Annotated in this window: 70 protein-coding genes, 1 tRNA gene and 1 pseudogene; 25 read left to right on the top strand and 47 right to left on the bottom strand. The window is 66.8% G+C overall.

The features are described 5' to 3' along the window. From ABB30_RS01200 to pilG, 5 genes are all read right to left on the bottom strand, one after another. On the bottom strand, positions 1-4,610 hold a 4,610-nt coding region (locus ABB30_RS01200), incomplete at its 3' end, for an Hpt domain-containing protein (protein ID WP_152980484.1). A 114-nt stretch (positions 4,611-4,724) separates the two neighbouring features. Then, positions 4,725-6,761, bottom strand: a complete 2,037-nt coding sequence (locus ABB30_RS01195) for a methyl-accepting chemotaxis protein (RefSeq protein ID WP_057636415.1) — start codon at positions 6,759-6,761, stop codon at positions 4,725-4,727. A gap of 52 nt (positions 6,762-6,813) precedes the next feature. Further along, positions 6,814-7,344 (bottom strand): chemotaxis protein CheW, encoded by a 531-nt coding sequence (locus ABB30_RS01190; protein WP_057636414.1) that lies wholly within the window; start codon positions 7,342-7,344, stop codon positions 6,814-6,816. After that, on the bottom strand, positions 7,344-7,706 hold the full coding sequence (locus tag ABB30_RS01185) for a response regulator (protein WP_057636413.1): 363 nt from the start codon (positions 7,704-7,706) through the stop codon (positions 7,344-7,346). The genes ABB30_RS01190 and ABB30_RS01185 overlap by 1 nt, the downstream gene beginning before the upstream one ends. Positions 7,707-7,722: 16 nt before the next feature. After that, the gene (pilG, locus tag ABB30_RS01180) at positions 7,723-8,124 is read right to left on the bottom strand and encodes a twitching motility response regulator PilG (RefSeq protein WP_057636412.1); all 402 of its coding nucleotides are present in this window, start codon (positions 8,122-8,124) and stop codon (positions 7,723-7,725) included. Between the two features lie 265 nt (positions 8,125-8,389). On the opposite strand from pilG, the gene gshB reads away from it, so the two are divergent. After that, complete coding sequence (gene gshB, locus ABB30_RS01175; RefSeq protein WP_057636411.1) at positions 8,390-9,340, top strand: glutathione synthase; 951 nt, start codon at positions 8,390-8,392, stop codon at positions 9,338-9,340. After that, a complete protein-coding gene (locus ABB30_RS01170; RefSeq protein ID WP_057636410.1) occupies positions 9,337-10,221 on the top strand; it encodes an energy transducer TonB family protein in 885 nt (294 codons plus the stop codon). The genes gshB and ABB30_RS01170 overlap by 4 nt, the downstream gene beginning before the upstream one ends. A 25-nt stretch (positions 10,222-10,246) precedes the next feature. Here the strand turns inward: ABB30_RS01170 and ABB30_RS01165 are convergent, their stop codons facing one another. From ABB30_RS01165 to mrcB, 5 genes are read right to left on the bottom strand one after another with little or no spacing between them, the layout of a single operon-like run. After that, a complete protein-coding gene (locus tag ABB30_RS01165; RefSeq protein WP_057636422.1) occupies positions 10,247-11,119 on the bottom strand; it encodes an ADP-ribosylglycohydrolase family protein in 873 nt (290 codons plus the stop codon). 41 nt (positions 11,120-11,160) lie between these two features. Then, entirely contained in the window at positions 11,161-11,859 is a 699-nt protein-coding gene (gene tsaB / locus ABB30_RS01160; RefSeq protein ID WP_057636409.1) for a tRNA (adenosine(37)-N6)-threonylcarbamoyltransferase complex dimerization subunit type 1 TsaB, read from the bottom strand. Beyond that, entirely contained in the window at positions 11,859-13,889 is a 2,031-nt protein-coding gene (yoaA, locus tag ABB30_RS01155) for a DNA repair helicase YoaA (protein WP_057636408.1), read from the bottom strand. The genes tsaB and yoaA overlap by 1 nt, the downstream gene beginning before the upstream one ends. Positions 13,890-13,899: 10 nt before the next feature. After that, positions 13,900-14,418, bottom strand: a complete 519-nt coding sequence (locus ABB30_RS01150; protein ID WP_057636407.1) for a hypothetical protein — start codon at positions 14,416-14,418, stop codon at positions 13,900-13,902. An 11-nt stretch (positions 14,419-14,429) separates the two neighbouring features. Next, a complete protein-coding gene (gene mrcB, locus ABB30_RS01145) occupies positions 14,430-16,820 on the bottom strand; it encodes a penicillin-binding protein 1B (protein ID WP_057636406.1) in 2,391 nt (796 codons plus the stop codon). Between the two features lie 98 nt (positions 16,821-16,918). Between mrcB and ABB30_RS01140 the strand changes: the two genes are divergently transcribed. Further along, on the top strand, positions 16,919-19,018 hold the full coding sequence (locus ABB30_RS01140) for a glycosyltransferase (RefSeq protein ID WP_057636405.1): 2,100 nt from the start codon (positions 16,919-16,921) through the stop codon (positions 19,016-19,018). 24 nt (positions 19,019-19,042) lie between these two features. On the opposite strand, the gene ABB30_RS01135 is transcribed toward ABB30_RS01140, so the two are convergent. Continuing rightward, a complete protein-coding gene (locus ABB30_RS01135) occupies positions 19,043-21,070 on the bottom strand; it encodes a bifunctional (p)ppGpp synthetase/guanosine-3',5'-bis(diphosphate) 3'-pyrophosphohydrolase (protein WP_152980487.1) in 2,028 nt (675 codons plus the stop codon). 191 nt (positions 21,071-21,261) lie between these two features. On the opposite strand from ABB30_RS01135, the gene ABB30_RS01130 reads away from it, so the two are divergent. Both ABB30_RS01130 and ABB30_RS01125 read left to right on the top strand, forming a co-directional pair. Further along, a complete protein-coding gene (locus ABB30_RS01130; protein ID WP_057636403.1) occupies positions 21,262-21,774 on the top strand; it encodes a hypothetical protein in 513 nt (170 codons plus the stop codon). Between the two features lie 80 nt (positions 21,775-21,854). After that, positions 21,855-22,283 carry a DUF4124 domain-containing protein gene (locus tag ABB30_RS01125; RefSeq protein WP_083489604.1) on the top strand — a complete coding sequence of 143 codons (429 nt, stop codon included), beginning with the start codon at positions 21,855-21,857 and terminating at the stop codon, positions 22,281-22,283. Positions 22,284-22,304: 21 nt separating this feature from the next. Here ABB30_RS01125 and hrpA read toward each other — a convergent pair whose 3' ends face one another. Further along, a complete protein-coding gene (hrpA, locus tag ABB30_RS01120) occupies positions 22,305-26,399 on the bottom strand; it encodes an ATP-dependent RNA helicase HrpA (RefSeq protein WP_057636401.1) in 4,095 nt (1,364 codons plus the stop codon). Between the two features lie 85 nt (positions 26,400-26,484). Between hrpA and ABB30_RS01115 the strand changes: the two genes are divergently transcribed. Then, a complete protein-coding gene (locus ABB30_RS01115; RefSeq protein ID WP_083489606.1) occupies positions 26,485-27,087 on the top strand; it encodes a Dps family protein in 603 nt (200 codons plus the stop codon). A gap of 122 nt (positions 27,088-27,209) precedes the next feature. Continuing rightward, positions 27,210-29,009 carry a DNA helicase RecQ gene (gene recQ / locus ABB30_RS01110; RefSeq protein WP_057636400.1) on the top strand — a complete coding sequence of 600 codons (1,800 nt, stop codon included), beginning with the start codon at positions 27,210-27,212 and terminating at the stop codon, positions 29,007-29,009. A 15-nt stretch (positions 29,010-29,024) separates the two neighbouring features. On the opposite strand, the gene ABB30_RS01105 is transcribed toward recQ, so the two are convergent. The 20 genes from ABB30_RS01105 to aspS form a co-directional block, all read right to left on the bottom strand. Then, on the bottom strand, positions 29,025-29,612 hold the full coding sequence (locus tag ABB30_RS01105) for an ECF-type sigma factor (RefSeq protein ID WP_057636399.1): 588 nt from the start codon (positions 29,610-29,612) through the stop codon (positions 29,025-29,027). A 174-nt stretch (positions 29,613-29,786) separates the two neighbouring features. Continuing rightward, positions 29,787-29,862 (bottom strand) — tRNA-Lys (locus tag ABB30_RS01100). A gap of 66 nt (positions 29,863-29,928) precedes the next feature. Further along, positions 29,929-30,624 (bottom strand): 7-cyano-7-deazaguanine synthase QueC, encoded by a 696-nt coding sequence (gene queC, locus ABB30_RS01095; RefSeq protein WP_275452390.1) that lies wholly within the window; start codon positions 30,622-30,624, stop codon positions 29,929-29,931. 30 nt (positions 30,625-30,654) lie between these two features. Beyond that, entirely contained in the window at positions 30,655-31,347 is a 693-nt protein-coding gene (gene queE, locus ABB30_RS01090; RefSeq protein WP_057636397.1) for a 7-carboxy-7-deazaguanine synthase QueE, read from the bottom strand. A 72-nt stretch (positions 31,348-31,419) separates the two neighbouring features. Continuing rightward, positions 31,420-32,226, bottom strand: a complete 807-nt coding sequence (ybgF, locus tag ABB30_RS01085; protein ID WP_057636396.1) for a tol-pal system protein YbgF — start codon at positions 32,224-32,226, stop codon at positions 31,420-31,422. 3 nt (positions 32,227-32,229) lie between these two features. After that, positions 32,230-32,745 carry a peptidoglycan-associated lipoprotein Pal gene (pal, locus tag ABB30_RS01080; RefSeq protein ID WP_057636395.1) on the bottom strand — a complete coding sequence of 172 codons (516 nt, stop codon included), beginning with the start codon at positions 32,743-32,745 and terminating at the stop codon, positions 32,230-32,232. Between the two features lie 61 nt (positions 32,746-32,806). After that, positions 32,807-34,120 (bottom strand): Tol-Pal system beta propeller repeat protein TolB, encoded by a 1,314-nt coding sequence (gene tolB / locus ABB30_RS01075; RefSeq protein ID WP_057636394.1) that lies wholly within the window; start codon positions 34,118-34,120, stop codon positions 32,807-32,809. Between the two features lie 119 nt (positions 34,121-34,239). Then, positions 34,240-35,310 carry a cell envelope integrity protein TolA gene (gene tolA / locus ABB30_RS01070; RefSeq protein ID WP_057636393.1) on the bottom strand — a complete coding sequence of 357 codons (1,071 nt, stop codon included), beginning with the start codon at positions 35,308-35,310 and terminating at the stop codon, positions 34,240-34,242. Further along, a complete protein-coding gene (tolR, locus tag ABB30_RS01065; RefSeq protein WP_057636392.1) occupies positions 35,300-35,746 on the bottom strand; it encodes a protein TolR in 447 nt (148 codons plus the stop codon). The genes tolA and tolR overlap by 11 nt, the downstream gene beginning before the upstream one ends. Before the next feature lie 21 nt (positions 35,747-35,767). Continuing rightward, positions 35,768-36,544: a protein TolQ gene (gene tolQ / locus ABB30_RS01060; RefSeq protein ID WP_057636391.1), complete on the bottom strand. Its 777-nt coding sequence runs from the start codon at positions 36,542-36,544 to the stop codon at positions 35,768-35,770. After that, positions 36,541-36,984, bottom strand: a complete 444-nt coding sequence (ybgC, locus tag ABB30_RS01055) for a tol-pal system-associated acyl-CoA thioesterase (RefSeq protein WP_057636390.1) — start codon at positions 36,982-36,984, stop codon at positions 36,541-36,543. Before ybgC ends, tolQ begins: the two co-directional genes overlap by 4 nt. Further along, positions 36,974-38,023 carry a Holliday junction branch migration DNA helicase RuvB gene (gene ruvB / locus ABB30_RS01050; RefSeq protein ID WP_057636421.1) on the bottom strand — a complete coding sequence of 350 codons (1,050 nt, stop codon included), beginning with the start codon at positions 38,021-38,023 and terminating at the stop codon, positions 36,974-36,976. Before ruvB ends, ybgC begins: the two co-directional genes overlap by 11 nt. A gap of 42 nt (positions 38,024-38,065) precedes the next feature. Further along, the gene (locus ABB30_RS01045; protein WP_057636389.1) at positions 38,066-39,964 is read right to left on the bottom strand and encodes a potassium transporter Kup; all 1,899 of its coding nucleotides are present in this window, start codon (positions 39,962-39,964) and stop codon (positions 38,066-38,068) included. Positions 39,965-40,009: 45 nt separating this feature from the next. After that, the gene (ruvA, locus tag ABB30_RS01040; RefSeq protein WP_057636388.1) at positions 40,010-40,609 is read right to left on the bottom strand and encodes a Holliday junction branch migration protein RuvA; all 600 of its coding nucleotides are present in this window, start codon (positions 40,607-40,609) and stop codon (positions 40,010-40,012) included. Positions 40,610-40,620: 11 nt separating this feature from the next. After that, positions 40,621-41,139, bottom strand: coding sequence for a crossover junction endodeoxyribonuclease RuvC (gene ruvC, locus ABB30_RS01035; RefSeq protein WP_057636420.1), 519 nt, complete (start codon positions 41,137-41,139; stop codon positions 40,621-40,623). A gap of 46 nt (positions 41,140-41,185) precedes the next feature. Next, a complete protein-coding gene (locus ABB30_RS01030; protein ID WP_057636387.1) occupies positions 41,186-41,917 on the bottom strand; it encodes a YebC/PmpR family DNA-binding transcriptional regulator in 732 nt (243 codons plus the stop codon). Between the two features lie 89 nt (positions 41,918-42,006). After that, a complete protein-coding gene (locus ABB30_RS01025) occupies positions 42,007-42,621 on the bottom strand; it encodes an esterase/lipase family protein (RefSeq protein ID WP_057636386.1) in 615 nt (204 codons plus the stop codon). Positions 42,622-42,657: 36 nt separating this feature from the next. Next, complete coding sequence (locus ABB30_RS01020) at positions 42,658-42,900, bottom strand: DUF6289 family protein (protein WP_057636385.1); 243 nt, start codon at positions 42,898-42,900, stop codon at positions 42,658-42,660. Between the two features lie 155 nt (positions 42,901-43,055). Next, positions 43,056-43,559: a GNAT family N-acetyltransferase gene (locus tag ABB30_RS01015; RefSeq protein ID WP_057636384.1), complete on the bottom strand. Its 504-nt coding sequence runs from the start codon at positions 43,557-43,559 to the stop codon at positions 43,056-43,058. 163 nt (positions 43,560-43,722) lie between these two features. Beyond that, entirely contained in the window at positions 43,723-45,489 is a 1,767-nt protein-coding gene (gene aspS / locus ABB30_RS01010) for an aspartate--tRNA ligase (RefSeq protein ID WP_057636383.1), read from the bottom strand. 308 nt (positions 45,490-45,797) lie between these two features. Here aspS and ABB30_RS01005 point away from each other — a divergent pair, with 308 nt between their 5' ends. Beyond that, a complete protein-coding gene (locus ABB30_RS01005; RefSeq protein WP_057636419.1) occupies positions 45,798-46,538 on the top strand; it encodes a DUF3011 domain-containing protein in 741 nt (246 codons plus the stop codon). Between the two features lie 80 nt (positions 46,539-46,618). Here the strand turns inward: ABB30_RS01005 and ABB30_RS01000 are convergent, their stop codons facing one another. The 3 genes from ABB30_RS01000 to ABB30_RS00990 form a co-directional block, all read right to left on the bottom strand. Continuing rightward, positions 46,619-47,284: a hypothetical protein gene (locus ABB30_RS01000; protein WP_057636382.1), complete on the bottom strand. Its 666-nt coding sequence runs from the start codon at positions 47,282-47,284 to the stop codon at positions 46,619-46,621. Positions 47,285-47,311: 27 nt separating this feature from the next. Then, a complete protein-coding gene (locus ABB30_RS00995; protein WP_161808809.1) occupies positions 47,312-50,104 on the bottom strand; it encodes a serine/threonine-protein kinase in 2,793 nt (930 codons plus the stop codon). A gap of 72 nt (positions 50,105-50,176) precedes the next feature. Beyond that, positions 50,177-52,078 (bottom strand): ABC-F family ATP-binding cassette domain-containing protein, encoded by a 1,902-nt coding sequence (locus tag ABB30_RS00990; protein WP_057636380.1) that lies wholly within the window; start codon positions 52,076-52,078, stop codon positions 50,177-50,179. A 244-nt stretch (positions 52,079-52,322) separates the two neighbouring features. Between ABB30_RS00990 and ABB30_RS00985 the strand changes: the two genes are divergently transcribed. Both ABB30_RS00985 and ybaL read left to right on the top strand, forming a co-directional pair. After that, positions 52,323-54,761, top strand: a complete 2,439-nt coding sequence (locus tag ABB30_RS00985) for a TonB-dependent receptor plug domain-containing protein (protein WP_057636379.1) — start codon at positions 52,323-52,325, stop codon at positions 54,759-54,761. A 248-nt stretch (positions 54,762-55,009) separates the two neighbouring features. Then, entirely contained in the window at positions 55,010-56,740 is a 1,731-nt protein-coding gene (gene ybaL / locus ABB30_RS16710) for a YbaL family putative K(+) efflux transporter (RefSeq protein ID WP_057636378.1), read from the top strand. Between the two features lie 143 nt (positions 56,741-56,883). Here the strand turns inward: ybaL and ABB30_RS16905 are convergent. Beyond that, positions 56,884-57,675 (bottom strand): annotated as a pseudogene (locus ABB30_RS16905) (LysR family transcriptional regulator); the annotation flags it as partial. Positions 57,676-57,811: 136 nt separating this feature from the next. Here ABB30_RS16905 and ABB30_RS00975 point away from each other — a divergent pair. Further along, entirely contained in the window at positions 57,812-58,462 is a 651-nt protein-coding gene (locus tag ABB30_RS00975) for an NAD(P)-dependent oxidoreductase (protein WP_057636418.1), read from the top strand. A gap of 45 nt (positions 58,463-58,507) precedes the next feature. Here the strand turns inward: ABB30_RS00975 and ABB30_RS00970 are convergent, their stop codons facing one another. Next, on the bottom strand, positions 58,508-59,803 hold the full coding sequence (locus tag ABB30_RS00970) for an O-acetylhomoserine aminocarboxypropyltransferase/cysteine synthase family protein (RefSeq protein WP_057636377.1): 1,296 nt from the start codon (positions 59,801-59,803) through the stop codon (positions 58,508-58,510). Between the two features lie 353 nt (positions 59,804-60,156). Between ABB30_RS00970 and ABB30_RS00965 the strand changes: the two genes are divergently transcribed. The 11 genes from ABB30_RS00965 to ABB30_RS00935 all read left to right on the top strand — a co-directional run bounded on the left by ABB30_RS00965 (position 60,157) and on the right by ABB30_RS00935 (position 67,084). Further along, entirely contained in the window at positions 60,157-60,849 is a 693-nt protein-coding gene (locus ABB30_RS00965) for a hypothetical protein (RefSeq protein ID WP_152980483.1), read from the top strand. Then, positions 60,846-61,010 (top strand): hypothetical protein, encoded by a 165-nt coding sequence (locus ABB30_RS16435; RefSeq protein WP_161808808.1) that lies wholly within the window; start codon positions 60,846-60,848, stop codon positions 61,008-61,010. Before ABB30_RS00965 ends, ABB30_RS16435 begins: the two co-directional genes overlap by 4 nt. A 96-nt stretch (positions 61,011-61,106) precedes the next feature. Then, complete coding sequence (locus ABB30_RS00960) at positions 61,107-61,772, top strand: hypothetical protein (protein WP_152980482.1); 666 nt, start codon at positions 61,107-61,109, stop codon at positions 61,770-61,772. Further along, positions 61,769-61,933 carry a hypothetical protein gene (locus tag ABB30_RS16430; protein ID WP_161808807.1) on the top strand — a complete coding sequence of 55 codons (165 nt, stop codon included), beginning with the start codon at positions 61,769-61,771 and terminating at the stop codon, positions 61,931-61,933. Before ABB30_RS00960 ends, ABB30_RS16430 begins: the two co-directional genes overlap by 4 nt. 66 nt (positions 61,934-61,999) lie before the next feature. Then, entirely contained in the window at positions 62,000-62,695 is a 696-nt protein-coding gene (locus tag ABB30_RS00955) for a hypothetical protein (RefSeq protein ID WP_057636374.1), read from the top strand. Next, positions 62,692-62,856, top strand: coding sequence for a hypothetical protein (locus ABB30_RS16425; protein WP_161808806.1), 165 nt, complete (start codon positions 62,692-62,694; stop codon positions 62,854-62,856). Before ABB30_RS00955 ends, ABB30_RS16425 begins: the two co-directional genes overlap by 4 nt. Before the next feature lie 96 nt (positions 62,857-62,952). Then, entirely contained in the window at positions 62,953-63,630 is a 678-nt protein-coding gene (locus ABB30_RS00950) for a hypothetical protein (protein ID WP_161808805.1), read from the top strand. After that, positions 63,627-63,791 (top strand): hypothetical protein, encoded by a 165-nt coding sequence (locus tag ABB30_RS16420; protein WP_161808804.1) that lies wholly within the window; start codon positions 63,627-63,629, stop codon positions 63,789-63,791. Before ABB30_RS00950 ends, ABB30_RS16420 begins: the two co-directional genes overlap by 4 nt. A gap of 66 nt (positions 63,792-63,857) precedes the next feature. After that, positions 63,858-64,550, top strand: coding sequence for a hypothetical protein (locus ABB30_RS00945; protein ID WP_152980480.1), 693 nt, complete (start codon positions 63,858-63,860; stop codon positions 64,548-64,550). A 249-nt stretch (positions 64,551-64,799) separates the two neighbouring features. Further along, the gene (locus ABB30_RS16415; protein ID WP_161808803.1) at positions 64,800-65,519 is read left to right on the top strand and encodes a hypothetical protein; all 720 of its coding nucleotides are present in this window, start codon (positions 64,800-64,802) and stop codon (positions 65,517-65,519) included. Continuing rightward, positions 65,516-67,084 (top strand): XVIPCD domain-containing protein, encoded by a 1,569-nt coding sequence (locus ABB30_RS00935; protein ID WP_057636370.1) that lies wholly within the window; start codon positions 65,516-65,518, stop codon positions 67,082-67,084. Before ABB30_RS16415 ends, ABB30_RS00935 begins: the two co-directional genes overlap by 4 nt. 205 nt (positions 67,085-67,289) lie before the next feature. Here ABB30_RS00935 and clpB read toward each other — a convergent pair whose 3' ends face one another. Then, positions 67,290-69,875, bottom strand: a complete 2,586-nt coding sequence (gene clpB / locus ABB30_RS00930) for an ATP-dependent chaperone ClpB (RefSeq protein ID WP_057636369.1) — start codon at positions 69,873-69,875, stop codon at positions 67,290-67,292. 359 nt (positions 69,876-70,234) lie between these two features. Here clpB and ABB30_RS00925 point away from each other — a divergent pair, with 359 nt between their 5' ends. Then, positions 70,235-72,790: a TonB-dependent receptor gene (locus tag ABB30_RS00925; RefSeq protein ID WP_057636368.1), complete on the top strand. Its 2,556-nt coding sequence runs from the start codon at positions 70,235-70,237 to the stop codon at positions 72,788-72,790. 46 nt (positions 72,791-72,836) lie between these two features. Beyond that, complete coding sequence (locus ABB30_RS00920) at positions 72,837-74,027, top strand: cytochrome-c peroxidase (protein WP_211263427.1); 1,191 nt, start codon at positions 72,837-72,839, stop codon at positions 74,025-74,027. Between the two features lie 220 nt (positions 74,028-74,247). On the opposite strand, the gene ABB30_RS00915 is transcribed toward ABB30_RS00920, so the two are convergent. From ABB30_RS00915 to rluD, 8 genes are all read right to left on the bottom strand, one after another. Then, entirely contained in the window at positions 74,248-74,988 is a 741-nt protein-coding gene (locus tag ABB30_RS00915; protein WP_152980479.1) for a hypothetical protein, read from the bottom strand. 255 nt (positions 74,989-75,243) lie between these two features. Continuing rightward, positions 75,244-76,149 carry an energy transducer TonB family protein gene (locus ABB30_RS00910; protein ID WP_057636366.1) on the bottom strand — a complete coding sequence of 302 codons (906 nt, stop codon included), beginning with the start codon at positions 76,147-76,149 and terminating at the stop codon, positions 75,244-75,246. Positions 76,150-76,244: 95 nt separating this feature from the next. Beyond that, positions 76,245-76,781: a DUF4166 domain-containing protein gene (locus ABB30_RS00905; RefSeq protein WP_057636365.1), complete on the bottom strand. Its 537-nt coding sequence runs from the start codon at positions 76,779-76,781 to the stop codon at positions 76,245-76,247. A 3-nt stretch (positions 76,782-76,784) separates the two neighbouring features. Further along, a complete protein-coding gene (locus ABB30_RS00900; RefSeq protein WP_057636364.1) occupies positions 76,785-78,392 on the bottom strand; it encodes a SulP family inorganic anion transporter in 1,608 nt (535 codons plus the stop codon). 99 nt (positions 78,393-78,491) lie between these two features. Next, positions 78,492-81,539 (bottom strand): ligand-binding sensor domain-containing diguanylate cyclase, encoded by a 3,048-nt coding sequence (locus ABB30_RS00895; protein ID WP_057636363.1) that lies wholly within the window; start codon positions 81,537-81,539, stop codon positions 78,492-78,494. Between the two features lie 91 nt (positions 81,540-81,630). Then, the gene (locus ABB30_RS00890; RefSeq protein ID WP_152980478.1) at positions 81,631-84,708 is read right to left on the bottom strand and encodes a ligand-binding sensor domain-containing diguanylate cyclase; all 3,078 of its coding nucleotides are present in this window, start codon (positions 84,706-84,708) and stop codon (positions 81,631-81,633) included. A 1-nt stretch (position 84,709) separates the two neighbouring features. Next, the gene (gene pgeF, locus ABB30_RS00885) at positions 84,710-85,501 is read right to left on the bottom strand and encodes a peptidoglycan editing factor PgeF (RefSeq protein WP_057636361.1); all 792 of its coding nucleotides are present in this window, start codon (positions 85,499-85,501) and stop codon (positions 84,710-84,712) included. 5 nt (positions 85,502-85,506) lie between these two features. Then, positions 85,507-86,490, bottom strand: a complete 984-nt coding sequence (gene rluD / locus ABB30_RS00880) for a 23S rRNA pseudouridine(1911/1915/1917) synthase RluD (RefSeq protein WP_057636360.1) — start codon at positions 86,488-86,490, stop codon at positions 85,507-85,509. 100 nt (positions 86,491-86,590) lie between these two features. Here rluD and ABB30_RS00875 point away from each other — a divergent pair, with 100 nt between their 5' ends. Continuing rightward, entirely contained in the window at positions 86,591-87,472 is an 882-nt protein-coding gene (locus ABB30_RS00875; protein WP_057636359.1) for an outer membrane protein assembly factor BamD, read from the top strand. 94 nt (positions 87,473-87,566) lie between these two features. Here the strand turns inward: ABB30_RS00875 and ABB30_RS00870 are convergent, their stop codons facing one another. After that, positions 87,567-89,204 carry an NAD+ synthase gene (locus ABB30_RS00870; RefSeq protein ID WP_057636358.1) on the bottom strand — a complete coding sequence of 546 codons (1,638 nt, stop codon included), beginning with the start codon at positions 89,202-89,204 and terminating at the stop codon, positions 87,567-87,569. Positions 89,205-89,518 lie beyond the last annotated feature (314 nt).

Below are 89,518 nucleotides of genomic sequence, written 5' to 3'. Positions count from 1 at the left end.
CCGGTTACGGGGTCGTGTTCGGCTTCGGCTTCGGCTTCGGCTTCGGCTTCGGCTTCGGCTTCGGCTTCGGCTTCGGCTTCGGCAACAGGCTGCGTCAGCACATCGGCAGCGGCAATGTCCGCCTGCGCCTGCGCCTGTACCTCGTCCTGGGCCGGATTGAGCGTCTGCTCGTAGGCGGGAACATCCCCATCCTCGACCTGCAGCTGCATGCCCTGGGTACGGGCCTCAAAGGCATCGACCACGGCCTGCGGCAGGCTCACCGAGCGGTGTTCACCGGTGCGGGTGACCATCCGGTGCAGGTGGTCAAAGCCGCTCTCCAGCAGACGCACTTCGGCGCTGCCCAGCTGCAGGCGCTCAGCGGCCACGGCCTCGAGCAGGGATTCAACGGTGTGGGCCAGATCGCCGATCGGATTGATGCCGGCCATGCGCGCACCACCCTTGAGGGTGTGCAGGTCACGCTGCAGCCCGGCGATGGCATCGCCATCCTGTGCATCGTTGCGCAGCTGGGCAATCAGGTCATCGCAATGGTCCAGCAGATCCTTGCCTTCCTCGACAAAGATATCCACCAGCTCCAGATCCAGCAGGTCGAAGTCCAGGCTGTCGACAGCCTCGACCTCGGCAGCCTGCGGCTGTTCAACCAGCAACTGCGGCTCGACCGATGCCTGCTGCAGGTCATCAGCGGTTTCCAGCTCGAAGTGCGGCGCGGCAACAGCGGCGTCGATCGACTCAAGCACCGGCTCTACGGCCAGTTCGGCTTCGACCGCTTCGACCGCTTCGACCGCTTCGACCGCTTCGACTGCTTCGACTGCTTCGACTGCTTCGACTGCTTCGACTGCTTCGACTGCTTCGACATCAGCAGCCTGCTCGGCCACCGGCTCCACGGCCAGTTCGACCGGAGCCTCGGCCAGTTCCAGCGCCGGCACGTCAACGGCCAGTTCGGCCTCGACCGCTTCGATCTCGGCAGTCAGTTCGGTCACCGGCTCCACGGCCAGCTCGACCGGAGCATCAGCCAGTTCCAGCGCCGGCACGTCAATGGCCGGTTCGGCCTCGACCGCTTCGATCTCGGCAGCCTGTTCGGCCACCGGCTCTACGGCCAGCTCGAGCGCAGCATCGGCCAGTTCCAGCGCCGATACGTCAACGGCCGGTTCGGCCTCGACCGCTTCGACCTCGGCAGCCTGTTCGGCCACCGGCTCCACGGCCTGTTCGACCGGGGCCTCGACCAGTTCCAGCGCCGGCACGTCAATGGCCAGCTCGGCTTCGGTTGCGTCGATCTCGGCAGCCTGTTCGGCCACCGGCTCCACGGCCAGCTCCACCGGAGCCTCGGCCAGTTCCAGCATCGGAGCGTCAACGGTCAATTCGCTCTCGACCGTATCAGCATCGGCAGCCTGTTCGACGACTGCATCTGCGGCCGGCACTACCGGCGTTTCAACAGCCAGGCTCAAGCCTGCCGCCGAGATCAGCGCATCAATTTCGCTGGCTTCCGGCAGTTCCAGACTGTTGCCCAGGTAGGCGCTCAGGTCATCGGCGACCACCTGGGCGGCATCGGCCTGGGGCAACTGGCTGGCGATTTCTTCTGCCAGCAGGTCCACCGGCGCCTGCTCCGGCTCCTGCACGTCCATATCCCAGTTTTCGTCGTTGCCGACCAGCGGATTGCCGGCTTCCGGCAGCAACGCCACCTGCTCCCGCAGCTGGGCATTCAACTGCTGGAAGCTGGGAATCATCGGGCGCTCGGCCTGCAAGGCTTCCAGGGTCTGGGCAATGGCCTGGGCCGAAGCGGACAGGACCGAGATCACCGCCACACCCGGAACCACCGCAGCCGCCAGCAAGCGCTTGACCAAAGCTTCGGCCGGACCGGTGACATCGGTGATTTCCGGCACCTCGGTCATGGCGAAGGCGCCGCTCATGGTGTGCACGGCACGCAGCAGCGGCTCGTCCACCGGCTGCGGTTCCAGCTCGCTGGCTGCCAGCCAGCCACGCAAGGTGGCCAGGTGGGTGGTGACTTCGGCCTGCAGGATATCCAGCAGCACGCTGTCCACCGCCGCCGGGGTACCGGCCGGCTCGTCGTCCACGGCCGCTTCCTGCACCACGGCATCGGCCGGGTCGTTCACCGAGATGACCTGTTCCGGCACGATCGCCGGCGCCGCCACGGCAGCACGCGCGGCCGGCACGTAATAGGTTTCCTCACCGGAGGCCACACGCTCGGCCACCCCTTGGATGGCCATCAGGTCAGCACTGACCGCGCTGCCGGCATGCAGTGCGCCGTACAGCTGCGGCAGGACCTCGTCCACGGCCAGCTGGACCATGGCGACCACGGCCGGGCTGGCCGGGCGCAGGCCATCGCGCACGCGGTTGAGCATGCTTTCGATCGACCAGCTGAACTCACCCAGGGTGCGTGCGCCGACCAGGCGACCACTGCCCTTGAGGGTATGGAACACGCGACGCACAGGCAGCAGCAGCTCGTTCTGGCCCGGGTTGGCCGACCAGGCCGGCAACATCTGCTTCAGGTTGCCCAGTTCCTCGTCGAACTCCTCCAGGAACACCTCGCGAATTTCCTGGGTATCGGCATCGACCAGGCTGCCGCTGTCCTGGAAACCGGCATCGTTGATCACTGCCGCAGCAGCCGGCACGTCGGCCAGCGGTGCGTCGACCAGCGGCTCCCCGGACACCGGCTGCAGGGCACCGGCGCTGTCGCTGAGCTGGGAGAAGAAGGCCGCTTCTTCGGCACTCCATTCCAACGCCTGCGGCTCGATCAGGGTCGCACCGGCCACATCCAGGGCGTCATCCAGCACGATCGGGGCCACATCGCTGGCCACCGGCAGGCCGGCGTCGCGCAATTCGTTTTCCACCGCCTCGCCACGACCGCTGTAGGCCGGCTGTGCGTCGGCCTCCAGGCCCTCGACGGCATCATCGACCAGCAGTGCCGGATCAAACGGAACAATGTCCAGCGCAGCCGTATCCACCGGCTGTACGTCCTCGGCCACCACCGGGTCAAAGCTGTTGAAACCGGCACCATCGCCGGCGTCGGCGAGCGAAGCCAGATCGGACAGGCTGTCGGCGGTGTCTTCCAGCACCAGCGGCTGCAGGGTATGGGTGTCGACCAGCTCAGGGCCGGCATCCTCGGCACGTACCGGATCAAACGGGCTGCTGCCCTGCCCCGGCACCTGGTGCGAGGCGGCAAACACGTACGGGTAATCATCCACCGCCGGGCGGGCCGGCGTCGGCATCTCGGCCGGCGCGTCAGCCGGCACGGCGGCCAGCGGGGCCACACTGGCCGCTGGCGACAGGCGCTCCAGTTCCGGCACCGGGCTCAGCAGCGAAGCGATATCCGGCACCTCGGCGGCCTGCGACGGCTCGGCCACAGCCACGTCGCGCGGCAGCGGCCAGTAGCGCAGGGTCTGCAGCGAGGTACGGCTGATTTCCAGGATTTCGATACCGCCCGGACGGCGCTCGCGCACCCCTTCCAGGTAGTACTCCAGCGAGGCCATCGCATCGGCCAGGGTATCCAGCTGGCGGCCGCTGGGAATGCGCAGGCGGCCAATCAGTTCGTTCTGGATGTACAGCTGCACGCCGGTGACGTATTGCGCCGGCTCATCCATGGACAGGATCTGCAGCGCGCCGGCGACATCGCCGAGCAGGCGCGGCACGTCGGCCAGTCGGGCATGATCCCAGTTGGTTTCAATGAAGGCGACGAAGTGTTCGCGCGCCTGGGCGAAGTTGGTGATCGCCTCGGCGGCCAGCACCTCCACCGTGCGCTGGGTTTCCACCGCCACCGGGTCTTCATCGTGACGCCCGCCCGAGCCCAGGGTCGAGACCTGGTCATCCAGCGAGGCATCCACGTACAGCAGGGCACCGGCGATTTCCAGCAGCAGGTCTTCGTCGATGTTGGACTGGCTGTCCACCACATCCACCAGCGACTGGCGCTGGCCCAGGACCAGCTCACGGGCACTTTCCAGGCCCATCATGGCCAGGGTGTCGGCCACCGCCGACAGCTCGTTGACCTGGGTCTGCAGGGCCGAGGCCGGCGCGCTGGTGCGCAGGTGCAGGTCCAGCGCATCCTTGATGCGCAGCAGTTCTTCCTTGACCACGCCACCAACGGTGGCCAGCAGGTCACGGTTGCGCCCGGCCAGCGAGCCACGCGCGTGTTCCAGTTCCTCGGCGCTGACATCGGCCGCTTCCGGCCCGAAAGCCAGCAGCACGCTCTCGTTCAGGCCCTCGGCACCACGCGCGGCACGGATCTCGTTGAGCAAGGGCAGCAGCACGATCGGAATGTCGCGGTGACCGTTCTGCAGGCGCTCCAGATAGTCGGGCAGCAACACGGTGCCGCGCATCAGCAACGCGCACGCCTCCTCGCTGTCGGCCACCACGCCCTGCTGCACCGCCTTGGCCAGCAGCTCCAGCTCCTCGGCCACCATCGCCGGAGCGTACAGCTCGACCATCTGCAAGGTGCCGTGGACCTGGTGCAGGGCGTTGGCGGCCTGCAGCATCTGCTGGCCGTCGCCCGGGTTCTCGACATACTCCTCGATCTGCTGGCGCATCTGCAGCAAGGTCTGGTCAAGCTCGGGCTTGACCCAACCCAGCGCAGCGTGGCTCATCGCCTCACGCGTACTCATGGCGGTGCTCCATCGACAGGTTGGTGCCCGGCGCAATGGCAGCCAGGGGCAGGTTGAAAACAATACGGCAACGGCTCATTCGTGGTTTCCCTGATGCAACGGCCCGAGCCCGGCTCATGCCGGCAGCTTGAAGTCGGCCACCGAACGGCGCAGATCCGCCGCCAGCTGGGCCAGATGGCCGATCGACTCGGCGGTATGGCTGGCACCGGTGGAGGTCTGGCTGGTGATCTGACGGATCACGCCCATGGTCTGGGTGATGTCCGTTGCCGCTGCCGACTGCTGCTGTGCGGCCACCGAGATGTTCTTGATCAAGGTGTTCAGGGCGTTGGACACGCGTTCGATTTCGGTCAGGGCGGTACCGGCGTCTTCGGCCAGGCGCGCACCGGAGACCACTTCGGCGGTGGTCTGCTCCATCGAGGAGACCGCTTCGTTGGTATCGGCCTGAATGGCCTGCACCAGGCCTTCGATTCGACGGGTCGCACCGGAGGTACGTTCTGCCAGGCGCTGCACTTCGTCGGCCACCACGGCGAAACCGCGACCGGCCTCACCGGCGCTGGCTGCCTGCACCGCCGCGTTCAATGCCAGGATGTTGGTCTGCTCGGAAATGTCGTTGATCAGTTCCACGATCGAGCCGATTTCCTGCGAGGACTCACCCAGGCGCTTGATGCGCTTGGAGGTTTCCTGGATCTGGTCACGGATCTGGTCCATGCCCTGGATCGTCTCGCGCACCACGCCGGCGCCTTCGGCGGCGATCACCACCGAGCGCTGTGCCACGTCGGCCGACTCGGCCGAGTTGCGCGACACCTGCTCAATGGAGGTTGCCACTTCAGCGATACGCTCCGAAGCGCTGTTGATCTGGTCGGCCTGGTGGCCTGCCGCGTCGGCCAGCTGCAGTGCGGTGGCACGGCTGGATTCGGTTGCCTCGGCCACCTTGCCGGAGGTCGAGTTGATGGTGGTCACCATGTGGCGCATTTCATCAACGGCGTAGTTGATTGCGTCGGCGATGGCGCCGGTCATGTCCTCGGTCACCGAGGCCTTGACGGTCAGGTCACCCTCACCGAGCGAGGAGATTTCGTCCAGCAGACGCATGATTGCCTGCTGGTTGCGGCTGTTGAATTCCACCTGGGCCTGGTAACGCAGGTCCTGTTCGCGCGAACGGCTGCGCACGGTGGTGTAGAAGAAGCCGACGATGGACACCACCGACAGCGCACCGAAGATCACCGACCACCAGAAGTTGGGGAAGATGCGCTTGTCACGCACCGAACCGAAGGCAGTGAAGCTCTGCATCAGGGCACGGCTGTCAGCCAGCATCTTGTCCGAATCGGTGGCCAGCGCCGCCGATGCGGCCTGGGCAGCGAACAGGTGACGCGAGGAAGCCAGCATGGCGTCGGCGTCCTTCTTCATGCCCTGCCAGACGCTGGCCGACTTCTCCAGCGCGGCCAGGGCCGCCGGGCTGCGCACGGCAGCCACGTTCAATTCGGCATTGCCGTTGCGCAGGCCGTCCAGCATCTGGCTGAACACGACCATGTCGCGGGCCATGGCGTCGCCTGCGGCGCGCGCACCCGGGCCGCCGGCACGCATTTCAGTGACGCGGCGGGCCATGGTGCCGGCCACAACCACCTGCTGCAGTGCGTTGTAGATCTGGCTGGCCTGGGCGCCGGAGGCCGTCATCGCACGCACCACTTCGTTCAACTCGGCCTGCAGGGCCGGCACAGCCGCCACGAAGCTGTCGGCGTGGCCGGACAGCGCCAGCACGGCCGGTTCGGACTGCACGATCTGGCCGGCACGCTCGGCCAGCGGGCTCCAGGTGTTGACCAGTTCGCGCAGCGGGCCGGACACACCGGCCTCTTCGCCAAAACGGCCCTGCAGGCCGTTGACGGTGGTTTCAATCGCCGCGCGGGTGTCCTTGAACTCGTTGAAGGCCGGGGCGTTGCCCGCGACGGCCTCACGGCCCTGGATGGCCAGGCGCTGGGACAGCACCTGCAGGTCGGCAGCGCCGTCCTGGCCGCCGGCCAGACGACCACCCTGCCAGGTGGCTACACCGGTATTGGCACCAAAGACCAGCATCGACAACAGCAACAGGCCAAGCCAGAAGTTGGCGCCAAGGTTGCCGAGCTTGCTCGAAGTGGTGGCGTCGGACGCATTGCTCATCAGGTGAGACCTCAAGTCAGCGATTTTTTGGGCACACGCAAACGCTGCCGGATCAGGCGGCAGCGTGGCGGAATTCGGGAGTACGCGAGAGCAGGGCGAGCGAGAAGACGCCCCAGTCGTGGCCATCGTCGTGGTAGGCACGATCAACGAAGTAACGGTAGCGGCCCTGTGCCAGCACACCCGGATCCACACTCTGGTGCGGGTTGAAGCTGCGCTGGCCGTACAGTTCGTCGATGGTCAGGGCCACGTCACCGCCGGCCTGGCGCACGATCAGCACGCGCTGACCCTCGCTCAACGAGGTGAACTGCCCTTCCAGGAAGTACTTCAGGTCGATCACCGGGAACAGGTTGCCACGCAGGTTGCCCACGCCCAGCAGCCATGGCTGGGCCCCGGGAACCAGGGTGACCTGTGGCATCGGCACGATTTCCACCACCTCGCGGAAATCGGACACCAGCCGGCGCTTGCCGATCCGGTAGCCGACCCCGCGCCACAACTCGGCCGAGAACTCGCGCCCCGGCAGCTGTACCGCGTGCTGCAGGCTGCGCTGCTCGTAGGCTTCCAGGATGTCGAATGGCGAGCGCATCAGTTCACCAGCTCGTTGATGCGCGCAATCAGCTCATCTTCGCGAGGCGGCTTGACGATGTAGTCCACCGCGCCCTGGCGCAGGCCCCAGGCCTTATCGGTTTCCATGTTCTTGGTGGAAACGATCAACACCGGAATCTGCTTGGTCGACTCGTCGCGTGCCAACGCACGCGTGGCCTGGAAGCCACTCATGCCGGGCAACACCACGTCCATCAGCACCAGCCCGGGACGCTGTTCGCGGGCCAGCTGCAGACCGTCTTCAGCATTGTCGGCGGCCAGCACCTGATGCCCGGCACGCTCCAACCACTGGGTGAACACCGCCCGGTCCGTGGGTGAGTCTTCGATCAACAAAATCGTTGCCATGTACCTGTCCCCCTGGTCAGGCGTTTACGTAGGTGCGAATCGCCCCGAGCAGCTCATCGCGGGTGAACGGCTTGGTCAGGTACTGCTCCGAACCCACGATGCGACCGCGTGCCTTGTCAAACAGGCCGTCCTTGGAGGACAGCATGATCACCGGCGTCGACTTGAAACGCTGGTTGCTCTTGATCAGGGTGCACGTCTGGTACCCATCCAGGCGCGGCATCATGATGTCGACAAAGATGATGTGCGGCTGCTGGTCGGCAATCTTGGCCAGGGCCTCGAAACCATCAGTGGCCGTGACCACTTCACACCCCTCGCGTTTGAGCAAGGTTTCCGCCGTCCGTCGAATGGTCTTCGAATCATCGATGACCATGACCTTCAGCCCCGCGAGCTCCCCGCCCGCAGCCATGTTTTCAGCCATTGAGTTTTCCCCATGCATGGCGTGTTGAGCCAATACGCAACGCCATTGCGAAGACGCATCTATATCCCAATCCTGCCGGTCACTGTCAAGTTGCGTCCATTTCGCGATGCTGTTGGAGCACCCAATGAGACGCACGTCGCAGTTAGCTGCGCAGCAATTGCCCGCCCATTCTGCCACTTCCCTGCCCGCCATGGGGGTACGTGCCCGCAAGTGGCGCGCAACTCGCTAACATGGTCGCCTGAACCATTCTTGCAGGCTTGAGGACATGACCCTGGATGTCATCGTGGTGATGGACCCGATCGAAAAGATCAAGATCGCCAAAGACACCACCTTTGCAATGCTGCTGGAAGCCCAGCGCCGCGGCCACCGCCTGCACTACGTGCGGCCCGGTGCCCTGGCCATTGCCGATGGCGTGGCCATAGCCCACACCGCCCCGCTCCAGGTCAGCGATGATGCAGCCGGCTGGTACCAGCTGGGTGAGTGGACCACCACCACCTTCGGCCCCGGCCAGGTGGTGCTGATGCGCAAGGATCCGCCCTTTGACAGCCAGTTCCTGTATGACACCCAGGTGCTGTCGCTGGCCGAGGATGCCGGCGCCTGCGTGGTCAACAACCCCCAGGGCCTGCGCGACTACAACGAAAAACTGGCTGCCCTGCTGTTCCCGCAGTGCTGCCCGCCCACCCTGGTCAGCCGCGATGCCAAGGCCCTGAAGGCCTTCGTCCTGGAACACGGCCAGGCCGTGCTCAAGCCGCTGGACGGCATGGGCGGGCGCTCGATCTTCCGCTCCGGCACCGGCGATCCCAACCTCAACGTGATCCTGGAAACGCTGACCGACGGCGGCAGCCAGCTGGCCCTGGCGCAGAAGTTCATTCCCGACATCAGTGCCGGCGACAAGCGCATCCTGCTGATCGACGGCGAGCCGGTGGATTACTGTCTGGCACGCATCCCGCAGGGCGATGAATTCCGCGGCAACCTGGCCGCCGGCGGCCGCGGCGAAGGCCGCCCGCTGAGCGAGCGCGACCGCTGGATTGCCGCCCAGGTCGGCCCGCTGATGCGCCAGCGCGGCATGCGTTTTGTCGGCCTGGATGTGATTGGCGACTACCTGACCGAAGTCAACGTCACCAGCCCGACCTGTGCCCGCGAGCTGGATGCCCAGTTCGGCCTGAACATCTGCGGCCAGCTGTTTGACGCCATCGAAGCCGGCCTGGCGCAATGAATCCGGCGGTCCCTGCTCCGGCTCCGGCGGCCGAATCCGGCCGCCTGGGCGCCACCTTGACCCTGTCGGTACTGCTGCATGCGATGGTGATCGCCGGCATCGGCTTCACCGTCAGCGATCCGGCCGCACTGGTGCCGACCCTGGATGTGATCTTCAGCCAGACCAGCACCCCGCTCACCCCCAAGCAGGCCGACTTCCTGGCCCAGGCCAACCAGGTCGGCGGCGGCGAGCACGAGGCGGCGCAACGCCCGCGCGAACCGCAGGCCGGCTTCGTACCGCGCAGCCGCGAGGGTGTTGCCCCGCTGCCGCAACAGGCCAGCAGCGCCGCGGCCCAGCCGCCGCCCCAGGCCCGGGTGGTCAGCAGCCGCAACAGCGAACAGCAACAGGCCCTGGCCCAGCCGCGCACACCGCCGGAACAGCCGCAGCCGGATGCCCCGCTCAATGCGCGCGAACAGCGCGACGCCGAAATGGCGCGTCTGGCCGCTGAGGTCCACCTGCGCTCGGAGCAGTACGCCAAGCGCCCGACGCGCAAGTTTGTCTCCGCCTCGACCCGCGAATACGCCTACGCCAACTATCTGCGCGCCTGGGTGGACCGCGCCGAACGGGTCGGAAACCTGAATTATCCCGACCAGGCCCGCCAGCAACGCCTCGGCGGCCAGGTGGTAATCACTGTGGGCGTGCGCCGCGACGGCTCGCTGGAAAGTGCCCGCGTGCTGCGCAGCTCGGGCACGCCACTGCTCGATGACGCGGCCCTGCGCATCGTCCAGCTGGCCCAGCCCTACCCGCCCCTGCCCGATGCCCGCGACGGGGTGGATATCCTGCAGGTGACCCGCACCTGGAGCTTCCTGCCCGGCGGCACCCTGCGCGACGTGGACCGCTGAAGACGCGGCCCACGCAGCATGCGGCTCAGCCGAGCAGGGCAGCCTGGTAGAGCTGGTCGGACAGCGCGTTGATGGTATCGGCCATGGCGATCTTTTCGCGCCAGTGCTGCGGGATGCCCTGCACGCCGTAATAGGCACCGGCCAGCTGGCCACAGATGGCCGCCGTGGTGTCGGCGTCATCGCCCAGGTTGGCCGCCTTGAGCACGGCACTGGCGAAGTCCTCGGTGGTGGCAAAGCACCACAGCGCCGCGCGCAGCGAATCCACCACATAAGCGGTACCGGCAATCGTGGCCGGATCCCAGCCGGCGACATCGCCCTTGGCGATCTCCACGATGGCCGGCGCACTGATCCGGGCCCGGTGACCGACCAGGATGATGTGCTTGTCCTCACCGTTGAGGGCATGGCGCAGCTGGGTGGCAAACAGCCGGCTGGCGTCCAGCGCCTCCTCGGCCGCATGCGTGGTGCGGGTGGCCTCGGCGGCGAAATGGCTGGTTTCCGGCGCCTGCAGGGCCCAGGCCATGGCCACCGGAGCCAGCCGCATCAGGCCGCCGTTGCCCGCGCTGTGCGGGTCTGTCGAACCGGCCATCGGCTCGCCGCTGTGTTCGAAGCGCTCCAGCGCCGCACGCACGGTGTTGCCGATGTCAAAGCATTGCCCGGTGGCACTGAAGTAACCCTCGCGATACCAGCGCACATAGCGGCGCATCTGGTCATACGGATCAAACCCGCCGCGCTCGACCAGACTGGTGGCCAGGCACAGAGCCATGGCGGTGTCATCGGTCCATTGCCCGGGCTGCAGGTTGAACGGGCCACCACCGGTCATGTCGGTGATCGGGGCAAAGCTGCCCGGCGGCTGGAATTCCACGGTGGTGCCCAGCGCATCACCCACCGCCAGGCCCATCAGGCAGCCACGGAAACGGGCACGGGCAGAAGCACGGGCGGTCACTTCTTCGACTCCCGCAGCGCCTGCTGCTCGACCAGGGTCAGGGCCACGTTGTTGCGCAGGTAGGTCGGCTCGACCAATTCCGGGGCGATGGCTTCGCCACGCTGCCATGCCGCCACCGCCAGGGTGGCCAGGTCGGCCGCATGCGGCAGTGCGCAGGCATCCACACCGAGCAGCCCGTCCTGCAGGCGGCTGGCCAATACGCCATCCGCAGCGGCAAAACCGGTGCCCACGCCGAACCAGCCCTGCCCGTCCAGCACCACCGTTTCCGGTGCCTGCACCTGCTCGACGCCTTGCGCCAGCCACTGGCCATCGGCACGCACGAAACGCCCGGTGTAGACCTCGCCCATGCGCGCATCGATGGCCGCCAGCACCTTGTCCTGCCCGGCCGGGGCACGCTGGGCCAGCACCTGCAGGGTGGACAGGGCCAGCAACGGGCGGTCGATGGCCAGGGCAATGCCTTGGGCGATGGCAATGGCCAGACGCACCCCGCTGAACGCCCCCGGTCCACGGCTGATGGCCACCGCATCGAGCTGGTTGCGGCTGATGCCGGCCTCGGACAGCAACTGCCCGGCCCACGGCAGGGTCAACTCGGTATGCCGGCGCGGGGCGATTTCAAAGCGTTCAATCAGCGCGCCGTCCACATGGACGGCCACCGAACAGGCTTCGGTGGCGGTTTCGATGGCTAGCAGTTTCATCAATTCAACTCGTCAAACAGGTCATCAGTTTGCGCCGATCCGGCGGCCGGCGCATCCACGGCCGGCGCGTGGCCGAAAAAGGCCTGCACCTGGGCCAGCTCCCGGGTACAGCGCAGGGCCGGCAGCGAAGCGAAAAACACCTTGCCGTAGCTGCGGGTCTGCAGGCGGCGGTCGCACAGCACCAGCACGCCGCGATCGGTCTCGCTGCGCAGCAGACGGCCCACGCCCTGCTTCAGTGCAATCACCGCCTGCGGCAGCTGTTCGGCACGGAAGGCATTGCCGCCGGCACGCTCGATGGCCTCCAGGCGGGCGGCGAAGACCGGGTCGTCCGGGGCCGCAAAGGGCAGCTTGTCGATCACCACCACGCTGAGCGCATCGCCCACCACGTCCACCCCCTCGCGGAAGCTGGCCGTACCCAGCAGCACACCGTTGCCGGCCGCGCGGAACTGCTCCAGCAGCCGCGCGCGTGGCGCACTGCCCTGCACGAACAACGGCCACGGCGAGCCGGCCAGCGCCTGGGCGGCCTCGCGCAGGGCCCGGTGCGAGGCAAACAGCAAAAATGCCCGCCCGCCGGAGGCCTGCAGCACCGGCAGCACCGCCGCCAGCTGGGCCGCACCGAACTGGCTGGCGGCCGGATCGGGCAGGTCCGGCGGCAGGTAACACAGCGATTGCCCGGCCCAATCGAACGGGCTGGGCAGGCTCAAGGTGGCCGGATCATCCAGGCCCAGGCGGGCGGCGATATGCTCAAAACCCCCACCGACGGTGAGCGTGGCCGAGGTGAACACCCAGGCTGCCGCCGTGGCCTGGCGGTGCTGGCGCAACGGCCCGGACACATCCATCGGCGTGGTCTGGCAGCGGAAACCACGCGCGCTCAGCTCGTACCAGCGCACGCAGGCCGGCCCGGCCTCCGCCTCGGCGCCCGGCAGGTCGGCATCGTCGAACAGACCGGCCTCGGCCGGGGCATCCAGCCATTGCTGCAGGCCACGCAGGGCCAGCTGGGCGCGCGCATGGCAGGCCAACAGGCCGGCCGAGGCATCCTTGACCCCGGCCAGCGCCGCCAGCAGCAGGCCGATGGCCTGCTCCAGCAGCTCGAAGCCATCGGCCACCGCCGGTTGGATCATCGCCGCCCACTGGGTACCCCGCTGCGGCAGCTTGCCCATGGCCTGGCGCAACTGCTGCAGGGCCTGGGCCAGGGCAGCGGCCGGGGTGGCCACCACGCTGGCAGCCGCGGCCACCTGCCCCGCTTCGCGCTCGCAGTCCAGCGCCAGTTCCTGCAACGGACGCGAGCCAAAGCTCTGGCCGAAGAAATTGGCCGCCAGCTCCGGCAACTGGTGCGCCTCGTCGATGATGAAGGCCTGCGCGCCGGGCAGGATTTCGCCAAAGCCCTCCTGCTTGAGGGCCAGATCGGCCAGCAGCAGATGATGGTTGACCACCACCAGATCGGCCGCCTGGGCCCGCTGGCGCGCAGCGACCACGAAACAATCGCCCCAGAACGGGCAGTCATGGCCCAGGCAATTGTCCTGGGTGGAGGTGATCTGCGGCAGCAGCGGCGACTGCTCGCCCAGCCAGGCCAGGCCACTGATATCGCCGTCGCTGCTGCGCCCGGCCCAGGCCGCCACCCGCGCCAGCTCGGCCAGGTCGGCAGCGCCCTGCGGTGCGGTCAGCGCCTGCTCGGTGCGGTAACGGCACAGGTAATTGGCCCGCCCCTTGAGCAGGGCCGCACGCGGGCGCACACCCAGCGCCTGTTGCAGACGTGGCAGGTCGCGGTGGAACAGCTGGTCCTGCAAGGCGCGGGTGCCGGTGGAAATGATGCTGCGCTTGCCCGACAGCAACACCGGTACCAGGTAGGCAAAGGTCTTGCCGGTGCCGGTGCCGGCTTCGGCCAGCAGCACATCGACCTGTTCAATGGCCGTGGCAATGGCCCCAGCCAGCTGCTGCTGGGCCGGGCGCGGGGCAAAACCGTCGAGGATGTCGTCCAGCGCACCGCCCGGGGCCAGCGCCGCGGCGGTACGGGTTTCCAGCAATGACAAGAGCGGCGCCTCAGAAGCGCTGGATCGGCGGCACCGTGCAGCCTTCGATCTGGGCCTGGGCCGAGGCCGCGTTGGCCGCTTCATTGCGTGCCAGTTGCGACTGCCACACCGTGGCCCAGTGGCGCCGGCACAGCGGGCCGGTGCGCGAGCCCAGGGCCAGGGCCTGGCGGGCAAACTGTTCGGCAACGGCCGGCTCGGCCGCCAGCAGGGCAATCTCGGCCCGCTCCTGCAGGATCGCCGGGTCGTTGTCGACCAAGGCCAGGGCCTGCTCCAGCAGCTGCCGGGCCTGATCCAGGTTGCCCGCCGTGCGTGCGGCCAGGGCCTGCTCGCGCAGGTCCTGGACCTGTGCATCGCGCAGCGGCTGCACGTGCAGCTCGTCATCCTGGCTGCCCGCCACCGCCTCCACTTCGGCCATGCGCTGGGCCGGGCTCAAGGGGTCAACAAATACCGGCAACGGCGCCACCGGGGCACTGCCGCAACCGGCCAAGGCCAGGGCCAGCAGGCCCGGCCACACAATCGACTTGTTCATCACATTGTTGCTCACGGTTGTTCCTGCACGGCCGGCTCGGGCTCTGCCTCACGCGGCGGCAGGCCAAACCAGCTGCGCCAGCCACCGCCCTGCTCCTGGCCTTCAATCAGTTCCGGCTCCACCGGCGCGCAGGCCACGTAGGCCGGCGCGTAACCGGACACATAAGGCAGGCGCCGCGCACCGGCACAGCCTTCGTCGGTGGATTCGTTGCGCCCATCGGCCACCCAGGCCCACTCCAGGCCCTCGTTGGTGACCTCCAGCGCGCGGCTGGGAAGCTTCTTGAAGATGCCGGCCCAGACCCGCATCGCGCCGCTGGCGCCGTACAGGCCGGTCGGCTCGTTCTGGTCATTGCCCATCCACACCACGGCCAGGTGGTCGCCGGTGTAACCGGCATACCAGCTGTCGCGGCCATCGTTGGAGGTGCCGGTCTTGCCGGCGGCATCCAGCCGGCCCAAGCCCTCGCCGAGCAGGCCACGCGCGGTACCGGAGGTCACCACCTGCTGCAGGGCGACATTGACCAGGTTGGCCGCGACCCGGTCACCTGCCTGGGCCGGTTCGGGGGTGTTGTCGTAGCGCTTGAGCAGGGTGCCGTCGGCGGCAACCACACCACGCACGGCATGCAGCGGCTGGATCTGCCCACCCGAGGCCAGGAACTGGTAGAGCTGGGTCATCGCATACGGGCTCTGGTCGGTGGAGCCCAGGATCAGCGCCGGGTTGCCCTCGGCCTTGATCCCGGCCAGCACATTGAGCAGCTGGGCCAGCCGCTCCGGGCCGGCATCCATGCCGATGCGCACCGTGGCCTGGTTGTAGGAGTGGGCCAGCGCATCGATCATGCGCACATGGCCGTGGCTGCGGCCATCGGAATTGCCCGGCTTCCACTGCCGCCCGCGCGAAAGCTGCACGGTGACCGGGGAGTCATCCACATAGGTGCCCAGCGACCACTGTTGCGGCCGGGCCAGGCCCAACATGTAGACGAAGGGCTTGAGCAGCGAGCCGACCGGACGCTGCGCTTCCACCGCGCGGTTGAAGCCATGCTCGGCCGCATCACGCGAGCCAACCACCGCCAGCACGTCGCCGCTGTGCACATCGGTGAGCACCAGGCCGGCCTGCAGCTCCGGACGACGACGGTTTTCCAGGGTCTTGATGGTGTGCGCCACTGCGCCCTCGGCATAGGCCTGGGCCGACGGCGACATGCCGGTGAACACGCTCAGGCCGGCACCCTGCAGGTCACTTTCCGGGTAGTCATTACCCAGCTGGCGGCGCACCAGGTCGATATAGCCCGGGAAGCGGTTGGCCGCGGCCAGCCCCGGCTGTTCGGGCACGCCCAGCGGTGCTGCCGCGGCCCGGTCATGCTCGGCCTGGTCGATCAGGCCATTTTCCAGCAGCTTGCCGAGCACGAAGTTGCGCCGGTCCAGGGCACGCTCCGGCTGGCGTCGCGGATCGTAGTAGGACGGCCCCTTGACCAGGCCGATCAGCAGGGCCACCTGCTCGGTGGACAGCCCGTCCAGACGGCGGCCGAACCAGAATTCCGCGCCCGAGCCCATGCCATGGATGGCCTGGCTGCCACGCTGGCCCAGGTACACCTGGTTCATGTAGGCCTCCAGGATGGTGCGCTTGTCATAGCGCACCTCCATGATCAGGGCGTACAGGATTTCATTGAACTTGCGCCGCAGGGTGCGCTCCTTGCCGATCCCCAGCAGGCCGGAGCGGGCCAGCTGCTGGGTCAGGGTGGAGGCGCCCTGGCGGGTCTGGCCGCCCGAACGCACGGTCACCCACAGCGCGCGGATGATGCCGCTGACATCGATGCCGTGGTGGCGGCTGAAATCCCGGTCTTCCACCGCCTGCAGGCCGGTCACCAGCAGGTCGGGCACTTCTTCCATGCGCACCAGACGACGCTCTTCCTGCTTGGCGCCGTACAGGGTGGCAATACGGGCCGGGTCCAGGCGGGCCGCACGCAGGGCATCGCCGCCGGCCAGGGCCAGACGGTTGACCTGGCCACCGGACAGGCGCACTTCCACCCGCTGTGCCGGCACCCGGCCGTCCACGTCGATATAGCCGCGGCTGGAGATGACGAAGCGGTTGCCATCGCGCAGGTAGGTCGACGCGGCCTGGCCCTTGCCATCATCGATGTAGCCGGCCGCAGCCAGCTCCACGCGCAGGGTCGCCGCATCCATCGCCACGCCCGGGGCCAGCACCAGCGGCCGCGCATACACGCGGGTGGGCACCTGCCAGCGCAGCTGGCCGAAACGCTCGGTCACCTGGCTGTTGAGATGGACCACGTACGGGATCAAGAACCCCAGTGCCAGGGCCAGCAGGGCCAGCGCCGCGGTGATCAGGCGCCCGCGCAGGACCGGAGCGGGCGGCGACTTGCGTTTTGAGGTGCTTGGGTTACGTAGGGACACAGGGATGCGAGAATGGACTGTTCCGGGCGAGTCTAGCGCAGGCGGCGCGTCTGCCCAGCGTTTGTGTGAACCCGATGCCGCATCAGGAGTCCAAAGCTATGCCCTCAACCCTGGCCGACGCCCGTTACTGGCTGCAACGCCTGCTCGGCCTGGCCCACCGCAGCGCGGCCAGCCTGCGCACACGCGGCTGGCGCGCCACCTGGTCACGGGTCCTGGTGCATGCCCGGCCACCGGCCGCACAGAGCCGGCCGGCGCTGTATCTGCCCGCTGCCGTGCCGTTTGCACCCTTCACATTGCCAAACAGCAATGAACCACGGGTCAGCATCATCATTCCGGTCTACAACCAGGCCGCCCATACCCTGGCCTGCCTGCGCGCCATCGCCGCCCACCCACCGCAGGCCAGCATCGAGGTCATCGTCATCGACGATGGCAGCAGCGACCAGACCGTGCAGTGGCTGCCCCAGATCCACGGCCTGCGCTACGAGGTGCGCGGGTGCAACGGCGGCTTCATCCATGCCTGCAATGACGGCGTAGGCCGCAGCCGTGGCCAGTACGTGGTCCTGCTCAACAACGACACCATCCCGCAGCCCGGCTGGCTGGACCGGCTGCTGGAAACCATTGAGGGCGTCGCCAATGCCGGACTGGTCGGCAGCCAGCTGCTGTATCCGGACGGACGCCTGCAGGAATCCGGGGCGGTACTGTTCAGCGATGGCAGCGCCTGGAGCTACGGCCGCTTCGAATCAGCCACCGATCCGCGCTACAGCGCCCTGCGCGACAGTCATTACTGTTCGGGCGCTTCGGTCATGCTCAGCCGCCGACTGTGGGACGAACTGGGTGGTCTGGACACGCGCTACTGCCCCGCCTACTACGAGGATGCCGACCTGGCCATGCGTGTGCGCCAGCGCGGCCTGCGCGTGCTGGTGCAGCCGGCCAGCCAGGTCGTGCACGACGAAGGCACCAGCCACGGCACCGACGTGCGCAGCGGGCTGAAGGCACACCAACTGCGCAACCAGCACACCTTCGCCCGGCACTGGCAGGCGCAACTGGCCAGCCATCCGGCCCCGGGCAGCATTCCCGGCCCGGGATTGCTGCACCAGGGCCAGGCGCAGGTGCTGATCATCGATGAAACCCTGCCGCAGCCGGACCGTGATTCGGCCTCGCTGCGCCAGACCCACCTGCTGCAGCTGCTGTCCGGGCTGGGCGCCCATGTGGTCATGCTCTCCACCTCCGCTGCGGCCGGCGATGCCGGTGCGGCAGCCCTGCGCCGTGCCGGCGTGGAAACCTGGCCGGCGGCCAGCATCGGCAGCCTCGGGCGCTGGCTGGCCGAGCATGGCAAGCGTTTTGACAGCATCATGCTGGTCCGCCATCACCTGGCCCAGGCCAGCCTGCCCTTGGTACGCAAGTACGCACCGCAGGCGCGCATCCTGTTTGACACCGTCGACCTGCATTACCTGCGCGAGGCGCGCGGCGCGGAAGTGGCCAATGATCCGGCCCTGCGCAGCGAGGCCGCACGTACCCGCAAGCGCGAACTGGCGGTGATGGCCCAGGCCGACATCACCGTGCTGGTCAGCGCCGCCGAACAGGCCCAGCTGCGTACCGATGCGCCGCAGGTGCGCACCGCCCTGATTTCCAACCTGCACCAGCCGCAAACCCGGCCACCGGGCCGGGAACAGCGCAAGGACATCGTCTTCGTCGGCGGTTTCGGCCATCCGCCCAACACCGATGCGGTGTTGTGGCTGCTGCGCGAGATCTTCCCGCTGATCCAGCCACACCTGCCCCGGGTACAGCTGCACCTGATCGGACAGGATCCACCGGCGTCGGTGATGTCGCTGGCTGCCGGCATGCCACAGGTGACCGTGCATGGTTACGTGGCCGACATTGCCCCCTACATGGATGGCTGCCGGCTGGCCGTGGCACCACTGCGCTTCGGAGCCGGGGTCAAGGGCAAGGTCAACCTGAGCATGGCCCACGGGCAGCCGGTAGTGGCCACGTCCTGCGCGGCCGAGGGCATGCACCTGCAGCACGGCCATGACGTCCTGATCGCCGATGACGCGGCCGGCTTCGCAGCAGCGGTCATCGCGCTCTACAACGATCAGGTGCTGTGGCAGCAACTGGCACAAGGCGGGCTGGAAAACATCCGCCAGCATTTTTCGCTGGAAGCCGCCCGCCGCACCGTCGCCGAGGTATTCCTGCCCTGAGCGGCAACCGGGCAACCGGGTCGATCAACCGACCCGGCGCACCTCGTCCACTCCCGGCAGGGCATCGATCTTGCCCAGCAGGTTGGACAGCTGGTCGTAATCGGCAACCTTCAGGCGCAGGCGCAGCACGGCCCGGCCGGAGTCGCGCACGTTGTCCGAGTTGATGTCCAGCACATAGGCATCGGCCTGGGCGATCAGGTTGGTGATGTCCTTGAGCAGCCAGCGCCGGTCCACGGCCAGCACCTGGATGTCGGCCTCGTAGCCACCACCGGCCCGGCCCCATTCCACCGGCATCACCCGCTCCGGGTGCAGCGCCGACAGCCGGGCAAACGCACTGCAGTCACTGCGGTGCACGGTCACTCCGCGGCTCAGGGTCAGGTAGCCGGCAATCGGCTCGCCGGCTACCGGGCGGCAGCACCGGCCCAGCTGGACCAGCAGGTTGCCGACCCCATCGATGGTGAAACCACGGGTATCGGTACGCACCGGCTTGGCCGTGGGACGCGGCAGGGCCGGGCTGGGCTCGACCGGCTTTTCGGCCTCCAGCAGGGCCCGGCTGATCGCATTGGGGCCGATGTCACCCAGCGCCAGCGCGATCAGCAGCTCCTCGATGCTGTCGGCATGGAAGCGCGCCAGCACCTTGCCCAGGTCGGCCGAGAGCAGGCCCAGGCGGCGCAGTTCCTTGTCCAGCAGCTCGCGCCCGGCCTCGATGTTGCGCGCCCGGTCCAGCTTGTGGAACCAGCCACGCACCTTCTCGCGCGAGCGGTTGCTGGCCAGGTAACCGGCACTGGGCATGAGCCAGTCACGCCGCGGGTCCGGCTCCTTGCCGGTCATGATCTCGACCCGGTCGCCACTGCGCAGGTGGTAGGTCAGCGGCACGATGCGGCCGTTGACCTTGGCCCCGCGGCAACGGTGCCCGACCATGGTGTGCACGTGGTAGGCAAAATCCAGCGGGGTCGCGCCGGCCGGCAGGTCCATCACCTCGCCCTTGGGGCTCAGGGCATAGACCCGGTCTTCCAGCAGTTCGGCATCCAGGGCGCCGGCCAGCTCCTCGCCACTGCCCTCGCCGGCCTGCTCCAGCAGCTGGCGCATCCAGGTGATCTTGCGCTCGAAAGCACTCTCCGCGCCCTTGCCGCCCTCCTTGTACTTCCAGTGCGCGGCCACGCCCAGCTCGGCCTGCGCATGCATCTGGTGGGTGCGGATCTGCACCTCAATGGTGCGCCCTTCCGGGCCGATCACCGCCGTGTGCAGGGAGCGGTAGTCATTGGCCTTGGGCCGGGCGATGTAGTCATCGAACTCACTGGGCACCGGCACCCACAACGCATGCACCACGCCCAGCACGGCGTAGCAGCTGGCCACGTCATCGACCATCACCCGCACCGCACGCAGGTCGTAGAGCTGGTCAAAGGACAGGCGCTTTTTCTGCATCTTCCGCCAGATGCTGTAGATGTGCTTGGGCCGCCCGGTGACCTCGCCCTTGATCCCGTGCTCGGCCAGGCCGGCACTGAGCTGGGCCTTGACGTTTTCCACGTAGTGCTCGCGGGCCAGACGGGTCTGATCGACCTCCCGGGCGATATGCCGGTAGGTGTCAGGCTCCAGGAAACGGAAGGCCATGTCCTCCAGCTCCCACTTCAGCTGCCAGATGCCCAGGCGGTTGGCCAGCGGGCCATGGATGTCACGGGTCAGCTGGGCCAGGGCGCGCCGCTCATCCTCGCTGCGCCGTGGCGCGGCCTTGAGCAGGGCGAGCTGGCGCGCCAGCAGGATCGGCACCACCCGCAGGTCACGGATGATGGCCAGCAGCAGCCGACGCAAGCCTTCGCCGTTGCGCCCTGCCTCGCGCCCGGCATGCAGCGCCCAGACCTGGTCGGCGGCATCCTGGCTGTCGAGCAGGCCATCGACCACGGCCAGCAGCGCCGATGGCAACTCCAGCTGGGCGCGTCGCTCACGCAGCAGTGGCATGTCGGCCAGCAGCGCGGCCAGCACCACCGGCTCTTCGGCATTGAGCCGGGCCAGTGCGTCGCCCATGTCGGCCAGCGCAGTCCAATCCATGCGCATGCTGGAAACGGCCAGCTCCTGATGGCCAGCCCACACCCGCACCAACTGCGCGCGCAGCGGCGCGCCCAGCACATTGAATGCCGGGCGCAGCAACAGCGCCTCCAGCCCGTTCGGCAAAATCTCGTTCACAACCCTGCACCTGCCATGGATGCCCCTACACTAGGGGCAACTGCCACCGGGAACAATCTCCAATGAAGGCTGTATCACGCCTGTTCTGCATTTGTCTGCTGGCCTCCGCGCTGGCACCGGCTACTGCCCTGGCCCAACGTGTGATCAACACCGATCTGCAACAACAGATGAGTGCCGAGCAGTTCCGGGCAGCCGGCCTGGACAAGCTCAGCCCGGCCGAACTGGCCAGCCTCAATGCCTGGCTGCAGGGCACGGTGGAACAGGCCGCCGCCCAGGTCCGCGAACAGGCTCTGGAAGACGGCCGCCAGGAAGTGATCGTCAAGCATCGTGGCTTCCTGGATTTCGGCAGCAACGAGCCGATCAGTGCCACCCTGCCGGGCAGCTTCAACGGCTTCGGCAAGGGCCGTCAGTACACCCTGGACAATGGCCAGGTCTGGGAGCAGACCGACACAGCCACCCTCAGTGGTGCCCGTGGCGAGAACAAGAGCGTGCGTATCACCCCGGGGCTGATGGGCGTCTGGTACCTGCAGGTGGATGGCCACAACACCCGTGCAAAGGTGCGCCGGATCAAATAATCCGGCATCGCCATGCCGGTGCGATTGCCTGATCGCGCCGGCCATGGCAGTGTGCGCCTACTTCCACGAGCCGCTCGCCCATGATCCGTTCCGCTGTCTTGCTTTTGCTTTGCCTGCCGGGCATCGCCGCCGCCCAGGTCTACAAATGCAGCGGGAAATCCGGCGAGACCGTGTACTCCCAGCATCCCTGCACCGCCAGCGCCCAACCCCATGTGCTGCGCAACGGCCAGCTGGCCGGCAGCAACCTGCGTGTTGACCGCCAGTGCCTGGACCAGGCCCGCGCCGGCATCTATGCCGCCTCCAACGACCGTGTCGCAGCGCTGCAGCAACAGATCAAGCTGCTGCAGGAGTCGGGCAACAATACGCCGCGCATCACCCAGCTGCGCCAGGCCATCACTGCCGAAAACCGCAACGCCAACCGTCAGGCCAGCGAGGCGCGCGCCGACTGCATGCGCGAGCAGGAACAAGAGCAGGCGCCGGTCATCGAAAACAGCCAGTCCGACACCTGATCAATCCACACTGCAGCGCACTCAGCGCTGCAGTGCAGCCACCCGCTGCGCCAGCTTCTTGGCCGATACCGTGCCGCGCACGCCCAGCTCCTGGGCAAAGGTCTGGATGCGCAGCTCTTCCAGATCCCAGCGCAGCGCCTGCCATTGGGCGTCGCCGGCCCGCCCGGCCAGTCGTGCCGCGTGCAGGGCGTCGGCAAACGGGGTCAACTCCAGCATCCGCGCCTGGTCCTTGGCCGGATCGCGCTTGGCCCGCTCGGCACGTACCAGCATGCCCTTGAGGTAACGCGGGAACTGGGCCAGGGCATCGGCCGGGGTCTCACGCAGGAAGCCGGGATGGATCAGCCCGGCCAGCTGCCCGCGCAGGTCATCCAGGTTGCCCTTGGCCCAGCCCATCAGCGGGGACTCCAGCTGCGGCTTGATCTGCCCGGCCAGGCCGAGGATGGTCTCGGCCAGCTGCAGGCGGCTCATCGCCTCGCCGAACAGGGTCTTGCCGGCCTGGGCCAGACGCAACTGGAAGCTGTCCGCATCGCGGATGGCCTCCAGCCCCTCGGCCAGCACCGCGTTGAGCGCGGCATCGACCAGGTCGCCGCGCAGGCGCTCCTGGGTTTCAATGGCCGCATACAGCAGGCCGGTCTTGGGCGACACCGGCAATTGCTTGCGTGCCTGCTTGATCTTGTCGGCCAGGCCGATCTCCAGCAGGCGGCGCACCCCGCGCGGGTGCTCCAGAGCCGCCTCGCTGCGGTCGGCAAAGATGCGCAGGGCGGCACTGTCGCCCGTATCGACCAAGGCCGGAAACGCCGGCACGCCGGCTTCGCCAGGCACCTGCACAGGAATCGGGGTTGCGGGAAACACGGTCAATCCTTCTGCTGCCAGGGCGCGCCCTGCGCGCACCGCAAATGCCTGCCCGGCACGCTCGCCGAAGCGCGCACGCAGGGCCTCCAGGTCACGCCCCTGGGCCAATACCCTGCCCTGCTCATCGCGCAGACGATGGTTCATCTGCAGGTGCTGCTCGATGCTGTCCGCCTCGAAGTCGGTGGCCGCCACGCTGGCCCCGGTGGCCTTGGACAAAAAGCGCGCCAGTTCGCCGCTGATGGCATCGGCACTGGGTTGCGGCCAGGCTTCGAAGAAGGCGCGGGCAAAGTCCGGCGCCGGTACATAGTTGCGGCGCATGGCTTTGGGCAGCGAACGGATCAAGGCCGCCGCCTTCTCGGCCACAAAGCCCGGGGCCAGCCAGGTCAGGCGCGCGGCATCCAGCGCTCCGAGCAGGTGCAAGGGCACTTCCAGGGTGACGCCGTCATCCTCGCTGCCCGGCTCGAAGCGGTAATGCAGCGGCAGGCGCGCATCGCCCAGGGCCAGATACTTGGGATACAGATCGGCCTGGCTGCCCTCGCCGGGCAACAGATCGGCTTGCGACCAGTACAGGCCACGGCGCTTGTCCGCATCCAGGCCCTTCCACCAGCTGTCCAGCTGGGCCGCCGAATGGATCTGCCCCGCGACCCGGTCCAGATACCAGCGCGCCTGCCATTGCTCATCGGCAACGATACCGGCACGGCGCAGCTTGGCTTCTTCCTCACGGGCCTTTTCCAGGGTTTTCAGGTTGTCGGCCACAAAGCCGGCGCGGCTGCTGATCTCGCCCGGCACCAGCGCCTGGCGCACGAAGATGTCGTGCGCGCCGGGCGGATCGATCGGGCCGTAATTGACCGGCTTCTTCGGTGCCAATACCAGGCCGAACAGGCTGATCTGTTCGCTGGCCACCACCTGCCCGCGCGCACGCGCCCAGTGCGGGTCGAAGTGCTTGCGTGCCAGCAGGTGCGGGATTTCCTCGATCACCCAGTCCGGCTCGATGGCCGCATTGCTCAGGCCCCAGACCTTCTGCGTATCCAGCAGGGTGGCGGTGAGCACCCACGGCGGCGGCCGCTTGGCCAAGGCCGAGCCGGGGAACAGGGTGAAGCGGCGCTGGCGCGGGGCCTGGTAATCGCCCTTTTCGGTGCGATGACCGACCTGGGTCGGCAAACCGGCAATCAAGGCGCGATGCAGGGCTTGATAGGCGGCGGCAATGACCTTGTCGGGCACCGCATCGCGGGCCGCTGCCTGTGCCGGTGCCGCCGTGGTTTTCAGCGGCGCGGCAGCCGTTGCAGCGGCCGGCGCCGCCTTGCCCTCGCGGGCCAGACGATTGGCCCGGTGCTGCTCGCCACGCCGCGCCTTGATCGCCACCTGGCCATCGTTGCCGGCCGCCGGCAGTTTGGCCGGAGCCGCCAGCAGGGCAACCTGCGCCGCCTGGCCGGCATCGGCCTCCCAGCCCAGCTCGGCGCACAGCAGGCGCAGCTGGCGGTGCAGCTCGCGCCACTCGCGCATGCGCAGGAAGGCCAGGAAATTGCGCCCGCACCAGTCGCGCAGCTTGCCCTGGGTCAGCTCCTCGTGGGCCTGGCGGTAGCCATCCCACAGGCGCAGGATGCCGACAAATTCCGAACGCCCGTCGGCAAACTGGGCATGGGCGTTGTCGGCGGCCTCGCGCGCCTCGGGCGGGCGCTCGCGTGGGTCCTGGATACCCAGGAAGGCGGCGATGGTGATCATCGGCGCCAGGCAATCGTGCTGGTGTGCGGCCACCAGCATGCGGGCCAGCTTGACGTCCACCGGCAGGCGCGCCATCTGCTTGCCGATCGCGGTCATGCGGCGCTGCTCATCCACCGCGCCCAGCTCGACCAGTTGCTGCCAGCCATCGGCAATGGCGCGCTCGTCCGGCGCTTCCAGGAACGGGAAATCCTCGATCTTGCCCAGCCCCAGCTGGAGCATGCGCAGGATCACCCCGGCCAGCGAGGAGCGACGGATTTCCGGATCGGTGAATTCCGGCCGGGCCTGGAAATCAGCCTCGGCGTACAGACGCACGCACACGCCCTCGGCCACACGCCCACAACGGCCCTTGCGCTGGTTGGCGCTGGCCTGGGAGATGTCCTCGATATGCAGACGGTCCAGCTTCTGCCGCGGGCTGTAGCGTTTGATGCGCGCCTGGCCCGGGTCGATCACGTAGCGGATGCGCGGCACGGTGAGCGAGGTTTCGGCCACATTGGTGGCCAGCACGATGCGCCGCCCGCCCTGCGGGTTGAACACCCGGTCCTGGTCGGCCACCGACAGGCGGGCATAGAGCGGCAGCACTTCGGTGCTGCGGTATTTGCGCTTTTCCAGCAGCTGGTGGGTCTCGCGGATCTCGCGCTCGCCGGGCAGGAAGATCAGGATGTCGCCACGCCCATCCTGGCCGGTGATCTCGTCCACCGCAGCCACGATGCCCTCGCCCACGGTGCGCTCGCCGGCATGTTCGCCCTCGCCTTCCAGCGGGCGGTAACGCACGTCCACCGGGAAGGTACGCCCTTCCACGCTGACTACCGGGGCATCATCGAAGTGCGCGGCGAAACGGCCGGTGTCGATGGTGGCCGAAGTCACGATCAACTTCAGGTCCGGGCGCTTTTTCAGCAGGGTCTTCAGATACCCCAGCAGGAAGTCGATGTTCAGGCTGCGCTCGTGCGCCTCGTCCACGATGATGGTGTCGTAGCGGCTGAGCCAACGGTCACTGGCAATCTCGGCCAGCAGGATGCCGTCGGTCATGAACTTGATGCGCGAGGCGTCACTGACCTTGTCGGTGAAGCGCACCTGGTAGCCGACCACACTGCCCAGCTCGGTATTCAGTTCCTGGGCCACGCGGGTGGCCACGGCACGCGCGGCAATCCGCCGCGGCTGGGTACAGCCGATCATCCCGGCACTGCCGCGGCCGGCGGCCAGGCACAGCTTGGGCAGCTGGGTGGTCTTGCCCGAGCCGGTCTCACCGGCAATCACCACCACCTGGTGGTTGCGGATCAGCTCGATGATGCGCTCGCCTTCGCGGGCGATCGGCAAGGCGGTATCCAGGCTGATCGCCGGCGCACTGGCCTGTCGCTGCGCACAATGGGCCATCGAGGCCGTCAGTGCCTTCTCGAAGGCCTGCTCCAGTTCGGGCTTGCCCGGTTGGGCATTCCAGCGCGACCATAGACCGAGCAAACGCCCCCGATCCCGGCTCATCGCCGAATCGATGGCAGCCCGCCGTGCACGCAGACGCGCGCTCCCTTCCTTTTCAATAGCACTCATCAATGGACAGCCATCAAAGCTTTCATGACGCAACCGCGTCTGGATTGTCTATTGTGACCGCAACCACGTGAGCAGTGAGGAACCCATGGCAAAGAACAAAGCAGACAAGGCCGAAAAGCCGGTCAAGACGCCAGCAGCAGCCAAGCCCGGCAAGCCGGCCAAGGCTGCAAAGCCCGCTCCTGCGCCGGCCACCACCACGGCGGCCAGCAGCGCACCGTCAATCAACATCGGCATCAGCACGGCCGAACGCGAGAAGATCGCCGATGGCCTGTCCCACTTTCTGGCCGATGCCTACACCCTGTACCTGAAGACCCACAACTACCACTGGAACGTCACCGGTTCGATGTTCAATTCGCTGCATGCGATGTTCATGGACCAGTACACCGAGCAGTGGACCGCGCTGGATGAAATCGCCGAGCGCATCCGCGCCCTGGGCTTCAAGGCACCGGGCAGCTACCGCCAGTTCGTCGCCCTGGCCTCGATCGAGGAAACCGTGCTGGAAGACAGCAGCGACTGGCGCGCCATGGTGACTGACCTGGTTGCCGGCCACGAAGCGGTGTGCCGCACCGCCCGCCGCGTGCTGGACATCGCCGCTGATGCCGACGATGCCCCGTCCGAAGACCTGCTGACCCAGCGCCTGCAGATCCACGAAAAGTACGCCTGGATGCTGCGCTCGCTGCTGCAGTAAGCCAGCACCGTCACGCCATCCCCCACATGCCCGGCTTGCCGGGCATGTCTTTTTGTCGCAGTACGGCCCGCATTTGCAGCGATGGGCGCATTCACCCGGCCCGCAGGCGGTATCCTGTGCCCATGCACGATCCATGTTTGGGCGCCCTGCGCGACGTATTCGGCCACCCTGATTTCCGTGGCCGCCAGGGCGAGATTGTCCGCCACCTGACGGCCGGCAACGATGCCCTGGTCCTGATGCCCACCGGGGGCGGCAAATCGCTGTGCTACCAGATCCCGGCACTGGTGCGCGAAGGCACCGGCATCATCATTTCGCCCCTGATTGCCCTGATGCAGGACCAGGTCGAGGCACTGCGCCTGCTTGGCCTGCGCGCGGAGTACCTCAACTCCACCCTGGAGGCGGACCAGGCCCAGCGCATCGAACGCGCCCTGCTGGCCGGCGAGCTGGACATGCTCTACATCGCACCGGAACGTTTGCTCGGCGCGCGCACCCTGTCCCTGCTGGACCGCGCCCCGATCTCGCTGTTCGCCATCGACGAGGCCCACTGCGTATCGCAGTGGGGGCATGACTTCCGGCCCGAATACCGGCAGCTCACCGTCCTGCACGAACGCTGGCCGCAGGTGCCTCGCATCGCCCTGACCGCCACGGCCGATCCGCCGACCCAACGCGAGATCGCCGAACGCCTGCAGCTGGAACAGGCACGCTGGTTCGCTTCCTCCTTCGACCGGCCCAACATCCGCTACACGGTGGTGCAGAAGGACAACGCCAAAAGCCAGCTGCTGGAATTTCTGCGCGGCCACCGCGACCAGGCCGGCATCGTCTACTGCCTGTCCCGGCGCAAGGTCGAGGAAACCGCACAGTTCCTCAGCGACAAGGGCTTCCAGGCCCTGCCCTACCACGCCGGCATGCCGGCCGAGGTGCGCGCGGCCAACCAGCGCCGCTTCCTGCACGAAGACGGCATCGTGATGTGCGCCACCATCGCCTTCGGCATGGGCATCGACAAGCCGGACGTGCGTTTTGTCGCCCATACCGACCTGCCCAAGTCGATGGAGGGCTACTACCAGGAGACCGGACGTGCCGGACGCGATGGAGAACCCTCCGAGGCCTGGCTGTGTTATGGCCTGGGTGATGTGATCCTGCTCAAGCAGATGATCGAACAGGGCGAGGCGTCCGAGCAGCGCAAGCAGCTGGAACGGGCCAAGCTGGACCACCTGCTGGGTTACTGCGAATCCATGCAGTGCCGGCGCCAGGTATTGCTTGCCGGTTTCGGCGAAACCTATCCGCAGCCTTGCGGCAACTGCGACAACTGCGCCAATCCGCCGGCCAGCTGGGATGCCACCACCGCCGCACAAAAGGCCCTGTCCTGCGTCTACCGCGCCGGCCAGCGTTATGGCGCCACCCACCTGATCGACATCCTGCGCGGCAAGCAGACCGACAAGGTCAGCGCTGCTGCCCACCAACAGCTGACCACCTTCGGCATCGGCAGTGATCTGGACGAACGCGCCTGGCGCAGCGTGTTCCGTCAGCTGGTCGCCGGCGGCCTGCTGGCCGTGGATGCCGCCAACCATGGCGCCCTGCGCCTGACCGAGGCCAGCCGCGAGGTCCTGACCGGCAAGCGTGCTATCCAGATGCGCCGCGACAGTGCCGCGCGCATGCCACGCAGCCGTGACGAGCAACGCACCGGGCTTGCCGTGTTGCCCGCCGACCTGCACCTGTTCAACGCCCTGCGCGGACTGCGCCGCGAACTGGCCCAGGAACAGGGCGTGCCGGCCTATGTGATCCTGCACGACTCCACCCTGCGCATGATCGCCGAGCAGCGCCCGACCAGTGTTGCGGCGCTGGGCCGGGTCGGCGGCATCGGTGGCAGCAAACTGGCCCGTTATGGCCAACGCATTGTCGAGCTGGTCAGCGAGCAGGGCTGACCCAACCGTTGCCACTCAGCCGATGAATTCATTCAACCAGGCGCGACCAAAGCGCAGGTCACGATCCACGGTGGGCACCGAAACATCCAGCAGCACAGCAATTTCCTGCCGGCTCATGCCGGCAAAATAGGTCAGCTCCAGCACACTGGCCATACGCCGGTCCAGTTCACCCAGCCGGTCCAGACCCTGCTGCAGGGTCATCAGCTCGGCCAGGCTGTCGCCCTGCGGTGTGGGGTCGGTCAACAGGGACAGGGTCACCCGCTGATCATGCCCGCCACCACGCTTCTGGCTGGACTGCGCGCGCAGGTGATCAATCAGCACCGAGCGCATCTTGAGCATCGCCACCGCCACGAAGTGGCTGCGGTCCTTGTAATCAGGGCTGCTGGAAATGATGCGCAGCAAGGACTCATTGACCAGCGCCACCGGCTGCATCGTGCCCTGCCCCTGGCCGGCATAGCGCTGCCGCGCCAGGGCCAGCAGCTCGGCATACATCGCCTCCAGGGCACGATCGCGGGCCAGCAGATCGCCTTGTTGCCAGGCATGCAGGAGCTGGGTGACCTGCGGGTTTATCCGCCGGGTTACCGAACTGAGCTCGTCTTCCATTGCCCTTCCTGCCAGATCAGGCCGATGCCTGCCGGCGGGAAGGCTAGCGCATCTGCGGCCGTATTCCTACGCCCTGCTCCATGCCTGAGGCCGGCTCGGGCTACAGCAGGAACAGCAGGAACAGCAGTGCCGCAAACACGAAAAAGGCTGCCTTGCGGCAGCCTGATTCATGCGTGGTGGGCCGTGATGGATTCGAACCATCGACCAAAAGATTAAAAGTCTTCTGCTCTACCGACTGAGCTAACGGCCCGTTACGCGGCTCGGCTGCAAAAGCCGAGCGCGAATTATACATCAACAACTTGCGCTTGCGAAGCCCTCACACATACGCCGTAGGATCGGCCACACCGGCATCGGCAAAACCGTCCGCACGCAGCTTGCAGGCATCGCAGTGCCCGCAGGCCCTGCCGTCGGCATCGGCACGGTAGCAGGACACGGTCAGGGCGAAATCCACCCCCAGGCGGGCGCCTTCCGCGGCAATCTGCGCCTTGCTCAAGAATTGCAGCGGCGCATGCACCCGGATGCCTGCCCCTTCAACCCCGGCCTTGGTGGCCAGGTTGGCCAGCGCCTGGAAGGCGGCGACAAACTCAGGGCGGCAATCCGGGTAACCGGAGTAATCCACCGCATTGACGCCGCAGAAGATATCCGCCGCACCGAGCACTTCGGCCCAGCCCAGGGCCAGTGACAGCATGATGGTGTTGCGTGCCGGCACATAGGTCACCGGGATGCCCTGCCCGCCGGCCTCGGGCACGTCGATATCGGCGGTCAGGGCCGAGCCGCCGATACTGCGCAGGTCCACATCCACGACCTTGTGTTCGGCCACCCCGAGAGCGGCGGCCACACGTACAGCGGCATCCAGTTCGGAGGTGTGGCGCTGGCCATAACGCACACTCAGGGCATGCACGGCAAAGCCCTGCTCACGGGCGATGGCAACAACGGCGGCCGAATCCATGCCGCCGGAAAGAAGCACGACTGCTTTTTTCATCTGTGTTTTCCGGTTGTTGGTTGCGGCCAGCACGCTGTCCCGCGCCGGCAGTGGTCCGGCTCAGCGGCCGGGTTCGTCATTCCACAGCAGCTTGTGCAGCTGCATCTGGAAACGTACGGGAAGCCTGTCGGCGATGATCCAGTCGGCCAGCTCACGCGGCGACACCTGGTCCTTGCTCGGCGAGAACAACACCATGGTGCGCTGGTGCAGCTGCCGGGCCAGCACCATGTCACGCGCCCACTCATAATCGCTGCGCGAGCAGATCACGAACTTGAGCTGGTCATGCGCGGTCAGCAGGTCGATGTTTTCGGCGCGGTTGCGCCCGGCCTCACCCGAATCCGGGGTCTTGACGTCCACCACCCGGCTGATCCGGCCATCCACCCCGGCGATGTCCAGTGCACCGGAGGTTTCCAGCGATACCGACAGGCCGGCATCACACAGCTTGGCCAACAGGGTCAGGCAACGCTTCTGCGCCAGCGGCTCGCCACCGGTAACGCAGACATGGCGCACGCCATGGCCCAGCACCTCGGCCACGATGTCATCAATTTCGCGCCACTGCCCCCCATGGAAAGCATAGGCCGTATCGCAATACTGGCAGCGCAGCGGGCAACCGGTGAGACGTACGAACACGGTGGGCCAGCCGATGGTGTCGGCCTCGCCCTGCAGGGAAAGGAAAATCTCGGTGATCTTCAATCGCGACAGTGGCGACTGCTCGATCTGGCTGGGCTGGGCAAAGGCTTGTGCCGGTTGCATCGCGATAATCCTGATAAACGAGAAGGCCGGCGCTACGGCCGGCCCTGGGCAACGGGGCAAACAGCTGGCACGTCAGCGCAGGCTGTGCTGGCCCAGTTGCAATGAGCGCAGGCGATCACGCGCGATGCCCGCCGCGTCACTGCCCGGATAACGCTGCCCCACCTGCTGCAAGGTCTGCTGGGCAGCCTCGACATCGCCGGCGGCATTCTGCGACAGGCCCACCTTGAGCAGCGCGCCTGCGGCCTTGTCATGGGTCGGATACTGGGCGAGCAACTGTTCAAACTGCGTACGTGCCTGGCCGTACTGGCCAGCCGCATAGTGGCTTTCGCCCAGCCAGTACAGCGCGTTGGGCGCATACACCCCGGCCGGGTAAAGCTCGAGGAAACTCAAAAAATACTGGGTGGCATCGGCATAGCGGCCGGCCTTGAGCGCATCGAAGGCCACGTTGTAGGTGGTGCGCTCATCATGGGTGGCAGCCATCGCACCGGCATCACCACGCACGGTGGGAGCACGTTCGGCGACGGCGGCGGGTGCAGGTACAGGCGCAGCGGCCGGAGCCGCTGCTGTCGGGGCCACAGGAGCGGCAGTGGCGCCGCCCTCGAGGCGCTCCAGGCGGCCATCCAGGTCCAGGAACTGGGCCCGGTTGAGCTGCTTGAGCTGTTCGTTCTCGTGCTGCAACTGCTCGATGGTGCCCTGCATCTCGGTCAACTGCGAACGCAACTGCTGCAGTTGGTTGAGCATGTCGGTATTGGCCTGGGTATTGAGCAGCTGCTGCTCAAGGCTGGCCACACGATCGCCCAGCGAGGCCCGTTGGGCCTGCGCCGGTGCAGCGGCCACGAAGGCCGCTGCAAGCATCAGCGAAATGATCCGCTGCTTCATCGCTTACTTGGCGGTGTAAACGATTTCAACGCGACGGTTCTGGGCCCAGCAGGCTTCACCGGAATCGGTGCAGACCGGACGCTCTTCACCGTAGGACACCACGGTCAGCTGGGCAGCCGAACCACCGGCAGCCTGCAGAGCCGAATTCACGGCATTGCCACGGCGCTCGCCCAGGCCCTGGTTGTAAGCGCGCGAACCGCGCTCGTCAGCATGACCCTGCAGGGTGATGCGCGAGGACGGACGGTCACGCAGGTACTTGGCGTGGCAGGACATGATGGCCTGGAATTCCGGCTTCAGGGCGTCCTGATCCAGATCGAAGTAGACAACGCGCTGACGCAGGCAAGCGTCGGTGTCCAGATCGTTCGGACCGTAACCGGTGGCAACCGGAGCCGGGGTCGTAACGATGTCGCTCGGAGTCGGGGCCGGAGCCGGGGCTTCTTCCTTGACCTTCTTCGAGCAGCCAGCCAGAACGGCAACGGACATCAGCGAAACAAGCAGAACACGGGTGGACTTGTTCATGGTTTACCTCAGGCTCCTAGCCAGTGAGATGGGTGAATGGAACGCGAATATTAACACTTATTTAGCGCTGGTTCCGGTAGGGAGACCATGCCGGCTCACGCACATCACCGTCGGCAAGGACCAACCGCTGCCGGACGCGCCCGTCGGCAGAAACGGCATACAGCACGCCACGGCGCCCCTCACGGGCGGCGTACAGCAGCATGCTGGCATTGGGGGCAAAACTGGGTGATTCATCCAGCGAACCGGGCGACAGGGTGCTCCAGCGCGGGCTGCCCAGGCTGCGGTCCATCACCGCGATGCGGTAGGTATTGCCGCTGCCCTGGGCCACGGCGATCTTCTTGTCATCAAACGAGATCGAGGCGGTGGCGTTGTAATTGCCCTGGTGGGTGACACGGGTCGCACCACCGCCACTGACCGGCACCTGGTAGATCTGCGGGCGGCCGCCACGGTCGGAGGTGAAGTAGATGGTGCTGCCATCGGCACTGAAACGCGGCTCGGTGTCGATGGAGAAGTGGTTGGTCAGCTGGGTCAGGCCCTTGCTGGCCAGATCCATCACATAGATTTCCGGGTTGCCCGAGCGCGACAGCGACACCGCCAGCTTGCTGCCATCCGGCGAGAAGGCCGGCGAGGCATTGACGCCGCGGAAGCTGGTGACCAGCTCACGCGCGCCGGTGCTGATGTTCTGCACGTAGATGGCCGAGTTGCCACGCTCGAAGCTGACATAGGCCAGCTTCTGCCCGTCCGGGCTCCAGGCCGGCGACAGCAGCGGCTCGGCCGAACGCACGATGGTCTGCGGGTTGTAGCCATCCGAATCGGCCACCATCAGCGCATAGCGCATGGCATTGCCGCTGCCGGTGGCGGTGACGTAGGCGATGCGGGTCCAGAAGGCACCACGCACGCCGGTGATCTTCTCGTAGATGGCATCGGCCATCTGGTGGGCGACATCGCGCATGGCATTGCTGCGTGCGGTCATCGCCAGGCCCAGCAGGCGCTCGGCACGGGCCACGTCATACAGTTCGTACTCGACCCGGTAGGCACCGGCACCAGCATCCAGGACCCGGCCGATCACCAGGTAATCCTGCTTCAGCGCACGCCAGGTGGCGTAGTTGACCTCGCTGCCACGCACCGGACGCTCGACAACCTGGGCTTCGGGCAGGGTACGGAACTGGCCGGAACGGTCCAGGTCGGCACGCACCACCGCAGCCACATCGGTGGACGGCGGATTGCCCCCTTCATACGGCATCGGCACCACGGTGATCGGCAAGGCCGAGGCGTTGCCACCGACGATATCGATCTCCAGGCCACGCTGCTGTGCCATCACGGCAAACGGCAGCAGCAAGAGGGTTACAACAGCAAGCCAGCGGGGCATTTTCATTTTCGGCACTCGATCCGCTCTTGGGGAGCCAGAAGGCATAACAGGGGACGTATTAACAACCGGGCAATCATGAACCAAGCGGGGTGAAAATTGCAGCACTGATCACGCTTTGCACCGCATTACCGGTCACGCGCCTCGAAATTGAAGTTCAAGGTGCGTTGGAACACCGACTCAAAACCACGGTAAGGCAGCGGTTGTGCGCGCAGGATCGCCGCTTCCACCGAACGCCGGCCAGCCTCGTCGTACGGGCAGCCCGTACTGAAACTGACCTCCTGCACCTCGCCACCGGGCAGCTGGCGAATGGTCAGGCGGCAGCGCTGGCCAACCGGAATCGAATCCGGGCGCACCCACTGGTTGAGCACCGCCTGCTGCAGGGCTGCGGCGTACTTGGCGGTGAGGTCCTCGCTGGTGCCACCGGCACCGGCACGCGGGGTGCTCGGTGCATTGCTGGCGGCATTGCTGGAGGCACTCTGCGCACGCGCTTCGGCCAGCTGCTTGAGGCGGGCCTCGGCGGCCTGTGCCTCACGCTGGGCCTGCTCGCGCTGGCGCCGGATCTGGGCCAGACGCTGCTGCCGTTCTGCCGCCTCGGCGGCCTGCCTGCGCTCGTCGGCCAGCTTCTTCTCGCGCTCCTCGGCCTGCTGTGCGGCCAGGCGACGGCGCTGCTCGGCCTCCTCCACACGCTTGCGCTCGGTCAGGTCGATCTGTTCCTGGCGGCGCTTGGCTTCCTGCTCCTGGCGCGCCTTCTGCTCGGCAATGGCCAGCGCACTGACGCGCTCCTGGTCCACCGTATCGGGCTGGGCGATACGTTCCTGGGCGTTGTGCTGCACCGGGGTGGGCGCATCCATCGGCCGCGGCTCGGGCACCGGCTGCGGCGGCGGCACGGTGTCTTCCGGTGCGGGTTCGGGCGCTGGTGCCGGTTCGGCCACCGGCTCGGCCACCGGGGTGGGCAGGTCTTCCAGCTTCTCCGAGGCAGCCAAGGCACGCCGGGCCGCACTGGCCTCGCTGGAAGACACTTCCAGGCTGGCCTGCAGCGGATCACCGGCGGCCGGTTCGACGCTGCGCTGCGGTGACCACCACCAGGCCAGCACGAAGATCAGCAGCAACAGCAGATGGACACCGACCGCCAGCGCCAGGTCACGACCCAGCGACGGCTGCTGCGGGGCGGGCAACGGAGGCAGGTCAGCGTGCATTGCCGCCCGATTCGGTTACCAGGCCCACCTTTTCGACCTTGGCACGCTTGAGCGCATCCATGGCCACGATGACCTTCTCATAGGGAACCTGGCGATCGGCACCGACCACCACACGCAGATCCTTGTCCTGGGCGACCATCGCCGCCAGGCGTGCCTCCAGTTCGGCCGGCTCCATTGCCTGCGGCTTGTCCTTGGGCAGCTGCAGGGCCAGCTGGCCATCGCTGCGCACGGTGACGATCAACGGGTCGCTCTTGGTTTCCAGCGCGCGGGCACTGGACTGCGGCAACTCCACATCGGCGGTGACCGACAGGTTGAGCAGCGGCGTGGTGACCATGAAGATGATCAGCAACACCAGCATCACGTCGATGTACGGCACGACGTTGATGTCGCTTTTGAGCTTGCGGCGCTTGCGCCGATTGAAGACCGATACGGTCATGGGCTGTGCTCCGGCGCTGGATCAATCTTCGCTGGCAGACTGGCGCTGCAGGATCGAGCTGAACTCTTCGGCGAAGGTTTCATAACGCACCGACAGCCGCTCCAGACGCGTGGTGAAGCGGTTGTAGGCCCACGACGCCGGAATGGCCACGAACAGGCCGATGGCGGTGGCGAACAAGGCTTCGGAGATACCCGGGGCAACGGCGGCGATACCGGCCGATTCACCGCTGTTGACCATGTCATGCATGGTCACCATGATGCCGAACACGGTACCGACCAGGCCCACGTACGGAGCGGTGGAACCGATGTTGGCCAGGGTTTCCAGGTTGCGCTCCAGCACATCCACCTCGCGGGTGTAGCTGGTGCGCATGGCACGCTGCGCCCCTTCCAGCTGCGCACGCGGGTCCAAGCGGCCACGGCCGCGCAGACGGGTGTATTCGCGGTAACCGGCCTCGAAGATGGCCTCCAGGCCTTCCACCGCACGGTTGCGGTCGCTGGCCGCGCTGTACAGCTTGCCCAGGTCGGCACCGGACCAGAAACGGTTCTCGAACTCGTCGGCGGCCTGGTTGGCCAGTTTCAGGGCCCGCTGCTTGCGGAAGATGATCACCCAGCTGGTCAGCGAACCCACCAGCAGCAACAGCACGATCAGCTGTACCGGCAGGCTGGCCTTGGCCATCAGCGAGAGGTAGTTGATGCCTTGATGACCGCCTGCCGCAGCGGTGTCAGTGGCCACGCTGACCACCTCCTCGGGCAGTGCTTGCACCACGGTGGCCGGCAGTGCCAGAAGCGTTGCGATCATCCCTTGTTCCTCAGTGATTCGTGTTGGACTTGTAGCGGTTCAAATACGGACAACATGTGTGCATCGATCGGCTGGGGGCGGAAATCTTCCGCACCCACGGCCGCCAGTCGGACCGTGGCACTGGCCAGCAGCTGCCCGTCCCGGCGCACCTGCTGGGCCATCACCAGGCTGGCACGCCGGCACTGGGTGAGCTCCACGCTCACTGTCAGTGCATCGTCCAGACGGGCCGGCTTGTGGAAGTCCAGGCTCATCGCACGTACGACGAACACCTGGCCACCACCGGTACGCATGGCCTCCTGGCCCCAGCCCAGTGCGCGCATCCACTCCGTGCGCGCGCGCTCCATGAAGGCCACGTAGCGCGCGTGGTAGACCACGCCACCGGCATCGGTATCTTCCCAGTAAACCCGGGTCGGCCAGATGAATGGTTGTTCAATCGACATCGATAGCCTCTGCGCCAGCGGCAAACAGGTCGGCCGGCGGGTTTTTCGGTTTCAGGCCCAGGTGACGCCAGGCTTTCTGGGTCGCCATCCTGCCACGTGCGGTACGTACCAGAAAACCCTGCTGGATCAGAAAAGGTTCGACCACGTCCTCCAGCGTGCCGCGCTCTTCGGAAAGCGCTGCGGCCATCGACTCGATACCCACCGGGCCACCGTCGAAGTAGTCGATCATCGTGTGCAGCACGCGCCGGTCCAGCTCGTCAAAGCCCTGCGGGTCGACCTTGAGCATGGACATCGCGGCCTGCGCCACGGCGCCATCAATGGCGCCATCAGCCTTGACCTGGGCGTAGTCACGCACACGGCGCAGCAGACGGTTGGCAATACGCGGCGTGCCACGCGAACGGCGGGCGATCTCGGCCGCGCCATCGGCATCACAGCTGATGCCCAGGATCTGCGCCGAGCGGCTGACGATGCGGGTCAGCTCGTCGGCCGAATAGAACTCCAGACGCTGCACGATGCCGAAGCGGTCACGCAGCGGCGCGGTCAACAGGCCGGCACGGGTGGTGGCACCGATCAGGGTGAACGGCGGCAGGTCGATCTTGATCGAACGCGCGGCCGGGCCCTCGCCGATCATGATGTCGATCTGGAAGTCTTCCATCGCCGGATACAGCACTTCCTCCACCACCGGGGACATGCGGTGGATCTCGTCGATGAACAGCACATCGTGCGGCTGCAGGTTGGTCAGCAGCGCGGCCAGGTCACCGGCCTTCTCGATCACCGGGCCGGAGGTCATGCGCAAGGCCACACCCAGCTCGTTGGCGACCACCTGGCTCAGGGTGGTCTTGCCCAGCCCTGGCGGGCCGAAGATCAGCACATGGTCCAGCGCATCACCACGGTGCTTGGCCGCCTGGATGTAGATTTCCATCTGCTCGCGTACCGGCTGCTGGCCAAGGTACTCGTGCAGACGTTTGGGGCGGATGCTGGCGTCGGCGGCCTCGTCTTCGCGGGTCGCGCCGGCACCGATGATGCGGTGATCTGTCATGTGCGCATTATGCGCCCAGACCATCGCATCCGGTGCGACAACTCAGATTTCAACCTGCGCTCCCAGCTCGACCAGACGGTTGCCCGGAATGCGGAAGAAACCCGACGCCGGCGCCGCATTGCGGTGCATGAAGGCAAACAGCTTGTCGCGCCAGACCGGCATGCCTTTCTTGGCACTGGCCACAATGGTCTCGCGGCTGGCGAAGTAGGTGGTGTCCATGGCATCGAACTGGATCTGCCCGGCCTGGCAGAAGCCGGCCAGGGTGGCCGGCACGTCCGGGGTCTCCATGAAGCCAAAACGCAGGGTCATGGCATGGAAGCCGTCTTCCAGGGTGGTCACGCTGACCCGCCGCTTGGCGCTGGCATAGGGCACCTGCAGCACCTGCACGGTCAGGAACACATTGCGCTCGTGCAGCACCTTGTTGTGCTTGAGGTTGTGCAGCATGGCCTGTGGCGTGGTGCCCAGGTCGGTGGTCAGGAAGATCGCCGTACCCGGCACCCGCACCGGCGGGGAGATCATCAGCGCCGGGATGAAGGTGGCCACCGGCAGGCCGTCACGCGCCACTTCTTCGGCCAGCAGTTCGCGGCCACGACGCCAGGTGCGCATCAGGGTGAACAGCACGATCCCCAGAACCACCGGGAACCAGGCCCCCTGAGCCAGCTTGGCGCCATTGGCGATCACGAAGGCCAGGTCGATCAGGAAGAAGGGCACGCACAGCGGCAGGATCCACTTGCGCGAGGATGGCCACAGCGTGCGCGCCACCAGGGCCAGCAGCAGGGTATCGATGAGCATGGTGGCCGACACCGAAATGCCGTAGGCCACGGCCAGGTTGGAGGAGGAACGGAAGGCCAGCACCAGGCCGATCACCATCACGGCCAGGCCCCAGTTGATGCCCGGGATGTAGATCTGGCCGATGGTGTCGCGCGAGGTGTGCTTGATCCGCATGCGCGGGATGTAGCCCAGCTGCATGGCCTGGCGCGAGACCGAGAAGGCGCCGGTGATCACCGACTGGCTGGCAATCACCGCGGCCAGCGTGGCCAGCACGATCATCGGGTACAGGGCCCAGCCCGGCACCGACTGATAGAACGGATTGGCCACCGCTTCGGGATGGGCCAGCACCAGCGCGCCCTGCCCCAGGTAGTTGAGCACCAGGCAGGGCAGCACGAAGAAATACCAGGCATGGCGGATCGGCGGTGCGCCGAAGTGCCCCATGTCCGCATACAGTGCCTCGCCACCGGTCACCGCCAGCACCACCGCGCCGAGGATGAAGACCCCGTGCCAGCTGTGTTCGGCGAAGAAATTGGCCGCCCACCACGGATTGAAGGCCTTGAGCACTTCCGGCTCGGCGACCAGGTTCCAGACCCCGATCGCGGCCAGCGACAGGAACCACAGGGTGGTGATCGGGCCAAAAATACGCCCCACCTTCTCGGTGCCGAAGCGCTGGGCGGCAAACACGCCGAGCAGGACCACGATGGTGATCGGCACCACGAACGGCTTCAGGCCGGGCGCGGCCACTTCCAGGCCTTCCACCGCACCGAGTACCGAGATGGCCGGGGTGATCACCCCGTCTCCGAAAAACAACGAGGCGCCGAAGATGCCCAGGATGCCCACCACATAGGCGCTGCGCGAGCCATTGCGCAAGGTGCGCTGGGCCAGTGCCATCAGGGCCATGATGCCGCCCTCGCCCTCGTTGTCGGCGCGCATGATGATGGTCACGTACTTCAGCGTGACCACGATCATCAGCGCCCAGAAGGCCAGCGACAGCACGCCCAGGACGGTGTCGTGGTTGCTGTCCAGGCCGTAGTGGCCGGAGAAGGCCTCCTTGAGCGTGTACAGCGGGCTGGTGCCGATATCGCCAAAAACCACGCCGATGGCGGCAATGATCAGCGGCAATCCGGCCTTGCCGGCGGCATGGGGATCGTGATGGGTCGGGGTCGACATGGTGCCGAGCCTATGCAGGTAGGAGTGAAAACGACGGCAGGGCGCTCAGCGCAATGCCGACTGCAGTGCCTTGCGGATGACCACGGCGACATCATCGCCCTCGCCTGCCGCGTCCTTGGCCATCTTTGCTGCTTCGGCCGGCTTGTAGCCCAGCTGCTGCAGGGCCACGGTAGCTTCGGCCACCGGATCCTGGCCCGGCGCGGCGGCCAGTTGCGGCCCGGCCGCACCACCGGCACCGACAAAATTGCCGGCCTTGTCGCGCAGCTCCAGCACCATGCGCTCGGCGGTCTTCTTGCCGATGCCGGGAATCTTGGTCAGGGCGGTCACATCACCGTGGGCAATCAGCTGGCCGAAGGCTTCCACGCTGACACCGGACAGCACCGCCAGGGCGATCCTGGCGCCGATGCCGGAGACCTTCTGCACATCACGGAACAGGCGGCGCTCGTTCTCGCGCAGGAAGCCATACAGATTGACCGCATCTTCCTTCTGCGCGTAATGGGTGAACAAGGTCACCTCGCGGCCCACCTCGGGCAGGTCGTAGAAGGTGCTCATCGGCGCTTCCAGCTCATAGCCCACGCCCCCCACTTCCACCATCAACCAGGGCGGCGCCTTGTACACGACCACCCCACGCAGACGTCCGATCATTGCCTTTCTCCTTACTTGCGCCAGGCCTGGCGCGTGTTCACGCCCAGCCGCTGCGCGGTGGCGCGGACATGGGCATGGGTGATGGCCACGGCCAGCGCGTCAGCCGCGTCGGCCTGGATCTTGCCGTTCAGGCCGAGCATCAGGCCGACCATGTGCTGGACCTGGGTCTTTTCCGCGCCACCCCGCCCGACCACCGCCAGCTTGATCTCGGTGGGGGCATACTCGGCCACCGGCAGGTCATGCAGGACCAGGGTGGTGATGGCCGCGCCACGGGCCTGGCCCAGTTTGAGGGCCGAATCGGCGTTCTTGCCCATGAACACCTTCTCGATGGCCACTTCGTCCGGGCGATATTGCGCGACCAGGTCGCGCAGGCCCAGGGCGAGGGTTCTCAGGCGTTGCGGGAAATCGTCTGCGCCCAGCAGCACCAACGGGCCATGCCAGACCGGGGTGACCCGTCCGTCGGCTGCCACGTCGATGATGCCCACGCCGGTACGCTGCGAGCCGGGGTCAATGCCGATGATGCGGGTCATGTGCATGGGACGCGGGCCGGTGTTGCCACCGGCCCGGCATCATCGGTCAGCCGTACAGGCTCGGATCGAGCTCGGCGTTGGAATAAACGTTCTGCACGTCATCCAGGTCCTCGAGCATGTCCAGCATCTTCTTGACCTGGGCGCCGGCATCGCCGTCGACCTTGATGTCATTTTCGGCGCGGAAGGTCACTTCGGCGTGGTCGGCAACAAAACCGGCGGCGGCCAGTGCGTCCTTGACCTCGTTGAAGGCTTCCGGCGCGGTGATCACATCGATCGAGCCGTCATCGGGGTAGACAACGATATCATCGGCGCCGGCCTCGATGGCCGCCTCGGTGATCGCGTCCTCATCGGCGCCCGGGGCAAAGCTGATCACGCCCAGCTTCTTGAACATGAAGGCCACCGAGCCTTCGGTGCCCATGTTGCCGCCGCACTTGTTGAAGGCATGACGCACGTCGGCCACGGTACGCACGCGGTTGTCGGTCAGACAGTCCACGATCACCGCCACGCCACCCGGGGCGTAGCCCTCGTAGCGGACGTTCTCGTATTCCACGCCTTCCAACTCGCCGGTGGCCTTCTTGATCGCACGCTCGATCACATCCTTGGACATGTTGGCCGACAGGCCCTTGTCCATGGCGGTACGCAGGGCTGGGTTGTTGTTGGGGTCGCCTCCGCCACCCCGAGCAGCCACGCTGATCTCACGGATGATTTTGGTGAAAATCTTGCCACGCTTCGCGTCAGACGCGTTCTTGCGGGCTTCGATGGAGGGACCACGACCCATGGGAGTTTCCGTACGTTTTGACAGGAACAGGAACGCAGATTCTACCTGATCGCCACCGATCCGAACGGGCACCGACGCAAGCCGGCAGATCAGGTACCGGCAAAACCGCCCTGGCGCAGGAAATGCACGATCTGACGGGCGGTCTGCTCCTTGAACGGCAAGCCGGTATGGCTGGCCGCCACCTCGCAGTGATCGGCCAGGCCCGGCCAGCGGGTTTCGGCCAGGCCGACGGTGCCATCCGAATCCGGGCCCTGGGCGCGCAACACCCGCCCCACCCCGTGCGGACTGGTGCCAGCGATCTGGCCAATCCGCACCGCCGCCTCCCATGCCGGCTGCCCGGCAGCCAGCAATGCCCCGCTGCGGCCGAGCATGGCTCCCAGCCGCAACTGCTGCAGCTGGCGCGCGGTCTGGCTGCCGCACAAGGGCGAACCGACACAGACCAATGCCCGTACGGACAGATCGGCATGTTCACGCAGGGCCTGCAAGGCCACCAGACCGCCCAGACTGTAGCCAACCAGCGCAGTGGCCCGGGTCTGCTCGATACACCGGACCAGCGCCGGCACAGCCTGCCGCGGACCACCGAAAATGCTGTCATAGGCAAACGGTTGCGCATCGATGCCGGCACGACGCAGACGCCAGACCAGCGGCAGCATCCAGCTGCCGGGGTTCCAGATGCCATGCAGGACCAGGACGGGTTCGTTCATGCCGGCCAGCCTAGCAGGCCGGCATATCCCGCAAGATCAATTACAGCGGAAGATCTCGATATTGGCGAATCGCCCGTTGGTGCTGCCCCAGTTGGTGATCTGGCCACTGCAATCCATCCAGCCCTGGCCAATCACATTGCCCGCTGCATCAACATAGTCCCAGCTACCGCTCTCGCGGCCCGGAGCCGGCAATCTCGCCACAGCAACTGCCACCATCACCACGCCCAGCATCACTACCACCAGCTGCCCCATGCGACGGGTAAAACGTGCGTTGTTCATGCTCGTGTATCCGGATCGTTGCCGATTGCAACCTCAGAAGCCTCGGATGTCCACGCGCGCGTTTCTGTGCCGGCGGTCGCAAGCCGGTCAAACCACACCTGACAGTGATGCAATCCGCGACCAACCGCCCATCCCTTGTGCGATGGGCGGCACACTCACCGGCGACGCAGGATATATTCCAGATCGCGCACCTGGCCCACCGGAAACTCATACTGCCCCACCCGCGCGAAGCCGTAACGCGCATAGAAACGCTGGGCGCCGAGGTTCTCCGACCATACCCCCAGCCACAGCCGCTTAAAGCGCGGCGTCATCCAGGCCATGGCGGCATCCATCAGCTGCCGGCCCCAGCCGCCATTGTGGTGGGCGGCCAGCACATACAGCCGCTTGAGCTCGCCATCGGCGGGGCCAACTTCCGGATGCGGCAGGCCACACGGGCCGGCAAACACGAAGCCGGCCGGCTGCCCGTCCAGCTCCAGCAGCCAGGCCGCGTAATCGCCGCTTTCCAGCTGCTGGCGCTGCAGGTCTTCCGGGTACGCGATGGCCAGGTAGGCGGCCAGATCGGCCGCTGGATACAGGTGGCCGAAGGTCTCCACAAAGGTGGCAGCCGACAGGGCGCACAGCAGGGCGGCATCGTCAGGGTTGGCTTGGCGGATGGGCATGGGTGGGAGGTGAGAAGCGAGGAAAGAGTGAGGAGGAAAGAGGAGCCAAGAGCGCGGGACAGATGCCGGCAGGCACCGGATGCAACAAGGGCGGGACCGTTGCCGGCACCCGCCCCTGCCCTGTCGGCGTTGACGGCCGGGTTGCCCCGGCCGCTGGCGCGACTTACTTCTGCGGCTCACGCACCTTGACGTGCACTTCGGCCAGCTGCACATCGGCAATCGGCGAGGGGGCATCGGTCATCAGGCACTGTGCGCCGGTGGTCTTCGGGAACGGGATCACGTCACGGATGGACTCGGTACCGGCCATCAGCGCGGCGATGCGGTCGATGCCGAAGGCGATGCCACCGTGCGGCGGTGCGCCGTAGTTCAGCGCGTCGAGCAGGAAGCCGAACTTGGCTCGGGCCTCTTCGGCGCCGATGCCCAGCAGCTCGAACACGGCGCTCTGCATGTCCGGACGGTGGATACGGATCGAACCACCACCGATCTCGTTGCCGTTGAGGACCATGTCATAGCCGCGCGAGACGGCGGTGCGGGCATGGGCGCGCAGGTCCTCGATCGAATCCACCGCCGGGGCGGTGAAGGGGTGATGCAGGGCAACGTAACGCTGCTCTTCCTCGTCCCATTCGAACATCGGGAAATCGGTGACCCACAACGGGGCCCAGCCGTCAGCGACCAGACCGAAGTCCTTGCCGGCCTTCAGACGCAGGGCGCCCATGAAGTCGGAGACCTTGGTGTAGGCACCGGCACCGAAGAACACGATGTCGCCATTGCCGGCGCCCACGGCCTGGACCAGGGCAGCAAAGGCCGCTTCGTCAAAGAACTTGGCGATCGGCGAGGAGACCGCACCGGCCGCGTCGATCTTGATGTAGGCCAGGCCCTTGGCACCGTACTTGGCGGCGTGGGCGGCGTATTCGTCGATCTGCTTGCGGCTCAGGCTGGCACCACCCGGGATGCGCAGGGCAGCCACGCGGCCGAATTCGTCATTGGCGGCGGTGGAGAACACGGCAAAGCCGCAGTCCTTGACCAGTTCGGCCACGTCCACCAGTTCCAGGTCGATGCGCAGGTCCGGCTTGTCCGAACCGTAGCGGCGCATGGCCTCGGCCCAGGTCATGCGCGGGAACTGGGCATCCAGCTCCACATCCACAACTTCCTTGAAGATCGAACGGATCATCTCCTCAACGAAGTCCTGGATGTCGCGCTCGCGCACGAAGGCGAACTCCATGTCCAGCTGGGTGAATTCCAGCTGGCGGTCGGCACGCAGGGCTTCGTCGCGGAAGCAGCGGGCGATCTGGTAGTAACGGTCAAAGCCGGCCACCATCAGGATCTGCTTGAACAGCTGCGGGCTCTGCGGCAGGGCATAGAACTCGCCCGGGTGCATGCGTGCCGGCACCAGGAAGTCACGCGCGCCTTCCGGGGTGGCCTTGGTCAGGATCGGGGTTTCGATGTCCTGGAAGCCACGGCCATCCAGGTGGCGGCGCAGGGCCTGCACCAGCTTGATGCGGGTGCGCTGCATGCGCTGCATTTCCGGGCGGCGCAGGTCCAGGTAGCGGTACTTCAGGCGGGTTTCCTCGCCCGGGTTCTCGTGGGCGTGGAACGGCAGCGGCGCGGCCTTGTTGAGGATGGTGATGCGGGTGGCGATCACTTCGACCTTGCCGGTGGCGATCTTGTCATTGACCGCATGACGGGCACGCACCACACCTTCGACCTGGATCACGTCCTCGTAGCCCAGCGACGCTGCCACCTCGAACACGGCAGCAGCCGCCGCATCACCCGGGGCCGGCTCGATGGTCACCTGGACGATGCCTTCGTGGTCGCGCAGGTCGATGAAGCAGACGCCACCCAGGTTGCGGGCGACGTCGGTCCAGCCGGCAAGGGTGACGGTTTGGCCGATCAGGGTCTCGTTGACCAGGCCACAGAAATGGGTACGCATGAATGACTCCACTGGGGGCCGGCCAAGGAGCGGGCCGGAAACATCCTATTTTGAGCCTGCACCGCAGGCGGAGCAAATACCGCGCTGCCGGCACCGGCCACAGCCCCGTCTGCCAGCATCCGCCAGCACCGGTAGCGGCAGGTGCCGCGCACAATTGCGCGGCCACCACAACGCATCGGCCACACTCGGCAAGGTCGTCACCGCCGATGCCGCGGGGGCAACCCACCAGCAATGCGTGAATCCAGTCATTCGCGCTTAAGTCACGCTTTGCCTATAGTCCACCCGTAGAAACTGAATAGGTGACCGCCATGTTCCGACTGCTGACCGCCCTGCCCCTGTCCGCCCTGCCGGCCCTGCTCATGCTCGGCGCCCCGGCACAGGCCCAACCGGCCGCGGCCGGCTGGCAGGAACAGACCATCCGCTGCGAAAGCACCGACAACCGCCAGCGCCAGTGCCAGACCGGCTGGCGCGACGCCCAGCTGGTGCGCCAGCTCTCGCGCACCACCTGTGTGGAAGGGCAGAACTGGGGCAGCCGCAATGGCAGCATCTGGGTCAGCAATGGCTGCCGCGCCGAATTCGCCGCCGCCGGCCGTGGCCAGGGCAACCGCCCCGGCCAGGGCAACAACTGGCAGAACCAGGCCGATGTGGTGCGCTGCGAAAGCAAGGACAACCGCCGCAACTACTGCCAGACCGGTTGGCGCAACGTCACCCTGACCCGCCAGCTCTCGCGCAGCCAGTGCATCGAGGGCCAGAGCTGGGGCAGCCGCAACGGTGCGATCTGGGTGGACAAGGGCTGCCGGGCCGAATTCACTGCCGGCCGTGGCGGCAACCGCCCGGGCAATGGCTGGAACAACAGCAACAACTACAGCGTGACCTGCTCCAGTGACGACAACCGCACCCGCACCTGCGACTGGGAACGTCGCGCCGGGCGCCCGGTACTGGTGGAACAGCTCTCGCGTACCCGCTGCGTGGAAAACCGCAACTGGGGCTACAACGGCAATGCGGTCTGGGTCAGCCAGGGCTGCCGCGCCCGCTTTGCCAGCCGCTGAAACAACCCCGCCGCACACATGACAAGGGCGCCATCTGGCGCCCTTGTCGTTCTGGCCGGCAGTTGCCCCGGCAGAGGACTTCAGTCCTGCGCGCCCCAGGGTGCCGGCGGCAGCGCCACCGGCTGGCTCAGGTCGAACTCGACCTGGAACAGACGGCCGCTGGGACGTGACAGTTCATAGAGGAAGCGCTTGCCCGGCTCGATCTCCATCGCCCAGCTATTGCTGGTGGACTGCTGCAGGCCTTCGCGCTCGAACAGCTCGATGCTGTAGGCATCCACCGGAAACTCCTGGCGAATGGCCGTACCGGCAGCCACGCTGTCGCCGCCATACATGGTCTGCACATCCTCGCTGCCATCGGAATGGCGGTGGTCGTGCTTCAAGCGCAGGCCGCCATCGGTACGGGTGATCACCCAGGTCCGGGAGTGGTCATCACCGACGTGGAACGGCACGCGCAGCTCCTCGGCCGGCTTGTCACAGCCGCGCACATGCATGATCAGCGCCTTGCCTTCGAAGGCATCGGGCTGGCCGGTGGCCGGTTCGTTGGCCACGATGCGGCCGGCAAAGGCCTTGCCACACTCCGAGGCCAGTGCGGCCAGGAAGGCATCAGCCGGGGCGGCAGCCCGGGACGCAGCGCCGGCAGCAGCCGGGGCAGCAGTGCCTGTGGCCGGGGCAGACGTATTGTCGGCACAGGCCGCCAGCGAGAGGGCCAATGCAGCACTGGCCAGGGTCAGCAGGTTTTTGTTCATGCTTGAACTGTGCCTTGTGCAAGGCACTCATTCAAGCAAGGCGCCTGCACAGCCTGACGAACCGTTGCCGGCCAGATGTCTGGCCTGCTGCAGTATTCGGCTCGCCGCATGGTGTTGCTGCAGGTGGGGCATCGCCTCCCGGGCCAACGACCGGGCAAGGGCACACTGACCGGAACGCGCATGAATCAAGGCCAATGCCACCTGCTGTTCTGCGGCCTGCACCGAATCGGCGCCATTCTGTGCCGTGTACAAATCCAACAGCTTGGTTTGCGTGCCCACCGCTGCCGACCAATCGCCCATCAACTGCTGTTGTCTTGCCACCGTCTCCAGATAACGCCGTTCCACCCGTAGATCATCAACCGGGAGCTGCCCAGCGACCTGTCCGATGTAGGCCGTTGCTGCCGACATGTTTCCTGTGGCCAGGGCATGCTGCGCCTGCGCCAGTGCTGTAAGCAGGCGCTGCGGGTGATCAGCAGGCACACGCTGACGCCAGCCGGAAGCGGCATTTTCCAACAGTGATGCCGCCTCTTGCCGATCCCCGCGGGCAAGCAGAAGCCGCGCCAGGTTGGTCTCCACCTGCCATACCTGTGGGACCTGGGGACCCAGTAGCGCACGACGCAACTGCAACGACTGTCGATACAGGGAGATGGCCTGGTTCCAATCACCCTGCGCCTGTTGCAGTGTCGCCATGTTGTTGAGCGTGCGCGCAACATCCATGCTTTGCCCGTCCCCCATGCGGGTGTAATGGGCCAGGACCCGGGCATAACGCTCGGCTGCCGGGCCATAACGCCCACTGTCCTGCAGGATGCCGGCCAACTCATTGTCCAGCTCGGCACGTCGGTCACTGTGTGGCCCGTACAGCGGCTCAAGCAACACATCCAGCTCTTGAGCAATGGCCAATGCATCGTCATAGCGCCCTTGCGCTGCCATTGCCCTCAACAACAGGTACTGCCCGCCCCACCACTCCGAAGTCTGCTTGCCCAGAGGCAGGCGCAACGCCCCAGCCTGCTGCAGCAGCGATGCCGCGCGGGCGTAATCACCTCGCTCCAGCTCCATCAATGCCGTGTTCTGCAGGATCATCGCAATGCTCAGCACGCCGCTGCCATTGCGCTGATGCAAGGCCATGGCAGTAGCGAATGCCTGCGAAGAGGCATCAAACCGGCGTTGCGCAGACAAAGCCAGACCCAGCGAGTTGTAACTGCGGGCCCTGAGCAGAAGCTGCTCGCTGCCCAACAGCGCCAGTGCCTGCCGGGCCAGCCCTTCTGCCCGTTCTCCCTGTTGCTTGTTGGCCAGCAGGGTGGCGTACTCGTTGAGTACCGGAACCAGGGCCTCGGTGTTGCGCCCATCATCGTGCTCGAGCAGGACCGGCACTGCCTGCTCATAGAGCTCAGCTGCCTGGCTGCCCAGGCCGATATTCTGGTAGGCCTGTGCCAGAGTGGCCTGCAGGCGCGCCTTTACTGCCACGTCTGTCCATGTCTGCTGTTGCATACGCTGGGCACTGGCATCGAGGACCTGTCTGGCGGTGATCTGCCCGTAACTGGGCAGGCTGCCCTTGCGCGGGTTGGCCGCATCAAACGCATCGACCAGGAAGCGGGACACCTCTTCAGCGATACGCGCCTGCTGCTGCGCCCGCTGCCGCTGCTGCTCCAGCTGCCAGACAAAGCCGGCCACCAGGGCCACCAGGCCGAGCAGCAGCAGCCACCACTTCCAGTTGCGCTGCAACCAGCGCTGGCCGCGATAGAACATGCCGCCGCCACGGGCACTGACCGGGCGGCGCTGCCGCCATGCCTCCAGGTCACGTCCCAGTGCGGCTACCGAGGGATAGCGCTGATCCGGCTCCAGGGCACAGGCACGGGCCACGATGGCATCCAGGTCGCCGCGCAGCTGCGCGCGCCAGCGGCAGCTGGCCGCCGCCTGCTGGCTGGGTGCCGGTACATCGCTCGCCCAACTGTCCAGCCCTCGCCCGCTGGCCACACCGCTCAACAATTCTCCCAGCAGCACCCCCAGCGAGAACACATCGCTGCGCGTGTCGGCCAGGTGTTGTCCCTGCAGCAATTCCGGTGCGGCATAGGCCGGGGTGCAGCAGGCCATACGCTCAGCACTGCCGGCACCTTCCAGCAAATGGGCCACGCCGAAATCCAGCAATACCGGCTGTCCGTCCTCCCGGATCAGGATGTTGGCCGGCTTGATATCGCAATGCAGGACCAGGCGGGCGTGCGCTTCCTGTACGGCCTGGCAGATCACCAACATCAGCTGCAGACGCTGATCCAGGCCCAATCGACGATCCTCGCACCATTGGTCAAGCGGCTGGCCCTGGATGTATTCCATCACCAGATACGGTTGCCCGGCCGGGGTGGTGCCACCGTCATACAGGCGGGCAATCTGCGGATGCTGCAACGAGGCCAGGATGCGCCGTTCCGCCACCAGTCCAGCCGCCGCCCGCTCATCGCACATGCCCGGCAGCAGCTTGATCGCCACCTGCTGTTGGTACATGCCATCGGCACGCTGCGCCAGGAACACCATGCCCATGCCGCCGCGGGCAAGGCACTGCTGCAACTGCCAGGGGCCGATCCGGTCGCCCGGGCCCAGCTCGGCCTGGTCCACCTGGCTGATCAGACGCCCGATCTGCTCGCGCACCGCGCCCAGCTCCAGGGTCTGCGCCTGCAACAGGCGCAGGGTCTGGGCGATCACCTGGGCATCGTTGCTCAGGTGGTTCAGGCGCGCCTCCCAGTGCTCGGCAGGCAGGTCACACACGAGGTCAAACAGCTGCCTGACCTGTTGCCAGTTGTCCTGCTCCACCTGCCCTCCCCCTGTGGGCATCGCCCTTGATATGTCCATCCGGGCCCGGACCGGCATGCCTGCGCATGCCGGCCTGGACTGCCGCGTGCAGCCTCAGCCGTCAATCATCGCCAGCCAGTCGGCCTCGGCCTGTTCCAGCTTCTGGGCCATGTTCTCGCGCTGCTGGCTCAGGCTGGCCAGCTTGGCCGCATCGGCAAACACGGCCGGGTCGGCCATGGATGCGTCCAGCTCGGCCAGCTGGGTTTCCAGTTCGGCCACCTTCTTTTCCGCTGCCGCCAGCTTGACCGGGTTGGCCGGCTTGCGGCTGCCGCTCTTGAGCACCGGCGGCGGCGGGGCTGGCGCCGGAGACGGGGCCTTGGCCCGGTTGGCATCGGCTTCGGCCTTGGCATCACGCTCGGCCTTGGCCCGCGAACCCTGGGCCGAAGCACGGGTACGCAACCAGGCCGCGTATTCGTCCAGGTCACCGGCAAACGGCTCGACCACGCCATCGGCCACACGCCAGAAGGTGTCACAGACCAGACCGATCAGATGGCGGTCATGGGACACCATCACGATCGCACCTTCAAAGATGCTCAGCGCTTCGGCCAGGGCCTCGCGCATTTCCAGGTCCAGGTGGTTGGTCGGTTCGTCCAGCAGCAGCACGTTGGGCTTCTGCCAGGCAATCAGGGCCAGGGCCAGGCGCGCGCGCTCGCCACCGGAAAAACCATCCACCGGCTCGAAGGCACGGTCGCCGGCGAAGTTCCACTTGCCCAGGAAATCGCGGAAGTTCTGGTTCACCCCGTCCGGATCGATGTCACGGAAATGGTCCATCGGAGTGGCGCCCTCGCGCAACGACTCCACCGTGTGCTGGGCAAAGTAGCCGATGCGCAGGTCCGGGTGGGCACTGCGCTCACCGGTGAGCGGGGCCAGCTCGCCGACGATGGTCTTGACCAGGGTGGTCTTGCCGGCGCCGTTGGGCCCGAGCAGGCCGACGCGCTGGCCGGCCTCCAGGCCGAAGCCCACTTCCTTCAGGATCACCGCATCGGCGCCGTAACCGGCATCGACATGGTTCAGGCGGATCAGCGAGAACGGCAGTTTGGCCGGCTCGGAGAACTCGATGCGGAACTCGCGCTCGGCGCGCACTGCTTCGGTGCCGGTCATCTTGGCCAGGCGCTTGATCCGGCTCTGGGCCTGGGTGGCCTTGGAGGCCTGGGCCTTGAAGCGGTCGATGAAGCTCTGCAGGTGGGCGCGCTCGGCCTGTTCCTTCTCGTGGGCAATCTGCTGCTGGCGCAGGTGCTCGGAACGCTGACGTTCGAAATCGGTATAGCCACCCGGATACAGCTTGGCGGTGCCGCCGTGCAGGTGCAGGGTGTGGGTGGCCACCACGTCCAGAAATTCACGGTCATGGGAGATCAGCAGCAGGGTGCCCGGGTACTTGAGCAGCCACTGCTCCAGCCAGTACACCGCGTCCAGATCCAGGTGGTTGGTCGGTTCGTCCAGCAGCAACAGGTCCGAGGGCATCATCAGCGCGCGGGCCAGGTTCAGGCGCGCGCGCCAGCCACCGGAGAACGCCGCCACCGGGCGGTCATGGGTGTCGGCCGGAAAACCCAGGCCGTGCAGCAACTTGCCGGCACGTGCCTCGGCGTCATAGGCGCCCAGTTCGGCCATCTTCTGGTGGGCATTGGCCACGGCCTCCCAGTCTTCGCGGGCGTTGGCCTCGGCCTCTTCCTTCAACACGGCCGCCACCACGTCATCGCCGCCGAGGACAAAGTCAATGGCGCGGTCCGGCAGGGCCGGGGTTTCCTGGGCCACATCGGCAATGCGGATCTTGCCGGGCAGCGAGACATCGCCCTTGTCCGCCTCCAGCTCGCCGCGCACGGCGGCAAACAGGCTGGACTTGCCGGCGCCGTTGCGGCCGACCACGCCGACGCGGTAGCCGGCATGCAGTGAGAGGTCCACATTGGACAGCAACAGCCGCTCACCGCGGCGAAGGGCGAAATTACGCAGGGAAATCATGGGAGGGTGGTTTCCAAAGAACGAAACGGAATGAGCAGATGAGCCGCATTCCTGCGACGTGATTCTACCGTTAACCAATACTGGACGCCGCGCCCCGGCTGCTGGCCGGATTGGTTGCCGGCGGCAGCATTTTTGACATCCGCCGGTTTTTCCCTGATTGCTGTAGTGCGCGCGGCCGTCCGGCGGTGCTTCTGGCCGTGGTCCGGCTGTTGCGTGTCCTCCCCGAAAACGGAGCCGTATCTGCATGAACCGCAAGACCCATACGCTTTGCGCCGCCATCGCACTGGCCCTGGCCGGTCCGGCCATCACCGCCCAGGCCCAGGACACCCCGGCCGCTGGGGCCAGCGCGCGCACCCTGGACACCCTGATCGTCACCGGCACCCGGGTTGCCGAACGCACCGTGGCACAGTCGCAGTCGCCCATCGACATCATCACCCCGGAGGCGCTCACCGCCACCGGCACCGGCGAGCTGGCCACCGCCCTGGCCCGCGCCCTGCCCTCGCTGAACTTTCCGCGCCCGGCCCTGACCGATGGCACCAGCGGCATCCGCCCGGCCCAGCTGCGCGGCCTGTCACCGGACCAGGTGCTGATCCTGGTCAACGGCAAGCGCCGCCACAGCTCGGCCCAGCTCAATGTCAACGGCAGCATCGGCCGCGGCTCCTCGGCCACCGACCTCAATGCCATCCCGATTGCCGCCATCGAGCGGGTGGAAGTGCTGCGTGACGGCGCGTCGGCCCAGTACGGCTCGGACGCCATCGCCGGGGTGGTCAACATCGTGCTCAAGGGGGCCGCCAGCGGCGGCAGCCTGGCCGTGGATGCGGGCCAGTATTCGGCCGGCGACGGCAACAAGTACCAGCTCTCCGGCGATGCCGGGGTGGGCTTTGCCGACGGCCGTGGCGCCGTGCATGTGGCCGCGCAGATCACCGACCAGGACTACAGCAACCGCGCCGGCCCCTACCAGGGCAGTGCCCCCAATACCGGCAACTATCCGGACATCGGCCAGAAGACCTTCATCATCGGCGACCCGCAGGTGCAGGCCAACGCCGTCTCGGCCAACGGCCGCTTCAACATCACCGATAGCGTCAGCGCGTATGCCACGGCCATGGCCAGCAACCGCGACATCACCTCCTTCGCCTTCTACCGCTCGCGCAACCACAACCCGCTGACCGCGCTGTTCTACCCGGACGGTTTCGTGCCGCAGATCCAGCAGGATTCGCGCGACCGTTCGCTGCTGGCCGGGCTCAAGGGCAGCACCGCCGGCGGCCTGGCCTGGGATGTCAGCTACAACTACGGCTACAACAAGATCGATTTCCACACCGACAACAGCGTCAACTATTCACTCGGGGCGGCCAGCCCGACCCGCTTCCACGACGGGGCGCTGGAATACACCCAGAACGTGCTCAATGCCGATTTCACCCAGTCCCTGGAACTGGGCCTGGCCTACCCGGCTGCGCTGTCCTTCGGCGCTGAATACCGCCAGGAGAAGTGGAACCAGTCGCCCGGCGCGCTGGATTCCTACATCGGTGGTGGTGCCCAGGGCTTTGGTGGTTTCACCGCCGAAAATGCCGTGCATGCCGACCGCGACAGCTACGCCCTGTATGCCGGGCTGGAAGCGGACCTGAGCGAGAAGTTCTCCGCCGGCCTGACCGCCCGCTACGAGGATTATTCGGACTTCGGCGATGCGGTCTCCGGCAAGCTGTCGGCCCGCTATGCCTTCACCGATGCGGTGGCCCTGCGTGCCACCGCCTCCACCGGCTTCCGTGCTCCCTCGCTGTCCCAGCAGAACTATCAGGTGATCACCAGCTCGGTGGACAGCAGCGGCGTGTTCACCCAGCGCGGCACCTTCCCGGCCACCAGCGCCGCGGCGTTGGCACTGGGTGCCGAGCCGCTCAAGCAGGAGGAATCCACCTCCTACAGCCTGGGCCTGGTGCTGCAGCCGACCCAGAACCTGTACCTGACCGTGGATGCCTACCAGATCGAGATCGATGACCGCATCGTGCTGTCCTCGCCGCTGAATATCGACCCGAGCGCCAGCGCCAATGCCGGCGTGCCGGCGCGCCTGGCCGCCGCGCGTGCCGCCCAGGACCTGCTGGCCGGACTGGGCATCAACGGGGTGACCTCGTTCAACTACTTCACCAATGCCATCGACACCCGCACCCGCGGCGTGGACGTGGTGGCCAGCTATACCCAGCCGCTGGCCGCCAGCGCTCTGGAGCTGACTGCCAGCTATGGCTACAGCAAGACCGAGATCACCCACATCGCCGCCGATCCGGCCGCCTGGTCGGCCTTCAGCGCGCTGTCGCCCTCGCGCATCGCCCGCGACGAAATCGGCCGCATCGAGGAGGGCTACCCGCACAACAAGGCCATCCTCAACGGCACCTGGAAAGGGCAGAAGTGGGACCTGGGCCTGACCGCGACCCGCTACGGCAGCTTCACCAACCGCCCCAGCAGCGGCGCGGCCAACGACCAGAACTTCGATGCGAACTGGGTGCTGGACGTCTCGGCCAGCTACCGCCCCAGCCAGCAGTGGAAGCTCACCGTCGGTGCCGACAACGTGCTGGACCAGTACCCGGACCGCAGCCTGTTCGCCAACTCCACCTTCGGTATGTTCCCGTACAGCAATTACTCGCCATACGGCTTCAACGGTGCCTATGTCTACGGGCGTATCGCCTACACCTGGTAAGCGCTGCCGCAATGGATCACCACGGCTCCGCCCTGCGGGGCCGTGGTGTCCTGGCCGCTGCCGGCAACGCGTGCAAACGCCGGGCAGTACGCCGCCCGTGCTGGCCAAAAATCGCCACAGCCACCTGCTGCAGGCCGCCAAAAACCGGTAAAAATCAGCCAAATCAGCCAATTGACTGACAGTTTTTATCCTGCCATACACCTGCGGCAGGCTAGAATCAGCTTCCCCTGCACAACTTCTGGATGCCGATGCCGCACAACACCGACCTGATCAACATCGTCGCTGTGGGGCTCGGGCTGGCCTTCGTACTGGGCGCCATCGCCAACCGCCTGCGCCTGTCGCCGCTGGTCGGCTACCTGGTGGCAGGCATCTTCGTCGGCCCCTTCACCCCCGGCTTTGTCGCCGACCAGGAGCTGGCCAACCAGCTGGCCGAAATCGGTGTGATGCTGTTGATGTTCGGCGTAGGCCTGCACTTCTCGCTGAAGGACCTGATGGCGGTCAAGACCATCGCCATCCCCGGCGCGATTGCCCAGATCACCGCCGCCACCCTGCTGGGCTGGGGCGTATCGCAGTTGATGGGCTGGTCCCACCTGCACGGGCTGATCTTCGGCTTCTCCCTGGCCACCGCCTCCACCGTGGTGCTGCTGCGGGCGATGGAAGAACGCCGCCTGCTGGAAACCACCCGCGGCAAGATCGCGGTGGGCTGGCTGATCGTGGAAGACCTGGCCTGCGTCATCGCCCTGGTGATGATGCCGGTGATCGCCGAGGTGTTCGGCCCGGAAGCGGCCGGCCAGAGCCACAGCGTGGGCAGTGTGCTCACCTCCATCGGCATCACCTTCCTCAAGCTGGGCGCGTTTGTCGTCCTGATGCTGGTGGTCGGGCGCCGGGTGATTCCGTGGATCCTGGAAAAGATCGCCGGCACCGGCTCGCGCGAGCTGTTCACCCTGTCGGTGCTGGCCATTGCCCTGGGCGTGGCCTTCGGCGCGGCCGCGCTGTTCGGCGTGTCCTTCGCCCTGGGCGCGTTCTTTGCCGGGATGATGCTCAACGAGTCCGAGCTCAGCCACAAGGCCGCCAATGACTCGCTGCCGCTGCGTGACGCCTTCGCGGTGCTGTTCTTCGTCTCGGTGGGCATGCTGTTCAACCCGATGATCCTGGTCGAACACCCGTGGCAGGTGCTGGCCACCGCGGCAATCATCATGTTCGGCAAATCGGCCGCGGCGTTCTTCATCGTGCGCGCCTTCGGCCATTCCAAGGCCACCGCGCTGACCATCTCCGCCTCGCTGGCGCAGATCGGCGAGTTCGCCTTCATCATCGCCGGCCTCGGCGTGGCCTTGAAGATCCTGCCCCCCGAGGGCCAGGCCCTGGTCCTGGCCGGTGCGTTGATCTCCATCCTGCTCAACCCGTTCGTGTTCGGCCAGCTGGACCGCTGGCAGAAGCGCCATCCCGAATCCAACCCGCACAAGCAGCCGCTGGACACCCCGGCCGGCCCCTCGCGCGAGCTGGAAAACCACGCCATCGTGATCGGCTATGGCCGCGTCGGCAGCGAACTGGCCCAGGTGCTGCAGGGGCGCAACGTGCCGGTGCTGGTGATCGATGACAACGAACACCATGTGGCCCGGGCCCATGCCAACGGCATCCCGGCCATCCGTGGCAGCGCCGCCGCCGATGCGGTGCTGGCCGAAGCCCATCCGGACAAGGCCGCCATCGCCATCCTGGCCATCCCGCAGCCGCTGGAAGCCGGTGAATCGCTGGCCAAGCTGCGTGCGCTCAACCCGCAGCTGACCCTGCTGGCCCGCGCCCACAGCGATGCCGAGGTCAAGCACCTGCTGGCCCACGGCGCCGATGGCGCGATCATGGCCGAGCGCGAGCTGGCCTGGTCGCTGGCCGAAATGGTGATGGCCACCCCGGCCTTCCGCAGCACGCCGCTGCCGCCGGCCCAGCCGCTGCAGCAGGCGCCGGCACCGGGCAGCGCGGCCTGAGCCGCGACACCCGCACCCGGCTCAACCGGCCTGCGTCGCAGGCCCCTGCCCGCCCGTGCCTCCATCGGCGGGGCCTCGCCGCCCAGCGCGCTACGCAGCAGGGCAATGGCCTGGCTGACCTTGGCCGGCTGCCGCTGCCGGTGCGGGGTCACCGCCCAGGCTTGCAAGGCCGGCAGCTGCCAGCCCGGCAGCAGATGCACCAGCTGCCCGGCCGCTACCGCTGCCGCCGCCTCGCTGGCCATCAGTACCGCCACCCCCAGCCCCTGCAGACACAGCTGCTGCAACGCCGGCTGGCTGTTGCTCAGGATGCGCGGGTGGGCCGGCACGGCCTGCCCGATGGGCTGATCGCGCTGCTGGAACTGCCACTGCGTCATCGCCTCACGGCCCAGCCATTGGGCCTGCGGTATCTGCGCCGGTTCGTGCAATAGGCCATGCCGCTGCAGCCACGCTGGCGCGGCGCACAGCCAGCGCTCCATCGCGCCGATCGGCTCGGCCATCCAGTCACTGTCGGGCAGTTGGCCAAAGCGCACGGCCAGGTCGATCCGTGCCTGCACCAGGTCCGTCCAGCCATCATCAAACTGCAGCTGCAGGCGCAATTGCGGGTTGTCCAACAACCACGGACCCAGGGCCACGCCAATGGTCGCCGCCATGCCCAGCGGCGCACTCAACCGCAGCTGGCCCGATGGCTGCCCGCGCGAGGCAGACAGCTGCGCGGCAGCCTCATCGGCGGCATCGAGCAGGCGCAGGCAGGCGGCGTAATAGCGGCTGCCCACATCGGTCAGGGCCAGGGCGCGGGTGCTCCGGTGCAGCAGCGGCATGCCGGCATCACGCTCCAGCGCGCGCAGCTGCTGGCTCACCGCCGAGGTGCTGATGCCCAGCGCACGGCCGGCGGCACTGAGCGAGCCGTGCCGTACCACTTGGGCAAACACGGCCATGCGCTTGAAGTTGTCCACGCCACCTCCGCCATCGATTGTGAAGCACAGCTTCAAGCCACTGGCAGTTTTTTGCCACTGCCGCGCCCACGCCTGGACGCGCAGACTGGCCACCTTCGATCACACCTTGGAGCAGCTGATGAAAATCGCCCTGATTGGCGCCACCGGCTTTGTCGGCAGCGCTGTACTGCAAGAACTGCTGGCCCGTGGCCACCAGGTCACCGCCCCGGTCCGGCACCCGGAAAAACTGCCCAGCCACGCCGGCCTGCATGCCATCCAGGCCGATGTGCACGACAGCACCCGGCTGCAGGCCGCCCTGGCCGGCAATGAGGCGGTAATCAGCGCCTTCAATGCCGGCTGGGACAACCCGGACATCTACCGTGACTTCATGGCCGGCACCCGCGCCATCGTTGCGGCGACCAAGGCCGCCGGAGTCAAGCGTTACCTGGTGATCGGCGGCGCCGGCAGCCTGTACCTGCCCGATGGCAGCCAGCTGGTGGACGCGCCGGACTTCCCGGCGGCCATCTTTGACGGCGCCAACGCCGCCCGCGATGCCCTGAACGAGCTGAAGAACGAAACCGCGCTGGAATGGACCCAACTCAGCCCACCGCCGGTCTTCCATCCCGGCGGCCCCAGCCAGCGCACCGGCCACTACCGCACCGGCAGCGATCAACCGCTGTCCACTGACGATGGCCCGGGCACCATCAGCGCGGCCGATCTGGCCATCGCCGTGGTCGACGAGCTGGAAAAGCCGCAGCACATCGGCCGGCGTTTCACCATCGCCTGGTAAGCGGTGATCGGCAAGGGCCACTTCGGTGGCCGTTGCCCTATGCACTCAGCCGATGGCCGCGGCCAGCGCCTGCTCCAGGTCGGCCAGCAGGTCATCGATATGCTCGATGCCCACGCACAGGCGCACGGCGTCCTCGCTGACCCCGGCGCTTTTGAGCTCTTCCGGCGACAACTGGCGGTGGGTGGTGGAGGCCGGATGGGTGGCCAGCGACTTGGCATCACCGATATTGACCAGGCGGGTGAACAACCCCAGTGCATCGAGGAAGCGTGCGCCCGCTTCCCGGCCACCGGGCAGGCCGAAGGTCAGCAGGCCCGAGGCACCGCCATCGCGCAGGTAACGCTTGGCCAGGGCGTGGTCCGGATGGTCTTCCAGGCTGGCGTAATTGACCCATGCCACGCCGTGGTGCTGCTGCAGGTAGCGGGCCACGGCCAGGGTGTTGGCATTGATGCGCTCCATGCGCAGGGCCAGCGTTTCGATGCCCTGCAGGATCAGGAAGGCGTTGAACGGGGAGATCGCCGCGCCGGTGTTGCGCAGCGGCACCACCCGCGCCCGGCCGATGAAGGCTGCCGGCCCCAACGCGTCGGTATAGACCACGCCGTGGTAACTCGGGTCCGGGGTGTTCAAGCGCGGGAAGCGGGCGGCATGCTCGGCCCAGGGAAACTTCCCGGAGTCCACAATCGCCCCCCCTAAGCTGGTGCCATGCCCGCCCAGATACTTGGTCAGCGAATGCACCACGATGTCGGCGCCGTGTTCGAAGGGGCGCAGCAGGTAGGGGCTGGCCACCGTGTTGTCCACGATCAGCGGCACACCGGCATCATGGGCGATGGCGGCAATGGCCGCGATATCGGTGACATTGCCGCGCGGGTTGCCGATCGACTCGACAAAGATCGCCTTGGTCCTGCCATCAATCAAGGCGGCGAAATCGGCCGGGTCATCACTGGCGGCAAAGCGGGCGGTGATGCCCCACTGCGGCAGCGTGTGCGCCAGCAGGTTGTAGGTACCGCCGTACAGCGCACTGGCGGCGACGATGTTGTCACCGGCCTCGGCAATGGTCTGGATCGCATAGGTGATCGCCGCCTGGCCCGAGGCCAGTGCCAATGCGCCAATGCCGCCTTCCAGCGCCGCCACGCGCTGCTCCAGCACATCAGTGGTGGGGTTCATGATCCGGGTGTAGATGTTGCCCGGCACCTTCAGGTCGAACAGGTCGGCCCCGTGCTGGGTGTCGTCAAAGGCATAGGCCACGGTCTGGTAGATGGGCACCGCCACCGCGCGGGTACTCGGATCGGGGCGGTAACCACCGTGTACGGCGATCGTTTCGGGCTTCCAGGCTGAATCAGTCATCGCTCTATCCGGATTGAAGGATGTATAGACAATAGCCGATGATACCCACACGTGCAGCACTGGTTGCAGATGCGACCGATGACGCTTTGGCATGAGTCCCCGATGCAGGGGCATCAGATCGGGACATCGCTTGCTGGCAGCGCCGCAAGGCGCGATGCCTGGAGCATGCCCGATTACCCCAGACATCCATCGCGGCTCGGGCCCGTCCATACAGGGTGCTGTGTTCTGGCTGGCAACACAGGCATACCTCGCAGGCAGTGCCCTGCCCCGGACAATGTGTGCCGTGACGCCGTACCGTCCCGGTCGCAACCGGGATGGTTACCCTGCACACATCGACAAGGACCTGGATGCCCATGCGTACACACCGGATGCCCTGCCTGGCCATGGCCCTGCTGCTGGCGCTTGCCGGCTGCCGTCATAGCGGCGGCACGCAGGCAGCAGATACCGCGGCCAGCACCGCCAACGCGACGACCGCAGCAACCGCCAAGGAAGAAGCTGCCCGCATGACCGTGCAGCAACAACACGACGAGGAGATAAAACGCTGGGACGCCTGGGCCATCCGCGAAGGCCACAGCCCCGAGCGTGCCTGGCAGGGCGTATTGCACCTGCTACGCACGGTGCCGCGCTTTGCCGACATCACCCCGGAAATCGCCGGACAGGCGCTGGGGATGCCCGGGCAAAGCCTGCCCCCGCCCCTGCGCGGCTACAGCGCGCGCATTCACCCAGACTGGGCACTGGGCTGGATTCTGGATGAGCGCACACTCGTGCCGATGCTGGAGGTATCAGTGGGCCACCGTCCGGTACCCGGTTCTACCTACATGGACCCGGCCCCGGTCTGTGATGGCCCGACCGACTGGGCGGCCTTGCGCCCCGAGCTGGAAGCGATGGGGTTCACCCTGTGGGCACAATGGAGCGCTTTGGATTATTCCAGCGCAAATGATCACTATGCGCTGTCCATCGATCTGCTGCCCAGCACCCAGTTGAATGGGCGGCTATGCATCAAAGGCATCACCATCCAGCCGATGCCACAGCAGGTGCGACCATGAGCGTGCTCAGCCCCAAGGCCGAGAGCCTGCTCACCACCCTGGCCAGCCAGCCCGGTGTGACCCCGCAGCATATGGACGGCCTGCGCGATGCCATCACCCGCTCACCGGCCTTGGTTGATCTGTGCAATGACACCCTGGCATGCGCAGCGCCGGTGATGTGACCGACTTCCGGGCTTGCCTGCAACGGCACCGTTACCCTGCACACATCGACAAGGACCTTGATGCCCATGCGCACACACCGGATGGCCTGCCTGGCCATGGCCCTGCTGCTGACGCTTGCCGGCTGCCGCCATGGCGGCGGCACGCACGCAACAGATACCCCGGCCGGCACCGCCAACGCGACGACCGCAGCAACCGCCAAGGAAGGAACTGCCCGCATGACCACGCAACAACAACACGACGACTACGTGAAACGCTGGGACGCCTGGCCCATCCGCGAAGGCCACAGCCCCGAGCGTGCCTGGCAGGGCGTGTTGCACCTGCTACGCACAGTGCCACGCTTTGCCGACATCACCCCGGAGATCGCCAGCCAGGCACTGGGGATGCCCAGTGACGGACTGCCCGCGCCGCACCGTGGATACAGCGCCAGGATTCACGACGACTGGGCATTGGGCTGGTCATTTGACGATGGATTGAGCGTTCCGGAAATCAGTGTCGATGTAAGCCATCGTCCGCAAATGCATTCACGCACCTATTTCGACCCGGCCCCGGTATGCGATGGCCCGACCGACTGGGCGATCTTGCGCCCCGAGCTGGAAGCGATGGGCTTTGTGAACTGGTACAGAACCGGCCCACTGCACCATATCGCTGAGACAGAGCACTTCGCATTGACCGTCGCTCTACTCCCCAGCACCCAGTTGAATGGGCGGCTATGCATCAAAGGCATCACCCTCCAGCCGATGCCGCAGAAGGTGCGGCCGTGAGCGTGCTCAACCCCAAGGCCGAAAGCCTGCTCACTACCCTGGCCAGCCAGCCCGGTGTAACGCAGCAGCACATGGCCGGCCTGCGCGATGCCATCACCAGCTCACCCGCGTTGGTAGAGCGGTTCAATGACAGCCTGTCCTGCACAACGCCGGTGATGTGACCGGCTTCCGGGCTTGCCTGTAACGGCTCAGCTACCCTGCACGCATCCACACGGACCTTGATGCCCATGCGCACACCCCTGATGGCTTGCCTGGCCGCAGCCCTGCTGCTGGCGCTTGCCGGCTGCCGTCATAGCGGCAGCACGCACGCAGCAGATAACCCGGCCAGCAGCGCCAACTCGACAGCCACGACAGCCGCCAAGGAGGGAACGCCTGCCATGACCACCACCCAACAAGCCGAAGAACGGATGCGCCACTGGGAGACCTGGCCCATCCGGGAGGGCCACAGCCCCGAGCGTGCGTGGCAGGGCGTGCTGCACCTGCTACGCACGGTGCCACGCTTTGCCGACATTACCCCGGAAATTGCCGGACAGGCGCTGGGGATGCCCAGTGACGGACTGCCCGCGCCGCACCGTGGATACAGCGCCAGGATTCACGACGACTGGGCATTGGGCTGGTCATTTGACGATGGATTGAGCGTTCCAGAAATCAGCGTTGATGTAAGCCATCGTCCGCAAATGCATTCACGCACCTATTTCGACCCGGCCCCGGTCTGCGATGGCCCCACCGACTGGGCCGTCTTACGCCCCGAGCTGGAAGCGATGGGGTTCACGCTGTGGGCACAATGGAGCGCTTTGGATTATTCCAGCGCAAATGATCACTATGCGCTGTCCATCGATCTGCTGCCCAGCACCCAGTTGAATGGGCGGCTGTGCATCAAAGGCATCACCCTCCAGCCGATGCCGCAGCAGGTGCGACCATGAGCGTGCTCAGCCCCAAGGCCGAGAGCCTGCTCACTACCCTGGCCAGCCAGCCCGGCGTAACGCAGCAGCATATGGCCGGCCTGCGCGATGCCATCACCAGCTCACCAGCCTGGGTTGACCTGTCCCATGACAGCGTGGCCAGCACAGCGCCGGTGATGTGATCGGCTCACGAGCTTGCCTGTAACTGCACTATTACCCTGCACACATCGACAAGGACCTGGATGCCCATGCGTACACACCAGACGCCCTGCCTGGCCATGGCCCTGCTGCTGGCGCTTGCCGGCTGCCGTCATAGCGGCGGCACGCACGCAGCAGATACCCCGGCAAGCACCGCCAACGCGACAGCCACAGCAATCACAGCAATCACAGCAACCGCCAAGGAAGGAACTGCCCGCATGACCGTGCAGCAACAACACGATGAGGAAATAAAACGCTGGGAGGCCTGGCCCATCCGCGAGGGCCACAGCCCCGAGCGTGCGTGGCAGGGCGTGTTGCACATCCTGCGCACGGTGCCGCGCTTTGCCGACATCACCCCGGAAATCGCCGGACCGGCGCTGGGAATGCCCGGTCAAAGCCTGCCCCCACCCCTGCGCGGCTACAGCGCACGCATCCACCCGGACTGGGCGCTCTACTGGGCACTGGATGAACGCACTTCATTGCCGATGGTGGACGTGTCTGTGGGGCACCGCCCACAAATGGGTGCGCCCTATGTTGACCCGGCCCCGGTCTGCGATGGCCCGACCGACTGGCCCGCCTTGCGTGAGGCGTTGGAGGAAATGGGGTTTACGACCTGGGGATACATGACTGACCTGAACCCCTATACCTATAACGATCATTACGCCTTGAGCATCGCTCTGTTGCCAAGCAGCGAATTGAAAAAGTTGTGCATCAGGAGAATCAAAATCACCCCGATGCCACAAAAGGTGCGCCCATGAGTACGCTCAGCCCCAAGGCCGAAAGCCTGCTCAGCGACCTGGCCAACCAGCCCGGTGTAACGCAGCAGCATATGGACGGCCTGCGCGATGCCATCACCAGTTCACCGGCTTTGGTGGAATTATTCAATGACACCCTGGCCTGCACAGCGCCGGGGATGTGACCCGGTTCCGGGCTTGCCTGTAACGGCTCCGCTACCCTGCACGCATCGACAAGGACCTTGATGCCCATGCGCACACCCCTGATGCCCTGCCTGGCCGCAGCCCTGCTGCTGGGCCTTGCCGGCTGCCGTCATAGCGGCGGCACGCACGCAGCAGATACCCCAGCCAATGCCGTCAGCACGGCAACCACAGCAACCGCCAAGGAAGGAACTGCCCGTATGACCCTGCAGCAACAACACGATGAGGAAATAAAACGCTGGGAGGCCTGGCCCATCCGCGAGGGCCACAGCCCCGAGCGCGCCTGGCAGGGGGTGTTGCACCTGCTACGCACCGTGCCGCGCTTTGCCGACATCACCCCGGAAATCGCCGGGCCGGCGCTGGGGATGCCCGGGCAAAGCCTGCCCCCGCCCCTGCGCGGCTACAGCGCGCGTATCCATCCGGACTGGGCACTGGGCTGGGTTCTGGATGAACGCACAGTCGTGCCGATGCTGGAGGTATCAGTAGGCCACCGTCCGGTACCCGGTTCTACCTACATGGACCCGGCCCCGGTATGCGATGGCCCGACCGACTGGGCGATCTTGCGCCCCGAGCTGGAAGCGATGGGCTTTGTGAACTGGTACAGAACCGGCCCACTACACTATATCGCTGAGACAGAGCACTTCGCATTGACCGTCGCTCTTCTCCCCAGCACCCAGTTGAATGGGCGGCTATGCATCAAAGGCATCACCCTCCAGCCGATGCCGCAGAAGGTGCGGCCATGAGCGTGCTCAGCCCCAAGGCCGAGAGCCTGCTCACTACCCTGGCCAGCCAGCCCGGTGTAACGCAGCAGCATATGGACGGCCTGCGCGATGCCATCACCCGTTCACCGGCCTTGGTGGAGCGACAGCCTGTCCTGCACAACGCCGGTGATGTGACCGGCTTCCGGGCTTGCCTGCAACGGCACCGTTACCCTGCACACATCGACAAGGACCTGGATGCCCATGCGTACACACCGGATGCCCTGCCTGGCCATGGCAATGCTGCTGACGCTTGCCGGCTGCCGTCATGGCGGCGACACGCACGCAGCAGATACCCCGGCCAGCACCGCCAACTCGACAGCCACAGTAAGCACAGCCACAGCCACAGCAACCGCAGCAACCGCAGCAACCGCAGCAACCGCAGCAACCGCCAAGGAAGGAACTGCCCGTATGACCACGCAGCAACAACACGACGACTACGTAAAACGCTGGGAGACCTGGCCCATCCGGGAGGGCCACAGCCCCGAGCGTGCCTGGCAGGGCGTGTTGCACCTGCTACGCACGGTGCCACGCTTTGCCGACATCACACCGGAAATTGCCGGAAAGGCACTGGGGATGCCCAGTGATGGAATGCCCCCACCACGCCATGGTTATAGCGCACGCATCCACGCGAACTGGGCAATGGTCTGGTTTTTGAACGACACTTCCGTCGTGCCGGAGATACGTGTTTTTGTAGAGCACCGCCCATTGGCTGATTCGGCGTATATGGACCCGGCCCCGATCTGCGATGGCCCGACCGACTGGGCGGCCTTGCGCCCCGAGCTGGAAGCGATGGGCTTTGTGAATTGGTACAGAACCGGCCCACTGCACCATATCGCTGAGACAGAGCACTTCGCATTGACCGTCGCTCTTCTCCCCAGCACCCAGTTGAATGGGCGGCTGTGCATCAAAGGCATCACCCTCCAGCCGATGCCTCAGCAGGTGCGGCCATGAGCGTGCTCAGCCCCGAAGCCGAGAGCCTGCTCACTACCCTGACCAGCCAGCCCGGCGTAACGCAGCAGCATATGGACGGCCTGCGCGATGCCATCACCAGCTCACCGGCCTTGGTTGACCTGTTCAATGACACCCTGGCCAACAGCAGTGACAGCAAGCCTGAATTGACAACTCTGGGACTGCTAGCACCCGGCAGTAATCGGGGAGCGGAATATGACCCGTCCTCCGGCAGCCTGAACTTGGAACTGGACTCATTGTTGCGCGCCAGTAGTAATCGAACCGATTCGGGGAAACTGACCTTCCTGTTCGCCCACGAACTGGAACACGCGCGCAATGCAAGCCAGATGGCCGACGTCTGGATGGACTACCACCGCGATGCCAGGAAGGTGGCCGATGCCGGCGGTGAGCCGCCACGAGACTACAGCGCCCCGCTCGAAACATATTTGAACCAGACCCGTTGGGACGAAGCCAGCGCACAGGTACGTGGCTTGAACATCCTGGCTGACCGCTTGCTGGCGGAGGGCAGGAGTGTAGACCCAACAGAGTTGCACGCACTGGGCGGCAGTCGAATGCTGGACTACTTCGATTACGATCAAAGTACCAAGACCGCTACATGGAAACCCGGTTACTCCCCCAACCCAGACAACACCCTGACCCTGGATGCCGGCAACCAGGCGGCCATAGACCAGCATTACTACAACAAGCCGCCGCAGATACTCCGGATGGGGACAACCGGGCACTCGGATTACCCGAATTACTATGCGGCGACCGCCCTGCAGGTGATCGCCAATGCCGAACAGGCCGCCCACCGTGTCTGGGACAGCAACACCGCCTTACCCATCAGCCTGGACATGGGCAGACTGGGGCTACGCCCGGAGTTGCTGAACTGCAATGGCATCAACCTGGGCGGCAGCGGCCGGACCCTGGCGATCCAGGACACCGGCGCCCCGAACCTCCCGTTCTATGCCCTGCCCCACCATGTGCCGGCCCCGAATGTGCCACACGGGCTGCATGGGCCCGCCGCACCGGGCAGTGTGGTGTTGCCGCCGCCGATGGCACCGATGACCAGCCCTCCGACGCTGGCCCCGGCCAGCGCCGGGCCAGCCACCAGCCAGCTGCGGCAACCGGACACGCTGGCCGAGCTGCCCATGGCCGCCGCTCCCCCCAGCCATCACGAGCGCGCCGACCCGCTGCTGGAACAGATCCAGGGCAAGGTGGCGCAACTGGATGCCGCGCAGGGCAAGCCCTGGGACCAGCACAGCGCCAACCTGAGTGCCAGCCTGTATGCCAGCGCGCGCGAACACGGCTTTGAACGGGTGGACCATGTGCTGCTCAGCCAGGCCACGGCCACCCAACCGGCCGGGGCGCATGTCTTCCTGGTGCAGGGCTCACCGGACGACCCCGCCCATCGGCGTGCCCACCTGCCTACCGCCGAGGCGGTGGCCGCACCGGAAAGCCAGTCGCTGCAGCGGGCGCAGGCGCTGGAAACAACGCCGCAGGCCGATCATCCGCTGCAGGCACAACAGCAGGAGCACAGCCAGCAAGCGGCGATGCGGCTTCACTAAGGCGCAGCTGGCAGGCTATCCGTCACAGCCTGTCGCGTACCGGCAAGGCATCGCGGCCGGGACCGCTCCTACGAAAGCAAGTCCCACGACACCACCCCGGCCGCCCGCAAGCCCCGGCCAGATGGCAACTCAAAAAACAGGCCCCGGGGATACCGGGGCCTGTGGGTATTGCGGTATTGCGGTATTGCGGTATTGAGGCGGGTGTTTACGCCTTGCTGAAGACCAGCTCGCCGCCCTGGGCATCGACAACGATGGTGTCGCCGCTGGCGTACTGCCCGGAGAGGATATTCTGCGCCAGCGGGTTTCCCAGCTGGGCCTGGATCGCACGCTTAAGCGGGCGGGCGCCGTAGACCGGGTCAAAGCCCACATTGCCCAGCACATCAAAGGCGGCATCGCTTACCTGCAGGGTCAGGCCACGCTCGGCCAGGCGCTTGTTCAAACCGCTCATCTGGATGGCGGCAATCGAACGGATCTGCGTCTTGTCCAGCGGGTGGAACACCACCAGGTCATCCAGGCGGTTGATGAACTCCGGGCGGAAGTGCGCCTGCACCACGCCCATCACCGCCGCCTTCATCTGGGTGTAGGCCTCGGCCGTGCCCTCGCCGGCCAGCTCCTGGATCTGGGCACTGCCCAGGTTGGAGGTCATCACGATGACGGTATTGCGGAAGTCCACCGTGCGTCCCTGGCCATCGGTGAGGCGGCCGTCGTCGAGCACCTGCAGCAGGATGTTGAACACGTCCGGGTGCGCCTTCTCCACTTCATCCAGCAGGATCAGCGAGTACGGGCGACGGCGCACGGCCTCGGTCAGGTAACCGCCTTCCTCGTAACCGACATAACCCGGGGGCGCACCGATCAGGCGGCTGACCGCATGCTTTTCCATGAACTCGCTCATGTCGATGCGCACCATGGCATCGGACGAGTCGAACAGGAAATCGGCCAGTGCCTTGCACAGCTCGGTCTTGCCCACGCCGGTGGGCCCCAGGAACAGGAACGAGCCGGACGGACGGTTGGGGTCACTGAGGCCGGCACGCGAACGGCGCACCGCGTCGGAGACGACCTTGATCGCCTCTTCCTGGCCGACCACGCGCTTGTGCAGCTCGTCTTCCATGCGCAGCAGCTTTTCGCGCTCGCCTTCGAGCATGCGGCTGACCGGAATGCCGGTCCAACGGCCCACCACTTCGGCAATTTCCTCGGCGGTGACCTTTTCCTTGAGCAGCTTGAACTCACCCTGCTCGGCCGCATTGGCCGCGGCCAGCTGCTTTTCCAGCTGCGGGATGCGGCCGTACTGGATCTCGCTCATCCTGGCGTAGTCCTGGGCACGCTGGGCCGCTTCCAGCTCCAGCTTGGCCGCCTCGATCTGCTCCTTGACCTTGGTGGCGCCCTGCAGCGAGGCCTTTTCGGCCTTCCACACTTCATCCAGGTCGTTGAACTCGCGCTCCAGCGCGCCGATGTCGGCCTCCATCTCGGCCAGGCGCTTGCGCGAGGCCTCGTCCTTCTCCTTCTTCAGCATCTCGCGCTGGATCTTGAGCTGGATCAGGCGGCGCTCGATGCGGTCCAGCTCCTCCGGCTTGGAGTCGATCTCCATGCGGATGCGGCTGGCCGCTTCGTCCATCAGGTCGATCGCCTTGTCCGGCAGCTGGCGGTCGGTGATGTAGCGGTTGGACAGGGTGGCCGCGGCAATGATCGCCGGGTCGGTGATCTCCACCCCGTGGTGCACGGCGTACTTCTCTTTGAGCCCGCGCAGGATGGCAATGGTGTCCTCCACCGTCGGCTCGCCCACCAGCACCTTCTGGAAGCGGCGTTCCAGTGCGGCATCCTTCTCGATGTACTGGCGGTACTCGTCCAGGGTGGTGGCGCCGATGCAGTGCAGCTCGCCACGGGCCAGGGCCGGCTTGAGCATGTTGCCGGCATCCATGGCGCCATCGGCCTTGCCGGCGCCGACCATGGTGTGCAGCTCGTCGATGAACAGGATCACCTGGCCTTCGCTCTTGGCCAGGTCATTGAGCACGGCCTTGAGGCGCTCCTCGAACTCGCCACGGAACTTGGCCCCGGCAATCAGCGCGCCCATGTCCAGGCTCAGCACCCGCTTGCCACGCAGGCCCTCGGGCACTTCACCGTTGATGATGCGCTGGGCCAGGCCTTCGACGATGGCGGTCTTGCCCACGCCGGGTTCGCCGATCAGCACCGGGTTGTTCTTGGTCCGGCGCTGCAGCACCTGGATGGCGCGACGGATTTCCTCGTCGCGGCCGATCACCGGATCCAGCTTGCCGCTCTCGGCGCGCTCGGTCAGGTCGATGGTGTACTTGGCCAGCGCCTGGCGCTGGTCTTCGGCATTTTCGCTGGTCACGTTTTCCCCTCCACGGATGGCCTCGATGGCCGCGGCCACCTTCTTCTTGTCAGCACCGGCCTGGCGCAGGACCATGCCCAGCGCGCCGGCCTCGTCCACTGCCGCCTGCACGAACCACTCGCTGGCAATGAAGGCATCACCGGCCTGCTGGGCGGCCTTGTCGGCCTGGTTGAGCAGGCGCGCCAAGTCATTGCCGATGGACACATTGCCGGCCTGGCCGGTCACCGTGGGCAGCTTGGCCAGCAACTCGCCGATGCGCTCGCGCAACAGCGGCACATTGACCCCGGCCTGGGCCAGCAACGGGCGCGTGCTGCCCCCCTGCTGCTCGAGCAGGGCCTGCATCAAGTGCACCGGTTCGATGATGGTGTGGTCACGGCCCACGGCCAGCGACTGGGCATCCTGCAGGGCCTGGCTGAAACGCGTGGTGAGCTTGTCCATCCGCATGGGGGCGTCCTCTCAAGGTGGCAAAAGGTCGATCGACCGATGCACCTGATGTGCGGATCGTGGCGGCACAGTTCAAGCACCTGAACCACAGCCGGAGCGTGGGTTGAGCGCGCATTAATTTTTAGTTGCGCCGCACATGAGAATCATTATCATTGGCATCGGTTACCTGCTTCCGCACGCCAGTTACGCCCATCCCACCGGCCGGCCTCTCTCCCCGCCCGGCGGCCTGAACGCACAGCCAGCGCCTGCATGACCGCGCATCTTTCGATGCGCCCCTCCTGCCTTGCACCACGGCCCCTTGTGCCGGCGCCCAACGCGCCGCCTGGCCATGCCGTGTGCGCTGTCCTTAGAGAAAACACGTGAGCCGTCACCTGCCTGCCCAGCATCCGCTCTGCCTTGCCCTGCTCGGCGCCCTGCTGGCCCCGCTCAGCGCCGCCGCCCAGTCCCACGGCAGTGACCTGGTCCTGCCCACCCTGGAAGTGGAGGACGAGGCGGCCAGCAGCCCGTACGCCGGCAAGCAGACCCTGGATGCCAGCTACATTGCCAACCAGCCAGCCGGCAATGGCGATATCGGCAGCCTGCTCAAGATCAACCCGGCCGTGCAGTACGACAACGGCCAGCTCTCCAGCTTCACCCCCGGCGAGATCAGCCCCGCCGAGGTCAGCATCAACGGTGCGGCGTTCTACCAGAACAACTTCAGCATCGATGGCATGGGCATGAACAACAGCATCGACCCGGCCGGTGATGCCTCGCCCTACCGCCTGTACGGCGGCCCGGGCAGCAGCCAGGCCTTTGCCCTGGATGCGCGCCTGCTCGGTGAGCTGACCGTGCTGGACAGCAACGTCTCCGCGGCCTGGGGTGGTTTCACCGGCGGTGTGGTCGATGCGGTCACGCGCAAGCCGAGCCGGCAGACGCGCAGTGAAATCTCCACCCAGATGAGCCGCTCGTCGTGGACGCATTACCACGTCAATGCAGCGCAACGCGAAAGCTATGCCAATGCGTCCTCCTGGGGCGATGGCCAGCCGGAGTTCGAGAAGACCACCTGGCGTGCCACCAGCGAAGGCTGGCTGAGCGATGACGTCGGCGTGCTGGCCAGCTTCAGCCGCAAGCGCTCGACCATTCCGTCCATGTTCTATTCCTCCCACCTGGTGGAGCAGTACGGCAAGGACAAGCGCACCCAGCAACGGGCCATCGACAACGCCTTCATCAAGGCTGTGTGGGAAGCCAGCGAGCGCATCGAGCTGCAGGCCAGCCTGATGTACGCGCCGCAGGAAGACACCTATTTCCGCTCCAACATCGTCGATTCGCAGATTGATATCCGCAACGGCGGCCTGCAGGCCAACCTGCGGCTGGACTGGCGTACCGACTGGGGCCAGGTGGACCAGCAACTGGGCCTGACCCGCAACGAGCAGAGCCGCCACGGCCACAGCGATGACTACTACGCCTGGACCCGCTCCGACTCCAAGGACTGGGGCACCGGCAACAACAGCCTGCAGGGCGAGTACGGCCAGGTCGAACAGGAACAACGCAGCGCCCAGTACAAGCTGGATGTGCGCTGGGACCCGATCGCCACCGGCAGCGTGCTGCACCGCCTCAGCGCCGGCGCCCAGCTGGGCCGCGATGCCTACGACTATGCCCGCCTGAGCGAGAGCAGCATCTACGTGGTGCCCAAGCGCACCAGCACCTGCAGCAACAGTGCCGGCATCACCGACACCACCACCTGCGCCATGGGCACCACCCACAGCACGGTGGCCACCAACAACGGCTGGGCCGGGCAGTTCTTCAGCAACCGCACCCGCTATGCGGTGGGCGGGTTCGGCTTCAGCACCCTGTCTGGCGCGCTGTATGTGGAAGACGACATGCGCATCGGCAATGTGTCCGTGCGCCCGGGCCTGCGCGTGGAACGTGATGACTACATGGCACAGACCACCCTGGCCCCGCGTCTGGCCGCCTCGTGGGATATCGACGCTGATGGCAGCCGCCTGCTCCAGGCCGGCGTGAACCGCTACTACGGCCGCTCCATCGCCCGCTGGCGCCTGCAGGAAAACATCAACCGCCTGCGCTACAACGGCGAGCGCCGCAACTCCCTGGACGATGCCTGGACTGTCGGCACCCAGGCCCCGGCCGACAACGTCTTCAACCAGCTCGACGTCGCCTATGACGATGAGCTGATGCTTGGTTTCAGCCAGCGCTTCGAGGCGGCCACCCTGGGCCTGAAGTTCATCAACCGTCTTGGCCGCGACCAGGTCATCCAGGCCTCGGGCCTGGCCATCGGCGAACCCTCGACCGATACCCGCGACCTGTCCGCCGGCTATACCACCTGGACCAATGACGGGCGCAGCCACAACCAGATCTGGAGCCTGACCGCCGATGGTCGCCAGCCGCTGCGCTGGGCCGGCAGCACCACCGTCTGGCAGGCCGCACTGGACTGGACCGACCAGAAGTACGCCTCGCCCAGCTACCAGGATGACGCTGCCGGCAACCTGTACTACGACACCGACTATGTGCAGTACCTGGGCCAGCTGCTGCACCGCAGCCAGCTGCCGGCCAACAACTACACCCGGCCGTGGACCGCGCGCCTGACCACCACCACCGCCATCGAGCGCTGGGACCTGGCCATCACCCACTTCCTGCGTTACCGCGCCGGTTACCGCGACATCGGCAAGACCGGTGAAAGCGTGGAGGTCAACGGCGTGATTGCCGATGTCTACGACCGCCGCGATTTCTGCGCCAGCCTCAACTGGGATGTGCGCATCAGCTGGGAAAAGGCCCTGGCCGGCCAGCAGGCCGCGTTCGTGAACCTGGACATCTTCAACCTGCTGGACCGGGTCAATGTCACCAGCCTGGGTGCCCAGGACATCCCGCAGTACGAAACCGGCCGCTCGTTCTGGGTGGAGCTGGGTTACAGGTTCTAAGCTGTCATGGCGCCGGCACCGCCGGCGCCCTCTCATTGGTAACGGTATGTCAGCCCCCGCCCCCACGTCAGCGTCGTTCAACGCCCGCCAGCGTCTGCGGCGCTATCTGTATGCCTGCCTGGGCCTGATGACCCTGGCAGGCATCGTGCTTTGCGTCGCCCCGGGCAAGGCTGATGACCACTCCGGTGCTGCACTGGAAAACTGCCAGCGGCAGCTGGCCGATGGCAGCCAGGACATCAGCTGCCTGCGGGCGCTGTACCGGCAGACGCCGGCGCACTGGCCGGCCGCGTACTGGTCCGAGGGCGTGGCGCGGCGCGAACTGGGGCCACTGTTGCCACCACCGGAGCCGGCCGACAACCCCGGCACAGCGCAGAAGGTGGCCCTGGGCCAGCGTCTGTTCGAGGACCCGAAGCTGTCGGCCTCCGGACAGATTGCCTGCGCCAACTGCCATGACCGCCAGCTCGGCTGGGGCGATGGCAAGCGCGTCTCCTTCGGCCATGACCGCCAGCCCGGCCGGCGCAATGCCATGGACGTGTCCATGGCCCCCTACAGCGCACACCAGTTCTGGGACGGCCGTGGCGGCAGCCTGGAAAACCAGGCACAGTTCCCGATCCATGACCCGGTTGAAATGGCCAATACCATCGCCCGCATGGAGCGCTACCTGCGCCGCGATGCCGGTTACCGCGAGCAGTTTGACGCGGCCTTCGGGCCGGGCCGCATCGCCATGGACAAGGTGGCCAAGTCCATCGCCGCCTTCCAGCGCACCCTGTACCCGCGCAACCGCGGCTTTGACCGTTACCTGGCCGGCCGCGACAACGCCCTGAGCGACAACCAGCTGCTCGGCCTGCACCTGTTCCGCACCAAGGCGCGCTGCATCAACTGCCACAACGGCCCGACCATGAGCGACGATGCCTTCCACAACCTGGGCATCCACTTCTTCGGCCGCGAGCTGGAAGACCTGGGCCGCTATGGAGTGACCGGCAACCCGGCCGACAGCGGCGCCTTCCGCACTCCCTCGCTGCGCAATGTGCCGCGCAACGGCCCGTACATGCACAACGGCCTGTTCCCCAACCTGGAGGGCATCGTCAACATGTACAACGCCGGCGCCTTCCGCCCGCGCCCGGTCGGTGAACAGGCCAATGACCCCAGCTTCCCCACCACCGACCCGCTGCTGCAGCCACTGGGCCTGAGCGCCGCCGAACGCCAGGCACTGTTGGATTTCCTCAGCACCCTGTGAGCTGGATTGCCCACAACAACCACAGCGGTGGCGCTGCCGCGCATGATGGACGGCGGCGGCATGCCCAAGCTGCCATTCTGAACACAGTGCGCTGCGCTGTATCTGCAGCAGGCAGCTGGAGAAAAGCACCTCGTTGAGGTGCTTTTCATGGCTGAATTTTCATTGGCATTTGAACAATTGACAGCACCTTGCGCGCATCAGGTACCAGCCGGCGCATTGCCTAGATGTTGCGCAGCCACGTAAAGGGCGTGGCGCTGCCATCGGCATGCAGCCAGTCAAAACGATCCCCGTCATGGATGTGCCAGCGGATCTGCGTGGGTGCCAGCACATTCCCAACGTCCTGGTGCAGCGACCACTCCAGCATGGCGTGGTAAATGCCGTCCGCATCGGTCTGCGCATCGTTCACCGTGCAACACCCAATACCGCATTGCAGCAGGGGCTGGTCGTCATATTCCAGAATTTCGATCTGGTGCAGATAGCTGGGCAGGTGCGCTGTATCAATGGCTTGGTAGACGGCCATGCACAAAGGCTCCGGCCACAGGCAGCGCTGCGCGATCACCTCTTCGGCCACCAGTGTGTACGTAGTGCACTGGCCCTGTGCATCGTAGAGGTCAAAGCGTTGACCGTTGCGTGCATGCAGCCACAGGCGTTCGCAGCGCAAAGTGCCGCTGCCGTCGTCCCAGTCGATATCCCATTGCCAGCATTCCAACCCTTGGAACGGTGTGTGCAGGGTCTGGCGCACGGTACCCGTGGCGCCGTCGGTGCTCAAACAGGGCCGCCCGGAGCGTTGGAATAACGACAGCACGGCGTGCTGGATGGCGCCACTTGGGCCAGGGGCTGCATCACAGGCATATTCGCCTGCAGGGAGTGCGCCCGGCCACGCAGGCACGGGAGGTTTGGGAAGGCTGGGGTCGTCCAGCAGCAGGCGCAGTGCCTGGAAATGTTCCGCGTTGATCACCATGCACGCGATTCTCGCACAGCCTCTCCAAGCGACTCTCGCGGCTGGAGCCGCTCCTGCCAGTAGATGCAGGGACCAAGCGCCCCTGCAGGAGCTGCCCGGGCAGCGACGGCTTTCCCGACGAGGCACTCCGCCTCGCGGCTGGAGCCGCACCTACCGGTAGGTGCACAGGCCAAGCGTCCCTGTAGAAGCTGCCCCGGCAGCGACGATTTGCCCGCCCCCCCCTGATCGGGACGGCAGTGTCGGCAGCAAAACGGATCAGCTGCGCAGGGTGAAGGCCACCGGCAGGTCCACCTGGAGCGGACTGGGCAGGTGCGCCGGCGGGGCCGGCAGGCGACGGGCGCGGCTGAAGGTGGCCAGGGCTTCGGCATCCAGATCCGGGTTGCCGCAGGAATGACGCACCCGGGTGGCCAGCACCTGGCCATCGGCGGCGATGGTGGCATGCACCATCACCACTCCTTCCACGCGCTGGGCGCGGGCGGCAGCCGGATAGGTACGGAAGCGGGCCAGCTGGCGCATCACTGCCTGGCTCCAGTCGGCCACGCCCTGGCTGTCCTGGGCCGGGGCACTGCTGTGTGAGGCGCTGCCGTGGCCGTGTGCCGCCAGGCCAGGCCCGGCAGTGCCATGGCTGGCTGCCGTGGCATCGGCCGCTGTGGCCGGCGCCGCGGCAGTGGCCGCCACACTCTGCACCGCAGGGCCGGCCGGGGGCGCAGATGCCGGCCCGGTCGCAGCAGGCAGGCTTGCCACGGCCAGCGGCGCAGGCACCGGGCTGACCGGCAAGGGCCTGGCCGTTGCCGTGGTGCTCGCTGTCGATGTCGATGTCGAGGCCGGCGCCTGTGGCGGGGACAGCGATGCCGGGCTGGCCGCTGCCGCGCCCTGCTCGCGCAGGATGCTGGATGCAGTGACGAAGCGCAGCTGGACGCGCTCGGGGGCAGATTCGCTGTTGCCAGCCAGCGGCTGGCTGGGCGCGGCCTGCAACAGGGCTGCAATCAGCAGACCGTGCGCGGCCAGGCTGGCCAGGGCCAGCGGCCAATGACGCCCCCGCCCCGGGCCTGCCGGCGCGGACGGGCGCGGGCCGAAATGCAGGCCCGCCCACGCCGGGCCTGCCTGCGGGGTGCTGCCAATGCCGTGCTTGCCTGCTGCGATACCCACGCGGGTGCCCATGACGCTCTAACGAGAATCATTATCATATAGGAAAGCGCCGTGCCGCAGCTGACGCCCAGCTTGCTGAAATTTCCGGTATCGCCTGCCGGGTTGCCTCAGCCGGGCAGCAACCAGCCGCGGTAATGCACGATCAGGCCGACCAGCGGCAGGCTGGCACGCACATCGAAGGTGTAGCGGCCCTGCCCGTCCACCGCCTCGGTGCACTGCACGCCGGCAAACCAGGCGGCCGGCAGCGGCACAATGCCCAGTACCCGCACCGCCCGCGTGTTCCAGGTCAAGGCGCCATCCTGGACGCCCAGCTGGAAATCGAACTGCACCAGCCCCAGGCGCTCGCGCAACCGGCCCTGCCAGGGCCACATCCGCGAGCGCATCGGCACCCCGCCGAAGTTGCGCGTCCAAGTTTCCTGCCCGGCACTGCGCTGCAGGGTCACCGTGGTGGCCAACGCCTGCCCGCCCGGCGGCAGGCGTGCCGCCCAGGCGCAGAGCCGGGCCACGGGATGCTGGCCGCGCTGGATGACGCACTGCCCCTGCCAGTGGCCCGGCCCGTCGAGCTGGTGCAACTGCGCCACGCGGGGCGACAGATGCGCAAACTGCGTACCGAGCAACTGGGCAAACACGCTGGGCTGGGTCATCGCTCAATCCTGCCCATGGCCATGGGCCGTGTCCACGCCCGGCCACAAGCAGGACAACAGGCCCAGCACCACGGCCAGCACGGCATAGGCCGCGGCCAGCTGCCAGGTGATGGCCGCGCGCAGGCCGTCGATGCTCCACGGCAGGTAGACCCCGCCACGCGGGTCGGTGGAATGCATCACCCCGAACGCGGTGAACAGCGCGCCGAGCAGCAGAACGGCCATGGCCACGCCGGCACGACGCTCGATCAGGGCGATCAGGCTGGCGGCCCAGATGATGGCGGTGATGATGAAGCCGTTGCCCAGCACCTGCAGGGCAGCCACATCACTCAAACCGTGGCTGTCCACCGCCGCATACAGGGCCGCGGCAGCGTCCGGGGCGACCCAGCTACCGAACTTGATGTTGATCAGGTAGGCCACCGCCGGCAGGAAGGCCAGGGCCACGGCGATGGCGTGCTGGCGACGGGTGGACTGGAAGGCCTGCACGGTGATGTCCAGGCCGACGAACACGATGATCGGGGCCAGCACCGCAACCGGGAGCCACTGCACCAGCCCGGCGACCACGCCGAGCATGCCGCCGATGCCGACAAACAAGCCGGTGAGCAGGGTGTAGCCGGTCCGTGCGCCCAGGCGCTTGTAGGCCGGCTGGCCGATGTACGGGGTGGTCTGTGCCACACCACCGCACACGCCGGCCACCAGGGTGGAGACCGCCTCGACCAGCAGCACATCGCGGGTGCGGTAGTCATCGCCGGCAGCGCGTGCGCTCTCGGCCACATTGATCCCGCCCACCACCATCAGCAGGCCGAACGGCAGCAGCAGCGACAGGTACGGAACGGTCAGCGGCAGGCCATCGATAAAGCCCAGACGGGGCAGCGGCAGCGCCGGGGCCAGGCTCACGCCTGCCGGCAGGGCAAACCCGGGCAGCAGGCCGGCACTGCCCAGGCCGTAATACAGGGCCACGCCGATCAGCAGCGCAAACAGCACCCCGGGCAGCCGCAACGGCACCCGGCCACCAGCCACCAGCACATACAGCAGCACGCCCAGGGTCACCAGGCCCACCAGCGGCTGGCGCAGGCTTTCGATCAGCGGCAAAAAGCCCAGCAGCATCAACGCCGCACCACCGATGGAGCCGAGCAGGGCCGCACGCGGCACATGCCGGGTCACCGCATCACCGGCAAAGGACAGCACGGTCTTGAGCAGGCCCATCACCACCAGCGAGGCCATGCCCAGCTGCCAGGTGGCCATCGCCGCGGCCGTTTCGTCCATGCCGGCGGCCTTGAAGCCGGCAAACGCCGGGCCCAGCACCAGCAGGGCCATGCCGATGGAGGTCGGCGCGTCCAGGCCCAGCGGCATCGCGGTGACATCGGCGCGGCCGCTGCGCGCGGCCAGGCGTCGTGCCATCACCGTGTACATCACGTTGCCCACCAGCACGCCCAGCGCGGTACCGGGGAACATGCGGGTGAACACCACCTCGGCCGGGAAACCGAAGATGCCGATCAAGGCCATCGCGATGAAGCCCAGGATGGACAGGTTGTCCACCACCAGGCCAAAGAAACCATTGATGTCGCCGGCGACAAACCAGCGCGGCGGAGTGGAGGTGGCAGCAGCCTGCATGGGGTGGGTCACAAGTGGGGGCAAGCGATGGTAGGCCGATTGCCGCGCCAGACCAACCGCCGTCAGTAACCCCTGCGCGCAGCCGGAACCAACCCGGGCTCAGTCGTCGTGACCGTCCACGCACAGCCGGCCACGCCCGCGGTGCTTGGCCCGGTACAACGCCGCATCGGCCCGGGCCAGCCATTGCTCGATGGGCTGGTCTGGATCGGAAGCGGCCAGGCCGAAGCTGGCGTCCACATGGATCGACTGGCCGTCATACAGCACCGGCATCTGCCGCAGGGCATCGGCCAGGCGCGCGATCGTGTGGCGGCCCTGGGCCAGATCGGCATCCACCAGCACCAGCAGCAGTTCCTCGCCACCGTAACGGGCGGCGATATCAATGGCGCGCAACTGGCTGCGCAGCAACTGGCCGACCTCACGCAGCACCGCATCGCCGCCGAGGTGGCCGTAACGGTCATTGATGCGCTTGAAGTGGTCCAGGTCCATCAGCACCACACAGTCACTGCCGCGCATGCGCTGGCGCCAGGTGTGCAGCTCGGCCAGGCGCTCGAAACCACGGCGTCGGTTGTCCAGCCCGGTCAGGGCATCCTCACCAACCAACTGTGCCAGGCGTGCATTGGCCTGGCGCAGCTCGGCGGTGCTGTCCAGCACCCGCTGCTGCAGGCGACGCTCACGCCGGCGCGCGGTCCGCAACCGCCACTGCACCGCGCCGGCCACCGCCAGCAGGAACAGCAACAGCGCCAGCAACTGCACCCACCACTGCTGGTACCAGGCCGGCGGCACCTCCAGCTGCAGGCGGGTGATCCATTCCTTGCCCGGGTACTCATCGGAGGTGGTACGCAGCAGCAGGGTGTATTGCCCCACCGGCAGGCGGCTGTACAGCACCAGGGGCACCTGGTTGTGGCCACTGGCGCTGATCCAGCGGCTGTCCAGGCCTTCCAGGCGGTAGCTGTACTGGCGTCGTTGCGGGGCCAGGTAATCCATCGCCGAAAAACTCAGGGCCACACGCTCCACATCGCGCGCCAGCTGCAGGCGCTGGCCGTCACCGGGCAGTTGCGAGGGCGGCAGCGGGTGGCCATCAAGATGCATGGAGACAACATGTGGCTGCAGGTCGGGCAAGGCCGGTTCCGGCAACTGCAACAAGCCGGGCTGGAGCATGATCACCCCGCTGCCGGCGGCCATGAACAGGCTGCCATCGGCACTGCGCACCATCTTGTCAGCCCGCAGTCGGGTGCGTGGATGCAGGCCATGACGGGCACCGAACTGGCGCCAGTGTCCCTGCAGGTCACGGTGGTACAGGTCGCCATCGCGGATGCCGGCCCACAAGCCACCTGCGGGATCCTCGCCCAGGTTGGCAATGCCACGGCCCGGGCCCGGCATGGCCGGCAGCAGCAGTTGCAGCCGGGCGTCTGCCGGCAGGCCACTGGAGACACCTTCCAGGGTGCCGGCATGGATCTGCTCGCGCCCGGCCAGAAGGGCGACGATGTAGCGGTTGGCCGGCAGGTCGCCACGCGCACTGCCCACCGGCACATGGCGGGCCTGCCAGGTGTCCAGATCCAGCCGGTGCAGACCCTCGCCGGTACCCACCCACAGGGCGTCAGCGTGCACGGCCAGGTTGAGCACCCGGTTGCTGCGCAGGCCGTGGTGATGATCAAGCATGCGCCGCAGCACCCTGCCCTGCAGGTCCAGTTCGATGATGCCCTCCCGCCCACCGACCCAGACCCGTTGCCCCTGCGCGGCCAGGGCCAGGTAGCGCTGCACCGGCACCTGGGCCAAGGCGCTGCCACCGCGTACGCGCAGGCTGTCCGGGTCGATCACCGCCACCCCGTTGCTGGCTACCCAGATCTGCCCGGTACTGTCTTCGGCGATGGCCACCACATCGGTGCCGTCCAGTGGTGACGGCAAGCGGATCACATGGCGTTGCCCACTGTGCGGATCGAGTACCTGCACAACACCATCAAAGTTGCCGATCCACAGCCGGCCCCGGCGGTCGATATGCAGCGTGCGGGCCATGTCCGGCTGCTGGTGGGCATGCTCGCCAGGCAGGCTGGCATCGAGTTCGACGATCCCGGCAGGCTCTGGGTCCAGATGGAACACGCCACGGTCACTGGCCACCCAGATGCGGCCATCGCGGGCGCGGATCATCTGGCTGGGATGGAAATTGCGCCCGCCCAGAAATTGGCTCAGGTTCACCGCCAGTGGCCGCGTGCGCATCTGTTCGATGGCCATCAGGCCACGGCCATCCACTGCCACCCACATCTGCCCGGCGATCGGCACAAAGGCGCGGATAGTGTTGCCGGCATGCAGGCCTTCGCGCCCATCCAGGCCCTGCGCGGCCTGGGCGTACCGGCCCTGGATTCGCACCACCCCGTGCTGGATGAAGCCCACCCACAGACCGCCCTGTGCATCACCGGCCAGTTGCCAGATCAGCTCGCTGTCCAGCCGCTGCTGCAGGCCGGGATGATCCACCTGTACCGGCTGGAACTGCCGCTGCCCCGGCCCACGCTGGTACAGCCCGGGCGCAGCAGCTACCCACAGGGTGCCATCAGCCGTCTGCTCGACATCAAAAATGCGCTCGCCGTCCACCGGCCGCGGCAGGTCCAGATCCACTGGCTGCAACAGGTTGCTGCCGGCATCCCAGTAGAACAACCCCTGTTCGGCGGCCACCCAGGCGCCGCCATCACGTGCCGGCTCGATCGCATTGATCCGGTTCAAACGCCGGCCGTCCCCCAGGGTCACCGGCACAAAGCGGTCATCGGCCAGCTGCCAGCGCAGCACCCCTTCACGGTCACCACCGATCAATACATCGCCATTGTCCAGCGGGTGGAACACACGGGTGAAACCGGTGGCCATTGCCGGCACCTGGGCCGGCTCATAACGCTGGACCAGATCCCCGTCCAGACGGATGGCCCCGTCATTGGTGCCGATCCAGATCCGGCCACGGCTGTCCTGGGCAACGCTGTAGGCATTGCGCACGGCCGGGCCATTGTCCCCGGTAAGCACGGTATGCCCGCGCAGGGCGGCAAAAGCCTGCCATCCCGGTGCGCTGCCGGCCAGGGCCAGCGGCGCGCACCACAGCAGCATCAACGCGGCCAGCACCACGCTCACTGCGCGGCAACTGCCGGCGGCCACACGGCCGTGCATCATCCTGCGCACGCAGTCATTGCCCCCTGTCCAACATCACCGATCCAGATGCCTCATTTTCCAGCTTGCCCGCGATGTGGGGCCATGACAAGGATCAATCCGGCAGCCGTTCCACGCAGACACGGTTGCGGCCTTCGCGCTTGGCCCGGTACAGGGCCATGTCGGCGCGCTCGATCCATTGCTCGGCACTGTGCTGTGTCTGCAGCTGGGCCACGCCAAAGCTGGCCGTCACTCTCAGCTGCACCGACTCGCTGACCACCGTCATGTCGGCAATGGCCAGACGCAGCCGTTCGGCCACTTCCAGCGCAGTGTCCTGATCGGTATCGGGCAGCAGCAACAGCAACTCTTCGCCGCCATAACGCGCGGCCATGTCATGGGCCCGCAACGAGGTCTGCAGCAGGCCGGCCACCTGGCGCAGCACGGCATCGCCGGCCAGATGGCCATGGCTGTCATTGATGTGCTTGAAGTGGTCCAGGTCCAGCAGCACCAGGCTGGCCGGATGCGGCTGGCGCTGGGCCTGGCTGATCAATTCGTTCATCCGCTGCAGCAGGCGGCGCCGGTTGTACAGGCCGGTCAGCGCATCCTCGCCGGCCAGCGCGGACAGCTGGCGGTTGGCCTGCTGCAGCTCGCAGGTGCGCAGGTAGACCAGCTGCTCCAGTTGACGCTGACGCCGGCGCACGATGCGGTCGCGCAGCCAGACCAGCAGCGACAGCAGCAACACCGCGCCGGCCAGGGCCAGCGCCCATACCCAACCACGCTGGTACCACTGTGGCAGCACCTGCAGCGGGTAATGGCTGATCCACTGCACGCCGGGCTGTTCGTCACTTTCCACCCGCAACGCCAGCCGGTAATCGCCCGGAGGCAACTTGCCGTACAGGGCCATCGGTGCCGCCCCCGGCGCCAGTTCCACCCAGTCCGGGTCCTGCCCTTCCAGCATGAAGGCGTAGCGGCGCCGCTCCATCGACAGCATCTGCAGGGCGGAGAACTCGATCATCAAACGCTGTTGTTCCGGCCTGAGCTGCAGGGCCTGACCGGGGGCCGGCAACGCGCCTTCGGCCCAGCGCTGGCCATCGATCTGCAGCCCGGTGATCACCGGTTGCAAAGGCGGAATCGCCGCGGGCCGGGCCGGCAGCCGCGCCGGGTCCACCGCCAGCACCCCGGTGCCGGTACCGAACAGCACGCTGCCATCCTCCAGAGTCTGGGCCACGCCGCGGTGGAAACCGCGGTTCTCATGCACCCCGTCATGGGCGCCATACAGGCGCACCTGGCCATCGCGGCCGACCGTGCCGATGGTGGTTGGCCGCGCACTGAACCACAGCCGGCCATCGCCGGCCAGCTGCAGGGCCATCACTTCCAGCCCCAGCACAGGCTCCACCGCACGCGCCCGCAAGCTGTCGCCATCCACCTGGAACACCCCGCCGGCGGTGGCCACCCACAGGGTCGGGCCATCCACGGTCAGGGCGTTGATCAGACCGGTACGTTCGGCCTGCGCCGGGTCGGCTGCAGGCAGCAGCGTCACCGGTTCGGCCTGCCAGCGCGCCAGGTCGATCCGGTACAGGCCCTGCGGAGTGCCGGCCCAGAGCCAGCCGCCCTGCAATGCCAGGGCCACGATGTGGGTGGTGCCCAGGCCGGTGCCCCGGGTGGAGAGCATCTGCCGGCGGATGCGTCCGTCCAGGTCCACTTCGACCAGGCCATCGTGATAGCCCAGCCAGACCCGTTGCGGCCCCACCACCATGTGGTTGACCTGGCTGCGGGCCTGGCCGCCGATCTGCCCGGCCGGGCGTACCTTAAGGCTGTGCGGGTCCACCCACACCACCCCGCTGCCGGCCACCCACAGCTTGCCCTGGGCATCGGTGCCCAGCGCATTGACCGCACTGGCACTGTGCGGTGCCGGCAGGTAGAGCAGGTCGCGCTTGCCGCTGGCCAGGTTCCAGCGCAGCAGCTCACCGGCCTCGCGGCCCAGCCACAACTGCTGGCGCGCATGGTCAAGCCACAGGGCCCGGGTCGCATTCAAGCGTTGGTGCGGATCCATCCCCGGCGGGGTGACATCCAGCACATGGATGCCCTGCGGGTCCGGATCGAAATGGAAGATGCCGCGGTCACTGGCGGCCCAGATCCGGCCATCGGCGGCCTGGGCAAGGCCGCGCACATGGAAATTGCGCTGGCCCTCGAAGGCGCTGAGGCTGACCGGCACCGTGCGCGCCTGCTGGCAGCTGCCGCGGCAGGCCAGCAGGCCGCTGCCATCGGTACCCAGCCACATCTGGCCATCGGCCCAGAGCAGGCTGCGGATGGTACGTCCTTGATGCAGCCCGTTGATGCCATCCAGTCCGGCCGGGGCAAAGGCCCGCCCGGCATCGAACACCACCACGCCGGAACGTACCAGCCCGGCCCAGACCCGGCCGCGCCCATCCTGGCGCAGCGTCCAGACCGTTTCACCCGCCAGACGCCGGTCCAGCGCGGCCTGCCCGCTGCGCACCGGCACAAACGCCTGCGCATCGGCAGCACGCCGGTACAGGCCGTTGTGCGCGGCCACCCAGAGGCTGCCGTCATCGGCCTGCAATGCCGACATCACCCGCGCCGACAGCGTTGGCAGTTGCTGCAGCGCCGGCACCGCCTGCAGTGTGCGTGCCTGGCCACCGGCCCAATGGAACAGGCCCTGCTCGGCCGATACCCAGACCCCGCCATCGCGTGCGGCAGTGAGGTCATTGATGCGGGTAAGCGCCGGGCCGTCGGTCACCTCCAGCGGCAGCAGCCGGCCGCTGTCCAGCTCCCACAGCAGCACGCCTTCACGGTTGCCCCCGATGAGCATGTCGCCGTTGTCCAAGGCCAGCAGGGCGCGGATGTGGCCTTCAGGCAACAGGGGATTCTGGCCCGGGCCGAAGCTGTGTACCTGTGCCCCGTCCACCCGCAGCAGATGGCGGAAGCCACCCACCCACAGGCGCTCGCGCCGGTCCAGGGCCAGGGCGGTGGTGGAGCGCATCGCGTACTGGCCGCCATCGGTCAGCACCGAAACCGCACTGACCGCCTGGTAAGGCTGCAGCGCCGGGCTGGCGGTCGCGGCCAGTGGCAGACCCAGCCAGCACAGCAGCAGCCACAGCAGGCAGGCAGGCCAAAGCCGGCCACGGTTGCCCGTCACCGGCAGATGTGATGGCCCCTCAACGCCAGCCGGCATTTCAGTCGGCCATCCAGACCAGGGTCGCGATACGCCCGCTGCGGCGGTCACGGCGGTGCGAGAAGAAATGCTGCGGCTCGCTGATGGTGCAATGCTGGCCGCCATGGATCGCTGCGGGGATCAGCCCCGCACGCTGCAGGCGCTGGCGCGCCAATGCGTACAGGTCCACCCGCCAGTGCCCGGGACGGGTCGCCACGAATGCCGAGGCGGCTGCCGCATCAGCGGCAACGAAGGCCTGGTAGACGTCCTCACCGATCTCGTAGGCCTGCGGCCCCGCCGCCGGCCCCAGCCAGGCACGCAGCTGTGCAGGCGGGGTGCGCATGGCGGCCACCGTGGCTTCGAGCATGCCGTCGGCCAGCCCGCGCCAGCCGGCATGGGCCGCCGCGATCTCGCTGCCGTCATCTGCCGCCAGCACCACCGGCAGGCAATCGGCGGTGAGGATGGCCAGCACCACGCCGGGCACGTCGGTCACCGCCGCATCGGCCACCGGCTCCTCGGCCGCTGCCAGCGGTTGCCCGGCAGTGGTGGCCCGGAACACGCCGGTGCCGTGTACCTGGCGCAGCCAGTGTGGCCAGGAGGGCAAGCCGGCCAGACGCACCAGCTCGCCCCGGTTGATCTCCACGGCCGCCGGGTCATCGCCCTCGGCGCTGCTGCGGTTGCCCAGGTTGAAATGGTCAAACGGCGCCTGCGACACCCCCGCGCCATGGCGCAGGGTGGTCAGCGCATGCACACCCGGCAGTGCCGGCCAGTCGGCCGGCAGCCAGGGCATCAAGTCCTGGGCAGGGTTGCTCATGGGGCTCAGTAGCGCTCGCGCTCTTCGGCCTTCCTGGTATCCACGCGCAGGGCGGCAATCAGCGCCTGCATGTCCGCCGGCAACGGTGCGGTGCAACGCACCGGCTCGCCGCTGACCGGGTGGGTGAACTCCAGCACCTCGGCATGCAGGGCCTGGCGCTTGAAGCCGCGCAGCGCCGCCACCAGCTCGTCGGTGGCCTGACGCGGCAGCTTCAGCGAACCACCGTAGAGCTGGTCACCGATGATCGGCTGCTTGAGGTGGGCCATGTGCACACGGATCTGGTGGGTACGCCCGGTTTCCAGACGGCACTCCAGCACGGTGTGGGCACGGAAACGCTCGCGCAGGCGGTAATGGGTGATCGCTTCCTTGCCGTCCTCGCGCACACCCATCTTCAGGCGGTCACGCGGGTGGCGGTCGATCGGGAAATCAGCGGTGCCACCGGCCACCAGCGAACCGGCCACCACGGCCACGTACTGGCGGTGCACATCACGGGCGGAGAGCTGCTCGACCAGGGCGGTCTGCGCCTCGACGGTGCGGGCGATCACCATCACCCCGGAGGTGTCCTTGTCCAGACGGTGGACGATACCGGCGCGCACCAGCTGGGCCGCTTCCGGGTAACGGAACATCAGGGCATTGACCAGTGTGCCGCTGTGGTTGCCCGCACCCGGGTGCACCACCAGGCCGACCGGCTTGTTGATCACCAGCAGGTGCTCATCCTCGTAGAGCACGTCCAGCGCGATGTCTTCCGGCTCGGCCAGGGTCTGGGTTTCCAGCTCCACTTCCAGGCTCAGCTGCTGGCCGCCGAACACCGTGTCGCGCGGGCGCACCTGCGCCCCGTCCAGCAGCAACTTGCCCGACTTGATCCATTCGCTGAGCCGCGAGCGGGAAAAACCGGGGAACAGTTCGGCAGCAACCACATCAAGGCGGAAGCCGGTGGAGGCATCGGGCACAACGGCCTGACGCACGGATTGGTCGGGGGTCTGGGACATGGGTAACGGCTCAATGAAAGGCGCTGGCAGCAAAATCGGCCGCCGGGAGGTACATAGGCTATCATCGACCTTCCGTATTCCCTTGCGTCCAGCCTGAACCATGATCCGACGCTCCAGCCCGATGTCCTCATCCGCCCGTCTGGCGGGACTGATCCTGCTTGGCACCCTGGCCGTTACCGGTTGCTCGCGAGGCACCAAGGATGACGCCCCGGAAGGCACGCCGGTACAGACCCTGTACCAAGACAGCCTGAAACTGCTGGAAGCCGGCAACTGGTCCGGCGCCGAGGCTGGCTACCGCCGCCTGCTGGCCCAGTACCCCTACGGCCCGTACACCGAGCAGGCGCTGATCGAAACCGCCTACGCCCAGTACAAGGCCGGCAAGCACGATGATGCGGTGTCCTCGATCGACCGCTTCATCCGCACCTACCCGACCCACCGCAACATTGCCTACCTGTACTACCTGCGCGGGCTGGCCAACTCCAACCGCGACACGGTGTTCCTGCGCCGCGTCTGGTCGCTGGACTCCAGCCGCCGCGACCTGTCCGCGCCGCGCCAGGCCTTTGCCGATTTCGGCATCGTGGTGGACCGCTACCCCAACAGCCGCTACGCCGCCGACGCGCGCAAGCGCATGGGCGAGCTGCGTGACACCTTCGCCATGGGCGAACTGAACAGCGGCCTGTACTACCTGCGCCGCGGCGCCTGGACCTCGGCTGCCGGCCGCGCCAACTTCGTGCTGGAAACCTACCCGGACACCACCTACCAGGCCGACGCCGTGGCCCTGCTCGGTGCCGCCTACGAAGGCCTGGGCAACCAGGAACTGGCCGCCAGTGCCCGCAACCGCCTGGCCAGCCTGGATGCGCAGCATCCCTATCTGTCCGGCGACTGGCCCAAGTACAGCTGGATGATCCGCAAGCTGAACCCGTTTGCCGGTGAAAAGTCGCCGCTGACCGGCGAGCGCAACGCCACCATGAACCGCAAGTAATCCTTGCCGGTTGGATGCAGAAAGGGCCCGCAAGGGCCCTTTTTGTTGCGTTGGCTGCCTGCCACCGGCCGCAGCCGGCGGCAGACCCGGCGCCTCAGCCGCGATAGCCGTTGCTGATCGGATAGCGCCGCTCACGGCCAAAGGCGCGCCGGCTGACCTTGGGCCCGGGCGCAGCCTGCTGGCGCTTCCATTCGGAAGTGCGCACCAGGCGCAGCACCCGGTCCACCATCGCCTCGGCATAACCGGCGGCGATGATTTCCTCGCGGCTCTGCTCGTTGTCGATGTGGCGGTAGAGGATGCCGTCCAACACGTCATAGGCCGGCAGCGAATCCTGGTCGGTCTGGTTCTCGCGCAGCTCGGCCGAGGGCGGGCGGGCGATCACCGCCGGCGGAATCACCGGCGCCCCACCCACCGTGTTGCGCCACTTGGCCAGGCCGAACACCTCGGTCTTGTACAGGTCCTTCAACGGCGCGTAGCCACCGCACATGTCGCCATAAATGGTGGCGTAGCCCACCGCGTACTCGCTCTTGTTGCCGGTGGTCAGCAACAGGCCGCCGAACTTGTTGGACAGCGCCATCATCAACACACCGCGCGCGCGCGACTGCAGGTTCTCTTCGGTGACATCACTGGCAGTGCCCTGGAACATCGGGCCCAGGGCGCTCATCAACCCCTCGAACACCGGCTCGATGGACACCGTCTCCAGCTTCACCCCCATCGCCTGGCACTGCTGTGCGGCCAGGTCATTGGACAGGTCGGCGGTGTAGCGTGAAGGCAGGCGCACCGCGGTGACGTTGTCCGCGCCCAGCGCATCCACCGCCATGGCCAGCACCAGGGCCGAATCAATACCGCCGGACAACCCCAGCCAGACCTTGGAAAAACCGTTCTTGGCGCAGTAATCGGTGATCCCGCGGGTCACCGCGCGCCAGGCCAGCGCGTCCATGCTTTCATCGCCATCGTCCATCCAGTGGCAGGCGGTGAAGCGGGTCGTGGCCGGGTCGTAGTCCACCACCAGCCACTGCTCGGTGAAGGCGGCGGCGGCCGGATGCACGGTGCCATCGCCATCGGCCGCCAGCGAGGCGCCATCAAACACCACGCTGTCCTGGCCGCCGACACAGTTGAGGTAGACGATGCCCACCCCGCTGTCGCGTGAGCGCTCGGCCAGCAGGGCATCGCGCTGGGCATGCTTGCCGCGTTCGAACGGGCTGGCATTGGGGGCCACGATCAAACGCGCCCCGGCAGCCATGGTGTCGGCCAGCGGTTCGGCGTACCACAGGTCCTCGCAGATCAGCAGGCCCACCGGCACGCCCTTGAGCTCGAACACGCAGCTGCCGCCATCCGGGTCCACGGTGAAGTAACGGCGCTCGTCAAACACCGCGTAATTGGGCAGCTCGCGCTTGCGGTAGGTGTGCTCGACCTTGCCATCGCGCAGCACACTGGCCGCGTTGTAGACCACGCTGCCATGGCTCTGCGGCCAGCCGACGATGGCGGTGATGCCGCTGACACTGGCGGCAATCTGCGCCATCGCCGCTTCGCAATCGGCCAAAAAGCGCGGCCGCAGCAGCAGGTCCTCGGGCGGGTAGCCACACAGCGCCAGCTCCGGGAACAGCACCAGGTCGGCATCGAACTCCTCGCGCGCGGTGGCAATCATCTCGATGATGCGCGTGGTGTTGCCGGCGATGTCCCCGACCGGGAAATCGAACTGGGCCAGGGCAATGCGCAGGGAATCGGACATGGCGGAAGATCCACACTCAAGACAGGCCCCCATCATACGTCGCCAACCCCACCGGCAACCCATCTGCCCGGCATTGCCGCACGCCATAGCGGCCCGGCCCGCCCCTGCAACAGCCCGGGGCACCTGACGGCCGGGACCCACCTTGTGGGAGCGCACCCGGGCGCGACGCGGCAGGTTGGCAGCAGCACTGCATGCACAGGGATCGCGGCCGGGGCCGCTCCTGCAACAGCCCGGGCCACCTGATGGCCGGGGCCCACCTTGTGGGAGTCAACTGTCTTGATCAGGCGGTCATAGGCACGACTTTCCAGGGAGCG

The organism is Stenotrophomonas ginsengisoli, from assembly GCF_001431485.1.
GTDB classification, from domain to species: Bacteria; Pseudomonadota; Gammaproteobacteria; order Xanthomonadales; family Xanthomonadaceae; genus Stenotrophomonas; species Stenotrophomonas ginsengisoli.
The sequence above is the reverse complement of the archived record's forward strand: the minus strand, read 5'-3'. Positions and strand labels throughout refer to the sequence as shown.

Excerpts from the sequence above, each read along its gene's own strand:
- ABB30_RS00875 (WP_057636359.1), top strand. The coding sequence starts at position 86,591 with ATGATCCGACGCTCCAGCCCGATGTCCTCATCCGCCCGTCTGGCGGGA.
- ABB30_RS00945 (WP_152980480.1), top strand. The coding sequence starts at position 63,858 with ATGCGCACACCCCTGATGCCCTGCCTGGCCGCAGCCCTGCTGCTGGGC.
- ABB30_RS01020 (WP_057636385.1), bottom strand. The coding sequence starts at position 42,900 with ATGAACAACGCACGTTTTACCCGTCGCATGGGGCAGCTGGTGGTAGTG.
- ruvA (WP_057636388.1), bottom strand. The coding sequence starts at position 40,609 with ATGATCGGACGTCTGCGTGGGGTGGTCGTGTACAAGGCGCCGCCCTGG.
- ABB30_RS01190 (WP_057636414.1), bottom strand. The coding sequence starts at position 7,344 with ATGCGCTCGCCATTCGACATCCTGGAAGCCTACGAGCAGCGCAGCCTG.
- ABB30_RS01130 (WP_057636403.1), top strand. The coding sequence starts at position 21,262 with ATGAAGGCTGTATCACGCCTGTTCTGCATTTGTCTGCTGGCCTCCGCG.
- rluD (WP_057636360.1), bottom strand. The coding sequence starts at position 86,490 with ATGTCCCAGACCCCCGACCAATCCGTGCGTCAGGCCGTTGTGCCCGAT.
- ABB30_RS00890 (WP_152980478.1), bottom strand. The coding sequence starts at position 84,708 with ATGCCGGCTGGCGTTGAGGGGCCATCACATCTGCCGGTGACGGGCAAC.
- ABB30_RS16420 (WP_161808804.1), top strand. The coding sequence starts at position 63,627 with ATGAGTACGCTCAGCCCCAAGGCCGAAAGCCTGCTCAGCGACCTGGCC.
- ABB30_RS00910 (WP_057636366.1), bottom strand. The coding sequence starts at position 76,149 with ATGGGCACCCGCGTGGGTATCGCAGCAGGCAAGCACGGCATTGGCAGC.
- ABB30_RS00905 (WP_057636365.1), bottom strand. The coding sequence starts at position 76,781 with ATGACCCAGCCCAGCGTGTTTGCCCAGTTGCTCGGTACGCAGTTTGCG.
- ABB30_RS00895 (WP_057636363.1), bottom strand. The coding sequence starts at position 81,539 with ATGATGCACGGCCGTGTGGCCGCCGGCAGTTGCCGCGCAGTGAGCGTG.
- ABB30_RS00975 (WP_057636418.1), top strand. The coding sequence starts at position 57,812 with ATGAAAATCGCCCTGATTGGCGCCACCGGCTTTGTCGGCAGCGCTGTA.
- ABB30_RS01005 (WP_057636419.1), top strand. The coding sequence starts at position 45,798 with ATGTTCCGACTGCTGACCGCCCTGCCCCTGTCCGCCCTGCCGGCCCTG.
- ABB30_RS01045 (WP_057636389.1), bottom strand. The coding sequence starts at position 39,964 with ATGTCGACCCCGACCCATCACGATCCCCATGCCGCCGGCAAGGCCGGA.
- tsaB (WP_057636409.1), bottom strand. The coding sequence starts at position 11,859 with ATGAAACTGCTAGCCATCGAAACCGCCACCGAAGCCTGTTCGGTGGCC.
- tolB (WP_057636394.1), bottom strand. The coding sequence starts at position 34,120 with ATGAAAATGCCCCGCTGGCTTGCTGTTGTAACCCTCTTGCTGCTGCCG.
- ruvC (WP_057636420.1), bottom strand. The coding sequence starts at position 41,139 with ATGACCCGCATCATCGGCATTGACCCCGGCTCGCAGCGTACCGGCGTG.
- pilG (WP_057636412.1), bottom strand. The coding sequence starts at position 8,124 with ATGGCTGAAAACATGGCTGCGGGCGGGGAGCTCGCGGGGCTGAAGGTC.
- ABB30_RS01165 (WP_057636422.1), bottom strand. The coding sequence starts at position 11,119 with ATGGGCCTGGCGGTGGGTGATGCGCTGGGCACCACCGTGGAATTCCAG.
- ruvB (WP_057636421.1), bottom strand. The coding sequence starts at position 38,023 with ATGACAGATCACCGCATCATCGGTGCCGGCGCGACCCGCGAAGACGAG.
- ABB30_RS00965 (WP_152980483.1), top strand. The coding sequence starts at position 60,157 with ATGCGTACACACCGGATGCCCTGCCTGGCCATGGCCCTGCTGCTGGCG.
- ABB30_RS01195 (WP_057636415.1), bottom strand. The coding sequence starts at position 6,761 with ATGAGCAATGCGTCCGACGCCACCACTTCGAGCAAGCTCGGCAACCTT.
- recQ (WP_057636400.1), top strand. The coding sequence starts at position 27,210 with ATGCACGATCCATGTTTGGGCGCCCTGCGCGACGTATTCGGCCACCCT.
- queE (WP_057636397.1), bottom strand. The coding sequence starts at position 31,347 with ATGCAACCGGCACAAGCCTTTGCCCAGCCCAGCCAGATCGAGCAGTCG.
- ABB30_RS01140 (WP_057636405.1), top strand. The coding sequence starts at position 16,919 with ATGCCCTCAACCCTGGCCGACGCCCGTTACTGGCTGCAACGCCTGCTC.
- ABB30_RS00960 (WP_152980482.1), top strand. The coding sequence starts at position 61,107 with ATGGCCCTGCTGCTGACGCTTGCCGGCTGCCGCCATGGCGGCGGCACG.
- clpB (WP_057636369.1), bottom strand. The coding sequence starts at position 69,875 with ATGCGGATGGACAAGCTCACCACGCGTTTCAGCCAGGCCCTGCAGGAT.
- ABB30_RS00950 (WP_161808805.1), top strand. The coding sequence starts at position 62,953 with ATGGCCCTGCTGCTGGCGCTTGCCGGCTGCCGTCATAGCGGCGGCACG.
- ABB30_RS01000 (WP_057636382.1), bottom strand. The coding sequence starts at position 47,284 with ATGAACAAAAACCTGCTGACCCTGGCCAGTGCTGCATTGGCCCTCTCG.
- tolQ (WP_057636391.1), bottom strand. The coding sequence starts at position 36,544 with ATGATCGCAACGCTTCTGGCACTGCCGGCCACCGTGGTGCAAGCACTG.
- ABB30_RS00920 (WP_211263427.1), top strand. The coding sequence starts at position 72,837 with ATGTCAGCCCCCGCCCCCACGTCAGCGTCGTTCAACGCCCGCCAGCGT.
- ybgC (WP_057636390.1), bottom strand. The coding sequence starts at position 36,984 with ATGTCGATTGAACAACCATTCATCTGGCCGACCCGGGTTTACTGGGAA.
- ybgF (WP_057636396.1), bottom strand. The coding sequence starts at position 32,226 with ATGAAGCAGCGGATCATTTCGCTGATGCTTGCAGCGGCCTTCGTGGCC.
- aspS (WP_057636383.1), bottom strand. The coding sequence starts at position 45,489 with ATGCGTACCCATTTCTGTGGCCTGGTCAACGAGACCCTGATCGGCCAA.
- ABB30_RS01170 (WP_057636410.1), top strand. The coding sequence starts at position 9,337 with ATGAATCCGGCGGTCCCTGCTCCGGCTCCGGCGGCCGAATCCGGCCGC.
- ABB30_RS00935 (WP_057636370.1), top strand. The coding sequence starts at position 65,516 with ATGAGCGTGCTCAGCCCCGAAGCCGAGAGCCTGCTCACTACCCTGACC.
- ABB30_RS16415 (WP_161808803.1), top strand. The coding sequence starts at position 64,800 with ATGGCAATGCTGCTGACGCTTGCCGGCTGCCGTCATGGCGGCGACACG.
- pgeF (WP_057636361.1), bottom strand. The coding sequence starts at position 85,501 with ATGAGCAACCCTGCCCAGGACTTGATGCCCTGGCTGCCGGCCGACTGG.
- ABB30_RS00900 (WP_057636364.1), bottom strand. The coding sequence starts at position 78,392 with ATGCAGGCTGCTGCCACCTCCACTCCGCCGCGCTGGTTTGTCGCCGGC.
- ABB30_RS01015 (WP_057636384.1), bottom strand. The coding sequence starts at position 43,559 with ATGCCCATCCGCCAAGCCAACCCTGACGATGCCGCCCTGCTGTGCGCC.
- ABB30_RS00990 (WP_057636380.1), bottom strand. The coding sequence starts at position 52,078 with ATGATTTCCCTGCGTAATTTCGCCCTTCGCCGCGGTGAGCGGCTGTTG.
- ABB30_RS00985 (WP_057636379.1), top strand. The coding sequence starts at position 52,323 with ATGAACCGCAAGACCCATACGCTTTGCGCCGCCATCGCACTGGCCCTG.
- ABB30_RS01185 (WP_057636413.1), bottom strand. The coding sequence starts at position 7,706 with ATGGCAACGATTTTGTTGATCGAAGACTCACCCACGGACCGGGCGGTG.
- ybaL (WP_057636378.1), top strand. The coding sequence starts at position 55,010 with ATGCCGCACAACACCGACCTGATCAACATCGTCGCTGTGGGGCTCGGG.
- hrpA (WP_057636401.1), bottom strand. The coding sequence starts at position 26,399 with ATGAGTGCTATTGAAAAGGAAGGGAGCGCGCGTCTGCGTGCACGGCGG.
- ABB30_RS00995 (WP_161808809.1), bottom strand. The coding sequence starts at position 50,104 with ATGCCCACAGGGGGAGGGCAGGTGGAGCAGGACAACTGGCAACAGGTC.
- ABB30_RS01125 (WP_083489604.1), top strand. The coding sequence starts at position 21,855 with ATGATCCGTTCCGCTGTCTTGCTTTTGCTTTGCCTGCCGGGCATCGCC.
- ABB30_RS16435 (WP_161808808.1), top strand. The coding sequence starts at position 60,846 with ATGAGCGTGCTCAGCCCCAAGGCCGAGAGCCTGCTCACCACCCTGGCC.
- ABB30_RS01030 (WP_057636387.1), bottom strand. The coding sequence starts at position 41,917 with ATGGGTCGTGGTCCCTCCATCGAAGCCCGCAAGAACGCGTCTGACGCG.
- pal (WP_057636395.1), bottom strand. The coding sequence starts at position 32,745 with ATGAACAAGTCCACCCGTGTTCTGCTTGTTTCGCTGATGTCCGTTGCC.
- ABB30_RS00955 (WP_057636374.1), top strand. The coding sequence starts at position 62,000 with ATGCGCACACCCCTGATGGCTTGCCTGGCCGCAGCCCTGCTGCTGGCG.
- ABB30_RS00970 (WP_057636377.1), bottom strand. The coding sequence starts at position 59,803 with ATGACTGATTCAGCCTGGAAGCCCGAAACGATCGCCGTACACGGTGGT.
- ABB30_RS01135 (WP_152980487.1), bottom strand. The coding sequence starts at position 21,070 with ATGCGCATGGATTGGACTGCGCTGGCCGACATGGGCGACGCACTGGCC.
- tolR (WP_057636392.1), bottom strand. The coding sequence starts at position 35,746 with ATGACCGTATCGGTCTTCAATCGGCGCAAGCGCCGCAAGCTCAAAAGC.
- gshB (WP_057636411.1), top strand. The coding sequence starts at position 8,390 with ATGACCCTGGATGTCATCGTGGTGATGGACCCGATCGAAAAGATCAAG.
- ABB30_RS01150 (WP_057636407.1), bottom strand. The coding sequence starts at position 14,418 with ATGAACAAGTCGATTGTGTGGCCGGGCCTGCTGGCCCTGGCCTTGGCC.
- ABB30_RS16425 (WP_161808806.1), top strand. The coding sequence starts at position 62,692 with ATGAGCGTGCTCAGCCCCAAGGCCGAGAGCCTGCTCACTACCCTGGCC.
- ABB30_RS01115 (WP_083489606.1), top strand. The coding sequence starts at position 26,485 with ATGGCAAAGAACAAAGCAGACAAGGCCGAAAAGCCGGTCAAGACGCCA.
- tolA (WP_057636393.1), bottom strand. The coding sequence starts at position 35,310 with ATGCACGCTGACCTGCCTCCGTTGCCCGCCCCGCAGCAGCCGTCGCTG.
- ABB30_RS01025 (WP_057636386.1), bottom strand. The coding sequence starts at position 42,621 with ATGAACGAACCCGTCCTGGTCCTGCATGGCATCTGGAACCCCGGCAGC.
- ABB30_RS00915 (WP_152980479.1), bottom strand. The coding sequence starts at position 74,988 with ATGGTGATCAACGCGGAACATTTCCAGGCACTGCGCCTGCTGCTGGAC.
- ABB30_RS01105 (WP_057636399.1), bottom strand. The coding sequence starts at position 29,612 with ATGGAAGACGAGCTCAGTTCGGTAACCCGGCGGATAAACCCGCAGGTC.
- ABB30_RS00870 (WP_057636358.1), bottom strand. The coding sequence starts at position 89,204 with ATGTCCGATTCCCTGCGCATTGCCCTGGCCCAGTTCGATTTCCCGGTC.